At 67.6% G+C, this 114703-nt stretch carries 104 protein-coding genes and 1 riboswitch (2 of these 105 only partly in view); of the genes, 41 read left to right on the forward strand and 63 right to left on the reverse strand.

Features of this window, described 5'->3' with window-relative positions:
* A protein-coding gene (gene proP, locus WS45_RS24300) for a glycine betaine/L-proline transporter ProP (protein ID WP_059702033.1) crosses the window boundary here: on the forward strand, positions 1–751 show its 3' portion. 737 nt of this gene lie to the left of the window's left edge; the window shows 751 of its 1488 coding nt (coding positions 738–1488); its start codon lies off the left edge, out of view; it ends in the stop codon at positions 749–751.
* A gap of 108 nt (positions 752–859) precedes the next feature.
* Here proP and WS45_RS24305 read toward each other — a convergent pair whose 3' ends face one another.
* Together WS45_RS24305 and WS45_RS24310 are read right to left on the reverse strand one after the other, a co-directional pair.
* A complete protein-coding gene (locus WS45_RS24305) occupies positions 860–1066 on the reverse strand; it encodes a hypothetical protein (protein ID WP_059702035.1) in 207 nt (68 codons plus the stop codon).
* A gap of 332 nt (positions 1067–1398) precedes the next feature.
* Positions 1399–2028: a glutathione S-transferase family protein gene (locus tag WS45_RS24310; RefSeq protein ID WP_059702037.1), complete on the reverse strand. Its 630-nt coding sequence runs from the start codon at positions 2026–2028 to the stop codon at positions 1399–1401.
* Between the two features lie 145 nt (positions 2029–2173).
* On the opposite strand from WS45_RS24310, the gene phaZ reads away from it, so the two are divergent.
* The gene (phaZ, locus tag WS45_RS24315; RefSeq protein ID WP_059702039.1) at positions 2174–3397 is read left to right on the forward strand and encodes a polyhydroxyalkanoate depolymerase; all 1224 of its coding nucleotides are present in this window, start codon (positions 2174–2176) and stop codon (positions 3395–3397) included.
* On the opposite strand, the gene WS45_RS24320 is transcribed toward phaZ, so the two are convergent.
* From WS45_RS24320 to madL, 11 genes are all read right to left on the reverse strand, one after another.
* Positions 3384–4052 carry a phosphoribosyltransferase gene (locus WS45_RS24320; RefSeq protein ID WP_059702190.1) on the reverse strand — a complete coding sequence of 223 codons (669 nt, stop codon included), beginning with the start codon at positions 4050–4052 and terminating at the stop codon, positions 3384–3386. The two genes, phaZ and WS45_RS24320, sit on opposite strands and share 14 nt — an antisense overlap.
* 172 nt (positions 4053–4224) lie before the next feature.
* Positions 4225–4746, reverse strand: coding sequence for a phospholipase D-like domain-containing protein (locus tag WS45_RS24325; protein ID WP_059691163.1), 522 nt, complete (start codon positions 4744–4746; stop codon positions 4225–4227).
* 150 nt (positions 4747–4896) lie between these two features.
* Positions 4897–5829: a malonate decarboxylase subunit epsilon gene (mdcH, locus tag WS45_RS24330; RefSeq protein ID WP_059702041.1), complete on the reverse strand. Its 933-nt coding sequence runs from the start codon at positions 5827–5829 to the stop codon at positions 4897–4899.
* The gene (gene mdcB / locus WS45_RS24335; protein ID WP_059702043.1) at positions 5826–6692 is read right to left on the reverse strand and encodes a triphosphoribosyl-dephospho-CoA synthase MdcB; all 867 of its coding nucleotides are present in this window, start codon (positions 6690–6692) and stop codon (positions 5826–5828) included. Before mdcB ends, mdcH begins: the two co-directional genes overlap by 4 nt.
* Positions 6689–7357 (reverse strand): malonate decarboxylase holo-[acyl-carrier-protein] synthase, encoded by a 669-nt coding sequence (gene mdcG, locus WS45_RS24340; RefSeq protein ID WP_059702192.1) that lies wholly within the window; start codon positions 7355–7357, stop codon positions 6689–6691. Before mdcG ends, mdcB begins: the two co-directional genes overlap by 4 nt.
* Positions 7344–8051, reverse strand: coding sequence for a biotin-independent malonate decarboxylase subunit gamma (gene mdcE / locus WS45_RS24345; RefSeq protein ID WP_059702045.1), 708 nt, complete (start codon positions 8049–8051; stop codon positions 7344–7346). The genes mdcG and mdcE overlap by 14 nt, the downstream gene beginning before the upstream one ends.
* Positions 8038–8973, reverse strand: coding sequence for a biotin-independent malonate decarboxylase subunit beta (locus WS45_RS24350; RefSeq protein WP_059702048.1), 936 nt, complete (start codon positions 8971–8973; stop codon positions 8038–8040). Before WS45_RS24350 ends, mdcE begins: the two co-directional genes overlap by 14 nt.
* Entirely contained in the window at positions 8970–9284 is a 315-nt protein-coding gene (gene mdcC, locus WS45_RS24355) for a malonate decarboxylase acyl carrier protein (protein ID WP_059523506.1), read from the reverse strand. Before mdcC ends, WS45_RS24350 begins: the two co-directional genes overlap by 4 nt.
* Positions 9285–9294: 10 nt before the next feature.
* Positions 9295–10941: a malonate decarboxylase subunit alpha gene (mdcA, locus tag WS45_RS24360; protein WP_059702051.1), complete on the reverse strand. Its 1647-nt coding sequence runs from the start codon at positions 10939–10941 to the stop codon at positions 9295–9297.
* 154 nt (positions 10942–11095) lie between these two features.
* Positions 11096–11863: a malonate transporter subunit MadM gene (gene madM / locus WS45_RS24365; protein WP_059523510.1), complete on the reverse strand. Its 768-nt coding sequence runs from the start codon at positions 11861–11863 to the stop codon at positions 11096–11098.
* A gap of 11 nt (positions 11864–11874) precedes the next feature.
* Positions 11875–12270 carry a malonate transporter subunit MadL gene (gene madL, locus WS45_RS24370; protein WP_059449382.1) on the reverse strand — a complete coding sequence of 132 codons (396 nt, stop codon included), beginning with the start codon at positions 12268–12270 and terminating at the stop codon, positions 11875–11877.
* Between the two features lie 333 nt (positions 12271–12603).
* On the opposite strand from madL, the gene WS45_RS24375 reads away from it, so the two are divergent.
* On the forward strand, positions 12604–13452 hold the full coding sequence (locus WS45_RS24375) for a LysR substrate-binding domain-containing protein (protein WP_039322076.1): 849 nt from the start codon (positions 12604–12606) through the stop codon (positions 13450–13452).
* 176 nt (positions 13453–13628) lie between these two features.
* Positions 13629–13907, forward strand: a complete 279-nt coding sequence (locus tag WS45_RS24380; RefSeq protein ID WP_059702054.1) for a DUF4148 domain-containing protein — start codon at positions 13629–13631, stop codon at positions 13905–13907.
* Positions 13908–13946: 39 nt separating this feature from the next.
* Here WS45_RS24380 and WS45_RS24385 read toward each other — a convergent pair whose 3' ends face one another.
* Positions 13947–14864, reverse strand: a complete 918-nt coding sequence (locus WS45_RS24385; RefSeq protein WP_059702057.1) for a 3-hydroxyacyl-CoA dehydrogenase NAD-binding domain-containing protein — start codon at positions 14862–14864, stop codon at positions 13947–13949.
* A 245-nt stretch (positions 14865–15109) separates the two neighbouring features.
* Here WS45_RS24385 and WS45_RS24390 point away from each other — a divergent pair, with 245 nt between their 5' ends.
* Both WS45_RS24390 and WS45_RS24395 read left to right on the forward strand, forming a co-directional pair.
* Positions 15110–15550, forward strand: a complete 441-nt coding sequence (locus WS45_RS24390) for an Hsp20/alpha crystallin family protein (RefSeq protein WP_059702059.1) — start codon at positions 15110–15112, stop codon at positions 15548–15550.
* 16 nt (positions 15551–15566) lie between these two features.
* Positions 15567–15977 carry an Hsp20/alpha crystallin family protein gene (locus WS45_RS24395; RefSeq protein WP_059523518.1) on the forward strand — a complete coding sequence of 137 codons (411 nt, stop codon included), beginning with the start codon at positions 15567–15569 and terminating at the stop codon, positions 15975–15977.
* Between the two features lie 108 nt (positions 15978–16085).
* On the opposite strand, the gene WS45_RS24400 is transcribed toward WS45_RS24395, so the two are convergent.
* Entirely contained in the window at positions 16086–16388 is a 303-nt protein-coding gene (locus WS45_RS24400; RefSeq protein WP_059702061.1) for a TFIIB-type zinc ribbon-containing protein, read from the reverse strand.
* A 60-nt stretch (positions 16389–16448) separates the two neighbouring features.
* Complete coding sequence (locus tag WS45_RS24405; RefSeq protein WP_059523522.1) at positions 16449–17204, reverse strand: TerC family protein; 756 nt, start codon at positions 17202–17204, stop codon at positions 16449–16451.
* Between the two features lie 109 nt (positions 17205–17313).
* Here WS45_RS24405 and WS45_RS24410 point away from each other — a divergent pair, with 109 nt between their 5' ends.
* Together WS45_RS24410 and WS45_RS24415 are read left to right on the forward strand one after the other, a co-directional pair.
* On the forward strand, positions 17314–18207 hold the full coding sequence (locus WS45_RS24410) for a LysR family transcriptional regulator (protein WP_059702063.1): 894 nt from the start codon (positions 17314–17316) through the stop codon (positions 18205–18207).
* 129 nt (positions 18208–18336) lie between these two features.
* Positions 18337–19401, forward strand: a complete 1065-nt coding sequence (locus tag WS45_RS24415; RefSeq protein ID WP_059702065.1) for a DUF2242 domain-containing protein — start codon at positions 18337–18339, stop codon at positions 19399–19401.
* A 274-nt stretch (positions 19402–19675) separates the two neighbouring features.
* Here the strand turns inward: WS45_RS24415 and WS45_RS24420 are convergent, their stop codons facing one another.
* On the reverse strand, positions 19676–20596 hold the full coding sequence (locus tag WS45_RS24420; protein WP_059702067.1) for a pyridoxal-phosphate dependent enzyme: 921 nt from the start codon (positions 20594–20596) through the stop codon (positions 19676–19678).
* 172 nt (positions 20597–20768) lie between these two features.
* On the opposite strand from WS45_RS24420, the gene WS45_RS24425 reads away from it, so the two are divergent.
* Both WS45_RS24425 and WS45_RS24430 read left to right on the forward strand, forming a co-directional pair.
* Positions 20769–21680, forward strand: coding sequence for a LysR family transcriptional regulator (locus WS45_RS24425; protein WP_059691149.1), 912 nt, complete (start codon positions 20769–20771; stop codon positions 21678–21680).
* Positions 21681–22156: 476 nt separating this feature from the next.
* A complete protein-coding gene (locus WS45_RS24430; protein ID WP_059702069.1) occupies positions 22157–23362 on the forward strand; it encodes an MFS transporter in 1206 nt (401 codons plus the stop codon).
* Positions 23363–23423: 61 nt separating this feature from the next.
* On the opposite strand, the gene WS45_RS24435 is transcribed toward WS45_RS24430, so the two are convergent.
* From WS45_RS24435 to WS45_RS24475, 9 genes are all read right to left on the reverse strand, one after another.
* Entirely contained in the window at positions 23424–24854 is a 1431-nt protein-coding gene (locus tag WS45_RS24435) for a purine-cytosine permease family protein (RefSeq protein ID WP_059702071.1), read from the reverse strand.
* Between the two features lie 315 nt (positions 24855–25169).
* Positions 25170–25847, reverse strand: a complete 678-nt coding sequence (locus WS45_RS24440; RefSeq protein WP_059702073.1) for an SOS response-associated peptidase family protein — start codon at positions 25845–25847, stop codon at positions 25170–25172.
* A 132-nt stretch (positions 25848–25979) separates the two neighbouring features.
* The gene (locus WS45_RS24445) at positions 25980–26609 is read right to left on the reverse strand and encodes an NAD(P)H-binding protein (RefSeq protein WP_059702074.1); all 630 of its coding nucleotides are present in this window, start codon (positions 26607–26609) and stop codon (positions 25980–25982) included.
* 162 nt (positions 26610–26771) lie between these two features.
* Positions 26772–28163 carry a dihydrolipoyl dehydrogenase gene (gene lpdA / locus WS45_RS24450; protein WP_059702076.1) on the reverse strand — a complete coding sequence of 464 codons (1392 nt, stop codon included), beginning with the start codon at positions 28161–28163 and terminating at the stop codon, positions 26772–26774.
* A 5-nt stretch (positions 28164–28168) separates the two neighbouring features.
* Positions 28169–29506, reverse strand: coding sequence for a dihydrolipoamide acetyltransferase family protein (locus WS45_RS24455; protein ID WP_059702078.1), 1338 nt, complete (start codon positions 29504–29506; stop codon positions 28169–28171).
* Position 29507: 1 nt separating this feature from the next.
* Positions 29508–30551 (reverse strand): alpha-ketoacid dehydrogenase subunit beta, encoded by a 1044-nt coding sequence (locus WS45_RS24460; protein WP_059702080.1) that lies wholly within the window; start codon positions 30549–30551, stop codon positions 29508–29510.
* Between the two features lie 2 nt (positions 30552–30553).
* Positions 30554–31786, reverse strand: a complete 1233-nt coding sequence (locus tag WS45_RS24465) for a 3-methyl-2-oxobutanoate dehydrogenase (2-methylpropanoyl-transferring) subunit alpha (RefSeq protein ID WP_059702082.1) — start codon at positions 31784–31786, stop codon at positions 30554–30556.
* A 406-nt stretch (positions 31787–32192) separates the two neighbouring features.
* Positions 32193–32819, reverse strand: coding sequence for a flavin reductase family protein (locus WS45_RS24470; protein WP_059702084.1), 627 nt, complete (start codon positions 32817–32819; stop codon positions 32193–32195).
* A gap of 357 nt (positions 32820–33176) precedes the next feature.
* Positions 33177–34214 carry a lipase family protein gene (locus WS45_RS24475; protein WP_059702086.1) on the reverse strand — a complete coding sequence of 346 codons (1038 nt, stop codon included), beginning with the start codon at positions 34212–34214 and terminating at the stop codon, positions 33177–33179.
* A 436-nt stretch (positions 34215–34650) separates the two neighbouring features.
* Here WS45_RS24475 and WS45_RS24480 point away from each other — a divergent pair, with 436 nt between their 5' ends.
* Positions 34651–35208 (forward strand): hypothetical protein, encoded by a 558-nt coding sequence (locus WS45_RS24480; RefSeq protein WP_059523553.1) that lies wholly within the window; start codon positions 34651–34653, stop codon positions 35206–35208.
* 1193 nt (positions 35209–36401) lie between these two features.
* Here the strand turns inward: WS45_RS24480 and WS45_RS24485 are convergent.
* The 18 genes from WS45_RS24485 to WS45_RS24560 form a co-directional block, all read right to left on the reverse strand.
* Positions 36402–36755 (reverse strand): hypothetical protein, encoded by a 354-nt coding sequence (locus WS45_RS24485; protein WP_059702087.1) that lies wholly within the window; start codon positions 36753–36755, stop codon positions 36402–36404.
* 181 nt (positions 36756–36936) lie between these two features.
* Positions 36937–37182: a hypothetical protein gene (locus WS45_RS35220; protein ID WP_156437263.1), complete on the reverse strand. Its 246-nt coding sequence runs from the start codon at positions 37180–37182 to the stop codon at positions 36937–36939.
* Positions 37183–37223: 41 nt separating this feature from the next.
* The gene (locus WS45_RS24490; protein ID WP_156437264.1) at positions 37224–40913 is read right to left on the reverse strand and encodes a hypothetical protein; all 3690 of its coding nucleotides are present in this window, start codon (positions 40911–40913) and stop codon (positions 37224–37226) included.
* The gene (locus tag WS45_RS24495; RefSeq protein ID WP_059702091.1) at positions 40913–43168 is read right to left on the reverse strand and encodes a transglycosylase SLT domain-containing protein; all 2256 of its coding nucleotides are present in this window, start codon (positions 43166–43168) and stop codon (positions 40913–40915) included. The genes WS45_RS24490 and WS45_RS24495 overlap by 1 nt, the downstream gene beginning before the upstream one ends.
* A gap of 15 nt (positions 43169–43183) precedes the next feature.
* Positions 43184–43438: a hypothetical protein gene (locus tag WS45_RS24500; RefSeq protein ID WP_059702092.1), complete on the reverse strand. Its 255-nt coding sequence runs from the start codon at positions 43436–43438 to the stop codon at positions 43184–43186.
* 11 nt (positions 43439–43449) lie between these two features.
* Entirely contained in the window at positions 43450–44139 is a 690-nt protein-coding gene (locus WS45_RS24505) for a hypothetical protein (protein ID WP_156437265.1), read from the reverse strand.
* A complete protein-coding gene (locus WS45_RS24510) occupies positions 44139–44849 on the reverse strand; it encodes a hypothetical protein (protein ID WP_059702096.1) in 711 nt (236 codons plus the stop codon). Before WS45_RS24510 ends, WS45_RS24505 begins: the two co-directional genes overlap by 1 nt.
* Before the next feature lie 33 nt (positions 44850–44882).
* Complete coding sequence (locus tag WS45_RS24515) at positions 44883–45431, reverse strand: hypothetical protein (RefSeq protein WP_059702098.1); 549 nt, start codon at positions 45429–45431, stop codon at positions 44883–44885.
* 253 nt (positions 45432–45684) lie between these two features.
* Positions 45685–45897: a DNA-binding protein gene (locus WS45_RS35225; RefSeq protein WP_156437266.1), complete on the reverse strand. Its 213-nt coding sequence runs from the start codon at positions 45895–45897 to the stop codon at positions 45685–45687.
* 330 nt (positions 45898–46227) lie between these two features.
* Entirely contained in the window at positions 46228–46416 is a 189-nt protein-coding gene (locus WS45_RS24520; protein WP_059702100.1) for a hypothetical protein, read from the reverse strand.
* Positions 46417–46600: 184 nt separating this feature from the next.
* A complete protein-coding gene (locus tag WS45_RS24525; protein ID WP_257140611.1) occupies positions 46601–47740 on the reverse strand; it encodes an AAA family ATPase in 1140 nt (379 codons plus the stop codon).
* Positions 47737–47916, reverse strand: coding sequence for a hypothetical protein (locus WS45_RS35760; RefSeq protein ID WP_059702103.1), 180 nt, complete (start codon positions 47914–47916; stop codon positions 47737–47739). The genes WS45_RS24525 and WS45_RS35760 overlap by 4 nt, the downstream gene beginning before the upstream one ends.
* Complete coding sequence (locus tag WS45_RS24535; protein WP_059702105.1) at positions 47913–48098, reverse strand: hypothetical protein; 186 nt, start codon at positions 48096–48098, stop codon at positions 47913–47915. Before WS45_RS24535 ends, WS45_RS35760 begins: the two co-directional genes overlap by 4 nt.
* An 11-nt stretch (positions 48099–48109) precedes the next feature.
* Positions 48110–48316 carry a helix-turn-helix transcriptional regulator gene (locus WS45_RS24540; RefSeq protein WP_059702107.1) on the reverse strand — a complete coding sequence of 69 codons (207 nt, stop codon included), beginning with the start codon at positions 48314–48316 and terminating at the stop codon, positions 48110–48112.
* 128 nt (positions 48317–48444) lie between these two features.
* Positions 48445–48960 carry a hypothetical protein gene (locus tag WS45_RS24545; RefSeq protein ID WP_059702109.1) on the reverse strand — a complete coding sequence of 172 codons (516 nt, stop codon included), beginning with the start codon at positions 48958–48960 and terminating at the stop codon, positions 48445–48447.
* Positions 48944–49411, reverse strand: coding sequence for a hypothetical protein (locus WS45_RS24550; protein WP_059702111.1), 468 nt, complete (start codon positions 49409–49411; stop codon positions 48944–48946). Before WS45_RS24550 ends, WS45_RS24545 begins: the two co-directional genes overlap by 17 nt.
* An 86-nt stretch (positions 49412–49497) precedes the next feature.
* Complete coding sequence (locus WS45_RS24555) at positions 49498–49740, reverse strand: hypothetical protein (RefSeq protein WP_059702113.1); 243 nt, start codon at positions 49738–49740, stop codon at positions 49498–49500.
* 107 nt (positions 49741–49847) lie between these two features.
* A complete protein-coding gene (locus tag WS45_RS24560; protein WP_059702114.1) occupies positions 49848–51065 on the reverse strand; it encodes a tyrosine-type recombinase/integrase in 1218 nt (405 codons plus the stop codon).
* A gap of 825 nt (positions 51066–51890) precedes the next feature.
* Between WS45_RS24560 and WS45_RS24565 the strand changes: the two genes are divergently transcribed.
* The 7 genes from WS45_RS24565 (at position 51891) to WS45_RS24595 (ending at position 59077) form a co-directional block, all read left to right on the forward strand.
* Positions 51891–52916, forward strand: coding sequence for a LacI family DNA-binding transcriptional regulator (locus WS45_RS24565; RefSeq protein WP_059691141.1), 1026 nt, complete (start codon positions 51891–51893; stop codon positions 52914–52916).
* A gap of 64 nt (positions 52917–52980) precedes the next feature.
* Positions 52981–54009, forward strand: coding sequence for an ABC transporter substrate-binding protein (locus tag WS45_RS24570; RefSeq protein WP_059523556.1), 1029 nt, complete (start codon positions 52981–52983; stop codon positions 54007–54009).
* Positions 54010–54025: 16 nt separating this feature from the next.
* Positions 54026–54850, forward strand: a complete 825-nt coding sequence (locus WS45_RS24575) for an ABC transporter permease (RefSeq protein WP_059702116.1) — start codon at positions 54026–54028, stop codon at positions 54848–54850.
* Positions 54851–54860: 10 nt separating this feature from the next.
* Positions 54861–55757 (forward strand): ABC transporter permease, encoded by an 897-nt coding sequence (locus tag WS45_RS24580; RefSeq protein WP_059691139.1) that lies wholly within the window; start codon positions 54861–54863, stop codon positions 55755–55757.
* 24 nt (positions 55758–55781) lie between these two features.
* The gene (locus WS45_RS24585; RefSeq protein ID WP_059523562.1) at positions 55782–56813 is read left to right on the forward strand and encodes an ABC transporter ATP-binding protein; all 1032 of its coding nucleotides are present in this window, start codon (positions 55782–55784) and stop codon (positions 56811–56813) included.
* 38 nt (positions 56814–56851) lie between these two features.
* On the forward strand, positions 56852–57676 hold the full coding sequence (locus WS45_RS24590) for a phosphodiesterase (RefSeq protein ID WP_059702119.1): 825 nt from the start codon (positions 56852–56854) through the stop codon (positions 57674–57676).
* Between the two features lie 201 nt (positions 57677–57877).
* Positions 57878–59077: an MFS transporter gene (locus WS45_RS24595; protein WP_059702195.1), complete on the forward strand. Its 1200-nt coding sequence runs from the start codon at positions 57878–57880 to the stop codon at positions 59075–59077.
* A gap of 21 nt (positions 59078–59098) precedes the next feature.
* On the opposite strand, the gene WS45_RS24600 is transcribed toward WS45_RS24595, so the two are convergent.
* A complete protein-coding gene (locus WS45_RS24600; RefSeq protein ID WP_059702121.1) occupies positions 59099–60280 on the reverse strand; it encodes an EamA family transporter in 1182 nt (393 codons plus the stop codon).
* A gap of 494 nt (positions 60281–60774) precedes the next feature.
* Here WS45_RS24600 and WS45_RS24605 point away from each other — a divergent pair, with 494 nt between their 5' ends.
* On the forward strand, positions 60775–61128 hold the full coding sequence (locus WS45_RS24605) for a type II toxin-antitoxin system RelE/ParE family toxin (protein WP_059691135.1): 354 nt from the start codon (positions 60775–60777) through the stop codon (positions 61126–61128).
* On the forward strand, positions 61125–61397 hold the full coding sequence (locus WS45_RS24610; RefSeq protein WP_059702124.1) for a helix-turn-helix domain-containing protein: 273 nt from the start codon (positions 61125–61127) through the stop codon (positions 61395–61397). Before WS45_RS24605 ends, WS45_RS24610 begins: the two co-directional genes overlap by 4 nt.
* A 50-nt stretch (positions 61398–61447) precedes the next feature.
* Here WS45_RS24610 and WS45_RS24615 read toward each other — a convergent pair whose 3' ends face one another.
* The 3 genes from WS45_RS24615 to WS45_RS24625 form a co-directional block, all read right to left on the reverse strand.
* Positions 61448–62236 carry a molybdopterin-dependent oxidoreductase gene (locus WS45_RS24615; protein WP_059523572.1) on the reverse strand — a complete coding sequence of 263 codons (789 nt, stop codon included), beginning with the start codon at positions 62234–62236 and terminating at the stop codon, positions 61448–61450.
* A 29-nt stretch (positions 62237–62265) separates the two neighbouring features.
* Positions 62266–62898 carry a cytochrome b/b6 domain-containing protein gene (locus WS45_RS24620; RefSeq protein WP_059523575.1) on the reverse strand — a complete coding sequence of 211 codons (633 nt, stop codon included), beginning with the start codon at positions 62896–62898 and terminating at the stop codon, positions 62266–62268.
* A gap of 88 nt (positions 62899–62986) precedes the next feature.
* Positions 62987–63238 (reverse strand): pentapeptide MXKDX repeat protein, encoded by a 252-nt coding sequence (locus WS45_RS24625; protein ID WP_059702126.1) that lies wholly within the window; start codon positions 63236–63238, stop codon positions 62987–62989.
* 269 nt (positions 63239–63507) lie between these two features.
* Positions 63508–63624, forward strand: a riboswitch (TPP riboswitch).
* A 124-nt stretch (positions 63625–63748) separates the two neighbouring features.
* Between WS45_RS24625 and thiC the strand changes: the two genes are divergently transcribed.
* The 5 genes from thiC (at position 63749) to WS45_RS24650 (ending at position 69380) form a co-directional block, all read left to right on the forward strand.
* Positions 63749–65680 carry a phosphomethylpyrimidine synthase ThiC gene (gene thiC, locus WS45_RS24630; RefSeq protein ID WP_059702128.1) on the forward strand — a complete coding sequence of 644 codons (1932 nt, stop codon included), beginning with the start codon at positions 63749–63751 and terminating at the stop codon, positions 65678–65680.
* Positions 65681–65939: 259 nt separating this feature from the next.
* The gene (locus WS45_RS24635; protein ID WP_059449419.1) at positions 65940–66155 is read left to right on the forward strand and encodes a glycine zipper 2TM domain-containing protein; all 216 of its coding nucleotides are present in this window, start codon (positions 65940–65942) and stop codon (positions 66153–66155) included.
* A gap of 209 nt (positions 66156–66364) precedes the next feature.
* The gene (locus WS45_RS24640) at positions 66365–66613 is read left to right on the forward strand and encodes a hypothetical protein (RefSeq protein WP_059523584.1); all 249 of its coding nucleotides are present in this window, start codon (positions 66365–66367) and stop codon (positions 66611–66613) included.
* Positions 66614–66747: 134 nt separating this feature from the next.
* Positions 66748–67674, forward strand: a complete 927-nt coding sequence (locus tag WS45_RS24645; RefSeq protein ID WP_059702130.1) for a DMT family transporter — start codon at positions 66748–66750, stop codon at positions 67672–67674.
* Positions 67675–68099: 425 nt separating this feature from the next.
* On the forward strand, positions 68100–69380 hold the full coding sequence (locus tag WS45_RS24650; protein WP_059523588.1) for an EAL domain-containing protein: 1281 nt from the start codon (positions 68100–68102) through the stop codon (positions 69378–69380).
* Positions 69381–69435: 55 nt separating this feature from the next.
* Here WS45_RS24650 and arfB read toward each other — a convergent pair whose 3' ends face one another.
* From arfB to recC, 4 genes are read right to left on the reverse strand one after another with little or no spacing between them, the layout of a single operon-like run.
* Positions 69436–69840, reverse strand: coding sequence for an alternative ribosome rescue aminoacyl-tRNA hydrolase ArfB (gene arfB / locus WS45_RS24655; RefSeq protein WP_044848015.1), 405 nt, complete (start codon positions 69838–69840; stop codon positions 69436–69438).
* On the reverse strand, positions 69837–72125 hold the full coding sequence (locus WS45_RS24660; protein WP_059702132.1) for an AAA family ATPase: 2289 nt from the start codon (positions 72123–72125) through the stop codon (positions 69837–69839). The genes arfB and WS45_RS24660 overlap by 4 nt, the downstream gene beginning before the upstream one ends.
* Complete coding sequence (gene recB / locus WS45_RS24665; RefSeq protein WP_059702134.1) at positions 72122–75826, reverse strand: exodeoxyribonuclease V subunit beta; 3705 nt, start codon at positions 75824–75826, stop codon at positions 72122–72124. Before recB ends, WS45_RS24660 begins: the two co-directional genes overlap by 4 nt.
* A complete protein-coding gene (gene recC / locus WS45_RS24670; RefSeq protein WP_059702135.1) occupies positions 75823–79161 on the reverse strand; it encodes an exodeoxyribonuclease V subunit gamma in 3339 nt (1112 codons plus the stop codon). The genes recB and recC overlap by 4 nt, the downstream gene beginning before the upstream one ends.
* A gap of 181 nt (positions 79162–79342) precedes the next feature.
* On the opposite strand from recC, the gene WS45_RS24675 reads away from it, so the two are divergent.
* Both WS45_RS24675 and WS45_RS24680 read left to right on the forward strand, forming a co-directional pair.
* Entirely contained in the window at positions 79343–81634 is a 2292-nt protein-coding gene (locus WS45_RS24675; protein ID WP_059702138.1) for an FUSC family protein, read from the forward strand.
* Between the two features lie 297 nt (positions 81635–81931).
* Positions 81932–83299: an amino acid permease gene (locus WS45_RS24680; protein ID WP_059523597.1), complete on the forward strand. Its 1368-nt coding sequence runs from the start codon at positions 81932–81934 to the stop codon at positions 83297–83299.
* 159 nt (positions 83300–83458) lie between these two features.
* Here WS45_RS24680 and WS45_RS35230 read toward each other — a convergent pair whose 3' ends face one another.
* Positions 83459–83620, reverse strand: coding sequence for a hypothetical protein (locus tag WS45_RS35230; RefSeq protein WP_006476417.1), 162 nt, complete (start codon positions 83618–83620; stop codon positions 83459–83461).
* Between the two features lie 242 nt (positions 83621–83862).
* On the opposite strand from WS45_RS35230, the gene WS45_RS24685 reads away from it, so the two are divergent.
* Genes WS45_RS24685 through WS45_RS24695 form a run of 3 tightly spaced genes read left to right on the forward strand, consistent with a single transcriptional unit; the run spans position 83863 to position 87350 of the window.
* Positions 83863–84906, forward strand: a complete 1044-nt coding sequence (locus tag WS45_RS24685; protein WP_059683054.1) for a Fe(3+) ABC transporter substrate-binding protein — start codon at positions 83863–83865, stop codon at positions 84904–84906.
* Entirely contained in the window at positions 84896–86572 is a 1677-nt protein-coding gene (locus WS45_RS24690; RefSeq protein ID WP_059702140.1) for an ABC transporter permease, read from the forward strand. The genes WS45_RS24685 and WS45_RS24690 overlap by 11 nt, the downstream gene beginning before the upstream one ends.
* A 4-nt stretch (positions 86573–86576) precedes the next feature.
* Positions 86577–87350 (forward strand): ABC transporter ATP-binding protein, encoded by a 774-nt coding sequence (locus WS45_RS24695; RefSeq protein WP_059702142.1) that lies wholly within the window; start codon positions 86577–86579, stop codon positions 87348–87350.
* Positions 87351–87430: 80 nt separating this feature from the next.
* On the opposite strand, the gene WS45_RS24700 is transcribed toward WS45_RS24695, so the two are convergent.
* The 4 genes from WS45_RS24700 to WS45_RS24715 form a co-directional block, all read right to left on the reverse strand.
* A complete protein-coding gene (locus tag WS45_RS24700) occupies positions 87431–87901 on the reverse strand; it encodes an Lrp/AsnC family transcriptional regulator (protein ID WP_006754321.1) in 471 nt (156 codons plus the stop codon).
* 285 nt (positions 87902–88186) lie between these two features.
* Complete coding sequence (locus WS45_RS24705; RefSeq protein ID WP_059702145.1) at positions 88187–88828, reverse strand: NAD(P)-dependent oxidoreductase; 642 nt, start codon at positions 88826–88828, stop codon at positions 88187–88189.
* Between the two features lie 137 nt (positions 88829–88965).
* On the reverse strand, positions 88966–89421 hold the full coding sequence (locus WS45_RS24710) for an Rrf2 family transcriptional regulator (protein WP_059523607.1): 456 nt from the start codon (positions 89419–89421) through the stop codon (positions 88966–88968).
* Between the two features lie 91 nt (positions 89422–89512).
* On the reverse strand, positions 89513–89941 hold the full coding sequence (locus tag WS45_RS24715; RefSeq protein WP_059523609.1) for a hypothetical protein: 429 nt from the start codon (positions 89939–89941) through the stop codon (positions 89513–89515).
* Positions 89942–90134: 193 nt separating this feature from the next.
* On the opposite strand from WS45_RS24715, the gene WS45_RS24720 reads away from it, so the two are divergent.
* The 8 genes from WS45_RS24720 (at position 90135) to WS45_RS24755 (ending at position 104012) form a co-directional block, all read left to right on the forward strand.
* Entirely contained in the window at positions 90135–90470 is a 336-nt protein-coding gene (locus WS45_RS24720) for a hypothetical protein (protein WP_059523611.1), read from the forward strand.
* A gap of 243 nt (positions 90471–90713) precedes the next feature.
* Complete coding sequence (locus tag WS45_RS24725) at positions 90714–91907, forward strand: ammonium transporter (RefSeq protein ID WP_059702147.1); 1194 nt, start codon at positions 90714–90716, stop codon at positions 91905–91907.
* Between the two features lie 193 nt (positions 91908–92100).
* Positions 92101–94059, forward strand: a complete 1959-nt coding sequence (locus tag WS45_RS24730; RefSeq protein WP_059702149.1) for a PhoX family protein — start codon at positions 92101–92103, stop codon at positions 94057–94059.
* 561 nt (positions 94060–94620) lie between these two features.
* Positions 94621–95445 carry an IclR family transcriptional regulator gene (locus WS45_RS24735; RefSeq protein ID WP_059691123.1) on the forward strand — a complete coding sequence of 275 codons (825 nt, stop codon included), beginning with the start codon at positions 94621–94623 and terminating at the stop codon, positions 95443–95445.
* Positions 95446–95695: 250 nt separating this feature from the next.
* Positions 95696–97066, forward strand: coding sequence for an MdtA/MuxA family multidrug efflux RND transporter periplasmic adaptor subunit (locus WS45_RS24740; protein ID WP_059702152.1), 1371 nt, complete (start codon positions 95696–95698; stop codon positions 97064–97066).
* A gap of 15 nt (positions 97067–97081) precedes the next feature.
* Positions 97082–100201, forward strand: coding sequence for an MdtB/MuxB family multidrug efflux RND transporter permease subunit (locus tag WS45_RS24745; protein ID WP_059702154.1), 3120 nt, complete (start codon positions 97082–97084; stop codon positions 100199–100201).
* Positions 100202–100204: 3 nt separating this feature from the next.
* Positions 100205–103513 (forward strand): efflux RND transporter permease subunit, encoded by a 3309-nt coding sequence (locus tag WS45_RS24750; protein ID WP_059702156.1) that lies wholly within the window; start codon positions 100205–100207, stop codon positions 103511–103513.
* A gap of 46 nt (positions 103514–103559) precedes the next feature.
* Positions 103560–104012, forward strand: coding sequence for a VOC family protein (locus WS45_RS24755; protein WP_373559438.1), 453 nt, complete (start codon positions 103560–103562; stop codon positions 104010–104012).
* Between the two features lie 84 nt (positions 104013–104096).
* Here the strand turns inward: WS45_RS24755 and WS45_RS24760 are convergent, their stop codons facing one another.
* The gene (locus tag WS45_RS24760; protein WP_059702158.1) at positions 104097–105566 is read right to left on the reverse strand and encodes an NYN domain-containing protein; all 1470 of its coding nucleotides are present in this window, start codon (positions 105564–105566) and stop codon (positions 104097–104099) included.
* Between the two features lie 254 nt (positions 105567–105820).
* Between WS45_RS24760 and WS45_RS24765 the strand changes: the two genes are divergently transcribed.
* The gene (locus WS45_RS24765; RefSeq protein WP_059702160.1) at positions 105821–106450 is read left to right on the forward strand and encodes an SDR family oxidoreductase; all 630 of its coding nucleotides are present in this window, start codon (positions 105821–105823) and stop codon (positions 106448–106450) included.
* Between the two features lie 90 nt (positions 106451–106540).
* Here the strand turns inward: WS45_RS24765 and WS45_RS24770 are convergent, their stop codons facing one another.
* Entirely contained in the window at positions 106541–107092 is a 552-nt protein-coding gene (locus WS45_RS24770; protein WP_059523629.1) for a peroxiredoxin, read from the reverse strand.
* 279 nt (positions 107093–107371) lie between these two features.
* Here WS45_RS24770 and cdpA point away from each other — a divergent pair, with 279 nt between their 5' ends.
* Complete coding sequence (gene cdpA / locus WS45_RS24775; protein ID WP_218921644.1) at positions 107372–109111, forward strand: cyclic di-GMP phosphodiesterase CdpA; 1740 nt, start codon at positions 107372–107374, stop codon at positions 109109–109111.
* A gap of 27 nt (positions 109112–109138) precedes the next feature.
* Positions 109139–110644: an HDOD domain-containing protein gene (locus tag WS45_RS24780; RefSeq protein WP_059702164.1), complete on the forward strand. Its 1506-nt coding sequence runs from the start codon at positions 109139–109141 to the stop codon at positions 110642–110644.
* Between the two features lie 69 nt (positions 110645–110713).
* Here WS45_RS24780 and WS45_RS24785 read toward each other — a convergent pair whose 3' ends face one another.
* From WS45_RS24785 to astD, 4 genes are all read right to left on the reverse strand, one after another.
* A complete protein-coding gene (locus WS45_RS24785; RefSeq protein ID WP_059467138.1) occupies positions 110714–111508 on the reverse strand; it encodes an ABC transporter substrate-binding protein in 795 nt (264 codons plus the stop codon).
* A 355-nt stretch (positions 111509–111863) separates the two neighbouring features.
* A complete protein-coding gene (gene astE, locus WS45_RS24790; protein WP_179950391.1) occupies positions 111864–112913 on the reverse strand; it encodes a succinylglutamate desuccinylase in 1050 nt (349 codons plus the stop codon).
* Between the two features lie 7 nt (positions 112914–112920).
* On the reverse strand, positions 112921–114261 hold the full coding sequence (gene astB, locus WS45_RS24795; protein WP_059702168.1) for an N-succinylarginine dihydrolase: 1341 nt from the start codon (positions 114259–114261) through the stop codon (positions 112921–112923).
* A 14-nt stretch (positions 114262–114275) separates the two neighbouring features.
* A protein-coding gene (astD, locus tag WS45_RS24800; RefSeq protein ID WP_059702170.1) for a succinylglutamate-semialdehyde dehydrogenase crosses the window boundary here: on the reverse strand, positions 114276–114703 show its final stretch. Its footprint extends 1036 nt past the window's final position; 428 of the gene's 1464 nt are visible here — the last part of the coding sequence; the start codon falls outside the window, past its right edge — the gene reads right to left on this strand; its stop codon occupies positions 114276–114278.

Here is a 114703-nt window from a genome sequence, read left to right on the forward strand (position 1 = left end):
AGAGCGCGAAGCGCAGGACAAGGCCGTGCCGAAGGCGCGCTTCCGCGAAACGCTGATGCGCAACTGGCGCGCGCTGCTGCTCTGCGTCGGCCTCGTGCTGATCTTCAACGTGACCGACTACATGGTGCTGTCGTACCTGCCGAGCTTCATGTCGTCGACGCTGCACTTCGACGAGTCGCACAGCCTCGTGCTGGTGCTGATCGTGATGGTGCTGATGATGCCGCTGACGCTCGCCGCCGGCCGCCTGTCGGACAAGATCGGCCGCAAGCCCGTGATGCTGGCCGGCTGCGTCGGCCTGCTGGTGCTGTCGATCCCGTCGATGATGCTGATCCACGCGGGCACCACCGCGTCGGTGTTCGGCGGCCTGCTGATTCTCGGCTTGCTGCTGTCGTGCTTTACCGGCGTGATGCCGTCGGCACTGCCGGCGCTGTTCCCGACCGAGATCCGCTACGGCGCGCTCGCGATCGGCTTCAACGTGTCGGTGTCGCTGTTCGGCGGCACGACGCCGCTCGTCACGGCATGGCTCGTCGACGTGACCCATAACCTGATGATGCCCGCGTACTACATGATGGGCGCCGCCGTGATCGGCATCGTGTCGGTCGTCGCGCTTGCCGAAACCGCACGCCAGCCGCTCAAGGGCTCGCCGCCGGCCGTCGCGACGCGCCGCGAGGCGCACCAGTTGGTGCGCGAGATGCGCGAGAACGACGACGACGCGGAGATCTACGGCGTCGTGTCGACTGCCCGCGCCTGAGCATCGCCCAAGAAAAAGCCCCGGCACAAGCCGGGGCTCGATCGAACCGATCCGCCCGACCGGCTTGCGCCGGCCGGGCTTTTTTTCATCTGTTGGCTGGACGCGCGATCACGCGTGCGCTTCGCAGTGGCGGCAGAAGATCAGCGCCCGCGAACGCGACACCGCAGCCTGCGCACCGCGCGCCGCGACGATCAGCCCGACCTGGCCGAGATTGAAATCGCGCTCGACCATCAGCTGCGTCAACGCGGCAAGCGGCAACACGACGGACGGGTGGTACAGACTCGATTCGATCAGCGCTCTCATCTTCGGCTCCATCAGGCAATGCATATTCGATGGAGTGGATTCTAGGGATCGGCCGCAACCGGATAAACAGCGCGAATGCGAAGTCACTTGTCAGCGATGGAGAACAATCGGCCGGGCGTTTGGCGGACGGGCCGAGCGGCCGGCGGCGGACGGCCCGGGGACGCAAGGCGAAGCGTGCGCAACGGGGTTTTGAGAACGCCGCACCAGGCGAAAACGGGCGACCACGCGGCCGATGGCGGCCGAGTCGATCCGTGCCGGATGCCGGCCCGAGTCGCGACGACATCGCACGTCGGTTGCATCGCCCGCCGCCCTCGCTCCCGTGCCGACTCGACAGCCGCCGGGCTTCAGTCGAGCGGCGTCTCGACAAACGCCGGCAGCGCTTCCGCCCGCGCCGAATGTGCGGCGAGCGCCGGATAACGGGCCGGATCGATCCGCGCGAGCGCCGGGTACTCGGCGCTCGTGAATTGCGTGAAGCGCCACGCGACGGCGACGGTCACGTCGGACTGCAGCAGGCGCGCGCCGCCGAGCCAGCCATTCGCGGCCGCGACGAGCGGCTCGAGCTTGTCATATGCGGCCTCGATCTGGCCCAGCACCCGCTCGAGCCATGGCGCGTGCAGCTTCTCGGCCGGCCGCAACGCGTGCTCGTACACCACCTGCACGGTCTTCTCCGCCGCCGCCAGCGCGAATCCGACCGGCACGAGCGTGCGCAGCCGCGCGTCGGCGGCGTCGGGCAGCAGACGCCGCTCAGGCGCGACGCGATGGTCGAGATAGTCGACGATCAGCGACGAATCGATCAGCGTCGCACCGTCGTCGGTCACGAGCGTCGGCGCCTTCACGACCGGGTTGAATGTCTGGAACTGGTCGAACTGACGGAACACCGAGATCGACTCGTGTTCGAACGGCAGGTCGAGCAGCTTCGCCGAAATGGCGGCACGGCGCACGAACGGGGAATCCAGCATGCCGATCAGCTTCATCGCGAACGCTCCACTTGAGGGAATGGAATCGACGACTGTAGCAGCGCCATATGTCGCCGCCTAGGGCCGGTCACGTTTCCGACACCCGCTGCGCGGCCAGAGTGACCATAATGCAGATTCACGCCCCCTCCGCCCAAGGTTCGCCATGTGGTATGCCGTCGTCGAGCAGCAGCGGGAATGGATGCGCGCCTGGCGCGCGGCGACGTGCCACGCGTTCGACGTGTGGCCAGCCGCGACGCTGGCGCACGCCGCGTCATCGTGCTACGACGACCTGTTCGAGCCGCTCCTCGGGCCCGCCGCCGGGCCGCCGCGCTTCGAGATTCGGCGCGCGGCGGTCGACGAGCGGATCGTCGCGCGCACGCCGTTCTGCCAGTTGCGACGCTTCGCGCGCGACGACACGCGACGCACGGTGCTGCTGTGCGCGCCGCTCGCCGGACATGCGGCCGTGATGATGCGGGAAACCGTCGAGGCGCTGCTCGCGGACGGCGACGTCTGCGTGACCGACTGGGTCAATGCGCGCGACGTGCCGCTCGCCGCGGGTCGCTTCGGACTCGACGAATACGTGGCGACGCTCGACGGCTTCGTCGACGCGCTCGCCCGCGACGCGCGGCCGCTGCACGTCGTCGCCGTGTGCCAGGCCACCGTTCCCGCGCTCGGCGCACTCGCGCTGCGCGCCGCGCGCGGCCTCGCACCGCCTGCGAGCGTCACGCTGATCGGCGGGCCGCTCGACGCGCGCGTCAACCCGACCACGCTCGGCACCACCGCCGCGTCCCGATCGCTCGCGTGGTGTCGCCGCCACCTGATCGACATCGTGCCGCCGCGCTTCGCCGGCCGTGGCCGGCACGTGTTCCCGACCTATCTTCAGCAAGGCGAGATCGCGCTGCTGTATCCGCAACGCTTTCTGACGCTGATCGAGGACTACGCGCGCGCGGCGTCGCATTTCGACCTGACGGCGCTGGCGGACGCGCGGCGTGCGCTGCGCGAATATACGGCGCTGCTCGACATGCCGGCCGAGTATTTCCTGGATACCGTCGATATCGTGTTTCAGCGAATGTGCCTCGCGAACGGCACGTGGGACGTCGGCGGACAGCGCGTCGAGCCGGCCGCGCTGCGCGGCGTCGCGCTGCTGACGGTCGAAGGCGGTTGCGACGCCGTCACGGGCACCGGCCAGACGCATGCGGCGCTCGCCATGTGCCGCGGCCTCAAGGCCGGCGAGCGCCAGCGCCTCGATGTCGACGACTGCGATCATTACGGGTTGTTCACGGGCGCGCGCTGGCGCAGCGAAGTCCATCCGGCGCTGCAGCGCGTATTCGCGCAGGCCGAAGCCGGACGCCCGGGATCGCGCCGACGCCGTATCAGACGGACGTGACGCCGTCGTCCGGCGCACGGGCCGCGTCGAGGAGCGCACGCACCTCGTCGTCCCCGGTCTGGTCGAAACGCGCGTAGAACTGGCTGATCCCGAAGAACGACAGCGGCTGCAGCACCGTCACGAACGCGTCGGCCAAATCGTCGAACGCACGCCCGGCACCATCCGGTGCGACGGGTACGGCGGCCACGATGCGCGCGGGATGGCGCTCGCGCAGTGCCTGCAGCGCGACGCGCATCGACGCGCCGGTCGCGACGCCGTCGTCGACGATGATCGCGATACGGCCGTCGACCGGCAGCGGCGGCCGGGCGCCGCGATACAGCGCTTCGCGGCGCTGCAGTTCGGCCGTCTCGCGCGCGATCACGTCGGCCAGTTGCGCATCGGTCACGCCCATCGCGCGGATCGCCGAATGCTGCAGGTGGATCGCTCCGCCGGTCGCGATCGCACCGATCGCGAATTCCGGATCGGACGGCATGCCGAGCTTGCGCACCACCAGCACGTCGAGCGGCGCGCGCAGCGCCTGCGCGACCGGGAATGCGACCGGCACGCCTCCACGCGGCAGCGCGAGCACGACGACGTCGCGACGCCCCGCAAAATCCTGCAGCGCGTGCGCAAGCCGGCGACCCGCGTCGGCGCGATCGACAAAACATTCGGTCACGATCGGCTCCCTGCCGTTGCGCCGGATGCGCGACACCCGCACCGGCCCCTGTTCAACGAGCATGGTTCATCGGACGCGCCGATGCAAGCGGGGTCATACCGGCGCACGCGGCATGCGGATCGTGGCGGAAAAGGATGGTGGCGCTCGCCCGGGCGGACCGCCCGTCAGGCGCTCAGAGCCCGCCGGCCTGCCGGTACAGCCGCCAGAACGACTGCGCGTACGACTGCGCGAGTTCCGGTGCGCGCTGGAACACGTTCACCGTTTCCGCGTGCGCGGGCGCGCCGTCGGACAGCGTCGTCAGCGCGACGCTGTCGTCGACGATCACGAAGCGCGGCGCGGGATCGCCATGCCGCGAATCGATCGCGACGTCGATGCCGGCCGATTTCAGATAACCCGCGCCGCTGTATTTGCCCGCACGCGACGAACGCACCAGCACGACGCGCACTTCGATGCCGCGCGAACGCGCGTCACGCAGCGCCGCCGCGACCGCGGGCGGCACGTACGCGTAGCCGGCCAGCAGCACGCGGCGCTGCGCCTGACCGATCAGGTCGACGGTCGCGTCGGCCGCCGCATTGTCATACGAAAAGTACGTGCCGACCGATGCGGCATCGGACGGAATCGGGCTGGCGTGGGCGGTCGCCGCGCAGCAAAGCACGGCGAGGAGGAAGGCGGCGGATCTCATGGCGGGCGCCATTGTAGCGACGCCAATTCGCGTGGCAAGCGCCTGCTGCGACGCTGCTGCGCCGGCGCAACACCCGGTGCGCAACGCGCGCCTGGCGGGCCGGTTCCGGAATCGATGTTGCCGGGATTTCCGAGCGTTTCCGGGCCGCTCGCGGGCCGCCCGTCAGGCAGCCGCGACGCGTGCGAGCCAGCTCGCGATCCCGTCGACGGAACGAAAATCCGCGACGCTGCGTGCCGGCAGCGCCGGATACGCGCCGCCCACCATCTCGGTCAGGGCGCGGCCCGGGCCGAGCTCGAGAAACGCGGTCGCGCCGGCCTCGACGCATGCGGCCAGGCAGGCCGCCCACTCGACCGGCTCCGCGATCTGCCGTGCGAGCTTGTCGAGCGCCGTGCCGACATCGAGCACCGACGCGCCGTCGATCCCCGAAAACAGCCGCGTACCGGGCAACGGCCGGCGCACGTTCACGGCAGCCAGCGACGCGCGGAACGCGGGCACCGCCGTCGCGAGCCGGCGCGTGTGCGACGCGATCCGCACGCACACGGGCGCGACGCGCAGCGCACCGTCGCGTGCCGCGTCGTCGGCCACTGCGGCGACGTCGGCCTGCCGTCCGGCCACCACGAATGCTTCGCCCGGATTGGCGATCGCGATCGCCGCATCGCGGCCGTCGCACAGTTGCGCGAGCTGCGCGCGCGTCAGCCCGCGCACGAACGCCATCCGTTCGTCGCCGCCGCTCGCGGCGTCCATTGCGCGCGCGCGCGCGTCGGCCAGATCCAGCGCGTCGTGCGGATCGATCATCCCCGCGACGCTCCACGACGCGACTTCGCCGACGCTATACCCGGCGACGCAGCGCCGGCGCGGCCACACCGCTTCGAGCAGCGCGGCCGCCGCGAGCGCCTGCACCGTGCAAAGGATCTGCGCGGCGCGGTTCTCGCGCAGCGCGTCCGGTTCGGCGTGCCGCACCCAGTCGCGCGGATCGTCGCCAAGGAGCCGGCCGGCATGCTCGAACAGCGCATCAGCCTGTGGCGCGGCACCGGTCAACTCGAACATGTCCGCCCGCTGCGCGCCTTGCCCCGAACACAGGATCGCCAGCGTCATCGCCCCACCCCGGCCGCTTCGAGTGCGTCGACGAACACGCTCATCGCCAGCAGATCGGCCGCGCCGCCCGGGCTCAGCCGGCGAGCGACGAACGCATGGTGTGCGGCGGTCGCGCGCAATCGCCAGTCGCGAGCGCGTATGCCGCCGCGGGCGACGAATGCGCGCGCCGTGGCCCGCGCGAAATCGAGGCCGGCCTGCCCGCCCCGGTGCAGCAGATTCGTATCGTCGAGCGCGGCGATCAGCGCGAAGCATGCGTCGACGCGCGCGGCCTCCGGATCGTCCGGCACGCGGCGCTGCGCGCGGCGCAGTGCCGGCAAACCGACGCCGTACACGGTCGCGAACCCGTCGGCCGCCTCGCGACGCGCGCCGCCGACGCCGTAGCGGCGGCTCGCGCGCTCGCCGTGGCTGTCGGGCAGCCGCGGGCCGCCGAGGATCTCGGCGCCCCACCGCCGCGCGACGAACGCGCCGAGCGTCATCGTGCGTGCCGCCGAGCCGGGCACCGCGCGGCGGCCGGCGGCCGCGCACAGCAGCCCGAGCCCGAAGATCGCGCCGCGATGCGTGTTGACGCCGCCGGTCGCGGCGAGCATCGCGTGTTCCGCGCGCAGCCCGATCTTGCGCAGCACGGCCATGCCCGCGTCGCGTGCGCCGGCGTCGGCGAGCTCCGCGAAGTACGGCCGCAGCACGGCCGCGCTGCGCGCGAACGTCGCGGCGTCCATGTCCGCATGGCTGCCGGTGTCGATGTGACTGACGAGGCCCGGTTTCGGATATGTCTCGATTTCGAGCACGAGGCTGCGCTCGGCGAGTTCGGCGATGCGCTCGGCGTCGGACGGCGCCGCCGCGCGGCAGGCGGCCCATGCACTCATCGCGTGCCTCCCGTGAATGCGTCGGCAGACATCAATTCGACCGCCACCGCCGTCTTGACCGCGACTTCAGGCAGCCGCGCATGCAATTCGCGCCAGTTCACGCCCGCGCCGTCATCGCGCAGCAGTTCGCCGTCGATGCGCATCGGCGCGCGCGCGTCGAGTGCCGCCAGGCCGTCGAGCAGCGCGGCAAGCGATGCGGCGTCCGGCAGCGGGAACACGATGTCGAGATCGGAGGACGCGCTCAGATAGCACTCGCCCGTCAGCGCCTGCCACGCGAGACTGCCGAACACGCGACCCTGCGCGCCGCAGCGCGTGCCGAGCGCGTCCAGCTCGCGCAGCGTCGCGTGCCAGGCGTCGGGCGCGGCGACCAGCACGTCGGCCAGCGTGGGCAGCGGGCCGACCGACTCGACCGCGTCGGCGGCGACGTTCAGGGCGATGCGCCGCTTGCCCGCGGAAGGCGGCAGCGGCACGCCGAGCGGCACGCGCCGCGCATCGGCCTCGTCGGGCGACGCGCGGCGCACGATCAACGGCCAGCCGCGCGCGGCCCACGCCTGCACGAGCGGATCGGCCTCCAGCGCGGGATCGCGCGCGCATGCGCCGCCCCACCCGGCCGCCGTCAGCGTGACGAGCGTGTGGCGGCGCAGCGGCGTGTCAGCGTGCGGCACGCGCGAGTGCCTCGACCCGCCGCGCGACGTCGGCCGCGACCGGCCGGCCGCGCGCAGCACGACCATCGGTGCGGTCGGTCGGCTTGCCGAGCCATTCGCCGACCTGCGCGTCGAGCGCACGGGCCGGATCGAGCACGGCGTCGACGGCGCCCATCTTCACGAGATTGTCGAGTCCCGGCGCGAACACCGGCGTCGAGCGCGCCATCTCCTTCAGCACGTCGATCGGCAGCTTCGTCACGCGCGACATCGACGGCAGGTCCATCACCTCGGGCTCGGCGCCCGGCACCGCGAGCAGCGTGCGCGTCGCGAGCGCGGTCGCGATGAACGCGCCCGCGGCCGTATGGCCGTATAGCAGCCCGATCGTCCGGTGCCCGGCGAGCTCCGCATGCATCAGGCATTTCGCGAGATGCGACAGCCCTTCGTTCAGGCCGAGCAGTTCGTCGCGCTTGCTCATCCGCTGGCTGTCGCTGTCGACGAGCACGAGAAGCGGCGTGCCGCCGCCGCGCTCGATCGTGTCGAGCACGTGCGACGCGAGCGTGAGGGCTTCGTCGATGCCGAACGGCAGGCGGTCGGCGACGCCGATCACGTCGACGCGCGTGCCGGTCAGTTCAGCGTGGCCCGTCAGCAGGCCGCCGTTTCGCCCGATCGAATGGCCCTTGGGAAACAGCGAGTTCAGAACTTCATCGAGCGTCATGCTGCGGCTCCTGTAACTGGTCGGCGAGCTTCGCGAATGCGTCGTCGGACATGCCGGGAATCGCTTCCGGCTCGCTCGCGCCGAGCGCGCGCCACACGTCGAGCGCATCCTTGCACGTGCCGAACCGCGCGACGCGCGCTTCGAGCCGCGCCTGCTCCGCGCGCAGCATCGCCGCGTCGAATGCCGGCGCACGGCCGATCAGGTCGAGCGCGGCCGCGCGAAACGCATCGGGCGTATCGGCCACGTAGCGATCCGCGCCGCCGATCAGCCGACGGTGCTTGCCGCCCATCGTGCGCCAGATCAGCGCGCGCTCCTTCGCGTCGAACTCCTCGACGCCGCGGTTGGTCTCGATCACCTCGGGCCCCGACACGCTGATGCGCCCCTGCTCGGACACCGCGAGCGCCGAGCAGCACGCGGCGAGCAGCCCGCCGCCGCCATAGCAGCCCGCGCGCCCGCCGATCAGCCCGATCACCGGCACGCCGGCCGCGCGCGCCTCGACGAGCGCACGCATGATCTCGGCGATCGCGAGCTCGCCCGCGTTCGCTTCCTGCAGCCGCACGCCGCCGGTGTCGAACAGGATCAGCACCGGCGTGCCGCGTTCGCGCGCCGCACGCAGCAGCCCCGTGAGCTTCGCGCCGTGCACCTCGCCGAACGCGCCGCCCATGAAGCGGCCTTCCTGCGCGGCGACGAACACCGCCTTGCCGTCGAGCCGGCCGTGGCCGACCACCATCCCGTCGTCGAACTGCTGCGGCAGGTCGAACAGCGGCAGGTGCGGGCTCGTCACGCGCTCGCCCGGCCCGAGAAACTCCGTGAAGCTGCCCGCGTCGAGCAGCCCGTCGACGCGCTGGCGCGCCGACGCCTCGTACCAGCTCGCGGCGTTCGCGACGAACGCCGGGGCGTCGTGGATCGCGTCCGTCATCATGCCTCCCCCTCGATCGCGCGCACGGCCTGCGCGAGCCGCAGCGACACCATGTCGGGCCGCGCGCCGCCGTCGTTGATCGACAGCTTCAGGCCGCCCGGCGCGCGCCGTTCGACGAAGTCCGACACGACCGCCTGCCACACCGCGCCGAAACCGACCGCCGCGGTGCGGATGTCGATCTCGCATTCGTTGCCCGGCAGCACGCGCTCGACGAGCACTTCGAGATTGCCGGACGCGACCACGCCGACAAGCGCCGTGGCCCGTTCGCCCCGCGCACGCCCGCGCGCGGTGAAGCGATAGTTCAACTGTTCCATGCCCTCTTCCTCACCAGTTGCGGAACCGGGCCGGCGGCGCATACAGGCCGCCCGACCAGTGCACGAGATCCTTGATCGAGCGCGCGGCGAGCCAGCGGCGGTCGGCGTCGAGCGGATCGATGCCGAGATCCTCCGGGCGGCGGATCACGCCGCGCTCGCGCAGCCGCTCGACCATCCTGCGGTCGCGGCCCCGGCCGACTTCCGTATAGCCGGCCACGCCGCGGATCGCGTGCTCGCGTTCGTCCTTGTCGCGGCACATCAGCAGGTTCGCGATCCCTTCCTCGGTGACGATGTGCGTGACGTCGTCGCCGTAGACCATGATCGGCGCGAGGTCGAGCTGCAGCTTGTCGGCGAGCTTCAGCGCATCGAGCTTCTCGACGAACATCGGCACGTTCTTGTCACCGAAGGTCTCGCCGATCTGCACGACCAGCTTGCGGCCGCGCCTGAGCGCCGCCGGCGTGTCCGGGTCGGCTTCCGCGCCGGCCTTCAGCCACGGCTCGCTCGGGTGACGCCGGCCGCGCGCGTCGCTGCCCATGTTCGGCGCGCCGCCGAAACCGGCGATGCGCTCGGCGGTGACCGTCGACGAATGGCCGGACAGGTCGATCTGCAGCGTCGAGCCGATGAACATGTCGCACGCGTAAAGGCCGGCGGTCTGACAGAACGCGCGGTTCGAGCGCAGCGACCCGTCGGGGCCCGTGAACCACACGTCGGAGCGCGCGCGGATGTAGTCGTCCATTCCGACTTCGGAGCCGAAGCAGTGGATCTGCTCGACCCAGCCCGATTCGATCGCGGGAATCAGCGTCGGGTGCGGATTGAGCGCCCAGTGCGTGCAGACCTTGCCCTTCAGCCCGAGCTTCGCGCCGTAGGTCGGCAGCAGCAGCTCGATCGCGGCCGTGTTGAAGCCGATCCCGTGATTCAGGCGCTTGATTCCGTACGGTTCGTAGATGCCCTTGATCGCGAGCATCGCGGTCAGGATCTGGGTCTCGGTGATCGCGGCCGGGTCGCGCGTGAACAACGGCTCCACGTAGAACGGCCGGCCGGCCTCGACGACGAAATGCACGCGGTCGCCCGGGATGTCGACGCGCGGCACCTTGTCGACGATGCGGTCGACCTGCGCGATCACGATGCCGTCCTTGAACGCGGTGGCCTCGACGACGGTCGGCGTGTCTTCCGTGTTCGGGCCGGTATACAGATTGCCGTCGGCATCCGCGCTGACCGCCGCGATCAGCGCGACCTGCGGCGTGAGATCGATGAAGTAGCGCGCGAACAGCTCGAGATACGTGTGCACCGCGCCGAGCGCGATCTTGCCGCCGAACAGCAGCTTCGCGATCCGCTGCGACTGCGGGCCCGAATACGCGAAGTCGAGGCGCTTCGCGATCCCGCGCTCGAACACGTCGAGATGCTCCGGCAGCACGACACCCGACTGCACCATGTGCAGGTCATGGATATTCGCGCTGTCGACGTCGGCGAGCGCCGTCGCGAGCAGGTCGGCCTGCTTCTGGTTGTCGCCTTCGAGGCACACGCGATCGCCGGGCCGCAGCACCGCTTCGAGCAACGCGACGGTGTCGCGCGCATCGACCCGCTTGCCGCGCGCGAAGGCCGCGCCGGCCACGAGGCGTGCATCGCGCGCCTGCCGCGCGTGATTCCATCCCGTCATGAACTGTTCTCCCGCTTCGATGGTTCAGCGGCATTCTAAGCCTGGCGCCGCCGCCGATTGATGATGTTGACGAATCCGACTCAGAGGGCACCGCGATGGATGCGGGCCGCCGCGGAACTGCGCGCGCCGGCCGCATGCGACGCGCCATGCGCGGTCACGCGCCGACCAGCGCGCGCGTCGTGAAGAACAGCACCGACGGCCCGAGCAGGCAGCCGACGCCGGTATGGAACGTCGCGACCAGCGCGCCGTACGGCACGAGCCGGCGATCGGTCGCGGCGAGGCCCGCGCTCACGCCGCTCACGGTGCCGGCGAGGCCGCCGAAGATCATCGCGGAGCGCGGCGTCTTCAGGCCCATGAAGCCGGCCGCGACCGGCGTGCCGATCATCACGATGATCGCCTTCACGAGGCCCGTCGCGATGCTGAGCGCGATCACGTCTGAGCTCGCGCCGATCGCGGCGCCGGTGACGGGCCCGACGATGTAGGTGACGGCGCCCGCGCCGATGGTCGTCATGCTGACCGCATCGGTGTAGCCGAACGCGCGCGCGATGCACGCGCCGACGATGAACGGCAGCACCGTGCCGAGCAGCAGCGACACGACGCCGACGAGACCGGCCTTGCGCGCCTCGGTCGGCTGCACTTCGAATGCGGTCGCGACGATCGCGAAATCGCGCAGCATCGCGCCGCCCATCAGGCCGATGCCCGCGAACAGCGGCACGTCGGCGATTCCCTTCTCGCCCCCGGTGAACGCACCGCCGACATACGCGAGCGCAAGGCCGATCACGATCGCGATCGCGGAACCGTGCACGCGGCCGAAGGTGAGCTTGCGCGACGCGATCGACGACAGCCACATGATCAGGCCAACCAGCGCGAACGACGCGACGAGCCCGTTGTGGGCGACGGTTTTTTCGAGCATCTGCAGCATGGCGGCCTCCGTCACTGTTGTTCGAATTGCGGCACGCCCGCGAAGGCCGTGTCGTCGCGCCCCGTGCGCACGAGTACCGCGATGCAGCATGCGCAGATCGCGACCGCGCCGATGGCGGCGAGCAGCGCGACCGGCCCGCCCTTCAGCGCGGCGACCACGTTCTGGTTCGCGGCCATCGCGACGACGACGGGGATGTACATCGCGCCCCAGAAGCCGACGCCTGCCTCGGTTTCCTTCGGCAGCCAGCCGCGCCGGTGCAGCCACAGGCGCAGGCAGATCAGCAGCAGCATCGCGATACCGACGCCGCCGACGTTGGTCTTCACGCCGATCGCGGCGCCCAGCAGGTCGCCGAGGAACAGTCCGGCCAGATGGCAGAACGCCAGCAGCGCGGTTCCGTAGATGATCATGAGTCGTCTCCAGTCTCTTCGTGACGGGCGCCTGACGCGTGCGGAAGCCAGGCCCGCACGCCGATCCCGGGCGCGGACGGTCTGTCTCCCGCGGCGGTGCGCCGCGGCCCGGCGGCTCGTCGTGCGAGCGCGTTCTCGGGCGGTCGATGGGATGATGCGGTTTCGGGCCGGACGCCGGATGGCTTAGACTGACCGATGCAGCCGACGGCACGACACGGGCAACGCGTCCGGTGCGCCCCGTTTGCATGGGCCGCACCGGGGCGTGATCCGATACTAGCGCCGCATGATCCGGGCATTTATGAAGTTGTCGAAACCGATTCAGTGGATTTAGCAATGCGTCCATTACCGCCCGAGCTGCTGCGCAGCTTCGTCGCCGTCGCCCAGTCCGGCAGTTTCACCGCCGCGTCCGAGCGCGTGAGCCTGTCGCAGTCGACCGTCAGCCAGCACATCCGCCGCCTCGAGGAACTGCTCGACCGGCCGCTGTTCGAGCGCGACACGCGCAACGTGCACCTGTCGCAGCACGGCGACGCGCTGTTCCGCTACGCGGTGCGCATCCTCGAACTGATGGACGAGGCCGTCACGTCGGTGTGCGGCCCGCCGCTGTCGGGCAAGGTGCGGCTCGCGATGTCGGAGGATTTCGCGTCCGCGCACCTGACGGCCGCGCTCGCGAGCTTCGTGCAGCGCAATCCGGAAGTCGAACTCGCGATCTCGACGGGGTTGTCGGGCGACCTGTTCGACGCGCTCGATGAAGGCCGCCACGATCTGGTGTTCGCGAAGCGCGTCGCGGGCAGCCGGCGCGGCCGCGTGATCCGTAGCGAACCGCTGTACTGGTGCACCGGCCCCGATTCGCGGATCACCGGCCACGAGGCCGTGCTGCCGCTCGCGATGCATCCGGAGCCGAGCGTATCGCGCCGCCGCGTGCTCGAGTCGCTCGAGGCGGTCGGCCGCCCGTACCGGATCGCCGTCGTGAGCAGCAGCATCGCGGTGCTGCGCGCGGCCGCGAGCGCGGGGCTCGGCGTCAGCGCGTTCGCGGGCTACGTGATTCCGGCCGGGCTCGCGCGGCTCGACGCGGGGCTCCCCGAACTCGGCGAACTCGAATACGTGATCGACCGGCCGGCGGCCGCCTCGCGCTCGACGCTCGCGCTCGAGGCGACGCTGATCGCGGCGGCGGCCGAGCTGTAGCGATCGCCTTCGCCGTGACGCCGACGCCGCCGCGCCGCGGCGTGAGCGCGCAACTGACAATCTTGCCCGGAACGAGTCAGCGTCCGCGCAGCACCCGCTCGCGACAATGGGACCCATCGGAACGCACGGCAATGTGCCGCGCAGCCGCCATCCCGTCCCCTTGATCGGAGCACACCATGAACGTCTTGCGATTCGCCGTCGCGACCGCCGCAGCCGCGCTGCTGTCCCCCGCCTTTGCGCAATCCGATGCCGCTGCCCCCGCGCAGGGCCTGACGCGCGCGGAAGTCGTCGCGCAGCTGAAGCAGGCGTACCTCGACGGCGAACTGCCGACCAACGACGGCAACTATCCGCCGAATGCCGCGACGCGCGCGCGCAATCGCGAACTGGTGCAGGCCGCGCAGCCCGCGTGGCTCGCGCAGACGCCGCGGGCACCGCAAACGGCCGTCCAGCAATAGCCGTTCACGGCGCGACCGGAACGCCGCGCGGCGCCGCGCTCAGGGCAGGAAGCTGCGGCGCCGCGCGTCGATCAGCTCGACGAGCAGCCGGTCGCGCTCGGCCGCCAGTTCCTGCATCGAACGCTCGCCCTGGATCGCGCGCAGTTCGTCGTTCAGCTTGCGATCGACGGCCGGATCGAACGACGGCGTGCCGAGGTCGTCCCACCACGTCGTGATCGGCCCGGACAGATGTTCGAGGAAGTGCGCGATCCCGCCCGCGCCGCCGCCGAGGTGATAGGTCAGGCACTGCCCCATCAGCCCCCACCGCAAGCCCGGCCCCCATGCGACCGCCTTGTCCGCATCGGCGACGCTCACCACGCCTTCGCCGACGAGGTGATACACCTCGCGAAACAGCGCGGCCGCGAGCCGGTTCGCGACGTGGCCGGTCATTTCCTTGTTGAGCACGATCGTCTGCTTGCCGAGCGCGTCGTAGAAATCCTTCACGCGCGCGATCACGTTCCGGTCGGTCGCGTCGCCGCCGACCAGCTCGACGAGCGGAATCAGGTGCGGCGGGTTGAACGGATGCGCGATCAGGCAGCGTTCCGGGTGCTTGTCGCACGCGGTCTGGATCTCGGACATCTTCAGGCCCGACGAACTCGACGCGATCGGCACGCGCGCGGGCACCACGTCGTCCATCTGCCGGTACAGCGCGCGCTTCAGGTCGAGCCGCTCGGGGCCGTTTTCCTGCACGAAATCGACGCCGTCGAGCGCGCGCACGAGATCCGCATCGAACGACAGCCGCGCGGAAAGTTCGGCGGCCCGGTCACCGAGGAATGCGGCGAGCGCGTCGCGCAGACGCGCGTCGGCCTGCGGTGCGGGATCGGTCGCAACGACGTCGAAGCCCTTCGACAGATAGAAAGCCGCCCAGCTCGCGCCGATCACGCCGGCCCCGACGATCGCGATGCGTTGAATGTCCATGTCCGTCCCGTCTCCGTGGTCTGTGGAAAGCGCGACGATTGTCGCATCGATTCACGTCACGACGCGTCGATGCCGGTTGCACCTCCCCTCTTGAAAACCGCCGCGGCGGCCTCTAATTACCGGTTGCCAGGCGGTGCCCGTCACACGCACCGCCCCCGTTTCGACTCGGCGGAAAACCGCGCATCGCACTCGCCATCGGCGTCGCGTCGGCGCGTCTTTCGCGTTTCCTGTTCCGGAGGACCTTCATGAGCGGTATCCATCACGGCCACGACCTGTTCGATGAATTCGCCCGCGTGCAGCGGCAGATGGCGAGCCTGTTCGGTGAGCTTCCGACCGGCATCCGCGCGGTGCGGCCGAGCGCGTTTCCCGCGCTGAACGTCGGCGCGACCGACGACGCGATCGAGATCGTCGCGTTCGCCCCCGGCATGGCCGCGGCCGATTTCGACGTCTCGATCGACAAGGACCTGCTGACGATCAGCGGCGAGCGCAAGCCCGTGCCGCAAGACGCCGGCGACGACGTGTGCACCTATGCGCAGGAGCGCTTTCACGGCGCGTTCCGCCGGGTGGTCGAGCTGCCGCAGAACGCGGACGCGGACAACGTCAGCGCCCGCTACGAAAACGGCTGCCTGCTGATTCGCGTCGGCCGGCGCGAGGCATCGAAGCCACGTGCGATCAACGTTCAGTAACCTTCAGGAGAACGACATGAATATGAGCCAGACCCTGACCGAACGCCAGGCCGGCGCCGTCCACGCGCCCGCCGCCGAGGCCGCACGCCGGCCCGCGATCGCGCCGGCCGTCGACATCGTCGAAGACCAACGGCGCGTCACGCTGCGCGCCGACCTGCCGGGCGTGCCGCGCGAGAATCTCGACGTGAAGGTGCACGACAACACGCTGACGATCGAAGCCGACACGCGCATCGACACGCCGGCCGACCTGCGCGTGCGGCATGCCGAAGTCCGCGCGCCGCGCTACGCGCGCACGTTCGTGCTGAGCCCCGATCTCGACACGTCGCGTATCGATGCGAGCCTGCGCGACGGCGTGCTCACGTTGACGATTCCGCGTCGCGAGGAAACACGCCCGCGCCGCATCGACGTGACGGCCGGCAACGCGTAAGCGCTGCCGCGTGACGATCGCGCGACGCGCATGACAAAGCCCCGCCGGGCATGACACCCGGCGGGGCTTTGTTTCATCGTGCGGCGCGGTGCACGCCCGCCGTCACGCTCAATCGAAATCGAACAGGTCGAACACCGATTTCTTGCGGCGCTGGCCGTCGTGGCGATAGCGGTCGTCGTGCGAGCGGCTGTCGCGCCCCCAGCCGTCGTCACGCCCGCGCGGCGCCTGCGCATCGTGCCGCACGGGCGGCTCGTCGCGGCGCGGCGGCGCATCGCCGGTTTCGCGTGCGATCAGCTTGTCGAGCTCGCCGCGATCGAGCCACACGCCGCGGCACGTCGGACAGTAATCGATCTCGATCGACTGGCGCTCGGCCATCAGCAGGTCGGGCGTCTTGCAGACCGGACATTTCATCGCGCTTCTCCTTTCGTTGAGCATTCCGAACCAATGGCGGGCCCTCGCCCGCCCGCTTTCTCAGTGACCTTCGACCCGCGCCGCGCGCTTCGCCTTCGCACGCCGCGCCAGCATGTTCATGCCTTCGACGAACGCCGAGAACGCCATCGCCGCGTAGATATAGCCCTTCGGCACGTGCGAACCGAAGCCTTCCGCGATCAGCGTCATGCCGATCACGACGAGGAACGACAGCGCGAGCATCACGATCGTCGGGTTGCGGTCGATGAAGCGTGCGAGCGGCTGTGCGGCGAACAGCATCACGCTCACCGCGACGATCACCGCGACGAACATGATCGGGACGTGCTCGGTCATGCCGATCGCGGTCACGATGCTGTCGATCGAGAACACGATGTCGAGCATCACGATCTGGCCGATCGCGGCCCATACCGTCAGGCCGGCCGCGCCGCCGGACGCACCCGCGCCGTCGCCGTCGTGCGACACGTGGTGATGGATCTCGGTGGTCGCCTTCCATACGAGGAACAGGCCGCCCGACAGCAGGATCATGTCGCGCCACGAGAACGCGTGATCGAACAGCGTGAATACGGGCTCGGTGAGACTCGCGATCCACGCGACGCTGCCGAGCAACGCGAGGCGCATCACGAGCGCGAGCGCGATGCCCAGGCGCTGCGTGCGGGCGCGCTGCGCTTCGGGCAGCTTGTTGCTGAGGATCGAGATGAAGATCAGGTTGTCGATGCCGAGCACGACTTCCATCACGACGAGCGTCAGGAGCGCGGCCCAGACGGCGGGGTCGGCGGCAAGCGTCAGCAGGTAATCCATGAAAAGGGCCGATTCGAATGTGGAAAGCCCGATGATAGGCCACCCCACGACTTCGAAAAAATCAGAGAGAATCTGATCTTTGGTTCGGTTTTTCCGAAATATCGATCCGATGCTGAATTTTCGCCATCTGTACTATTTCTGGGTCGTCGTGAAGGAAGGTGGTTTCGCGCGCGCCGCGGAGCGGCTCGACATGGCCGTGCAGACGATCAGCGCGCAGGTCCGCGAACTGGAAAAGGCGCTCGGCCACCAGCTGCTGCGCCCGGTCGGGCGCGGCGTCGCGATGACCGATGCGGGCCAGGCCGCGTATGCGCGCGCCGAGGTCATCTTCGAGATGGGCCGGTTGATTCCCGACGAGGTGCGCGCGGCGGCCAGCCAGCCGACCGTGCGGCTCGCGATCGGCCTGGCCGACGGGATCTCGAAGCTCGCCGCGCATGCGATCCTCGCGCCGGTGCTCGACACGCCCACGCTGCGGCTGCTGTGCCACGAGGGCGAGCACGACGCGCTGCTCGCGGAACTGGCGCTGCATCACCTCGACCTCGTGCTGGCCGGCCAGGGCGCGCCGTCGGGGTCGAATCTGCGCGTGACGAGCGAGCGGCTCGTCGCGTCGCCGGTCGACTGGTACGGGCCCGCGGCGCTCGTCACGACGGCCGCGCGGCAGCGCTTTCCGGAGTGCCTCGCCGAGTTGCCGGTGCTGCTGCCGACCGCCCACTCGGCGCTGCGCGCACGCCTCGACCTGTGGCTGGAACGGGAACGGATCGTGCCGCGCGTGGCCGGGGAATTCGAGGACAGCGCGCTGATGGCCGTGTTCGCGGCGCGGGGCCTCGGCGTGTTTCCGCTCAGCGAACTCGGCGCGAACGACGCATCGCTGCTGCGTGGGCTGCGCCGGCTCGGCCGGGCGGGCGACGTGACCGAGGAAATCCACGCGATCCGCTCGCGGCGCGGCGAACACCACCCGCTGGCATCGCGACTGCTCGCCGCCGCGCGGCCTGCGCCGGCCGCCTGAAGCGAGCGCGACATCAAACGAAACTATAATGACGCCCCGGCCATACGAGATTGCCACGCGCATCGCACCGGCCCCGCCGCTGCGCCCGCAGCCTCGCGCGGCATCTCGCCGAGCCTTTTGAAAGACGCCATGCACAACCGATTTCGCCTGTTTTCCGTTTCGTGCGCGCTCGCGGCCGCGACCGTGCTGGCGGCGTGCTCGTCGCCGCCCAAGCCGATTTACCAGCAGGAGCAGTTCGACGCGACGAGCAGCCCGTATGCGCACACGTTCCGCTCGAAATCCGACGCGGCCTGCGAGGCCGCGCGGCGCGCGCTGCTGAGCCAGGGCTACGTGGTGTCGTCGTCGCGCAACGATGCGGTCGACGGCAGCAAGAATTTCCAGCCGAGCAACGACATGCACGTCGTGATCGAGTTTCACGTCGTGTGCGCGGACGCGAATGCCGACGGCTCGTCGAGCATCGCGTACGTGAACGCGGTGCAGGACCGCTACACGCTGAAGAAGTCGAATACGTCGGCGAGCGTCGGGCTCAGTGTGTTCGGCTCGCTGTCGCTGCCGATCGGGTCGAGCGACGACGCGCTCGTGAAGACCGCGAGCGAGACGATTCCCGCCGGCGTGTTCTACGAGCGCTTCTTCAATCTCGTCGAGCATTTCCTGAAGATCGATCCGGCCCGCCGCGATCGCGCGACCGTGAAGGCGGCCGAGAAGGAACCCGTCACGCCGCTGCCCGAACCCGCGCCGACGCCGCAGGGCGAGCCGATGAAGATGACGACGCCGGTCGTGCCGACACCGCCCGCCGCACCGGTGCCGCTGTCGGGGCCGGGCGTCGCGCCGGCTTCGGGCGCGTCGGCCGTGCCTGCTGCGCCTGCCGCGGCATCGGCCGTGGTCGCGCCGGGGGCGATGCGGGGTGGCGTGCCGGCATCGGCTGCGGCACCTGCGGCGGCTTCGGCCGCAGTCCCGCCTTCCTCCTCGGCATCTGCTTCGGCGCCTGCGTCGGCGGCCGTGCCTGCTTCGACACCTGCCGCCGTCATGCGGGCCGCACCCACATCGGCATCGGCCGTGCCCGCGCCGGCAGCCTCCGCACCTGCCTCCGCGAACGCTGCTCCGGCATCGGCGGACAAGACGCCCGCGCCCGCTGCCGCCGATCCCGTCGCGTCGTCCGCACCGACCGGTGCCAGCGCGCCGTCCGCGAACTGATCGCGAGACCATCTCTCCGCGTCGTGCGCCCGTCGCGCGCGGCGCGCCATGTGCCCCCTTCCCCGACGCCTCACTTGATCGCCGCACGCCCGAAGGCCGGTTGCGCATGCGCGCCGTGACGCGACCGGCGATCGAGCGCAGCCCGTCGCGACGAACCACTCGAATCCCGACTCCCGCCGACGCCCGCGATCATTCCCGCCGCGCGATCACGCCGTCGTTACGTCTTCACCCCCGCAGCGCCGCCCGGCCGCGCCGCGACACGCGCGCTGGCGCGTTACCGCAACGTCGCGTTCAGCGCCTGCAACTGCTCGACCGTCGCCGTCACGCCGCCGCATACGATCACCGCGATTTCCGACGCCGAAGCAAGCGCCGGCACCGACTGTTCGAGCGCGGCCAGCGCGGCGCCGCACGCCGGCTCGACGACGATCCGGTGCTCGTCCACGAACCGCAGTGCCGCAGCCACCGCCTGCGCATCCGACACGACGACCGGATGGATCGCATGCCGCTTCGCCCACTCGACCGCCGCGTCGCACGGCCGCTTCGCGCCGAGCGACGTCGCGATGCTCGTGATCGCCGGCAATTCGACCGCACGCCCCTGGGCGACCGAGCGCGCGTAGCTGTCCGCGCCTTCCGTCCCGACCGCGACGACCGGCACGTCGTGCCAGCCGTTGCGTGCGAGCCCCTCGAGGACGCCGCACAGCATCCCGCCGCCGCCGACCGCGAGCACGACCGCGTCGGGTTTCGGGCCGGCCGCCGCCATCTCGTCGATCATCGTCGCGTGCCCCTGCCACAGCACGGGGTCGTCGAACGGATGCACGAATGCGTCCTGCGCGCCGACGGCCGACAGCGCGTACGCGTTCGCCTCGGCCCAGCTCGCGCCGTGCACGACCACCTCCGCGCCCTCCGCGCGGATCAGCGCCCGCGCGCGGGCCGATGCGGTTTCCGGCACGGCGACGAGCACCGGCACGCCGAGCTCGCGACCGCAATACGCGACCGCGATGCCCGCATTGCCGCCCGACGACGACACGAACCGGCGCGCGCCGGCCGCATGCCGCGCTTCGCACACCGCGCCGATGCCGCGCAATTTGAATGAACCGGACGGCTGCAGCGCGTCGAGCTTCAATCGGATGTTCTTGCCGAGACGGCGCGACGCGATTTGCGAGCGGACATAGGGGGTCGGGATATGTAGCGGCATGGTGCGGGACACGGTCGGGACAAAGGGAACGCACGCGGCCCGCGAACAGGCCCGGCAACGTCGATCATCGTACGGCACACCCGCCATGCTTTTCCAATACCATCGGATGGTGCTTGCCATGCTTGGCAGGCATATCCGCCGAATCAACGCCGACAACGGGAGTCGAAATCGCATGCGCCAGATCGAACTGCGTCACCTGCGTTACTTCGTGGCCGTCGCGCAAGCCGGCAGCGTGATGGCCGGCGCCCGCGCGGCCGGCATCGTCCAGCCCGCGCTGTCGCGGCAGATCCGCGAGCTCGAGGATGCGATCGGCACGCCGCTGCTGATCCGCCGCACGACGGGCGTCACGCTGACGGCGGCCGGCGCGAGTTTCCTGCAGGATGCGACGGGCCTGCTCGCGACGTTGCAGGACAGCCGCGAGCGCGCGTTGCGCAGCGCATCCGGCCAGCTCGGCGAGCTGCGCCTCGGCGCGCTGCCGAACTGCCTGCCGCTGCCGGTCGTCGCGAACGTGCTGAAGGCGTTTCGCGACGCGTGTCCGGACGTGAAGTTGTCGATCGCGCCGATGCTGTCCGCCGAGCAGGCGACAGCGCTGATGCGCGGCCAGCTCGACGGCGGCATCATGGCGTGGCGCCGAGACGAAGCGCCGCATCTGTCGGGCGTGCGGCTGCTGAGCGACCGCTTCGTGCTCGCGATGCCCGCGCCGCCCGGCGGCCGCTTCCGCGCGCCGCGCACGCTCGCCGACGTCGCGCACGAGCCGTTCGTCTGGTTCGACGCGCAGCGCTCCGCCGCGCATCACCGCTTCCTGATGGCGCAGTGCGAACGGGCCGGCTTCACGCCGCGCATCGCGCAGGTGGGCAGCGACATCCCGACGCTGATCGGTCTCGTGGCGGCCGGCATGGGCTGCGCGTTCGTGCCGGAAAGCGCGTCGCCGACGTGCCCGCGCACGGTCCGGCTCGTCGCGCTCGACGAACTCGCGAGCCGCTTCGATATCGAGTTCGTATTCGACGGTGCGGCGGTGCCGGCGTCTCCCGTCGTTGCGCGGTTTCTCGAAGCGGTGCGCGACGCGGCCGGCCAAGCGGAATGATCGATCGCGGGCACGCGCGATCCGCGCGCCGGCGGTGGATTCAGTCGGCTTCGCCGTCATCGCGCACTAAACATTGGCTCGGACAAACGAAAAATCTTTCAGATCGATAACGGACGACGCGGTCACGTCGGAATTTTTAAATTGGCACCAAAAGAGGCCGTTTAACGTCATTTCGAAATGTTATGCCCCGAAATATACTGCGCCCGCATCCAACCCTCGTGCCAAAGAGAGGATGCTTTTCGCCCCGGTCACGGCCCCCTGTGACCGGGGCTTTTTTCGTCGGCGAGCCGCGCCGGCGAATCGCCGAAACAGCGCCACTCGGGCCGCACACGCATGCCGGCTCGACTCCGAATTATTGACATCGAATCAAGATAATTTCGCTCGAGCGCGGCTTTTTCCGCAAAAGTAACGCAGGCACACTTCACCTGTCCGCAATGGCCCGGTGCCGTTGCCCCATGCTTGCAGGAGCTCATCGCGTGAACAGCACGACCTCTTCCCCTTCCCGCCCGGGCGGCAGCGCCGCGCTGCCGCTGCTGGCGCTTGCCGCCGGGGCGTTCGGCATCGGCACGACCGAGTTCTCGCCGATGGGCCTCTTGCCCGTGATTGCCGACGGCGTACACGTGTCGATTCCGCAGGCCGGCATGCTGATCAGCGCGTATGCGATCGGCGTGATGGTCGGCGCGCCGCTGATGACGCTGGTGCTCGCGCGCTGGTCGCGTCGCTCGGCGCTGATCGCGCTGATGTCGATCTTCACGATCGGCAACCTGTTGTCGGCCGTCGCGCCCGACTACACGACGCTGCTGCTCGCACGGCTCGTCACGAGCCTCAACCACGGCGCGTTCTTCGGGCTCGGCTCGGTGGTCGCGGCGAGCCTCGTGCCGCGTGAAAAGCAGGCCAGCGCGGTCGCGACGATGTTCATGGGCCTCACGATCGCGAACGTCGGCGGCGTGCCGGCCGCGACCTGGCTCGGCCAGATGATCGGCTGGCGCATGTCGTTCGCGGCGACCGCCGCGCTCGGCCTGATCGCGATCGCCGGCCTGTTCGCCGCGCTGCCGAAGGGCGAAGCCGGCAAGATGCCGAACCTGCGCGCCGAACTGTCGGTGCTCACGCGCCCCGTCGTGCTCGGCGCGCTCGGGACCACGGTGCTCGGCGCCGGCGCGATGTTCACGCTGTACACGTATGTCGCCCCGACGCTCGAACACCTGACCGGCGCGACACCCGGCTTCGTCACCGCGATGCTCGTGCTGATCGGCGTCGGCTTCTCGATCGGCAACATCGCCGGCGGCCGCCTCGCCGACCGCTCGCTCGACGGCACGCTCATCGGCTTCCTCGTGCTGCTGATCGTGACGATGGCCGCGTTCCCGCTGCTCGCCCGCACGCATGTCGGCGCGGCGGTCACGCTGCTGGTCTGGGGTGTCGCGACGTTCGCGGTGGTCCCGCCGCTGCAGATGCGCGTGATGCGTGCCGCACACGACGCGCCGGGCCTCGCCTCGGCCGTCAACATCGGCGCGTTCAATCTCGGCAACGCGGTCGGCGCGGCAGCCGGCGGCGCGGCGATCTCGGCCGGCTTCGGCTACGCGGCGGTGCCGCTCGTCGGCGGGCTGATCGCCGCGGCCGGGCTGGCACTGGTTGCGCTGCAGATGATCCAGCGCCGCCGCGCGCCGGTCGCCGCGAGTTCGTAAGCACGCGGCGATCCGTACGGGTGCCGGCCGGCACGACGGGCGACGCGACGCGTCAGTCAGTTCAGTGGTGAACCTCGCCGCGTTCGAGCGGCAGGATCAGGCGCTCGGGGATGCTGCGTCGCGACGCACGCGCGCCGACGTAGTACAGCCCGGCCGGCACGACGAGGCCGAGGATCCACGAGATGTCGGTGCCGCCGAGCGCGTCGACGAGCGCGCCCGTGTAGATGTGGGTCGACATGAACGGCAGCTGCACCAGGATGCCGACCACGTAGATCGTGATCGCCATCACGTTCCAGCGGCCGTAGCGGCCGTCCGGATCGGACAGCGCCGGCACGTCGTAGCGCGAGCGCGTGAAGCAGTAGTAGTCGACCAGGTTGATCGCGCTCCAGGGCGTGAAGAACGCGAGCAGGAACAGGATGAACGCCGTGAATTCCTTCAGGAACGAATGGCGGCCGGCGAGCGCGATCAGCGTCGACACGCAGATCATCCCGAAGATGTACACGAGACGGCTGCGTGACGACACCGCGCCCTTGCCGCGGAAACCGCTGACGATCGTCGCCATCGACATGAAGCTGCCGTACGCGTTGAGTGCCGTCACCGTCACCTTGCCGAACGCGATGGTGAAATACAGCAACGCAGCCACGGCGCCCGTCGAGCCGAGCCCGACGATATACGACACCTCATGGTGCGCGAACTGGCTGCCGGCCAGCGCGGCCGCGAACACGCCGAACACCATCGCCGCCTGCGCGCCGATCACCGAGCCGAGGCCCACCGCGAAGAACGTGGCGACCGACGACGTCGAGCGCGGCAGGTAGCGCGAATAATCGGCGACGTACGGGCCGAACGCGATCTGCCACGACGCGGACAGCGACATCGACAGCAGGAAGCTCGCGAGCGAGAAGTGCCGGTTCGCGAGCAGCGCGCCGACGTCGTGGTTCGCGAACAGCTGCGCGAACATGTAGACGAATGCGACGATGCCGACCACGCTCGCGATCCGGCCGACGAAGTGGATCGCGCGATAGCCGAACACCGTCAGCACGACGATCACGGCCGCGAACAGCAGGATGCCGGCCGCGTCGTCGACGTGCAGCAGTTGCGCGACGGCCTGCCCGGCGAGCACCGAGCCGCTGGCGGAAAAACCGATATACATCAGGCATACGAGCACGATCGGAATCATCGCGCCGTAGACGCCGAACTGCACGCGACTCGAGATCATCTGCGGCAAGCCGAGTTGCGGCCCCTGCGCGCCGTGCAACGCCATCACCGCGCCGCCGACGAGTTGGCCGAGCAACAGCGCGACCAGCGACCAGAACACGTCGCCGCCGAGCACGACCGCCAGCGCCCCCGTGACGATGGCCGTGATCTGCATGTTCGCCGACAGCCACAGCGTGAACTGGCTCAACAGGCCGCCGTGGCGTTCGGCGTCGGGAATGAAATCGATCGAGCGTACCTCGATCAGACCACCGGCTTTTCCACTGGGATTCGTTGACACGGGAAAATCTCCAAGATACTGAGGATCGCAAACGGTTTGGACGAGACGGGGAACGTGCCGAGCCGCCCTTTCGACTCGTCGGATGCGGCGCGCCGTGAATCGCCGGGACACGCGCCACGCACGGTCCGCACGCTGGCGCGCAGCCGGCACGCCCCGTGGCCGACAGTGCCAGCGGATGATCTTGTATATACAACCAGGCAGATATCGGTGATTACCCGGTGTCCGGCAGCCTTCCGGATCGGCCGGGAAAACGGAGCGCATCCGGCGATCGGAGGTGTCGGTCGACCGTATGAAAAATGCAGGGAAAACGAAAACTCAGGCGCCGGCGGGCAACGCCTGCTCGGGTGCGGCGACCATGTCGCCGGCGGGAAGGAGCGTCAGCATGCGCCGCGCGGCCTCGATGTCGCGCGCGTGCAGCCATTCGTCGTAGTCGTCGCGGCGCAGGATCACGACGCCCCGCTTCTCGTCGCCGGGCCGATGCATGCGCGCGAACAGCGGATGATCGTCGGCATTGACCGTAAGCATCGTCATGCCGATACGCTCGCGGCCGTCGACCGTTTCGTAACGCCGCCAGAGGCCGGCGACGCAGCATGGTTGCCAGCCGTCGACACCGATCCGGTGCCACACGTTGCGGCCCGTTTCGTAGCACGGCTCGAAGATCCAGCGCACCGGAATCAGGCAGCGCTGACCGTTGCGCCAGGCGTTGCCGTAGAGTCGCGACGAACCGACCGTTTCCGCGCGCGCGTTCACCGTATCGAGCTTCTTTCGCTTGCGGCCGTTCTCGTCGAGACGCTCGGGCTGCATGAACTTCGGCCAGTAGCCGAACACCGCGCTGACGACCGCGAGGCCGTCGCCGTCGGCGCGCGCGATGGGTGCCGCGTAATCCGGATATACGTCGGGTTCCCACGGCTCGCGGCGAAACAGGTCGCCGATGCCGATCCTCAGCTCGCTGATACCCGGGTCTTCATCGGGGGCGCGGTAGTGCGTGCACACGGTTGGGCAGATGATGGACGCGATGTCTTCATCGTAGGTCAGCGTGCACGTCGTATGTCCGCTTTTGCCTGGTGTGACGAAACAGTCTTACAACCGTTCGGCCCGCTCGATGGCGTCGTCGCCGGTTGCGGTTCAGGCCAACCGTTCCGATCCGATCACATGTACGCCCGGACGCGCCTCGAGCGCGGCGTCGAGCAGCGCGCGGGCAATGCGCGGCGCCGGATTCACGCGCCACTTCCGCGGCAGCAGCGGCCCGGCGACGCTCAACGCAAGCACCAGCATCCGTTCGCCGAACCGGAATTCGTCGCGGCTGCCGCCGATCAGGCCCGGCCGCACGCAGGTGAGCGACGCGAACCCGATGCCCGCGAGCGCGCGCTCGACCTCGCCCTTCACGCGGTTGTAGAAGATGCGCGAGCCCGGATCGGCGCCGAGAGCGGAATTCAGCACGTAGGTCGGCGTGCCGGACCGGTGCGCCAGACGCGCGACCGCGAGCGGATAGTCGTGATCGACGCGGCGGAATGCGGCCTGCGAGCCCGCGACGCGCATCGTGGTGCCGAGCGTGCAGATCACCGCGTCGGCCTGCCACCAGTCGGCCGCCTCGGGCAGGTGATCGAAGTCGACCTCCAGCGCGCGCATCTTCGGATGCGGCGTCAACGGCCGGCGCGCGAGCACGACGACCTGGTCCACCCGCGCATCGGCCAGCGCGGCTTCAAGGACGTGACGCCCGACGAGTCCGGTCGCGCCGACGAGCAACAGTTTCATGGCAAGTCATTCCGTGTGAGGCCGGTGAATCGGCGTGGAATCGACACGATGAACGGTCCGCGCGGGAGGGTCAACCGCAACCCGCATCCCGCCCGTCACCCGCGCACGCAAAAAAGCCCCGCCGTGGCGGGGCTTCGAGCGGCCGCGCATGCCGACGCATGCTCACACATGCAACGCATGCCCCAGCGCGCGCAACGCCGCCTCCTGCATCGCTTCGCCGAGCGTCGGATGCGCGTGGATCGTGCCGCCGATGTCTTCGAGCCGCGCGCCCATCTCGAGCGACTGCGAAAACGCCGCGGCCAGCTCCGACACGCCGCGCCCGACCGCCTGCCAGCCGACGATCAGATGCGTGTCGCGCCGCGCGACGACGCGCACGAAGCCGTCGGTCGCCTGCAGCGTCATCGCGCGGCCGTTCGCCGCGAACGGGAACGACGCGCCGATGCAGTCGACGCCGGCCGCCTTCGCATCGTCGGGCGACCAGCCGGACGTGACGACCTCGGGATCGGTGAAGCACACGGCCGGGATCGATGCCGGCGTGAACTTGCGGCGGCGTCCGGCGATCAGCTCGGCCACCATCTCGCCCTGCGCCATCGCGCGATGCGCGAGCATCGGCTCGCCGGCGACGTCGCCGATCGCCCATACGTTGCGCATCGACGTCCTGCATTCGTCATCGATGCGCAGCGCGCGGCCATTGCGATCGAGCGGCAGCGATTCGAGCCCGAAGCCGTCGACGCGCGGCCGGCGGCCGACCGCGACCAGCACGCGATCGGCCGGCAGCGTCTTCTCCGCGCCGTCGGGTGCCTGCACGCGCACCGCGCCGTCGCTCGCGAGGCCCAGCACCTTGTGGCCCAGCCAGAGCCCGACGCCGAGCCGCGCGAGCGAATCGGCGACCGGCTTCGCGAGTTCCGCGTCGTATGCGGGCAGCACGCGCTCGGCCACCTCGACGATGGCGACGTCGACGCCGAGCTTGCGATACACGAATCCGAGTTCGAGCCCGATGTACCCGGCGCCGACGACGACCAGCCGCTTCGGCAACGACGCGGGCGACAGCGCCTCGGTCGACGAGACGACGTGGCCGCCGAACGGCATCGACGGCAGCGCGACCGGTTCCGAGCCCGTCGCGAGCAACAGATGCTCGCACGCGATCCGCGTCGTGTGGTCGCCGGCCACGACGTCGACCGTCTTGCCGTCGACCACGCGCGCGTCGCCGTGCAGCACGCGCACGCCGTGCTTCTTCAGCAGCGCGCCGACGCCGCGCGTGAGCCGCTCGACGATGCCGTCCTTCCACGCGACGCTTTTCGCGATGTCGATCTCCGGCGTGCGCACGCGAATCCCGAGCATCCCGTCGCCGGCCTGCCCGCACGCCTGCTCGAACGCGTCGGCGACGTGGATCAGCGCCTTCGACGGAATGCAGCCGATGTTCAGGCACGTGCCGCCGAGCCGTTCGCGCTCGACGAGCACCGTCGGAATGCCGAGCTGCCCCGCGCGAATCGCGGCGACGTAACCGCCCGGCCCGCCACCGATCACGAGCAACGTGGTGTGTTCGTTCTTCATCGTTCTCACTCCACGAACAGCAGCGCCGGACGCTCGAGCACGCCGCGCACGGCCTGGATGAATTCGGCCGCGTCCGCGCCGTCGACGACGCGATGGTCGAACGACGACGACAGGTTCATCATCTTGCGCGCGACGATCGCGCCGTCGCGGATCATCGGTCGCTCGACGATCCGGTTCACGCCGACGATACCGACCTCGGGATGGTTGATCACCGGCGTCGACACGATGCCGCCGAGCGCGCCGAGGCTCGAGATCGTGATCGTCGAGCCGGTCAGCTCGTCGCGCTGCGCGCGGTTCGCGCGCACCGCGTCGGCGAGCCGCGCGATTTCCGCCGAGATCGACCACACGTCGCGCGCTTCCGCATGACGCAGCACCGGCACCGTGAGGCCGCCGTCCGTCTGCGTCGCGACGCCCATGTGCACCGCGCCGTAGCGCGTGACGACACCCGCTTCGTCGTCGTAGCGCGCGTTGATCTGCGGGAAGTCGCGCAGCGCGATCACCATCGCGCGGATCAGCAGCGGCAGCGGCGTGAGCCGGCCGCGCGTGTCGCCGTGGCGCCGGTTCAGCTCGGCGCGCAGCGATTCGAGCTCGGTGACGTCGATCTCCTCGACGTAGCTGAAGTGCGGAATGCGGCGCTTCGCCTCCTGCATCTTGCGCGCGATCGCGCGCCGCAGGCCGATCACCGGCACGTCGGTTTCGTCGTTGCGCTCGTCGTAGCCGCGCGCTTGGGATCCGCGCGCCGCACCGCCGCCCGTGCGTGCATACGCATCGAGGTCCGCATGCAGGATCCGCCCGGCTTCGCCGGTGCCGCGCACGTAGCGCAGCTCGATGCCCATGTCCCATGCGCGCTGGCGCACCGCCGGCGACGCGAGCGGCCGTTCGCCCGGCGCGAGTGCCGCGCGCGGCGGCACCGCATGTTCCGCGCGGCGCGGCTCGGCCGGCGCGCGGGACGCGGCGTGCGGCGTCGCCTTCGGCGACGCATGTGTTTCGGATCCCTCATCGACGGAAGACGACTCCGCACGCACGTCGACCGCCGCCGGAGGCTGCGTCGCCTCCGCGCCGGCCTCGCGCGGCTTCGCGCCCGGCTTCAGGTTGCCGTCGCCTTCGACTTCGAGACGGATCAACTCGCTGCCGACCGCCATCATCTCGCCGATCCGCCCGCCGAGCTCCAGCACCTTGCCGGCCACCGGCGACGGAATTTCCACCGCCGCCTTGTCGGTCATCACATCCGCGAGCGGCTGGTCTTCGGCGATCGTCTGCCCCGGTTGCACGTGCCAGGCCACCAGCTCGACCTCGGCAATCCCTTCGCCGATATCCGGCATCTTGATGACATGAATCCCCATCTCAGGCCTCCATCACGCGTCGCAACGCTTCGCCGACCCGGGCCGGGCCGGGGAAATACGCCCATTCCTGCGCGTGCGGATACGGCGTGTCCCAGCCCGTCGTCCGCTCGATCGGTGCTTCCAGATGATAGAAGCAGTGCTCCTGGACGAGCGACACCAGCTCGGCGCCGTAGCCGCAGGTGCGCGTCGCCTCGTGCACCACCACGCAGCGGCGGGTCTTGCGCACCGACGCGACGATCGTGTCGAGATCGACCGGCCACAGCGTGCGCAGGTCGATCACTTCCGCATCGATGCCGGTCTCCTCGGCGGCGGCCAGCGACACGTGCACGGTCGTGCCGTACGTCAGCACCGTCAAGTCGTTGCCGGGCCGCACGACGGCGGCCGTATCGAGCGGCACCGTGTAATAGCCTTCCGGCACCGCGCTGCCCGGATGCTTGAGCCACGACGTGACGGGACGTTCGTGATGGCCGTCGAACGGCCCGTTGTACAGGCGCTTCGGCTCGAGGAAGATCACCGGATCGTCGTTCTCGATCGAGGCGATCAGGAGTCCTTTCGCGTCGTACGGATTCGACGGCATCACCGTGCGCAATCCGCAGACCTGCGTGAACATCGCCTCCGGGCTCTGGCTGTGCGTCTGGCCGCCGTAGATGCCGCCGCCGCACGGCATCCGGATCGTCATCGGCGCGGTGAACTGGCCCGCGGAGCGATAGCGCAGCCGCGCGCCTTCCGACACGATCTGGTCGGACGCCGGGTAGAAGTAGTCCGCGAACTGGATCTCGCAGACCGGCCGCAATCCATACGCGCCCATCCCGACCGCGGCGCCGACGATCCCGCCTTCCGAGATCGGCGCATCGAACACGCGCGACTTGCCGTATTTGGCCTGCAGGCCCTCGGTGCAGCGGAACACGCCGCCGAAGTAGCCGACGTCCTGCCCGAACACGACCACGTCGTCGTCGCGGCCGAGCATCACGTCCATCGCGGAGCGCAGCGCCTGGATCATCGTCATCGGCTGCGCCGATGCCGTCGTCGTTTCATGTTGCGCCATGATCACGCTCCCAGTTCCTGGCGCTGACGGCGCAGATGCGCAGGCAGCTCCTTGTACACGTCGTCGAACATCGAGGCCGGCGACGGAATCCGGTCGTCGGCCAGCGTCCCGAACTTTTCCGCTTCCTTCTGCGCGGCGATCACCTCGGCTTCCAGCTCGGCCGTGAGCGCGTCGTGCGCGCTGTCCGACCAGATGCCCTTCGCGATCAGGTGCTGCTTGAAGCGCGCGATCGGATCGCCGAGCGGAAAATGGGCCCAGTCGTCGGCCGGCCGGTATTTCGTCGGATCGTCCGACGTCGAGTGCGCGCCGGCGCGATAGGTCACCCACTCGATCAGCGTCGGGCCGAGATTGCGGCGCGCGCGTTCGGCCGCCCAGGTCGACGCCGCGTAGATCGCGAGGAAGTCGTTGCCGTCGACGCGCAGCGAAGCGATGCCGCAGCCGACGCCGCGCCCGGCGAACGTCGTCCCCTCGCCGCCCGCGATCGCCTGGAACGTCGAGATCGCCCACTGGTTGTTGACGACGTTCAGCACGACCGGCGCGCGATACACGTGCGCGAACGTCAGCGCGGTGTGGAAGTCGGATTCCGCGGTCGCGCCGTCGCCGATCCATGCGGACGAGATCTTCGTGTCGCCCTTGATCGCCGACGCCATCGCCCAGCCGACCGCCTGGATGAACTGCGTCGCGAGGTTGCCCGAGATCGAGAAGAAGCCGGCTTCGCGGTCCGAATACATGACCGGAAGCTGGCGCCCCTTCAGCGGGTCGCCTTCGTTCGACATCAACTGGCAGATCATCCGTTCGAGCGACACGTTGCGCGCGATCAGGATGCTTTGCTGGCGGTAAGTCGGGAAGCACATGTCGCCGTGACGCAGCGCCATCGCATGCGCGGCGCCGATCGCCTCTTCGCCGAGGCTCACCATGTAGAAGGAGATCTTCTTCTGACGCTGCGCGATCATCATGCGCGCGTCGAAGATGCGGGTCTTGAGCATCGCTCGCATCCCGGCGATCAGGCGCGCATCGTCGAGGTCCGGCGCCCACGGGCCGAGGGCTTCGCCGTGGTCGTCGAGCACGCGCACCAGGCTGCGGGCGAGATGGGCGGTGTCCGCCGGCGCAACGTCGATCGGCGGGCGGCGAACCGCGCCGGCCGGCGATAGATGCAGATAGGAAAAATCCGTCTTGCAGCCCGGACGCCCGGTGGGCTCCGGCACATGCAGACGCAATGGCTCTGACAGGCTCATCGTGTCGTCTCCACGCTCGATTGTGTCTCACGCTGATGGAAGCGCGCGGCCGGTTGCCGGCTCACGCGCGAGCTGGCGCGCGGATAAGCACGCCAACCTTGGAAATCTATGCCTTATGGCGCAAAACGTCGATGACCAACCCGCTCGCTCCGGATGAGCAGATTTGCCATGGCGGATGTCGACGGACGATCGATGGCGGCGGCGGCGCGAACGCAGGTCGCCCGTGCTGCGCTGCGTCAGCGGCCGGTGAAGCGTGCGTAACGAGCCGGACCGATCGGTACACGCCGGTCATGTCGGACGATACGAAGCAAAAGACCTCGCGAAATCCTGGATCCCGGCGAGGTCTCGGTGCGTCGGGGCGCTTCCGCGCCCGCGGGGCCGGCCGGCTGGCCCGGCGGGCGATGAATCACGCGTCGGGACGCGCGATGTCGAAGCGGCTGTCGGGCGTCACGTGCGCGTAGGCCGACGGGCCGCCGGCGCGCAGGATGATGCCGGCGCCGAACGTGTCGAAGACGCCGTCCTTCAGCAGGTCATGACGAATATGCACGGCGATGACCTCGCCGAGCACCAGCGTCGCCGGCGTCTCGACGCCGCGATGATCGCGCAGCCGGATCACGTCGGTCACCTTGCATTCGAAGTTCACGCCGCTTTGCGCGACGCGCGGCACGTCGACGAGGCGCGACGGAATCGCGGTCAGCCCGCCGAGTTCGAATTCGTTGACGCCATACGGCACCGCGGCACAGGTCTGGTTCATCCGTTCGGCAAGGTCGCGCGTCGCGAGGTTCCAGACGAATGCGCCGGTTTCCTGCACGTTGCGCAGGCTGTCCTTCGCGGCGGTGCTCGAAAAGCCGATGATCGGCGGACGATAGTTGAACGCGTTGAAGAAGCTGTACGGCGCGAGGTTGACCGTGCCGTCGGCGCCACGGGATGAAATCCAGCCGATCGGGCGCGGGCCGATGATCGCGTTCAGCGGGTCGTGCGGGAGGCCGTGGCCTTGTACGGGTTCGTAATAGTGGTAGGTGGAATCGAGCATGGCGAGTGGCGTTGCGGCGGGGATATCCATTCGGGTCAATCGTATCCCGATGGTAAGCGAAGCGCTTGTCGCACTCGCACGGCGATGGCGCCGCGTCCTGTCCGGCATGCTCGTGACGGCATCCTCCATCGAGTCGACTCCGCGCCCGGCGCGTGACGGAAATATCCGTTTGCGATCCGTCCTCGTGCAAACCCGCCGCGCCCCGCAGGAACCGGAAACAACAAAGCCCGCCGAAGCGGGCTTTGACATCGCGATTCATTTCACCCAGCCGTTTGCCTCGCGCAAATTTCCGCTTGCGCGCGACACCTGGTGCGGACCTCGTTCGCGCTCATGCGCTGCCCAGGACTCGTGCAACCCTCAGCGGTTTATTGGCGACGCCACTTGGCCGGGGCCCGGCCCGGGAATGTCGATGTCGGAGAGTGCCATATCCAGGCAGGTCATGTACTCGTAGATATGCTGATAGCCAACCTGCGTCGAGAAATCCCGGATGTGTCCATTCACCGTACCGTCAAGCCGGTACTGCATCGCGGTCGTCACCGATGCCGAGAGATCGGACGTTCCCCATTGCGCGTAATCCAGGGGCCGGGTCGCCAGGGAAACCGCATCGACGGCAATCTTCGTATCGAGCGGGGTATCCAGCCCCGCATCGCTGTAGACATCCTTCACATGCAGAATGGTGTCCGCATTCCATGCCATCGGAACGATATCCCGCGCATTGAACACGCGCACCGCACGATCCCGCATTTGCCGGTTGAAATAGTCGGCAAATGCCGCATTGCCCGCTGTCGGGGCCGCAAATGTCTGGCAGTTGTACGTATGGGCCTGCAAGCCACTCTGATGCTTCAGGTACAACACGATCGCGGATGCCAGGGCGCCTCCGAGGCTGTGCCCGATGACGTTGACCACCGACGATGGCGGCACGCTCCGCAGGAAGTCTGCGAGCTTCACGCGACTTGAATCCGGCGTGTCCAGTATGAAAAACAGCGCTCCGTTGGTACCCGCCGATATGCGTGCGTCGGGCGGGCAGTCCGGCACATACGCGCTGAACGGCTCAAGGGTGCTAAACGAAAAGTCGCCCAGAAGATCGAGCGCAGATTTGAAATTGGTGCCGCTCGTCACCACCGAATATTCGCCGGTGGCGGTCGATTGCAAGACGGCCGTGATATTGGCGGCGTAGCCATCAGTCTTGTCGGATACGATCGCAGGCCCCCAAACGATCTGGAACTGATCGTTCCGGGTCATCCGCGATCCGTTCAGGCGATCGACGATGATCTTTTTCACCTGCGGGGCTGTCGGCTGCGGGATGCCGTGTCCGAATTTGTCCGTCGCCGCGTTGTTCAGCACATAGGCCAACGTGAGGTTGACCTGCATTTGCCCGAGTTTGCTGGATGTCATGGTTCGTCGCCTCGTCGTCGCACTGCGGAAGGGAATCATTGCGAGTAACGCCGGTTCCTGGCCGCTTGCGCCGGCGCGAATGCAATTGGATGCGCAACGGCGGTTCTTTAAATACGGGCGGCACAGGTTCGCAATAATTACGCAAATAATGGCGCACGCAGTACAGCGAAACAACCTGTCGATATTGGCAGGTGCCATTCAGTCACTTCGGCATTTTTAGATTCACTTCAAAACCGGACCCTATTTTCGCTTCATTAATTCAGCGCCGCCAAATCGGCGATCGCCGTTTCATATAATTGCATCGCCATCGGGATATTTTCGATAACTGAATAAATTGGCGCGGACACGTAACATCGCTTATGTCTGAAGAATTTTCGACTAGAATTCGATCCGACGCGGCCACGTCGAACATCGTGTGACAACTCGGAGAACAACGATGGCAGACTACCTGAAGTACGGCGATGTGATTCGACTCACCAACGGCTACAGTGGCAATTGGAAAGGCGGCTACCTGTGCGTGGGCGGCCCTTCCCATATTGATGGCGGCCAGGATTATGTGGGGACGGTTTCGTCGCTCAGCGGAAATGAAACTGCAACGCAGTGGATTATCGTGTCGCCGCTCAACCAGAAACCCAAGGGGCAAAATGTCCTGAGTTGCGACCAGATTCTGCTTCAGAGCGCCAAGGACAATAGCTTTCTGGCGCTATTCAATAACAACGCAAATAACGGCCAAAATCTCGACGTCGCTACATCAGGCGGCCTGGGCGGCACCGGATCCGTCGCCTGGCATATTTTCATTCGTTCGAACCCCCAGAACGATCCGCAACTGATTACTGAAGACCAGCTCTTTTTGCTGAATTCATTCAATAACGGCACCGGATTCCTGGATACACGGGGCGAAGGTCGATCCGGCTTCCTGTACAACGTTTCGGCTTCGTTGCTGGTCGATCGAGAAGGGAGCGGTAGCGGTGCATGGATGATCACGCGCGGTTAGGCGTCCAGCCTCGGTCCCATTTGCAACGACGTTGGGCCGAGGCGCCATCCCGGCGACACGCCAATCCGGCGTCAACGGCGATGCTTGCCGGCGACCGCCACAGCGGGATGATGGAGTTGGCGGGGTGATCGAACCGGAGGAGAAACGGCTGGCGCGCACGCAATGGCTCGGCCCATGCCGCCTGACCGGGGGAGTGTCAGCAAAGACATATGGTGCGGGGACCGGACTCGAATATCGTCCCCCAACCCTTGACAGTAAAGGGATTGAATACAGAAAGCAGTTCACATACCAACGAAAATACCAACAAGCTTGGAACCCTCCCTTTCTACCCTCGCTGTTGCCCGCAGATGAACGGATAGCTGTGGCAATGACGCAACGCTCGATCGGGTGTGCATACCTGTTGCGATCTTGTGACCTCCCATGGTGACATATGGCATCTGGATCCCGGCACGGTACGCAATATGACAGACGACAACCTCGCGAGCGGGATCCGTCCAACGGTTACAGAATGGATATGGCGCGTCGCCAACGGGATAGCTATTGCAGCAGCATTCTGCACATGCGTCGCGACCTTTACGCAGGCGAATGCGATGGTCGCTGGCCTACTCAGCTTGATCACGGCTCTTGCAATGTGCGCAACCTTTGCCATCGGCCGGATTCGCGAACGAGCGTCACAGACTGAATTGGAGAGCGCTCGGCACGAAACAGCAAGGCTGCGGGAGCGTGTTGCACCACGCACTCTCACCGCAGATCAGCGCGCAGCGCTCATTAGGGCTGCCAAAGCCGAGGGACCGCAGAAAATTTGGGTGCCACACGTCGGGAGCGACAACGAAGCCTCCGAGTATGCCAAACAGTTCCGAGATGCCTTCGCCGAAGCGGGCTGGCATACTGGGTCCGCATCGTTTCACGTCGGAACTCCAATATACGGACTTGTGGTCGGCATGGGGCCGCCCTTCAACGACTCGTCGCAGCCCAGTGAAATTGAACGAGTGCGTCGAGTCCTTGCGGCTGCGGGCATTGCATTGACCGTGACTGATGCATTTCCGCCTCAGTCGCCCGCTTTTGGTTGGAGCCCACGTCCGCATCCGGGACCGAATGCAGCGGTTTTGCTGGCCGCAGCCAAACCTGTGCCGCGCGAGCTTACGGAATAGTCAGCATGCATTTTGGCGACCAGACGGCCGCGCACGCTTCCCCTAGTGCGTTGCGGCCGCAGAATCGGTTTGTACACCGCAGTTCTTCGATGCACGCAAGTTGTCGAGAGCAGCGCGACGATCGCTCGCGCTTTTAAGTGCCGCGTCTTTTTCCATCATATTGCCGATCCCGAAGTCTCCAAGAAACGACAAGATCGACCGACCGTCGAATCGGCTTTCCTCGTCGACGTGTTGCACAAAACCATCGACCTTGGCGGTCTCAAGGTCGATTTCTCGGCAAGTCATGGTGGATTTCTCGAAGCCAGTCAGTTGCCCCTCGCGACCGTAGTTTTTTGTCGCGCAGCCCGTCAGTAGCATTGCAGCCGCGAGCGTCACATAGATCCCCGTCTTATTCATGTCATGTTCCTTTTTGATTAGCTTGCCCGCACCAACGCCATTGCAATGGAACCGGCAAGCTTCACCAGCTTAGGGTGTTGGCACGTTGCCGGCTATGCGTGCAATCTCTATCAGGCGATGGGACGCGGCCAAGGCTCGGAGCTTCGTTGTTGCTGTCCGTTACCGGTTGCCCGCTACGCGATCATCTGCTCGATGGATAGAGTTTCTTCGCTGGCGATACGCCCTTCATCGGCGCTTCGGTACGTGTCGTGACCGCCGGCGATTCAGACCTGCCGGCGAGTTTGCCATTCGGTCCGATGTTCGCGGACCTCTTGCCTGGCACTGCTGACGCTTTCGCGTTCGCATGCGGCCCCTGCTTCGTCGACGTATTGCCGACAATGGGCGCGGCGGGCTGCTTCATGTTGCGCGGGTCCGTAAGTTTTCCCATGCTGCTCTCCACTAGGTTACTAGGCATCGTGCCCATGAAGCTCACTCGTCAGACGATTCAGACGAGGCCTGTTCCTGCTGCAACTGTTCCATCCGTTCAAGCATGTCAACCGGCGCGATCTGCTCGAACTTTTTCAGTCTGTTGCGGTTCAGTCGCGCCTGCGGATTGATCGCGTATTTCAGCGTCATGCGCTGCTCCTGCGGCGTCATGTGCGCTTCTTCCATCTTCTGAATTGCGGTCTGCACGTCGCCATCCTTGATCAGTTCGCGGATGCCCGGCATCGCCGAAGCGACTTCGTTCTGGTGCCGCTTCTCGGCCTCGAACATCACGCCAACCTGCGGGCCACCCGGTGCCCCTTTGGAAAACGTCAAGCCGAGCAGCGGGCCAATTGTCTTCAGTGCATCGACGTCGTCACCGTGACCGGACATGAGACGGTAGCCTGATTGGATCGAGTCGAGCGGGATTTGCTCTTGCAGGATGTTCCAGACGACGTTGCCGACCGCATGGAGCATTCCCTTGATGCCCGGCTCCTGGTCATCGTAGACCTTGCGTCCGAACCCCTTGTCGTTCTGAAACGCCTGCATCAGCGGGCGCAGGATCGTGCCCTCCTTGCGCTTGAGCATATCTAGAGGACTGGTCAGGTAGCCCTGAAATTCTTCGCCAATCTTGCCGGTCGGCAAGCGCATGTAGATCGCCGTGCCGTCCTTCGCCGTGTTGAACAAGATCCGTCCTTCCTTGCCAGGCTCGTTGCGAGAGTTCGGGAAGATCGAGCCGATATTCAGGATCGCGGATGGATCGGTGTCGGCGCGGCTCAGGTAATCCTTGAAGCGCACGGCGTAGCCTTGCAAGACCTGCGGCACGGTCTTGTCACGCATGATCACGTCCATCGCGTTCTGCATAATGGCGTTGCCGACGTACATCAATGCCACGTCCATGACGAACGCGTGCAGCGCCTTTTGCCGCGCCGCCTTGGCAGCACCTGCACGTGCAATTTCACCGGCATCGCGCAGAATCTGCGCCTGCACGTCACCCGGCAGGCCTCTCGCGATATCCTTCATCGCGCCAATGTTGCCAAGTGTGAAGGTGCGAGAGAACAACGCGACGTTGGCGAGCTTACGCGCGCCGGCCGACATGGCCTCGTTCGGCAGTGCGCCGGCGTAGCGATTGGCAAAGTGCGCGGCCATGCGGGAGGCGGTCAGAGGATCAAGTCCCTTTCCGATCATGTCGCGCTCGAGGTTCGTGAACAGGCCCATTTGCAGATCCGCCACGCGATCCCAGAGCAGCGTGTTGTGCCAGACATCGCCCGCCTTGTCGATTGCCGCCTTCACCGCCGTGCCAGCCTCATCGCTGAGGAGTCCGACCGCACCGCCGATCGCCTTCGCTGTGAGACTACGCCCGGGTTTGATGGTTGGCTCTTCGAACAGGTCCGTCACGTCTTGGTTGAAGAATCGGTGACCAATCGGCACCAGCCCAGCGTCGAGTGCGCGGCGCATCGTGACCGGGTCGTGCTTGGCGGCATTGCCTTCGAAGTACACGCGGCCGGTCAGCACCTTGCCCGGCATCATCGGCAGCGCTCGGCCCCACTCAACCGCGTTGTGAATCAGCGGCGAGTACATGATCAGGCCCATAGTCTTGCCCTTCAGGCCCATGAACGCCTTGTAGAGTGCGCCGGACTTCTCGGTCATGATGGCCTTCAACGGCCCCTCGAATTCCTTGCTGACGTAGAGCGGAACCCGGTCGAACATCATGTTGCCGTCCTGATCGAGCGCAGGAACCATCTTGCCGTCCTGCTCGATCAAACGAGGGCGATAGGTCTTGAAGGCCGGATGGTCGATCGTGAAGTAGCCAGGCTTCTCGTTGGAACTGACTGTTTCCTGCCCGATCCGAAGCCCTACGTCCTTGACCCGGTTCACTAGTTCGCGCCCGGCGATCGCCCGCTCGATGCGCGACATCGCCATCGGCATCGTCCGGATATCGCGGACCACGGTTGCGCCTTCGCCGAACTTGGTTTTGGCTGCCTCCTCAGTTTCCTCAGCGGTCGCGTACTTGCGGCGCGTAAGAGCTGAGGCGGACGTGGTGATGTTGCCGCCGCGACCCTCCGGGCTGGATACGCGCTCGTGGCTCGGCATGCTCACTTCGCCATCCTCGCCGATCATCGCCACCATGCGCGGCGTCCAGTAGGCAACGCCTTCGCCTTGGAACATACCGATCTTGCGGGCCCGGTCGAGCAGCGCATTGCCGTATTGCGCGAGCGTGTCGACCGTCTGACGCTCGTCTTCGGAAAGCGATGCAAGCCCACGGGCCGGGTCCGTGACGCCTTGCGTGCGCAGCGTATTTTCTTCTTCCGCCGCAGTCCACATGCGTTCGCGTTGCTCGGGGGTGTAGCCCTTGCGTAGCAGGTCATCGAATGCCGTCCACTGCCATGCTGCCTTGCGCATCGCGTTTGCCGCATCCTTGGCGATCGCCATCGCGCGGTCGGAGCCGGCCGCCATCGGCGTCGTCTTCAGCTGCAAATCGCGCACTGCGTCTGACATGACCGCCGATGCCGCTTGGCCCGTGTCGGTCTGCAAGATGCGCGAGCCCAGATCCTTCAGCCCTTGAATCGCTTCGATCGGGCTTAAGCCGGCGTGCAACAGGGTGATATCCCCGTCGCCCGTTTCGTATGCCTGCGTGCGCGCCGCCTCGGGCGACGCAACCTCCGGAGTCAGCACCGGAGATTCGGCGACAACATCCGGAGCGGACTCTAGAGGTTCGACCGGTTCCGGAATCGGCGTCTCCGGTTCCAGCGGTCGGACAGCCTTCATCTGGTCCGATACCGGCACGCCAACCTGCTCCCTGCGCATGTACGGCTGGAACGCGGTCGGCACCGACACGTCCGGGCTTTTCAGTTCGTCCGCGATCGCCGGATCGATGCGCGCCTGTTCGAGCACGGTGTATGGCCCGATGCCGGTCTGCTGATAGGTCGCGCGTAGGCTGTTCTCGACGGACTGCACCGTTTCCGGCGCGGCGTCCGGGCCGGCCGTCACCTTCGCGACGTTCTGCATGTCTTCGGTGGTGATGCGCTGACCGTTCAGCTTGCGCCCGAGTTCACCAAGCAACGCAGCCGGAAGCATCTGAATCGCGGCCGCGGTGAAGGCCCCCGCCCACGAAGCGGCTGTGTTCGACAAGCCGGCGCGCTCACCGACGTTAGCCACCTTGTAGCCCGCTTCCATACCGGCGTTGTTCAGCACTTCAAGCGGATACTGCGCGGCGCCGGCCAGTCGTGCGCCTGCCTCCGTGTGCGGCTGGTACGTGACAGCGCGTGACAGCTTTTCCGCCATCGCTTCCGGATCCATGCTCTTGTCGCCGAGCACGTACTTGTCGAACAACCCGACCGCACCAGCGCCGATGTAGGTCGGGAAGCCGAACGCCATGCCGGTCGATACGTTGAGCGCCGCTTCGAGCGGCCCGTAGACCGTGCCGATGTCCTTCATCGTCTGCATCGCGTCTCTGCCAGTGCCGACGTTGATCAGATTGTGGCTGTCCACGAACGAATTGCCGACCGCCTGCGCGAAACTCCTGTTTGCCTCGCTGGCGTCGGGATGTGGCTGCGCCGGCTGTCCGCCGAGATACGAGTCGATGTCCTGCGGCGAGAAACCGGCCGCTTTCAGCGTCTGGCGCTGCGATGACGCATAGTCGTTCATCTCCTGCGGGGAGAAGCCAGCAGCGCGGAGTTGGTCGAGCGCACCCATCAGTGCATCCCCACGCGGGCCAGGTATGCGGCGGGCGTTTCACCAGGTAGCCGCTGCGGGATCGGTGCTTGCGGCGCGCTGGTACCGGCCGAATTTGACGTGGTGCCGGAAGCCGGCGCCGCACCGGCCTGTCGACGCACCATGTCTGCTTCGCTCGGCAGGAATGATGCGACGCGCGACGGCAACAACACGTAGTTAGGGTTCGTCGGGTCGAACAACACGCGCGGATCCTTGCCGTCCTTCTTCATCTGCGCGATCTGCTGATCGAGCGCGTAGCCGAATCGATAGGCGGCCTCTTGTGCGGCCTCCGGGTGCTGGATCGTGACGGTGCTCATGGTCGACATGAGCATCTTCTGCGCGGTCTGCTTGACCGTATTCACCTGTTTCAGGAACGGGTTCGCCTCGGGCGAGTTCAATTCCTTCATCTCGGTGATGAGCTTCTGGCTATCGCTATAGGACAGTCCATGCGCGATCAGCGGCGTGATCTGCGACGGATCAGTGATTCGGTTCGGGTCGCCGGCCGGCAGGTTGATACGGGTCTGCGTGTCGTTGAATACCTTCGGATCGGACGGCGTGTATTCGCCGCTCGCCTGTCGCTGGTTCTCGCGAAACACCTGCTGCACGCTAAGAATGTCACGCGGCGTGAGTTTGGCGTAGACCTGCCGCAGCTCGGGCGTCAGTTCGCCGGCCGACTGAATTCCGCCCTTGACCGCGGCGTCGAGCACCTGCGTCATGTTGCTGTAGTCGGCCGCGCGCACCGCCTGTAGTTGGCGCGTGTAGTTCTTCTGCGCCTCGGCGACGACTCGATCAGCATAGACCGGGTCGTCCGGCCGGCGCGCTTGCGCTAGGGCGCGCGCCTGATCCTGCACGTCGCCCTCCCTGGCCTGCAACTGGTCGGCGGTGAGCGCAACGCTGCTCGGCGTGCCATGGAGCGCCATGCGAACAGCTCCCAGGTTGGCCGCGTACTGACTCGTGTTCGGCCCGGTCGCGGTCGTCGAGCCACCATAGTAGGCGCGATCGACCGCTGATTGATCACCGCTCATGCCGGAGCCCGCACGCACCATCAGCCGCGCCATGCCATCGATCGCCTGCTCGGGGTTGTGCGGATCCACGCCCAACGCCTTAGCGGTGTCCGGCATCAGCTGCGCGATCCCGGTCGCACCCTGCGAACTGACCGCGCCGGGATTCAGGCCCGATTCCGCGACCGCGCGCAGCTTGAGTTCAGTCGGGTCGAGATTGTACTTAGCCGCTACCGCCTTGAACGTGTCGTCATAGGGCGATGGCTTCTTGACTTGGGCGGCGATGTTGTCGATCTGCTGCTGGGTGTATGGCTTGACGCCTGGCGCGTTGAAATCTTGTGGCAAAGGGCCAGCCGTGCGGCCGGTTGCATTGGCGAATGCGATACTCCCGTCGAGCGCGGCATTGTGAGAATTCGTCGTGATGTTCAGCGTGCGCTCGACCTCGTACCGATGCGCCGCATCTAGTTGGCTCTGAATGTCGATGTGACGCGAATTACCGTTTTGATCGGTGTACGTCTCGCCGTTCCGAAAAATGTCAGCGGCACGCATCGGATCACTGGCGGCCATCAAGTCGAGCCGGCGCGCGTACAGCCCGCTCGTGAAGTCCTGCACCTTCTTGTCCGCCCACTCGATCGGCTCGCCGCGGAACAGCGAATGCGTGCGGATCTCGGCAATGCCGGACTGTAGTCCATCGTTGAATGCGTTGGGGTCGTTCCATCGCTGCAACGCGAGCGACCCTGCGGCATCGACCATACCAGCGGACGTTTGATCCTGATAAACCTGATTCTGCTGTGTCGCGTGACGCTGCATCCCGTCGATCTGGAACATGTTCACGCGATGGGATAGCTCGTCGAAGATGCGCTGCGCTCTTGGGTCTTGAAGCTTGTCGCGCTCTTGCTGGCGCAACTGTTCCATCTGGGCTAGGTAGATGGGCAGCTGGTCTACGGCATCCTTGCCGGTGAGTCGCAGGTATTTCTGCGTCAGATCGCTACTGGCCGGAAAATAACTCTTATAAAAGCCGTTGTTGGCGTTCGTCTCGTTCTGGACCGCAATCTGTCGATCCGCTAGCTGAGTGACCTGATCACCGCCCAGCTGCATGCCCTGCGCCAGTTTCCCGGCGGCTTCGGCGGTAATTCCCCCAAACGCGTCCGGCGTCGCGCCCGCAATCTGTTGAGGTTGCAGCGAGACGTTGCTGAAAACGCTTTGCGAGGTTTCGATGCGTGGCAGGACGGGCATCTTTATTTCCCTGGGTCAGTGCAGCGTGGCGTGAAGGCGACCGCGCTCGTCAATTGTTTCGGCAGCACACGCCGCTTCTTGGCGATACACCTCTGCAATCTTGTTCGCGTAACGAGCCCGTTCTTCATCCGACATCGCGCGCGCCTGCTTCACGAGCAACACGCGCCTTGCGATGCTTTCGGGATGCATCACATCGGCCGAGCGCAAAGCCTCGACCATCTCGTCATAGGTCCGATCGTCATCCCATAGAACGCAGTAGAGATCCGACATGGCCACTCTCCCTATCGATTGCCGCGGCGCGCGGCGAAGTCGACAACCTGCCGAATGAAGGCCGGATCATTTCCCAGGCCAGTGCTCGCAAGCCATTGACGCACGCCGGGATAGGTCTTTTCGACTTGCGCAATCACATCCTTGGCCGCGGCGAGGTTGGCATCAAAGTTCTCTCCATACTCCGCGCGCAATGTCTGCTCGGCGCCGGCCATGTTGGTCTGAACCGGGCTGCGTACGGCATCGACTGACGCCTTCCAGACGGCCTGTGCTTGCGTCACCCCGAGACCGAGTTTCACCATTGCCTGCAATCCCTCGGGAATGGGCTCGACGCCATCCAACGGGCGCGCAAAGCTGGCAAAGTCCGTCACGCTCGTCGCGCTCGGCTCCGTGTCTCGAGCGTCGCGCAGCGCCGCCTCGATCTTCGGACGTGCCTCAAGAAACGGCACTTCGGCAGGTTCTGCCGGTACATCATGCGTCGCGTCGTCACGATTGCCGCCAGCATCGGCCGCATCTTGTTCCGGATCCGACAACTCGGTGAATTGCCGTTCGGCAGCTTGTGCGGAAGCCGCTGGTGCCGCCGCGGGCTCGACAACCGGTGCAGCATGTTCCGGCGCCGGGGCTGCCGCAGGCGTGCTCAGAGGGCTCAGCGTGGCGCCAGAGCCTCCGGTCGCAGACGGGTACAGAGCGGCGAGGGCATCCATTACGCGGCCTCCGGTGCGGGTGTTTCGGCGGCCTGTTGCGCGGATTCCTCGAGCGCGGCCAGATGGTCGACGAGGCGCATCTCAAAGCCCTCGCGGACGGAACGAAGGAATACGTTCTGCTGTTCGACCGCGTCCGCGACTTTCTCAATCTGATGCAGGGAGACGCCGAAGCTCAGACTCTCCATCGCGCGGAATGCGTCGGCCACCTCGACACCGGCCGCGGAAAGCAGAACGGATAGCGTGGCGCGAATCGGAGCCAAATCGTCGGTGTCCAAACCAACCGCCTCATCGATCGGCATGGAGCGCCGCACCGTGTTACCGGCAGCTTGGTGCAAGCGCATCAGATCACGTAACAAAGCGCCAAGCAGGACAAGCATCAGGTCCAGATTGGCGGCCATCTCAGTGCGTCGCTTGAGCAACGTATCGACGCTCGCGGTGATCGACCGGGCTTCGTCAACGCGGCGTTTCGCGCGGTCGACAACGAGCATCGGCTCGGCCTCGGCGATCGCGGCCCGCGTGTCGATCAAGTCCTGTTGTGCGACATTCAGCTCGTTCAGAATCTCGGTGCGTCGCGTGGCGGCCGTTGCGTCGCCTTTCGCCGCTTTGAGCTTCAACTTCCCTGACTCAGTTCGCAGACTGGCAATGCGCGCGGACAGTTGCGATTCCTCGCGACGCAAGTCGGACAGCGTTTCACTCAGGCTTTTGGTCATGGCTTGGATCCTTGCGATGGTTCGTGACAGCGGTTATTGGTCCGTGACGGCAGGAGTAGCGGCAACCCAGACCCAGGCCCGAGCGCCATCGATGCGGCGCTGAGTCTTCGCATAGCCGAGCCTGCCCATGGCGTCGGCGAGTTCCATTTCGTCGGCGCGATTGATGTGTCCTTCGACAAGGTGCAGCGCATCGGTGAGCAGCGTCGGCGTCGTCAACACGGCATCCGGGTTCGCAGCGATCCATTCGCGCAAATCGCAATCGATACCGGGCTCCGGGTCGTCAACCGCCACCGGATCGACCTCCGGCTCGTCGGGCACATCAGCGGCTTCGAGAGTCGGGGCAGGCTCAACAATCGGCGGCAGACCGGCGGCACTCGAGCGAATGCCGAGGTACGGATCGACCTCGCCGAATATCGCCCGCGCAGGCGCATATCCGGCCTGGCCGCTCAGATCGTCCGCTTGGAGACGGCGCGACGGATCGTCGGCCGATCGGGCTGATTCATCGCCCTGTAGCCGATCCTGGTGCGCAGGGCCGTAGTGCTTCCCGTAGAGGGCGCGGATTGCTTCGTCGTCGCTCGTCATCGCCACGCTTCCTCATTAATCTGTCCGCGGTCCCAGTCGCTGCCCCAGTACCAGTATTCACGCCGCATCGCCTTGTCATGCTCACATCCGGCTCGCAGTTGCATCACGAGTTCGTCGTGAAGGACACGCTGCCGAGCAGCCTGCCGCACACGTTCGGCCTCGATTACGTTCCGTGACACCTCTCGCTGCCGCTCTCGCTCGGAATGCCTGCGCGCGACGTGCGTATCAAACTCGCTTTGCATGTTGTGGCTCCTTACGCTGCTGCGACGGCTTCGCGCGGTTGAGGAGTGAGTAGAGCGCGCACGTGTTGCGCCGGCCAAAGCAAACGCTGATTCGGTAGCTTGACTGGACGGACGCCCAGATATTCGCCGTCACGCTCCACAACACGCCTGATGTGCGCCGGCTTCGTTCGAACGATCGCGGAAAACTCGCGCGTCGTAAGAAACTCTGAATCGGTCACTTTCATCTCCATTGCTCCACCTTCATCTATAGGAGTGCGAAACACCTAATTTCCGCTAGTTTCCTCGTGCACTCGCGCGCGGAACGTTCAAACCATCGCTAAAGACTACTACCGACCACGTAACACATACAACCCTTTGCGCAGTGTTTCAGGACAATCCAGCGACGTTTGCAGCCATTCGCTCGCTTTCCTCGCGCGCACGCGTGCGTATCTGTGTCAAAACTCTCGACGACAAATTCGGACAGTTAGTTTGCCGATCCACAAAAGCGCTGTATTCCTCGCGCGCGCGTGCGCGATGCGTGTGGAAATCCCAGTGAGGCACCCGTCCGTGACACATCACTTGCGCTCTCCGATTTTGATCATTCGCCAAAGCTCCCGCCGTTGCATCTCCGCTGCCGCATCGCCGAACTTGGATCGAACCGTCTCGACGATGTCACGTGCCAGCGCATAGTTGCCTCGACGCCCCTCGTTCACGGCTCGCATGAATTCGCCCCATGCCTTGAGTCGCTGCTCCTTCGTGCTCATCGAACACCTCCCTCTCGAGCGTGCGTGCGGAACGCGCAGCTTTTATTCACCCCCCTCCGAAACGCGTTGCTCAGGCAGTTGCTCATCTCTTTCCACGTGAAAAACATGAGCAAGTTGAGCAAGTTAGAGCAGGTGTTGTTCATGTTGCTCATGTTAATCAGCTTGTTCATGTTGCTCATGTTGTTCACTTGTTGGTAGATGGACGGCAGTCGACCGGAAGACTCCAGTACCATTTGCCACCGTCACCGCAGCGCTTTATCACACATAGCTTTTCTGAGGCACGGCGCAGCGTTGCCCATGAGATACCAGCAGCCTTGGCCTCGGCTTCAACCGTCTTGCTAGGTACTACGTCGTCACCTAGAAACGTGCGCAGGAACTCGGTGGCCTCGGAAACCGCGTATGCCTTGTCAGTCGCAGGCTCGTTCAGCAGATCACGCGCATTCCCATCGAGCGCTTCGCCCCACGTGATGCGCGAAGCGTGAATGCCCTGTAGCGCCTCAACCTGGTCGAGGTGGTAGACGAAACCGCCTTCGTCGGGGCCGATGTTCGACTTAGCGCGAGCGAAGATACGGCGGTCCTCACCATCTTCGCCTTTGACCTTTGCGGCCACCATTACCACCCGCGCAACAGCCGTGAAAGCGATAGACCCGATCACACGTTGCACCGGATCAGTGCCTTGCCCACCCTTCGAGAAGTGCGTGATGCCGACAAGCGCGGCGCCCATGCTCGCGGCGAGGTCTACCAGCGGCTGTAGATCAAGGCGTGTCTCCGCATTCTTATGGCTGTCGCGTTTCACGGCCGAAATAATCGGATCGACGATAATCAGCCGGACATTGCCGATACGCTCGCATTGCTCGGTGAGAGCCAGCATGTCGCGGGCCGGGTCGAACGGCTGTACCTCGCCGTTCCAACGAGTGCCCTTTACGAAGAAGACGCGGCTCGGATCACCGCCCGCCGCCACCAAGCGTGGCAGCAACGTATCAGCGGCGTCATCCTCGCCGGACCACATAAGCACGTTTCCCACTTCGCACGGCTCGCCGTCCGGCCAGCGCCCGCCGCTCGTAACAGTCGCCCCCAAACCGCCCAGGGCGATTGTCGTTTTCCCCAACCCAGGAGCGCCTGCGAGAAGATGCAATTTCCCAAGCGCTAGCCAGTGCGGCCAGAGCCACCGTACGGGCATTGGCCGGAGTTCTGCCCCACTCACGAGAATCACACCATCGGCCGGTGATTTATCGAAAAAAGCTTGACGCGTCGCCTTGATAGCGCGCCGCTGTTCGCTTTGCTCGGTGAGGGCCTCGAAGTCAACGTCCTGGAAGATTTTCACAGGCGCCCCTCCGCAGCCTGCTGCGCAAGCCATTGCTTGGCGGACGCGACGACGTTCTCTGTCACCCACTCCTGATGCGTCGCCCAAGATTCCGGGCCCAGTTCAGAGCGACAGCGAGCGAGCTCGAGCTCGACCAGGCGGGTAACGTGCGCGCGCACTTCGTGGGGTTTGCTCATGCAGCCGTCCGTGTCCGCTCAACGTGCTTCTGGATACGGCGCAGGAAGCCTATGCGCGCCGAATCAGTTTCAAGCCGTGCGAAGGTCACGTATAGCTCGTTAGGCACGGCAATGTCCGCGGCAATGTTGCCAAGGGCCTCAGTTGCTGCGCGCTCGCCAGCAAGGTATTCGGTAGGATCCATTGCCCCTCCGATCACGCGGCGGATTTACGCGATTGCGCGATGCACTTCTCGATGTATGCATCGAGTTCGTGCTCGAGAAACACCGTGGTCGCTGGACCAAGTTTGATTGGCTGCGGGAATCCCGGGTCGCTCTTCACCCGTGCCCATAGAGTCGAAAGGCCCATACCGAGCTTTTCGGCGGCTTTGAGTGGACGAAGGCTTTGATAGCTGACGGACATGTGACGCTCCTTGGAGATTGTCTTACCGCGTCCATGAATGTATGTAGCGGTATGTCCGTAGCCTACGAGTGCCGGCGATTTGTCGCGAGGGCGTAATTTCCGGAGATTTTGCTAAAGCACGCTCACGGTCAGAGAATCGAGCCGTTATTGCGCTTCAGGTGTTCACGGAGCCATTGCTCCTTGTCCCGTTCGTTACGGTCACGCACCCTAAGCCTGCGCTGATGCCGCTCCTCGCGGGGAATCAGGCCGTTCGCGCGGTTTGCCAGTTGGACCCGGTCCAGTCGCTTTGCGCCTACTGACCTATTGGCCGCTTCTGCGCACGCTACTGCGACCTGCCACCACCGCGCCACGCGAAAAGCGACCTGCCCCCACCCACTGAACCCACCGAACCATTCGGCGAGATCCCGCGGAACGCGTGCCTCGAACACGTCGCGATCCCGCCTGCGCTTTCCCTTTTTCTGAAACAACTTGCCGAGCGCCTGCGCGTTGGAGGTCAGCTTAGCGCGTTCTTCCGGCGTGTCCGTGAGGAGCGTGACGAAGTTCGCGGGATCGAACTCATGGAGAAGCCAGTGAGCGGCTGCGGCAAATTCGCTGCGATGCGCACTCACATATGCGAGCTTTGCGCGGCTAGTAGTTCGGATCATTCGCCGCCTCTCGCGCCTCGAACCGGCGCATCTGCCATCCCCGGATCTGCACGAGCGCACGGGCCCATTGCCCTGGCGTGAGAACGCGCCATCCAGGCTCAGGGCGCGGCCACATACGCCGCACGCGAAAGCTCTCAATGTCGTCCCAGTTCGGGTTACTTGGATTCGCTGCGGGCGCCGCCGTGTAGAGAGCAACGTATGCCGGCACATTCGCGAGCCGCGCGAGGTGCTGCATTACGCCGGCCGGCTTCTCCTGTCCGATGTCACGGGCAACCTCGACTAGCGCCAATGGAACCTTGGCGCCGTTGTCATACTCTGCAAACAGCACCGAGTCCAGGTCGACCATCGTCAGTGCTTCAGCTTGGTCGGCTCGCAAGTAACGGCCGATCGAAGGGGCGCGATGCCAGATGCCATAGGCACGATCGCGAATTTCGTACTGTTCGAGCCTCATAGTCAGCTCCAAAATGCACGCACAGCGGTGATTGCGGCAGGCGTGCCTACAGATTGTTTTCAGAGATCCCGCGACAGGAGATGCTCCTATGCGTGGCGCGCGTGGTGCACGAGGTCTTGCAGGCTGACGGCGAGTTGTTCCATGTCACGCCTCATGTCGTCCAGCGCGTTTTGCACGGGCAGCCCAGTCGGTTCATCCTCGGGCAATGCCTGAGCCATGAAAGCGAGGGTGTTGTGCATCTTCCAAGCAAGAGCCGATTTCTCGGAGATGAGCTTTTCGAGCCGTTGCAGGACGGCATCGCCCGTCGCGATAGAATTGACAGTAGCCATGATACGAACCTCCACTAAAGGTCGTGTTGTGGTTAGGCAGTCTTGGTGCGCCAACACCTTGACTGCCGCTTTGCCTGATGCCGTCAGGCAACGGTGTTGCAAATCATCTAACGGGCATTCGCCCCGATCGGGATCACGTCCGCGCCGGCCTTCAACCGGTCGAGGTAGTCCGCCCACTGTTGCATCATCACTCGTCGTTGCTTGATGAACTTCGTTCGGTTGTAGGCCGAGCCAAGGTTATCGGGAACCGTGTGCGCGAGTTGGTGCTCAATCACTTCAGGCTTCTGCTCAAGCTCCTCGTGCAAGATCGTTCGCGCCATCGCGCGGAACCCGTGCCCGGTGATCTCCGTACGGGTGTCGTAGCCAAGGCGCCGCAGCGCCGCGTTGATTGCCGCCTCGCTCATCGGCCGCTTGCGATCCCGCGCACCGGGGAACACGTAGTGCCCAGCGCCAGTGAGCGCGTGTAGCTCGCGGAGGATTGCGATCGCTTGGAGCGAGAGCGGCACCAGGTGCTCGGTCTTCGTCTTCGTCACGAGGTAGCGCCATTCGCCCTTATCAAGGTCGAATTGCACCCATTGCGCGTGTCGCAGTTCGCCGGGACGCACGAATAGCAGCGGAGCGAGCTTCAGCGCACAGAGGACGGGAAAGGTGCCGGAGAAGCCATCGAAAGCACGCAGCATCTCTGCGACCTTTGCTGGATCGGTAATTGCAGCAAAATGCGTAGTCTGAGCCGGCGGAATCGCATCAACCAGATCTCGAGCCGGATCGGTCTTGCAGCGGCCCTCTTTGATGCCATACCGAAACACGCGGCTGATTTCGCTCCGCACACGATGCGCCGTGTATCTGGCGCCGCGGCCGTCAATCCGCTTCAGCACCGCGAGAATCTCGGGGGCGTCGACTTCAGTTATCGGCCGGCTGCCGAGCCATGGGAACACATCGCTCTCAAAGCGAGCCAGGGTCTTTTCGTACTGCCCGATCTCGACGACAGTTTTGCGCTCGTTCATCCACCCGTGGGCCACCGCCTCAAAGGTGTTGCTGGCGGCCACGCGAGCCGTCCGCTTCTCGAGACGCTTCGCAACACTTGGATCGACGCCGTCGGCGAGTTTCTTCCGCGCCTCGTCACGCCGCTCGCGCGCCGTCGCCAAACCCACGGCAGGATATACGCCGATCGCCAGCAGCTTCTGCTTCCCGTGCAAGCGATATGCCATGCGCCAGTACTTGGCCCCGTTGGGCTGAACCAACAAATACATGCCGGCACCGTCCGTCAGCTTGTACGGCTTCTCTGCGGGCTTGGCGTTCCGGACGGCTGGATCGGTCAGTGGCATGGCTCTAGTACCAACAACTGCGATGGTCGATACCAACCAATATACCAACAAAACGATGAGATGCAAGGAGATTAAGTTAGACACCACCAAACAAAAAACCCCGCAAAAACAGGGATTTTTGCGGGGCTCTCGTGTTGCCTGAGACGGCACAAGACAATTATTTGGTGCCGGGGACCGGACTCGAACCGGCAAGCCAATCAAGGCGGCGGATTTTCGTCACACTGCTTCTTTCAAAGCCGGCGTCGTCGAAACGAAGCCGTTCGTGCGCTGGACTATGCCTTCGCCGTCGCGCGCGGGCGTGATCGCCGCCCGTGCGCCTTAGGCGCCCCCCGTCTAGTCTCTACACCTTCCTCGCTCGAGCTGTACCGCGAGGCTTGGCTCGGCGTTGCCTCGATGCGCGTCGCGCGTCAGGGGTTTCGCCGAATTTGAAGGGTTCTGCACCGACCGTTTCCGGCCGGGCACTCAATCGTTTAAGTCCGCTATGTTTACCAATTTCATCACCCCGGCAAAAGGGCGGACGCGATTCTACCATTGCTTGCACATTCGCTAGCTGATTCACGCGCATTGCATCGCGATGCAGCATGTCGGCCCGCACCGTCCGCGCCCCGATTCATCCGCCGTCGTCGACATCGACACGACACCTTCATCGATTTCGTCCCGCGCCGCAGCATCCGCCGATACAATCGAATCCGCACCGCTCGCCGGGCGTCAAACGTCTGAGGTTTGTATCGTGTTTCTTGCGAAACAAACGGCTCGGACGTCATCGCGAAGTCACAAACGTTTTCGATAATTTTCCCGCCGAAAACGTTTACATCGCGTAACTTCATGACCCCGACCATCAAGGACGTCGCCGCGCTCGCCGGCTTCTCGATCGCCACCGTCTCGCGCGCGATCAACGCGCCGCACACCGTCAGCCCCGCCACGCTGGCGACGATCCGCACCGCCATCGACACGCTGCAGTTCCGCCCGAGCCCGCTCGGCCGGCAGTTGCGCGGCGAGCGCACGCGGCTCGTCGGCGTCGTCGTGCCGACGCTGTCGAACCCGGTATTCGCCGACTGCCTGCAAGGCATCGACGAACTCGCGACCGCGGCCGGTTTCAAGCTGATCCTGATGACGACCGAATACGACGCGGCACGCGAGCGCCATGCGATCGAGACGCTGCGCGAGCAGCGCGTCGAAGGGCTGATCCTGACCGTCGCCGATGCGGACACGCATCCGCTGCTCGACATGCTCGACCGCGACGGCCCGCATTACGTGCTGATGCACAACGACACGCAACGCCGCCCGTCGGTGTCGGTCGACAACCGCCGCGCCGCCTATGACGGCGTCCGTCTGCTGACCGCGCGCGGCCATCGCCGCGTGCTGATGCTGGCCGGCTCGCTCGCCGCGTCGGATCGCGCACGCCAGCGCCATCTCGGCTACGCGCAGGCACTCGAGGAAGCCGGCGTCGCGACGTTGCCGCCGGTCGAAGTCGACTTCAACGCGGCCGAGTTGCCCGACGCGGTGCTCGCGCACCTCACCGCGCAGGCCACGCGCCCGACCGCCCTCTTCTGCAGCAACGACCTGCTCGCGATGGTCGTCATGCGCGGCCTGCGTCGCGCGGGCTTCTCGATTCCCGACGACCTGTCGGTGCTCGGCTTCGACGGCATCGCGATCGGCGAGCTGCTCGCGCCGCCGCTCGCGAGCGTCGCGACGCCGAACCAGGACATCGGCCGTCATGCATGGCAACGCCTCGTCGAATGCATCGGCGGCGCGACGATCGAGCGCACGTCGCTGATCCTGCCGCACACGGTGCGCGACGGCGCGACGGTCGCACCGCCGGCAGTCGACCTTCAGTTTCACCAAGCCTGAACGCGCGCGCCGCGCCAGCGTGCGCGGTGCGGCGACATACCCTTACCCCGCCCGGAGACCCACCGTGTCCTTTCGCCTGACCTCGCTGCTGCGCGTGCTCGCGGCACCCATCGCCTGCGCCGCGCTCGTCGCGTTCGCACCCGCTGCCCACGCCGACGAAACCGCGATCTGCTACAACTGCCCGCCCGAATGGGCCGACTGGGCCGCGCAGATCGCGGCGATCAAGCAGAAGACCGGCATCCGCGTGCCGTTCGACAACAAGAACTCGGGCCAGGCGATCGCCCAGCTGATCGCCGAGCAGAAGAGCCCGGTCGCCGACGTCGTCTATCTCGGCGTGTCGTCGGCATTCCAGGCGAAGGACAAGGACGTGATCGCGCCGTACAAGCCCGCGCACTGGAACGACATCCCCGCGAACCTGAAGGACCCGCAGGGCTACTGGTTCGCGATCCACTCGGGCACGCTCGGCTTCTTCGTGAACAAGGACGCGCTCGACGGCAAGCCGGTCCCGCGCTCGTGGGCCGACTTGCTGAAGCCCGAATACAAGGGCATGGTCGGCTACCTCGATCCGTCGAGCGCGTTCGTCGGCTATGCGGGCGCGGTCGCCGTCAACCAGGCGCTCGGCGGCAGCCTCGACAACTTCAAGCCGGCGCTGGACTGGTTCCGCAAGCTGAAGGCCAACGCACCGATCGTGCCGAAGCAGACCGCGTATGCGCGCGTGCTGTCCGGCGAGATTCCGATCCTGCTCGACTACGACTTCGACGCGTATCGCGCGAAGTACAAGGATCACGCGAACGTCGAGTTCGTGATTCCGAAGGAAGGCACGATCGCGGTGCCGTACGTGATGAGCCTCGTCAAGGGCGCGCCGCACGATGCGAACGGCAGGAAGGTGCTCGACTTCGTGCTGTCCGACGAAGGCCAGAAGCTGTGGGCCAACGCATACCTGCGTCCGGTGCGCGCGCAGACGCTCGGCGCCGACGTCGCCGCGAAGTTCCTGCCGGCGAGCGAATACGCCCGGGCGAAATCGGTCGACTTCGGCAAGATGGCGGCCGGTCAGCAAGCGTTCGGCCAGCAATACCTGCAAGTGATGCAGTAAGCGCCGGACTCAAGCCATGCTCGACCTGACTTTCCCGCTGCGCTGGCGCGTCGCGCTCGTCGCGCCGGCGCTCGCGGTGTTCGCCGCGTTCTGGCTGCTGCCGATGGCGGCGCTCGTGCGGGTGTCCGCCGACGGCGCCTTCCTCACGCAGTACGGGGCGCTGCTCGGCAACGCGCGCTACATGAAGAGCCTCGGCGAAACGGTCGCGTTGTCGGGCGGCGTCACGCTCGCGACGCTCGCGCTGTCGACGATCTCGGGCCTGCTGCTCGCGCGCCGCGAATTCGCCGGCAAGCGCGTGCTGCTCGCGCTGCTCACCTTTCCGCTTGCATTCCCGGGCGTCGTGGTCGGCTTCATGGTGATCATGCTCGCCGGCCGGCAAGGGCTGATCGGGATGCTGTCCGCGAAGCTGACCGGCGACAAGTGGGTGTTCGCGTATTCGGTCGCCGGGCTGTTCGTCGGCTACCTGTACTTCTCGATTCCGCGCGTGATCGTCACGGTGATCGCGGCCGCGTCGAAGCTCGACGCGTCGCTCGAGGAAGCGGCGCGCTCGCTCGGCGCGTCGCCGTGGCGCATCTTCGTCGACATCGTGCTGCCGGCGCTCGCGCCGGGCCTGATCGCGGCCGGCGCGATCTGCTTCGCGACCGCGATGGGCGCGTTCGGCACCGCCTTCACGCTCGCCACCGACCTGAACGTGCTGCCGATGACGATCTACACCGAGTTCACGCTGAACGCGAACATCGCGACGGCGGCCGGCCTGTCGATCGTGCTCGGCATCGTCACCTGGGCCGTGCTCGCGCTCGCGCGCCGGTTCACCGGCCACACCGCCGCGGCCGCGGCCTGAGGATTTCTTCATGCAATCGCTTTCCGGTTCATCCGCGCCGTCGCCGGCGCCCGCCCCGTCGCATGCGAACGGCGCCGCACGCCGCGCGCCGCGCGTGTCGGGCGCGCGTGCGATCGCCGCGCTGCAATGGGGCGTCACGCTGCTGCTGTGCGCGTTCCTGATCGTGCCCGTCGTGATGTCGGTGCTCGCGGGCCTCACCGTCAACTATTTCCGCGGGCTGTCGAGCGGCCTCACGCTGCGCTGGCTCGAACAGGTGTGGCAGCAATACCAGGGCTCGGTCGCGCTGTCGCTCGGCGTCGCGTTCGCGACGCTCGCGATCGTGCTCGTCGTCGGCGTGCCGGCCGGCTATGCGCTCGCGCGCAGCAAGAACCGCGTCGCCCGCGTGATCGAGGAGGCGCTCGTGCTGCCGGTCGCGCTGCCGGGCCTCGCGTCGGCGCTCGCGCTGCTGGTCGTGTACGGCGGCTTCACCGCGTTCCGGATGAGCCTGTGGTTCATCGTCGTCGGCCACGTCGTGTTCACGCTGCCGTTCATGGTGCGCGCGGTCGCGGCCGTCGCCGCCGGCGCCGACCTGCGCACGATCGAGGAAGGCGCGGCGAGCCTCGGCGCGTCGTTCGTCACGCGCTTCGTCACGATCGTGCTGCCGAACCTGCGCCCCGGCATCGTCGCGGGCGCGCTCGCGGTGCTCACGCTGTCGATCGGCGAATTCAACCTGACGTGGATGCTGCATACGCCCGATACGAAGACCCTGCCCGTCGGTCTCGCCGACACCTATGCATCGCTGCGCCTCGAAGTCGGCAGCGCGTACACGATCGTGTTCCTGCTGATGACGCTGCCGCTTCTCGTCGCGATGCAGTGGCTCGGCGTCGATCCGTCCGGCACGCGCGCGCCGAAGCGTCGCCCGCGCTGACCCTGCGTTGACTTTCCCGCTCCCATGAAACTCGATTCCACTCCCATCACCCTGACCCGCTGCGCGAAGACGTTCCGCGGCACGCGCGTGCTCGAACCGCTCGACCTGTCGATCGGCGCGGGCGAGACGCTCGTGCTGCTCGGCCCGTCGGGCTGCGGCAAGACGACGACGCTGCGCCTGATCGCCGGCCTCGACACGCCGGACGCCGGCGGCACGATCCGGTTCGGCGGCGACGACGTGACCGCGCTGCCGATCGAGCGTCGCCAGGTCGGCATGGTGTTCCAGAACTACGCGCTGTTCCCGAACCTGACGGTGCGCGGCAACGTCGGCTACGGGCTGAAGATCCGCAAGACCGAGCCGCGCGCGCTGCGCGAACGCGTCGACGAATTGCTCGCGATGATGCGGCTCGACGCGCATGCGGACAAACCGGTCGATCAGCTGTCGGGCGGCCAGCGCCAGCGTGTCGCGCTGGCGCGCGCGCTCGCGGTGCGCCCGCGCGTGCTGCTGCTCGACGAGCCGCTGACCGCGCTCGACGCGAAACTGCGCGACGTGCTGCGCCGCGAGATGAACGCGCTGCTGCGCGAACTCGGCGTGACGACCGTGTACGTGACGCACGACCAGGCCGAGGCGATGGAGCTCGGCGACCGGATCGTCGTGATGGGCGCGGGCCGCATTGAGCAGATCGGCACGCCGCGCGACATCTATTACCGGCCGGCGAACCGCACGGTCGCGCAGTTCATCGGCACGCTGAACCGGCTTGCGGGACAATGGCGCGACGGCGCGCTCGTGACGACCGGTGGCTCGATCGTCACGCCGCACGCCGCCGACGAGTGGTTCTTCCGCCCGGAGGATGCGCAGCTCGCCGATCCCGCGCGTGCGCCGCTGCGCGGTGCGATCGGCGCGTGCGCGTTCCTCGGCGAGCGCACGCGGCTGACGATCGAGCAGGCGGCGCCCGACGCACTCGTGATCGACGTGCCGGGCCGCATCGAGCTCGCGCGCGGCACGGCGGTCGGCCTCACGATCGCGGCGGAAGGCCTGATCGCACTCGCCGCGTAACACCGCCCCACGATAACCAGAGATTCCGAGGAACGACGATGCTGCTTGCTCAAATCAGCGATCTCCACATCAAGCGTCCGGGCCAGCTCGCGTACCGGCGCGTCGACACCGCCGCCGCGCTCGCGCGCTGCATCGCGAAGCTGAACGCGCTGGTGCCGCGTCCCGACGCGGTGCTCGTCACGGGCGACCTGACCGACTTCGGTCACGACGACGAATACCGCCATCTTCGCGACCTGCTCGCGCCGCTCGAGATTCCGTATTATCTGATGGTCGGCAATCACGACGATCGCACGGGGTTGCGCCGCGCGTTCGCGGATCGTCCCGAATTGCAGGACGGCGAATTCGTGCAGTACGCGCTCGACGTCGGCGCCGTGCGCGTGCTCGCGCTCGATTCGCAGGTGCCCGGCGCGAGCCCCGGCGACCTGTGCGATGCGCGGCTCGCGTGGCTCGCCGCGCAGCTCGACGCCGCACGCGACCGGCCGGTGATCGTCGCGCTGCACCATCCGCCGTTCGCCTCCGGGATCGGGCACATGGACGCGCTGCGCCTCGCCCCCGCCGCCGCCGCGAAACTCGATGCGCTGCTGCGCGGCCATCCGAACGTGGAACGCGTGCTGTGCGGCCACGTGCACCGGACGATGTTTACGCGCTTCGGCGGCACGCTCGCGTCGGCCGTGCCGGCGCCCGCGCATCAGGTCGCGTTCGACCTGCGCGCGGACGCGCCGTCCGCGTTCCGGCTCGAGCCGCCCGCATTCGCGGTGCACGCTTATACGCCGGAAGCGGGAATGATGTCCCATCACGTGTACGTGGACGAAGGCGACGGGCCTTACCCGTTCTATGAGCCGAGCGGCGAACTGGTCGGCTGAAGGCGCGCGTCGCGCGCGATGACGGGCGGCTGCGAGCGGTCGCGGCCGATAGCGGCCGGTCACGCCCCGGCCGCCTGGCGGCACGGCCGGCAGGATTCACCGTGCTCCGGTATGATCGGCACCCTCGATCGGCGCCCGGCCGCCTGCGCAGCCGACGCCGTGCCGCGCGCCCACGCCGCCCAACTCCGTTCCGTTGCCGCCATGTCCGCCGCCTCCACCGACCGTCCGACCGATGCCGCCTCGCCCCACTACTCGCGCAGCCTGCTGTTGCTGCTCGCGACGATCGCGGGCGTGTCGGTCGCGAACATCTATTACAACCAGCCGCTGCTCGACAGCTTCCGCTCGGCCTTTCCCGACGGCGCGTCGTGGATCGGCGCGGTGCCGACCGCGACGCAACTCGGCTATGCGGCCGGCATGTTCCTGCTCGCGCCGCTCGGCGACCGTTTCGATCGTCGCGGGCTGATCCTGATGCAGATCGCGGGCCTGTCGATCGCGCTGATCGTGGCCGCGACCGCGCCGTCGCTGGCGGTGCTCGCCGCCGCGAGCCTCGCGATCGGCGTGCTCGCGACGATCGCGCAGCAGGCCGTGCCGTTCGCGGCCGAAATCGCGCCGCCGGCCGAGCGCGGGCATGCGGTCGGCACCGTGATGAGCGGCCTGCTGCTCGGCATCCTGCTGGCGCGCACGGCGGCCGGCTTCGTCGCCGAATATTTCGGTTGGCGGGCGGTGTTCGGTGCATCGGTCGCGGCGCTCGTCGCGCTGGCCGCGGTGATCGTGCTGCGGCTGCCGCGCAGTTCGCCGACGTCGACGCTGTCGTACGGCAAGCTGCTCGGCTCGATGTGGCACCTCGCGGTCGAACTGCGCGGGCTGCGCGAGGCATCGCTGACCGGCGCCGCGCTGTTCGCCGCGTTCAGCGCGTTCTGGCCGGTGCTCACGCTGCTGCTCGCCGGCGCGCCGTTCCACCTCGGCCCGCAAGCCGCAGGTCTCTTCGGGATCGTCGGCGCGGCGGGTGCGCTGGCCGCGCCATACGCCGGCCGTTTCGCGGACCAGCGCGGCCCGCGCGCGATCATCTCGCTCGCGATCGCACTGCTCGCGGCGTCGTTCGTGATTTTCGCGCTGTCGGGGACGAGCCTCGTCGGGCTCGTGATCGGCGTGATCGTGCTGGATGTCGGCGTGCAGGCCGCGCAGATCTCGAACCAGTCGCGCATCTATGCGCTGAAGCCCGAGGCGCGCAGTCGCGTCAACACCGTGTACATGGTGTGCTATTTCATCGGCGGCGCGCTCGGCTCGTCGGCCGGCGTCGCCGCGTGGCACGCGTTCGGCTGGACCGGCATGTGCGCGACCGGCCTGCTGTTTGCCGCGCTCGCCGGCTGGTCCCACCATCGCGGCGCACGGCGCGGCTGAACGCCGCCGCGCGCGCCGGCGTCACGCGTCGGCGCGGGACGCGGCCGGTTCGCCGGCCGGCGGAAGCGTGAATGCCGGCGCGGGATCCATGACCGCGGCCGGGTCCACGACGGCGCCCGGTGCCGGCACCGCAAGCGGTACCGCGGAAGGCGCGAGGATCGGCGCCGGGTCCGGCATCGCGGCCTGATCCGGCACGGACGCCGCCCCCGCCGCCGGTTCGGCGGCCACGGTCACCGGGGCCGATGAAGCGTCGGCCGCCGCGCGCGCCGCGGGCCGGCGCGCGGGATCGAACACGAACGACAGCCCGACGCTGCCGAGGATCGCGACCGTCGCGATCACGGTCGCCGTCGTCACGGGCTCGCCGAGCATCAGCGCGCCGAGCGCGACCGCGACGATCGGGTTCACGTACATGCAGCTGCTCGCGATGATCGGGCTCGTATGGCGGATCAGGTAGCCGTACGCGACGTACGCGGCCATCGTGCAGAACACCATCAGGTACACGAACGCGAACACCGGGCCGACCGCGACCTGCTCGATGCGCTCGCCCATCAGCCATGCGGCGATCGTGGACATCAACCCACCCAGGCCGATCTGCAGCGACGTCGACAGGAACAGGTCCGACGGCAGCTTGAGCCGCGTCGCGAGATGCGCGCCGCCCGCCCAGAAGAGTGCGCCGGCGAGCACGCAGATCGTGCCGAGCGCCGAGTTCGCGGCGCCCGCGCCGCCCGAATTCAGCACGACGATGCCGACCATCCCGAGCGCGACGGCCGCCCACTCGCCCTTCGACACCGGACGCCCGGCCACCGCCGCGATCACGGTCGCGAACAGCGGCACCGTCGCGACCATCACCGCGGCCGAGCCGCTGCTGACGGTGCGCATCCCGAGCGCGATCGTGCCGGACGACAGCGCGACCAGCATCGTGCCGACGATCGCCGAGTTGCGGATTTCCAGCAGCGTCGGCCATTCGGGCTTGCGACGCAGCGCGAAGATGAACAGGCCGATCCCGCCGAGCAGGTTGCGCAGCCCCGACAGCAGCAACGGCGGGAACGACTGCAACGCGAAATGCAGGCCGCTGTAGGTCGAACCCCAGACGAAATAGATGAATACCAGGGCCAGTGCGACGCGGCCGCCGCGGCTTTGCGGCAGGCGGATCCGGATCGGCAGGCGGGCGAGGAAATCGAGGAGGCGGTCGAGCGGTGTCATCGATCAGCCCGCCCGCACGACGTGTCGCGTGCTCCGCTGAAAGACGCCGGCGATGCCGGCAAACGGCCCTGACGGGACCAGGAAGGCGGAGACGAACGTGCGGAACGACATGGCAGTGCGAACGGCGACGAATAAGAACCGGCAAGCGGCGGCAGAGGGTCAACAAAACGTGCGCAGACCGCTTCGGTTGCGCACGCTCGGCATTATGGCATCACGGATTCGAAAGCATCATCGGACCTGTCTGAAAGGATATCGACTGACGTTTCGGCGCGACATTTTTCGGCATCCGGACGAACCGAATCCGGAGCCGGAAACGGGCTGCACGGGCGTCGCGGACATCGCCCGACGCCCTTCCCCGCCCATCGCGATCGATACATCTGCCTGACGGCCAGTCATGCGTCGCGGGTGTTGCTTCGCGCTTATCGTGACGGTCGGCCTGCCGATCCGGTCGCCGACATTTTGTCCGTTCAACCCGCACACATCCATACAAAATTTTGTATAATTCCACCATCCTTCCGCCGAAGCCGGTCGTCTTCGTCGGCAGCGCGCTGGATGCGCTTCGCGGCTTTCCGCTGGCGGCGCGCCGCGAGGCCGGCCACCAGATCGACCAGGTGCAGCGCGGCCTGACGCCCGACGACTGGAAGCCGATGCGCACCATCGGTGTCGGCGTGCGGGAAATTCGCCTGCGCGATGCGAGCGGCGCATTCCGGATCATCTATGTCGCGACCTTCGCGGACGCGATCTACGTGCTGCACTGCTTCCGCAAGCAATCGGCGCGCACCTGCAAGGCCGACGTCGAACTGGCCGCCCGGCGCTATCGCGCATTGACGATCGAGAGGAAACGATGAGCAACGAACGCTATACGAATGTCTGGGACGCCATCGAGAGCCAGCCGGCCGAGGCCGAGAACATGAAGCTGCGCTCCGAGCTGATGATCGCGCTCAAGCAGCGCATCGCGCAGCTCGAACTCAGCCAGGCCCAGGCCGCGAAACAGCTTGGCGTCACGCAGCCGCGCGTGTCCGATCTGCTGCGCGGCAAGATCAACCTGTTCGGGCTCGACGCGCTCGTGAACATGGCGGCGGCGGTCGGCCTGCGCGTCGATCTGCAAGTGCGCTAATCGGCGTGACGCACCCGTGAAGCACGGCGGGCGCGGCCGTGCCCCGCCGCTCACGATCCGCCGAACCAGTTGTAGCCCTGATCGACCCAGTAGCCGCCCGGGTAGGTATCGGTCACGAAGATTTCCATGATGTGCTTCGGATTCTTGTAGCCGAGCTTGGTCGGCATCCGCAGCTTCATCGGAAAGCCGAATTCGGGCGGCAGGCGGCGGCCGTCGTAATCGAATGCGAGCAGCGTTTGCGGATGCAGCGCGGTCGGCATGTCGATGCTTTCGTAGTAATCGTCCGCGCATTTGAAGCCGACGTATTTCGCGTGCGTATCGGCGCCGACGCGTGCCAGAAACGCGCCGAACGGCGTGCCGCCCCAGCGGCCGATCGCGCTCCACCCTTCCACGCAGATGTGCCGCGTGATCTGCTCCGCGTGCGGCAGCGCATACAGCTCGTCGAGCGTCCACACGCGCTTGCCCGTCACCCGGCCCGACAGCACGAGCCGGTACGTCGATGCGTCGACGTGCGGCACGTCGTCGATGCCGTAATACGCGTTGAACGGAAACGGCCGCGTGATGTCGGCCTCGGTATAGGTCGGTGCGAGCCGCTCGCCGCTGAACAGCCAGGCCTGCACGCGATCGTTCATGCGCGACACCTTCTCGAGGAACGCGTTGACCGATGCGTCGTCCTGCAGCGTGCAGCCGGTCAGCATCGTCAGGCCGCCGAGCGTCAGCACGCGCCGGTTGAAGAGGCGCCGCGACGGCATCTCGAGTTCGCGGCGCACGTCGAGCTCGAGCGACTTGCGGTCGAGCGTCCAGCTCGGCCGACCGCGGTTGTTTCCGGATTCCGACATGATGAGTTCCTTCGCCCGCGGCGTGCGGGTCAGCGGCCGCGCAGCATCGCGAGCAGCGAGCGCGGCACCAGCAGCGCCATCGCGACGTGTACGACGAAAAACGCGACGAGCAGCGACATCGCCCAGAAGTGCACGACGCGCGCGTTGTCGTAACCGCCGAACAGCTCGCGCAGCAGCGGAAACTGCACGGACTTCCAGATCGTGAGCCCCGACAGCACCAGCACGATCAGATCGACGATCGCGGTCAGGTACGCGGCACGCTGCACCGCGTTGTAGACGCTCAGGTCGTCGTGCGACAACCGGCCGCCCAGCGCCGCGCGCACGTCGCGCCATATCGACGCCGGCGTGACCGGCAGCATCTTGCGCGCGAGGCGGCCCGTCGCGATCGACATCGCGAGGTAGAACAGCCCGTTGCCGACCAGCAGCCACATCGCCGCGAAATGCCATTGGAGTGCGCCGCCCAGCCAGCCGCCGAGCGTGATGCCGTGTGCGAACGTGAACGGCGGATAGATCGGCGACGCATCGTAGATGCGCCAGCCGGACAGTGCCATCAGGATCGCCGCGAGCGCATTGAGCCAGTGGCTCACACGCACCCACAGCGGATGAATGTTGCGCGCGGGCGGCGTGGCAGCCGTGCGCCCGGCAGCGGGAACGGTTTGCATGGTGAAGACTCCCGGAACGTAGCGGCGGTGCGCGATGCGCGGGCGGCCTCGTGTACCGCACGCGCGGGCCGCGCCCCGCCCGCGTCGGTCAGTTCGACGGCGCCATCTTGTCGCCCGACATCGACTTGCCCATCGCGTCGTGCGACATCGCGTCCTTCTTCATCGCGTGCTTCTTCATCGCGTCTTTCTTCATCGCGCCGTCCTTCGCCATCGCGTCGTGGCCCATCGCATCCTTCGACATCGACGCGCCTTCCTTCGACATCGCGTCGTTCTGCGCATACGCACCCGTTGCGACCATGGCGAAACCGGCGACACAGGCTGCGATCAGTACTTTTTTCATGACATCTCTCCGAAACATGGGTTTGAGGAGCCGAATAGACGGAGGACGTCGCGGGATATGACAGTCGTTTCGAGAATTTTTTTCAGGGACTGCCGAAACCGCTGCAATGCTGCACCGCGCCGTCATCGTCAGCCGTGCCGCAGGGCCGTGCGGCGGTGTCATGCATCGCGGCTTGCGCGGCGGGCGCACCGCCCGCATTGCTGCAACTGCACCGCGGCCACCGGTCTGCCACCGGTTGAAACCGCCGCGAAGCCAGTGTATCGTGTGCGCTGCTAACGCGGGGGTCCTGCAATGCGTTCGGTCAAACAACCGGCATTGCGGGTGAGAAATACCCTTTGAACCTGATCTGGATAATGCCAGCGCAGGGAAGCGTACGGATTTCGCCGCCATCCTTCTGACGAAATCCGCCGCCTCACCAAGCCTCGTCTCCTGCTTAGCTCGAGCCCCACATTCGTCAAGGGCTCCGGGCAAGCGCCGTGGCGCCTGTCCGGCGCTCACACAGGAGATTGCATGAACGCCAATCCGAAGTTTCTGTCCGCGGACGCCCACGTCGACGCCGCCGCCGTCGCCCCGCTGCCCAATTCGCGAAAGGTTTATGTAACCGGCTCGCAGCCCGACATCCGCGTGCCGATGCGTGAAATCACGCAGGCCGACACCCCGACCGGCTTCGGCGGCGAAAAGAACCCGCCGATCTACGTGTACGACACGTCGGGCCCCTACACCGATCCGGACGCGAAGATCGACATCCGCGCCGGCCTGCCGGCACTGCGCCAGCGCTGGATCGAGGCGCGCGGCGACACCGAGGTGCTCGACGGCCTGTCGAGCCGATACGGCCTCGAGCGCGCGGCCGACCCGGCCACCGCCGACCTGCGTTTCCCGGGCCTGCACCGCAACCCGCGCCGCGCGCAAGCCGGCAAGAACGTCACGCAGATGCACTACGCGCGTCAGGGCATCATCACGCCGGAAATGGAATACATCGCGATCCGCGAGAACCAGCGCCGCGCCGAGTACATCGAGAGCCTCAAGTCGAGCGGCCCGAACGGCGCGAAGCTCGCCGCGATGATGGGCCGCCAGCACCCGGGCCAGGCGTTCGGCGCCGCGGCCTTCGGCGCGAACGCACTCGCCGAGATCACCCCCGAGTTCGTGCGCGAGGAAGTCGCGCGCGGCCGCGCGATCATCCCCGCGAACATCAACCACCCGGAATCCGAGCCGATGATCATCGGCCGCAACTTCCTCGTGAAGATCAACGCGAACATCGGCAACTCGGCCGTCACGTCGTCGATCGGCGAGGAAGTCGACAAGATGACGTGGGCGATCCGCTGGGGCGGCGACACGGTGATGGACCTGTCGACCGGCAAGCACATCCATGAAACGCGCGAGTGGATCATCCGCAACAGCCCGGTGCCGATCGGCACGGTGCCGATCTACCAGGCGCTCGAGAAGGTCAACGGCAAGGCCGAGGACCTGACCTGGGAAATCTTCCGCGACACGCTGATCGAACAGGCCGAGCAAGGCGTCGACTACTTCACGATCCACGCGGGCGTGCGCCTGCAGTACGTGCCGCTCACGGCGAACCGGATGACGGGCATCGTGTCGCGCGGCGGCTCGATCATGGCGAAGTGGTGCCTCGCGCATCACAAGGAAAGCTTCCTGTACGAACACTTCGAAGAGATCTGCGAGATCATGAAGGCGTACGACGTGAGCTTCTCGCTCGGCGACGGCCTGCGTCCCGGCTCGATCTACGACGCGAACGACGAAGCGCAGCTCGGCGAACTGAAGACGCTCGGCGAGCTCACGCAAATCGCGTGGAAGCACGACGTGCAGGTGATGATCGAAGGCCCCGGCCACGTGCCGATGCAGCTGATCAAGGAGAACATGGATCTCCAGCTCGACTGGTGCAAGGAAGCGCCGTTCTACACGCTCGGGCCGCTGACCACCGACATCGCACCGGGCTACGACCACATCACGTCGGGCATCGGCGCCGCGATGATCGGCTGGTTCGGCACCGCGATGCTGTGCTACGTGACGCCGAAGGAGCACCTCGGGCTGCCGAACAAGGACGACGTGAAGGAAGGGATCATCACGTACAAGCTCGCCGCGCACGCGGCCGACCTGGCCAAGGGTCACCCCGGCGCGCAGGTGCGCGACAACGCGCTGTCCAAGGCGCGTTTCGAGTTCCGCTGGGAAGACCAGTTCAACATCGGCCTCGATCCGGACAAGGCGCGCGAATTCCACGACGAGACGCTGCCGAAGGATTCGGCGAAGGTCGCGCACTTCTGCTCGATGTGCGGCCCGCACTTCTGCTCGATGAAGATCACGCAGGACGTGCGCGAGTTCGCGGCACAGCAAGGCGTGTCGGAAACCGAGGCGCTGAAGAAGGGGATGGAGGTCAAGGCGGTCGAGTTCGTGAAGACCGGCGCCGAGATTTATCACCGCCAGTAAGTCGGCAGGCGAACGCGGCGGTCCGCGCGGACCGCTTCGCTTCGTGACGCACGGCAGGAAGCCCGCTTTCGAGCGGGCTTTTTTTTGCCTTCGCGCGCATGCCGTGTGCCTGCCGGCGCACGCGAAACAATTGATTACGAAACCGCTCGAGCCTTAACAAGTCCTTACAGCAGCGCCACCGGGCGACGCGTAGATTGAATTCATGCGCGGCCGTCAGGCGGCCGCGCGACCTCCGTTCACTACCACAAGGACAGCGATCATGAACCATTCGATTCGGCGTTTTGGGGTATGCGCGCTGCTCGTCGCGACGGTGGCCAGCCTTTCGGCCTGCGATTCGATGACGCGGCGCCAGCGCGATACCGCGATCGGTGCGGGTGTCGGCGGCGTCGCCGGCGCGGCGATCGGCGGCAACGCGCTGTCGACGCTGGGCGGCGCGGCAGCAGGCGGCATCATCGGCAACCAGGTCGGCAAATAAGCCGACCGGCTTACCCGGCTGCCGCGCGACGCGCGGCAAGTTCCGGCCTGACGGCGTTTCCGCACTGCGGAAGCGCCGTTTTTCACATGCGGCGCCGCAACACGCCGCAGCGGCCCGGAAATGATCCGTTACCGTTTAGCGCACCTTGTCATCGCCGCGCGGCCTAAGCTTAAGCATCTGCCGATTGCCGGCTCCGCCGGAGAGACATCATGAACAGGACCCTCGTCGCCGCGGCGCTCGCGTGCACGACGCTCGCCGGCTGTTACTACCCTTACGGCTACTATCCGTCCGGCTATTACACGGCGGCGCCCGTGCAGCCCGCGCCCGTCTATGTCGATCCGGGCCCGGCGTACTACTATCCGGCGCCCGCCTATGCCCCGGCCTGGGGCGGTTACTGGGGGCCCGCGGTGTCGCTCAACTTCGGCTTCGGCGGACGCGGCGGCTGGCACCATCACTGAACGATCGCGCCGGCCGGTTCGCGACCGAGGCGAGCGGATTTCCCGGTTCTTGCCATTTCATCCGATCGTGAAACGACGGCACGGGAACGCGGTGTAAGATTCCTCGCATCCCGTCCCCTCGCCCGCCACGCTCAATGTCGCCCAAGAACGCCTTTCTGCTGACCGTCCTCGCTGCCCTGTGGGGCGCGTCGTTCCTGTTCATCCGGATCGGCGTCGCCGACTTCGGTGTCGCGCCGCTGATGGCGCTGCGCGTGGGCATCGGCGCGCTGTTTCTCGCAGGATTCGCGCTGACGCGCTTCAGGCCCGCCGAGCTCGGCGCGCAGTTGCGCCGTCGCGCGTGGCCGTTGTTCGTCGTTGGCGCGCTGAACTCGGGCATCCCGTTCTGCCTGTTCGCGTTCGCCGAACTGACGCTGTCGGCCGGCGTGACGTCGGTGATCAACGCAACGACGCCGCTGTGGGGCGCGCTCGTCGCCTATCTGTGGCTGAAGGACAAGCTGTCGCTGCCGCGCGCGCTCGGCCTCGTGATCGGCTTTGCCGGCGTCCTCACGCTCGTGTGGGATCAGATCGCGAACGCGCACGGCAGCACCGGCGCCAACGCGACCGCGCTCGCCGCCGCCGCCGCGCTCGGCGCGACGCTGCTGTACGGCATCGCGGCCAACTACACGAAGCGCACGCTCAGCGGCGTCGATCCGCTCGTCAACGCGACCGGCAGCATGATCGGCTCGACCGTGCTGCTGGCGCCGTTCGCGATCGCGACCTGGCCCGCCGCAGCCGTCAGCGCGCATGCGTGGGGCGCCGTGCTCGCGCTCGGCATCGCCTGCACGGGCATCGCGTATTTCATCTTCTTCCACCTGATCGCGCACATCGGCCCGGCCCGCGCGATTACCGTGACGTTCGTGATCCCGGTGTTCGGCCTGCTGTGGGGCGCGCTGTTCCTCAGCGAACACGTATCGCTCGTGATGATCGAAGGCTGCGCGATCGTGCTCGTCGGCACCGCGCTCGCCACCGGCGTGATCAAGCGGATTCCCGGGCTGCGCCCGCGCGGCGGCGAAGCGGCCTGAGCGGCCGGCGTGGCCGGCACCCCGCCGGTGCGGGTTGCCCGCCACGCGCCGGCCGCCAATCCGCGAGCGCCGCCGGTCGACCGATTCGAGTTTCGCCTGATGGCGATGCAACCGCCCGGATTTGTCGCTTTGCCGCATTCTTCGCGCGCGATGCACGCGGCATATTTGGAGCCGTCGCCGCACACACGGCCCGGTGGCCCTTGCGTGTCACGCGCCGGGCGGATGACCCCTTCCAGCCGTCGGTGTAGCGTTTGCGTCTGGAGTTACCCTGATACGCGCGCCGCACCATTCCCGTTACACTCGGATCACTCATCCGCAGAAGGCGGTTACGATGCACCACGTTCTTTCGCGTCCACCTGCGCGTGCGACGGCTTCTGCGTGGCGCGCACGATACCGCCCCCCGATCGCCCCAGGGCACCGTTGACATGAAGCCCTCCCGCGACCTCTCGCTCGACTCCCTGCTCGAACGCCTCACGCCGACGCCCAGCGGCTGGATCGCCACGTATCGCGAAACGACGCTGCGCAGCGTGTTTCAACCGGTGCTGTCAATCACGCACAAGCGCGTGGTCGGCTACGAAGCGCTGCTGCGCGTCGTGGACGAGAACGGCGCGCTGGTTTCGCCGGTCGCGCTATTCGACAAGACGCGTGCCGCTGCCGACGCGTTGCTGCTCGACCGGCTCGCCCGCTGCCTGCATACGGCCAATTTCGTCGCGCAAGGCATCGGCGACGGCTGGCTGTTCCTGAACGTGACGCCGCGCGTGCTCGATTCCGGCCTCGTGCAGCGCGAATTCGTCGAGGCGCTGTGCCGTCATTTCGCGCTGCCGCCGAACCGCATCGTGCTGGAAGTCGTCGAGCAGCCGGCGCGCGATGAAGCCGCGCTCGCCCGCACGATCGACATGATCCAGCACCGGGATTTCCTGATCGCGATCGACGATTTCGGCACGGGGTTCTCCAATTTCGACCGCGTGTGGCGCGCACGGCCCGATATCGTCAAGCTCGATCGATCGCTCGTCGAACGCGCGAACGCGTCGGCCGACGATCGCCGCATCATGCATCACCTGGTATCGATGCTCCATCAGGCCGGCGCGATGGTGCTCGCCGAGGGCGTCGAAAGCGACGACGCGCTGCAGATGCTGATGGAGGCCGATATCGATTTCGTCCAGGGCTTCCAGTTCGGCCAGCCCGATGCATCGATCGCGCACGCGAGCGCCGCGGCGCCCGCGATGCTCGACGCCGCGTGGCAACGCTACATCGCCCACCGGCATACGCCGGCGATCGCCGAGCAGCCGGGCTTCGACGCGATCGAGCGGCTCGTGCTCGCCGGCGCGGCCGCGTTTTCCGCGAGCGGCAGCCTGCAGGACGCCGCGCAGCGCGTATTCGTGGTGCCCGCCGCACGCCGGGTGTTCGTCACGGACGAGATCGGCGAACAATTCCTGCCGTCGATCGGCGCGCGTCCCGAGGACGGCCAGACGAGCGGCACGCGACTCTCGCCGCTGTTCCCGGAGACGCACAGCAACTGGTCGCGGCGCCCGTACTTCCAGCGCGCGATCGCGGCGCCGGGGCGCGTCGCGCTCATGGGCCCGCACTTCTCGCTGACCGAAGGCCGCGATTGCTACACGGCAGCCGTCGCGATTCGCGCGCAAAACCGTCTCGTCGTGTTCTGCGTCGACTTCGTGCTCGACAGCGCGGGCACCGTGATGCGGTAGCGCATACGGCGGCACGACGCCGCCCGCCATGCAGGCTGGCCGGCGATTCGTTTCGTCAGTCGATCACCTTCCCTCTTCCGGACTTCACCACGCTGCGGCGCGACTTGTGTTCGAGCCGCCGCTCCTTCGATGCGCGTGTCGGCCGTGTCGCGACCCGCGCACGCGGCGTGAACGCGACGCTGCCGATCAACGCATCGAGCCGCGCGAGTGCTGCCTCGCGGTTTTTCTCCTGGGTGCGGTATTCCTGCGACTTGATCACGACGATGCCGTCGCGCGTGATGCGCTGGTCGGACAGCGCGAGAAGCCGTTCCTTGATGACGGGCGGCAGCGACGACGCGCGGATGTCGAAACGCAGGTGAATCGCGCTCGACACCTTGTTGACGTTCTGGCCGCCGGCGCCCTGCGCGCGCACGGCGGTCCATTCGACTTCGGCCGGATCGAGCGTATAGCGGATCATCATCGCGACGTCTCCTTGCGGCGCCGCGCGAGCGCCTCGTCGACGCGGGCCGCCAGGCCCGAATCGCGTTGCGTCCGTGTCGCGACCGCCTGCGCCAGCACGCGCCGCGGGCCGATCACCTGCACGCGCGTGCGCGCACGCGTGACCGCGGTATAGACGAGTTCGCGCGTGAGCACACGGCCGAACGATGCCGGCAGCACGAGCGCGGCCTCGTCGAATTCGGAGCCCTGCGACTTGTGGACGGTCAGCGCGAACGCCGTTTCATGCGGCGGCAGCGCCGCGGGCGACACGGCGCGCGCGGTGCCGTCCGCGCGGCGGAACCATACGCGCAGCACGCCCTGCGCGTCCGGCAACGCGATGCCGATGTCGCCGTTGAACAGCCCGAGCGCATAGTCGTTGCGCGTCACCATGATCGGCCGCCCGGTGAACCAGTGTGCGCCGACCGCGAGCGGCACGCGCGCGGCATGCCGCACGTGCGTGGCCACCAGCGCATTGACGTGCTCGGCGCCACGCGATCCCGTGCGCGTCGCGCAGAGGATCCGGAAGCGGTTGAGCGCATCGAACAACGGCAGCGGGTCGGGCTCCGGCCCGGACAACGCGGTGCGCAACGCATCGAGGTACGCGCCGAACCGGCGCGCGAGCCGCTCGACCGTCGACGCCGCAAGCGTCTCGCCCGCATCGTCGTGAAACGACGCGGCAGCGGCATCGTCGGCCGGCAACGCGTCGAGCGTGCCCTGCACGTCGCCGCGGCGGATCGCGAGCGACAGGCGGCCGATCGGCGAATCGAGACCGAAACGGTAATTGCGTTCGAGCCACACGACGCAGTCTGCGAGCGGTGCGGGTGACGCGGCCGCGATGTCGTCGGCTTGCGTTGCAACAGTCGACACGCGTGTTGCCGAACCTCCCGCGTGAGCCGGATCGAACGGCGCGAGCTCGACGGCGTCGAGCCACGCGAGTTCGTCGGCCTCGATCCATGCAGGATCGGTGGCCGCGGAGGCGCTATCGAGGTCTGTCAGTGCAGGTGACGACGGATCGATACGTGGCACCGCGTCAGCCGGGGAAACCGCTTCGTCCTGCGGGTCGTCATCGAACAGCGACCCCTGGCGCGTATCCACGTTGCGCCGTGCCGGCGGCTTGCGCGCCGCGCTCGCCGACAATGGCGCGGAAGCCCGGGCCGGGGCTTGAGCTGCAACAGCAACCGCCCCCGCCACTTCGCCGTCCGGTACCGGCAACGCCGCGACGAATGCCGCTTCGTCGATCCCGAGCGCATCCGCGATGCGCGTGCGCGCAGCGGCGGTGAACGTCGGCCGTGCGCTGAGTTCGGCGAACACGGCGCCGGCTTCGACCGCGGCAAGCTGATCCTTGTCGCCGAGCAGCACGAGCCGTGCACCCGGCGCGAGCGCATCGAGCAGATGCGCGGCAAGCGCGACGTCGATCATCGACGCCTCGTCGACCACGATCAGGTCGTACGGCAACGGATTGTCGCGATGATGGCGGAAGCCCGCCGCCCCGCCGCCGCCGAGCAGGCGATGCAGTGTGTACGACGTGTCGGGCAGGCGCGCGGCAAGTTCCGGCGGCAGGTCGCCCGCCCGTGCGTGCAGCGCTTCCTGCATCCGCTGCGCGGCCTTGCCGGTCGGCGCCGCCAGCGCGATGCGCAACCCCGGATGCGCGTCGAGCAGACAAGCCAGCACGCCGACGACGGTCGTCGTCTTGCCGGTGCCGGGGCCGCCGCTGACGATCGTCACGCGTCCTGTCAGCGCAACGATCGCCGCGACGCGCTGCCAGTCCACTTCGCCCGTCGCGGGCCCGAAGTAACGCGCGAGACTGTCGCGCAACCGGTCGGGCGACAGCACCTCGCCCGGTGCGGCGACGCCGGCCTGCGCGACAAGCGCATCGGCGAGCCGCCGTTCGTAGTCGAAATAGCGCGACAGATACAGATGGTCGTGCCGGTCGACGATCAGCGGCCGCTCGTCGCCGCGCGCGAGCGTGCCGAACGCCACCACGCCGCTCGCGGCAAGCGCCGCGCGCACGTCGTCGACCGGTTCCTCGTAGCGCTGCGCGAGCGCGCCGAGCGACACGCATACGTGGCCGCCCGCGGTCGCCCGGCTCGTCGCGAACGCGGCACGCGCCGCCCAGCGCGCGGCCGCGGCCGGCGCACCCGCGCGGCGCGACAGGTCGCCGATGCGTCGCGCGAACCCTTCCGCGAGCGCAATGCCGAAATCAGCCGGCTCGGGCAGGCGCGCGACGAGGCCGCCGGTGAATTCGAGCGTATCGTCGGACACGTTCATGCGCGGCCCCCTTCCATCATCCGGTCGAGCGCGTCGACGAGTTCGCGCGCGGGCCGCCGCGCATGCACGCCGGCCGGTTCGCCGGCACTGCGCCAGTCCGGCCGCACGCCACGCACGAACAGGTAAAGATAGCCCGCGATATGCGTGTCGTAGTCATAGTCGGGCAGCCGCCCGCGCAAATAGCGATGCAGCGCAACCGTATAGAGCAGCGCCTGCAGGTGATAGGCATGATCGGCCATCGCGACGTCGAGCGCGCGCGGGCCGTAAGCGTCCGGCGTATTGCCGAGATGGTTCGACTTCCAGTCGACGATCCAGAAGCGGCCGTCGTGTTCGACGATCATGTCGATGAAACCCTTGATGAAACCGGCGAGCACGCCCGCGTCCAGCGCAACGTCCGGATAGCCGTGGGCGACCAGCAGCCGGCGCAGCGCGCCCAGCTCGAGCGACGGCGCCGGGAACAGGAAACCCATTTCGTCGAGCCGCTTGGCGGGATCGAGATCCGCGAGCCGCATGCCCGGCACGAGCTCCGTGCGCACGACATCGTCGACGAGCCGCGCCATCATCGCGGGCAGGCGCGTCGCGAGTTCGGGCTCGGCCTCGACTGGCCGGTCATGCAGCGCGCCAAGCGCCGCCTGGTGCCATGAATCCGGCTCGGTGAACCGACTGAGTTCGAACAGCCGATGCAGACACTCGCCCGCTGCCGCGCCGCGCGGAAACACGAGGATGTCGTCGTCCGGCGGCTCGACCGCGACGGTGTCGTCCACGGCAAGCGCGCCGTCCGGCGCGACGGCGGCAAGCGCATCGTGATCGGGCCGCAGCTCGTCGTCCGGCACGACCGCGACGCCCGCCTCCTCGCGCGCTATCGACGCGGTCAGCGAACTGAAGCTCGCCATCCGCCACGCGTCGCGCAGCGCGCGCGTCGCATGGCGGGCGGCGAGCGTCTGCGATGCATCGTGGCCGGCGGCCAGCCGCTCACGGCGCGCCGGCACCGGCAACGGTGCAACGCTCACGGGCCCGCCCGCGAGCGCTTGCCACGCAGCGTCGAGCACCGCTTCGTCGGGCGGCTCGTCGAGCCACGCGTCGAACGACTGGCCGGCTCCGGCCACGAGCCAGTTCAGCACGCTGCGCCGCGCCTCGCGGGTCGAGCGCGACGACAGATAAGGCCCCGCGACGAGATAGCACCGATAGACCGCGCGCGTGAGCGCCACGTAGACGAGCCGCGCGCGTTCCGCCGCCTGCTCGCGCAACGCCTGGCGCGCGGCATGCTCGGCGGCTTCGTCGTCGCACCCGTAATGCAGCACGGCGTCGCCCGCATCGTCGTGATACTCGCGCGCGTCGGGCAACGCCGACGCCGGCGGCTCGCGCAGCCCGCCGTCGTTCAGGAACGGACAGAACACGACCGCATATTCGAGGCCCTTCGACTTGTGCACCGTCACGATCTGCACGAGGTTGCGATCGGACTCGAGACGCAGCTGCGCTTCCTCGCCGCCGCCGTCGAGCCGTTGCGCGGCGAGCCAGCGCAGCGTCGGCGCGATGCCCGGCTGCGCGGACGCGCGCGCCTGCGTCAGTTCGGCCAGATGGTTGATGTCGGTCACGCGGCGTTCGCCGTCCGCGCCGGCCATCAGCCGCTCGGCGATCCGCAGCTCGCGCGTGAACGTGCGCCACATCACCGCGAAGCCGCGTTCTCGCCACAACAGCCGATAGCGCGAGAAGCGCTCGACCCAGCTCATCGCGTCCGCGCTGTCGGCCGCTGCGCGCGACACATCGCCGTCGCCCTGCTCCATCCGCCACAACGCCCCGGCGTCGAGGCCGAACCAGTCGGCGGCCAGCGCCGCGCGCAAGCGCCGCAGGTCGCCGGGCGCATCGATCGCCGCGAGCACGCGCTCGAGCTGCTCCGCATCGCCGGTCGAAAACACGGACGCCTGCGCGAGCTCGACGCTGCCGATGCCCCACGTGGCGAGCACGCGCTTCACGAGGCTCCCCTGCCGGTGCGTCTGCACCAGCACCGCGACGTCGCCCGGCGACAGCGGCATATCACCGAGCCGCACATGTCCTTCGCGCGCGCCGCGCATCAGCCGGGCAATCTCGGCCGCGCACGCCTGGGCGGCCTGTGCCTGCGCGTCGCGCTTGAGCAGCGTGCCGTCGCCGCCCGGCAGCGCCCAGATCCGGAAATCGCCGGCCGGGCCCGGATCGGTCCCGTCGACGAACGGTGCACGCGCGCGCGTGCCGGCGCGCACCGCGTAATAGTCGAGCCCGTCGAGCACGAACGCGCGCGGGTTCGACATGAAGAAGCGGTTGCACGCATCGACGATCGCCGGCGTCGAACGCTGGTTGACCGCGAGCGTGTAGCACGCGCTCGCGCTTGCCCGCGCGGCGAGATACGTATGCAGATCCGCCGCGCGGAAGCTGTAAATCGCCTGCTTCGGATCGCCGACGAGAAAGAGCGGCCCGCCCGGTGCGAAGATCCGGTCGAAGATCGCGAACTGCAGCGGGTCCGTATCCTGGAATTCGTCGATCAGCGCGGCCGGATAGCGCGCGCGCAGCGTCTCGGCGAGCCACGGATGCGCATGCAGCGCGTGATAGAGGTTCGCGAGCAGATCGTCGAACGACACGACGCGGCGCGTACGCTTGCGCTCGGCCAGCTCGCCCGGCGCGGTGTCGAGCCAGTCGGCGACCAGCGCGAGCCAGCGCGCGCGCTGCGCGGCCTCGGCGGCGGCCACCGCCGCTTCGAGCGCGTCGGCGACGTCGAAGAATGGGTGTTCGGGGGTCGCGCCGCCCTTTTTCGTCGCCTTCGCGAGCGCCGTGCGGGTGAGCTTGAGCGCCGCCTTCGGCAGCGCGGCGGCGGCGTTGCCTTGCGCGAAATGCGCGGACCACGCGCCGAGCGCATCGGCGACGGCGTCGGGCTTGTGCGAACGCTGATTGAGCACGGGCTGCGCGGTGCGCAGCAGCGCGTCGATCGCCTCCCGCTCGTCGGCCCACATCCGCGCGGCCTCCGCGAAGCATTCGACGGCAGCGGCCTCCGCCGAGGCGTCCGGTTCGACGACGCCGTCCCAGCGTAGCGCGGCGAGCGGCTTCTTCAGCCGCCGCGCGAGCTGGGCGTCGAGCGCGGCCGGGCCCGCGCCCGAATCGACGAGCCACGTCGCGAAGCCGGGCCAGCGCGCGGCCATCGGCTCGACGCGCGTGCGCCAGAAGTCCGCCGCGAGCTCGAAGCGCAGCGCCGCATCGTCGGCCTGCATCTCGAACGCGAACGGCATCGCGGCCGCGAACGGCGCTTCCTGCAGCGCACGCTGGCAGAACGCGTGGATCGTGTGGATCGCCGCCTGGTCGAATGCGCGCAGCGCACGCCGGATCCGCTTCGCGGCGGTCTCGGGGTCGAGCGCGCCGGCTTCGCCGAGCGTCGTCTCGAGCAGGCGCGCGACGAACGGATCGCCACCGTCGTCGCCGGTATCGAGCGCATGCGCGAGCTGCGCCAGCCGCCCGCGGATCCGCTCGTGCAGCTCGGCCGTCGCCGCCTTCGTAAAGGTCACGACGAGGATTTCATCCGCGCCGAGATCCTTCTCCAGCAGCAGGCGCACGTAAAGCGCGCAAATATTCCACGTCTTGCCGGTACCGGCCGACGCCTCGATCTGGTTGACGCCGTCGAGCGGACACGCGAACACATCGAGTTCGAGCGCCGCCTGCGGCTGGGATGCGGCGCTCATGCGACCTCCTTCAGATGTTCCAGCATCGGCTCGAACACGAGCCGCGCGAGTGTGCCGAACGGCTCCTCGAGCGAAGGATGCGCACCGCGCCATGTGATCGCGATCGCCGGATCGTCGGCTTCGCTCACCACGCGCTCGTTGATCCAGACGCTCGCCGCCTTCGCCTCGCCGTCGGAAATGCGCGCCCACGCGCTGCGCGGGAAGAACCGCAGCGGCATGCGCCGCCCCGCGCGAAACAGCGCGGCGAGCGGCGCGAGGCGCTCGAGCGGTGCCGCGACCGGCGTGAGTTCGAACGCGCCGCCGCTGCCGAACCACAGCGTGCGGCGCGGACCGTCGGGCTCCACCGCGCAGTAGACGAGGTGCGCGAGCCACGCGGACAAGTAGTCGCGCGCGCTCGGCCGTGCATAGCGATAGATGATCTGGCCTGCCGGCGTCAGCCGGTTCAGCGTGCCGTGCAGCTCGAGCGGCGCACTCACCGCATCACCGGACAGCATCGCGTCATCGGCACCGAACAGCGCCTGTTCGGTGTCGGGCCAGGCAGGCGCGATCGCGAGCGTGAACGGCCGCCGTTCCATGCCGTCCGCCAGCGCACGCCGCACGTTCGACGCAAGCTGCGTCATCGAGCCGAGCGCCTGGTCGCGCCAGACCGCGCCCGTCGCGCCGCCCGGCAGTTCCGGGCTGGCGTCCGCGATGCGCAGCGCATGATCGTGCACGCCCCCTTCGTCCGATTCGATCAGAAGCGGCAGCACGCGCTCGGCGAGCGCGTCGCTGCCCGCGAAGTCGAGTGCGAACGGCTCCGTGTCGAGCAGTTCGGCCTGCGCGTCGGACAGCACGATGCCGAGCCGCGCACGCAGCAGCGCGCGGGCCGGATGCCGCCAGAACCGTTCGAATTCGCTGAACGCGACAGGTTCGACCGGCTCGGCCGGCAGCGGCTGCGCGAAGAACGGTTGCTCGCGCGTCGCGTCGCGCGCGGCTTCGGCTGCCAGCAGCGACGCCAGCGTCGCGCGCTCGGCGTCGTACGACGCCAGTTCGCTGCCGGGCCGGAAATACTCGGCCGCGAACGGTTGCAGCGGATGTTCGACGATGAACGCGCGCCGCGCGGCATCGACCGCGTCCGGTGGGGCATCCTCGCCGGCCGTGACGAGCGCGAGATGGTCGAGCAGTTCGTCGACGAGCGCCGCGGGCGGCAACGGCGCGTTATCGCGAATGCTGCGCCCCGTATAGGCAATCAGCAGCCGGTCGCGCGCGGCGAGCAGCAGGTCGAGGAACAGGTTGCGTTCGTCGTCGCGACGCTGCCGGTCGCCGAGCTTCGGCAACACGGCCATCAGGTCGAACTCGTCCGCGCGGGCGAGGCTCGGCAGCACGCCGTCGTCCATGCCGAGCAGGCACACGACGCGGTATGGCAGCCCGCGCAGGCTCGTCAGCGACGAGAACGTGACGCCGCCCCACGGCACCCCGCCGCGCGCCGGATCGTCGAGCGCGGCTGCCAGCCCCGCGCGTACGACGGCCGCGGGCAAGGCTGCGTCGGGCGCGCCTTCCGTCATCGCGGCCAGCATCGCGTCGAGCGCGTCGCGCACGCCCGAGAGCGCATCGGCATACGCGGCGCCGGAGTCGAAGAACCGCGCGAGCGTGTCGGCGAACAGTTCGCTCCATGCGCGCGGCGTGTGCGCGTCGGCGAGCCGTCGCGAGAAGCCGTCGAGATCGTCCGTGAAGCGCGCGAGCCGGCCGAGCAGTTCAGCCTCGCTGCCGGTGGCCGCCTCGATCGGCAACCATGCGCCGACCGGTGCCGCGCCCTCGGGCATCGCATAGCCGAGGAAGAGGCGCGCGAGCGCATCGGAAAACGTATGGCGCGGCGCAGGCACCGCTGCATCGTCGCTCACCGTCGGCGACAGCCCGCGCCGCGCGCCGGCGGCCGCGAGCCAGGTCTGAACCGTCTCGAGCGCGGTTGCGTCGATACCGTAACGGGCCGCCACTGCATCGACGCGCAGCCATTCGACCAACTCGGGCGCGCCGACCTGCCGTTCCGGTAACGCGAGCCATTCGAGCAGCACGCGCGCGACTGGGTTCGCCTGCGACGGCGGCAGGCCGGTGATCCGGTAAGGCACGCGCGCGCCGCCGGCGCCCGCGGTGCCGAACACGGCATCGATCAGTGGCCCGGCCGCTGCGAGATCGGCGACCGCCACGAGCACATCGGACGGCTGCAGCGTCGCGTCCGCATCGAACCACGCGAGCAGGCGGTCATGCAGCACCTCGAGCTGGCGCGCGAGGCTGTGGCATACGTGCACCTCGATCCCGCGCTCGGCCGGCGCTTCGCCGAGCTCCGCCTCCGGTTGCAGGTCGAGGATCGCGTTCTGCACGCGCGCGAGCCAGGTCGGCGCGGGATTCCCGACGAAACGCGACGCGTCGCCCGACGCGGCGCTTTCAGTCAGTTCGTGCAGCATGTGCAACTGCGCCTGCGTCTGCCGGCCCCACTCCGCGAGCAGCGGATGGCCGACTTCCTGATAGTCCAGCCGGCCGGCCGCGTCGAGCGCCTCGGCATGCGCGGCGGTGACGATGTCGAACCAGAATTCGCGGCACGGATTGAGCGCATAGACGCGCACGTCGATCCAGCGCGACAGCTCGCGCAACAGCGCGACGTGCAGCGGCGGCATCGTCGGCAGCGCGAACACGCTGACCGATTCAGGCCAGTCGGCACGCGCGACGGTTTCGGGATCGAGGTTGCGCGCCTCCACGAGGAAGCGATGCGCGGGCGGCGTGCCGCTGTCGCTCAGCTCCGCAAGCAGCGCGCGCCACAGCGCCGCCTGCCAGTGCTCGTCGTCGCGTGCGGCATCGCTGGTTCCGCGCGGCGCGACGTCGCCCGCGAGCACCGACTCGCCGGCCTGCCATGCGGCCAGCCATTCGGGCCGATAGGTCAGGTAATGATCGAGCACGGCCGCGACGCGCTGTGCGAGCTCGTAGCGCATCGCGTCGTCGGACGCGGACAGATACGCAGCCAGCCGCGGCGACGCGAGCCACGGCGCGCCGCTCGCACCCTGTGCGAACAGCCGGTAGCAGCGCCACACGAGGCGGTCCGGCGCGAACGGCGAGCGCGCGGGCACCGTCAGCACGCGGCCGATCTGCGCCCACAGCCATTGCGCGAGATACGTAAACTCGACGTTCGCGCACACGCCGTGGCGCACGGCGATGTCGAGTTCCAGACGGCGGCGCAGCGCCGCGCTCGGCACGATGACCTGTTGCGGCGCCCACGGGCCGTTGCGGGCCGGAAACGCGGCCAGGTCGTCGAGCAGCGCGTCGGCCAGCGTTTCGTGACGGTTCGAATAGAAGAGATGGAGCATGAAGCGGGTGTCGGAGCCTTGCGCCGGCCAGGCCGTGCGAACGGGAGCACCAAGGATAGCAAAAGGACCGTCGCGGCGAACCTCGTCCGAAAGGCCAGGTTTTGCGGACCACGAAATACGATAGACTCGTCGCCAGTCAATACGCCGCCCCGGGCGTCTTCGTCTGTCATTCAGCCCATCGATGCGCTATTCGGTCGAAATCAGAAAGTTTTTCTACAGCCAGTACTTTTTCGGCGGCCTGCGGATCGCGGTCGGCGTATCGCTGCCGGCCGTGCTGTGCCTGATCGTGTTTCACAACCGGGAGCTCGGCTTCACGATCTCGACCGGCGCGCTCGGCGCGTGCGTCGTCGACATGCCGGGCCCGCTGAAGTACAAGCACAACGAAATGCTCGCGTGCAGCGTGATCGGCTTCCTGGCCGCGCTCGCGACCGGCCTCGCCACGCCGAACATCTTCGCGTTGTGGCTGACGATCGTGCCGCTCACGTTCGTGCTGTCGCTGATCGTCGTCTACGGCAACCGCTGGCCGCAGATCAGCTTCGCGACGCTGTTCATGATGGTGATGACGCTCGAGGAGAAGTTCACGCCGCTGCAGGCGTTCGTCAATGCCGGCTGGATTCTCGCGGGCGGCCTCTGGTACACGTACTGGGCGACGCTCGTGTCGCAATGGCAGGCGCGCCGGATCGAACAGCAGGCGCTCGCCGAAAGCCTGTTCGCGTGCGCCGACTACCTGCTCGCGCGTGCGCAGTTCTACGATCTCGATGCCGATCTCGACGAGTGCTATCGCAATCTCGTCGCGAAGCAGATCACCGCGGTCGAAACGCAGGAAACCGCGCGCGACATCGTGCTGCGCAACCTGCCGAAGCTGCGCCGCGGCAAGCTCGACCCCGGCCGCACGACGATGTACAACCTGTTCATCAACAGCGTCGACCTGCACGAGCTGTTCGTCGGCGCGCACACCGACTACCCGCTCGTGCGCAACACGTTCGGCGGCTCCGACCTGATCATTTTCTATCGCGATCTGATCCGCAAGGCGGCCCGCGACCTCGAGGAAATCGGCCTCGCCGTGCTCGAGAATCGCGCGCCGCATTCGCGGATCAGCGTCAAGGCCGAACTGCGCGCGATCGAGTACGAGATCGAGCTGATGCGCAAGAAGAACTTCCCCGCCACCAACGCGGAAGCCTACGCAGCCGTGCTCGCGACGTTCCGGCGCATCTGGAGCGCGACGCGCCTGATCGACCGGATGCGCCGCAACCTGTCGGGCCATGCCGACCCGCAGCAGACCGAACTGAAGATCGACAAGGCGCTTACGCGCTTCCTGCAGCGGCGCCGAATGTCGCCGCTGCTGATCTTCTCCAACCTGAACATGCGCTCGCCGAGCTTTCGCCACGCACTGCGCGTGACGATCGCGGTCGCGGTCGGCTTCTGGCTCGGCCGGCTGCTGCCGCTCACGAACGCCTACTGGATCGTGATGACGACCATCATCATCCTGAAGCCCGGCTACTCGCTCACCAAGCAGCGCAACGCGCAGCGTATCGTCGGCACGTTGATCGGCTGCGCGGCGAGCATTGCGCTGATCTACACGGTCAAGGAGCCGCACCTGCTGATCGCGATCATGTTCGGCTCGATGGTGATGAGCTACAGCCTGCTGCTGTTCAACTACGCGGCGAGCGTCGTGTTCACGTCGTCTTACGTGCTGCTGATGTTCCACCTGCTCGCGCCGGGCAGCATGCGCATCATCGGCGAGCGCGCGATCGACACCGTCGTCGGCTGCATGATCGCGATCGCAGCGAGCCGCCTGTTCCCGTACTGGGAATACCGGCTGATGGGCAAGCTCGTCACCGACATGCTGACCTCGACCCGCAAGTATTTCGAGGCCGTGTGGCGCGCCGGGCGCGGCGTGTCGCCGCTGCCCGTGCCGACCGCCGACGGCGCGGCGGTCGTGCCGGTCGTCGCCGCGGCGATCGAGACGCCGGCCACCGCCCTCGACGACGACTACCGCTACCGCCTTGCGCGCAAGGACGTGCACATCGCGTTCGCGAACCTCGGCCAGGCGTTCCAGCGAATGATGATCGAGCCGAAGGCGCACCAGCGCTTCGTGCCGGAGCTGAACGACCTGCTCGTGCAGACGCACGTCCTCGGTGCCCAGATCACCGCCGCCGCGCCGCTGATCCGCAGCGCGTGCGCGGCCGACGAGAACATCGTCCACGACGATGCGTTGCGCCGCGGCCTGTCCGCCGTGCTCGAGAACCTCGAGAAGGCGGAAGCCGGCGAGCCGCCGCCGGCCGACCAGCTCGACGCGACGAAGCAGATCACCCGCGACCTCGATGCGATGGTCGTGTCCGCGGAAAAATCCGACGCGGTGGGCGCCGAGCTCACGCACGACCTGAAGGTGCTCGCGCACCAGTGCAAGCAGATGCTCGCGTCGTCGCTGCTGATCCGCAAGGACGCGAGCATCATCCGCCTGCCCGCATGAGGCCCTGAAGTCGTTCCGCCGCCGGCCGCCCGCGCATGCAAGCGGGCCGGCCGGCAGCGCTCCCCGCTCCCGCAACTCCCTCCCGAAGCATGACCCGCACGCCCCATACGGCCCACGCGTCCGCCGCGCGACGGCCCCACCTCCGATTGCCCCGGTTGCGCCAGTCAGGGAATACCCGATTCCGGTCGCAGGCTCCGGCTTGTTATCATTCCGACATCTTCAAGTTGTATATACAACTTGAATCAACCGGGCCGGCCCCGTTCGCCCGGTCCGTCGCATAACGATATCGGAGACTCGATGAAGAACTTGCAGCGCCATCTGAGCGCGCGGCACATCCGCTTTCTCGCGCTGGGCTCGGCGATCGGCACCGGCCTGTTCTACGGCTCGGCGTCCGCGATCCAGCTCGCGGGCCCGGCGGTAATCCTGGCCTATATCCTGGGCGGCGCGGCTGTCTACATGGTGATGCGCGCGCTCGGCGAGATGGCCGTGCGCGAGCCCGTCGCCGGCTCGTTCGGCCACTACGCAACCGAAAACCTCGGCCCGTTCGCGGGCTTCGTCACCGGCTGGACCTACACGCTCGAAATGGTGATCGTCGCGATCGCCGACATCACGGCATTCGGCATCTACATGGGCTTCTGGTTTCCGGATGTCCCTCAATGGATCTGGGTGCTCGGCGTCGTCGCGGTCATCTGCGGGCTGAACCTGTGCCATGTGAAGGTGTTCGGCGAGCTCGAGTTCTGGCTGTCGATCATCAAGGTCGGCGCGATCGTCGCGATGATCGGCGGCGGCGTCGCGATCCTGCTGACCGGCATGCATTTCGGCCATTCGGCCGACGTGCCGACGTTCGCGAACCTGTGGAACCATGGCGGCTTCTTCCCGAACGGGATCGGCGGGTTGATCGCGTCGCTGTCGGTCGTGATCTTCGCGTACGGCGGCATCGAGGTGATCGGGATGAGCGCCGGCGAGGCGAAGGACCCTGAGCGCGTGATTCCGCGCGCGATCAACGCGGTGCCCGCGCGCATCCTGTTGTTCTACGTGCTGACGATGGTCGTGCTGATGTCGATCAGCCCGTGGACGGGCGTCGGCAGCGACGGCAGCCCGTTCGTGCAGATCTTCTCTGCGCTCGGCGTGAAGTCGGCCGCGACCATTCTCAACCTCGTGGTGATCAGCGCGGCGATCTCGGCGATCAACAGCGACATCTTCGGCGCGGGCCGGATGATGTTCGGGATGGCGCGGCAGGGCCAGGCGCCGCGCGTGCTGATGGCGACGTCGCGGCACGGCGTGCCATGGGTCACGGTGCTCGTGATGGCCGGCGCGCTGCTGATCGGCGTGCTGCTCAACTACCTGATGCCGAAGGACGTGTTCCTGGTGGTCGCGGCGATCGCGACGTTCGCGACCGTGTGGGTGTGGCTGATGATCCTGCTGTCGCAGGTCGCGATGCGCCGCCGCCTGTCGAGCGCGGAGGTCGCGGCGCTGAAGTTCAAGGTGCCGCTGTGGCCCGTCGCACCCGCGCTGACGATCGCGTTCATGGCTTTCGTGATCGTGATGCTCGGCTGGTTCGAAGATACGCGCGTCGCGCTCTACGTCGGCGCGGCATGGCTCGCGCTGCTCGCGCTCCTGTTCTACGCACGAGTCCGCCCGAAATTTGCGCCTGCGTCACGTTGACGCACGGCTGACCTTCCACGCGGCGCGCCGGCTTCGGCGCTCGCATCTATCGCGGCGCGACGCCTCGCGCCGCCCACCGCTTCCACGCTTCCTGCCGTTCCTGCGCATCGCTGGCGGCCCGACCGGGCCGCGCGGCGATCATGCGCATCCGCGCCGGCGTCAGTGCGACGCGGCGCTCGCGGCCTCGGCCGGATGAGCCTCGTCGTACGCGTGCTTCTGCGAGATCGCGTTATACAGGATCGTCCCGATCACGAGCAGCACGGCCACGACGATCAGGATGCTCACGTTGCGGACAGGGTTCTTCTTGCGCTGATCGTTCATGGTCGGTACGGCTCCGTCGATTTCGTTGAAGCGGGCATTCTACGCGCTTGCGCCTGCGCTGCGACGCCCTGGTAGCGCACCTCCCTCCCATCTTCCTCCCCGCTTTCCGACACCTTTCATTTGATAATCATTCCCATTTCGATCTAGAATCCGAAATCTTTCGCTTTGTAATGTTTCGGGTTGCTCGGGCGGCAGGCACGCCCCGGAACGCTTCTTCGTCCGCCTGCCTCATCGGAGTCTCCATGTCGAACCCGCGCACCCGCCTGCTGCCGCTCGCCGGCGCCCTCGCCCTTGCCGCCGCCGCATTCGCGCCACTGGCCCACGCGGCCGAGGAAGTGAGCCTGTACACCACCCGCGAACCGAAGCTGATCCAGCCGCTGATCGACGCGTTCACGAAACAGAGCGGCGTCAAGGTCAATACGGTGTTCGTGAAGGACGGCCTGCTTGAACGCGTGAAGGCGGAAGGCGCGCAGTCGCCCGCCGACGTGCTGATGACGGTCGACATCGGCAACCTCCTCGACCTCGTCGACGGCGGGCTCGCGCAGCCGGTGCGCTCGAAGGTGCTCGACGATGCGATTCCCGCGAACCTGCGCGGCGCGCAAGGCGACTGGTACGCGCTCTCGCTGCGCGATCGCGTGCTGTACGTGGAGAAAGACCTGAAGGTCGACGCGTTCCGCTACGAGGATCTCGCCGATCCGAAATGGAAGGGCAAGGTCTGCATCCGCTCGGGGCAGCATCCGTACAACACGGCACTCGTCGCGGCGATGATCGCGCACGACGGCGAAGCCGCGACCGAAAAGTGGCTGCGGGGCGTGAAGGCGAACCTCGCCCGCAAGGCGACGGGCGGCGACCGCGACGTCGCGCGCGACATTCTCGGCGGCATCTGCGACGTCGGTCTTGCCAACGCGTACTACGTCGGTCACATGAAGAACGCGGAGCCGGGCACCGATGCGCGCAAGTGGGGCGACGCGATCAAGGTCGTGCGGCCGACGTTCGCGAACGCGAAGAGCGGCGGCACGCACGTGAACATCAGCGGCGCGACGGTCGCGAAGCACGCGCCGCACAAGGCCAACGCGGTGAAGCTGCTCGAGTACCTCGTGTCGCCGGAAGCGCAGGCGCTGTATGCGCAGGCGAACTACGAATATCCGGTGCGCGCGAACGTGAAGCTCGATCCGGTGATCGCGAGCTTCGGCACGCTGAAGGTCGACCCGCTGCCGCTGACCGACATCGCGAAGCACCGCAAGGCGGCCAGCCAGCTCGTCGACAAGGTCGGCTTTGACAACTGACGCAACGTTCGTCCGCGCGCGCCGCCGGCCGCTCCGTTCGCGCGCGGGCGGCCTCTGGCTGGGCGCGGCCGTCGCGATCGCCGCGGCGGTCGCGGCGCCGCTCGCGGTGCTGATCGCCGCCGCGTTCGGCGCCGATCTCGCGCACTGGAAGCATCTCGCCGAATTCGTGCTGCCGCAGGCGCTCGTCAACACGTTGCTGTTGCTCGCGGGCGTCGGCGCGATCGTCACGGTGGTCGGCACCGGCTGCGCGTGGCTCGTCACCGCGTACGACTTTCCCGGCCGCCGGATGCTGACCTGGGCGCTGCTGCTGCCGCTCGCGGTGCCCACCTACATCGTCGCGTTCGCCTATCTCGACCTGCTCCATCCGATCGGCCCCGTGCAAGGCGCGATCCGCTGGCTGCTCGGCTTCGACAGCCCGCGCCAGTTCCGTCTGCCCGACCTGCGCTCGCTGCCCGGCGCGATCTTCGTGCTCGGTTTCGTGCTGTATCCATACGTGTACCTGAGCACGCGCGCGATGTTCGTCACGCAGTCCGCGAGTCTGCTCGAAGCCGCGCGCACGCTCGGCGCGGGACGCATCGCGACGTTCTGGCGCGTCGTCGTGCCGCTCGCGCGGCCCGCGATCGCGGTCGGCGTGAGCCTTGCGCTGCTCGAAACGCTGAACGACATCGGCGCATCGGAATTCCTCGGCGTGCAGACGCTGACCGTGTCGGTCTACACGACGTGGATCACGCGCTCCGATCTCGCCGGCGCCGCGCAGATCGCGCTCGCGATGCTCGCGATCGTCGTCGGCATGATCGCGCTCGAACGCTACGGGCGCCGCCGCCAGCGCTACGCGCACGGCCGGCGCATGCGTCCGGTCGCACCGCGCAAGCTGACGGGCGCGGCCGCGTGGAGCGCCGCCGCGCTCGGCTGGCTGCCGGTGCTGCTCGGCTTCGGCGCACCAGCCGCGTACCTCGCGGTCGAGACCGGCAAGCGGCTGCATCTCGTCGGCGGCGTATCCGCGCAATTGATGACCGGGCTCGCGAACACGCTAACGATCGCCGCCGCCGCAACCGTCGCGACGCTCGCATGCGGGCTCGTCGTCGCATGGGCGGCGCGCGCGCAGCGCGACAGCGCGCGCGCGGGCCCGGCCCGCGTGTGCGCGCGAATCGCGAGCCTCGGCTACGCGGTGCCGGGCACCGTGCTCGCGATCGGCCTGCTGATCCCGTTCGCGGCGGCCGATCGGCTGCTCGGCGCGGCGCTCGGCCGTGACGGACTGCTGCTGATGGGATCGGCGGCCGCGCTCGTGATCGCCTACACCGTACGCTTTCTCGCGATCTCGGCCGGCAGCATCGAAGCCGGCCTCGCGCGCATCCCGCCGTCGCTCGAACACGCCGCGCGCTCGCTCGGCGAGACGGCCGGCGGCACGCTGCGCCGCGTGCACCTGCCGCTGCTGCGACCCGCGCTCACGACGAGCGCACTGCTCGTCTTCGTCGACGCGATGAAGGAGCTGCCGGCGACGCTGCTGCTGCGCCCGCTGAATTTCGACACGCTCGCGACCTGGCTGTATGCGGAGGCCGCGCGCGGCACCTATGAGGAAGGCGCGGTCGCCGCGCTCGCGATCGTGCTGGCCGGGCTCGTGCCCGTGATCCTGCTCGCGCGCACCCGTCACAAGATCGGAGCCTGACACCGTGAACCTGCTCGAACTCGACGACCTCTGCGTCGCCTACGACACGCCGCACGGCCGCCGCATGGTGGTCGACGGGCTGAGCCTCGCGCTGCCGCGCGGCGACATCGGCTGCCTGCTCGGCGCATCGGGCTGCGGCAAGACCACCGTGCTGCGCGCGATCGCGGGCTTCGAGCCCGTACGCATGGGACGCATCGTGCTGGACGGCACGCCCGTCGCGGCGCCGTCGCTCGACGTGCCGCCCGAGCGGCGACGCATCGGGATGATGTTCCAGGACTACGCGCTGTTCCCGCACCTGAGTGCGGCCGACAACGTCGCGTTCGGCCTGCGGCGCATGCCGAAGGCCGAGCGGCGCGCGCGCGTCGCGGACATGCTCGAGCTCGTCGGCCTCGCCGCTTCCGGCAGCGCGTATCCGCACGAACTGTCGGGCGGCCAGCAGCAGCGGGTCGCCCTCGCCCGCGCGCTCGCGCCGTCGCCCGAGCTGCTGCTGCTCGACGAGCCGTTCTCGAATCTCGACGTCGATACGCGCGAGCGGCTCGCGTTCGAGCTGCGCGACATCCTGAAGCGCACGGGGCACACCGCGATCCTCGTCACGCACAATCAGGCGGAAGCGTTCGCGATCGCCGACCGGATCGGCGTGATGAAGGACGGCCGGCTCGCGCAATGGGACACGCCGTACGCGCTGCACCACCATCCGGCCAGCCCGTTCGTCGCGGAGTTCGTGCGCCGCGACGCGCTCGCGGACGAACGCGCACGCGCGCTGTCGCGCGGCCGCTGACCGGGCGATAACGGCGCGTATCGGCGGCGCGCACACGTAACGCCCATGCGCACCGGCGCGGTCCGTTGCCGCCCCGCGCGCTATGCCGGCTCGGACAGATCGCGCACCGGCAGCGCGGTCGAATACTTGATCTGCTCCATCGCGAACGACGAGCTCACGTCGAACAGCGGCACCGCGCGGATCAGTTGCTTGTACACGCGATCGTAATCGTCGATCCCGGCCACCACGACCCGCAGCAGATAGTCGGTCTCGCCGCTCATCCGGTAGACCTCGACGACTTCCGGCATGTCGCGCACGGCCTGCGTGAAGCGCTGTGCCCACTCCTCGGTATGCTGGTTCGTGCGGATCGCGACGAACACCGTCGTGCCGACACCGAGCTTGCGCGGATCGCACAGCGCGACCTGCGCGCGAATCGCGCCGGTTTCCTTGAGCCGCTGCACGCGCTTCCAGCAGGGCGTCTGCGACAAATTCACGCGCTGCGCGAGTTCCGCGATCGGCAATGTGGCATCTGCCTGCAACAGCTCAAGCAGTTTGCGATCGATGGCATCCATTTACCCGGTCCCTCGTAGATAGAAATTTTTTCTATGCATCCTGCATGACGGGGAACAATATGGAAACCGCCGCGCGGCGTCGACCGGGATAAATACCAATCAGGCCGGGAAGCATTCGCGTCACGCGCGATCCCGCGCGCAGCGGCCCATCGATCATCGGCACACCAGACGAAACAGGCGATTCCACCCGTCGAGATGGAATCGCCTGAAGTCATTGCGGCTGCGCAGCCTGCTGGCCGCTCGCAGCGAATGCTGCACCTGCGCGCCGCCTTGCCGTGGGATCGCTCAATACGCGACCGTTGCGATCTCGCGCACGAAGCTGTGTTGCTCGAGCGCATCGACGAACGCGACCGCGTAGTCTTCCGCCGAGATCCTGCTGTTGCCCTCTGCGTCCACGATCAGCTTGCCCGTGCCCGTGCGGAACGTGCCCGTGCGCTCGCCCGGCGCGATCAGGGCTGCCGGCGCGAAGAACGTCCAGTCGAGATCGCCGACCGTTTTCAGATAATCGAGCGCATCGCGATGCGCGAGCGCGACTGCCTTGTACGCGTCCGGGAAACCTTCGGTGTCGACCAGTTGCTTGCCCGGCGCGACTTCGAGCGAACCGGCGCCTCCCACCACCACGAGCCGCTTCAGGCCGGCCTGGCGCGTGCTTTCCACCAGCGCCTTCGCCGCGGCGGCGATCTTCGCGGGTTCGTCCTGCTTCTGGCTGTACGCGCTCGCGACGACGTCGTGGCCCGGCAGCGCGGCCGCGATGCTGGCCGCATCGAACAGGTCGGCCGCCTTCGCGGTGATGCCGTCGCCGGCCGCGCCCGGATGGCGTGACAGCGCGGTCACGCGATGGCCGCGGCGCACGGCTTCCGCGGCGATGCGCGAGCCGATCATCCCGGTGGCGCCGAACAGTGCGATGTTCAAGGTACGTTGCGTCATGTCGATTCTCCAGAAGTAAAAAGTAACTACGTTAATTACATATAAGATCGAAAAAAAACGGAGCAACACTCCGTCGTACCGGTCGCCGCGCGTGCGCGTCACCCGGCCTCCTGCCCTGCATCAGCCGTTGCTCGCCATCACCCGCCGGTGCTTCCCGCCGGCCGGCGGCGCTGCTCCGATTCGAGCACGTCGGCCGTGACGTCCGCAAGCGTGCGCGTGGCAAGCGATGCTTCCATCGCGCGCTGCGCGTCGCCGATATAGCCGATCAGCACGCCCTGAATGTGCCGCCCGACGAGACATGCGGGATTCGGCGCCTCGCGATGCAGTGCGAACAGCTGCGCATCGTCGACCGCGCGATACACGTCGAGCAGCGTGATCTCGCCGGGCTCGCGCGCCAGCAGCGCGCCGCCGCCCGCGCCGAGCTGCGACGTGGTCAGCCCCGCAGCCGCCAGCATCGACAACAGACGGCGAATCAGCGCCGGATTCGTGTTCACGCTACCCGCGATGATGTCGGACGACAGCGGCGCACCTTCCTGCATCGACAGCAAGGCAAGCACATGAACGGCAAACGCGAACCGGCTGCTGGTATTCATTCCTCACTCACTCGGTGACGCCGGCCCGAACGGCAGCCGGCGGCAATGTGTACGCACTATAGTTACATTTCACGCATTCCGCAAGGGGCGCTTACTCGCCGCTGGCCGGCTTCGCACCCGATGCGTTCTGCTGACTCCACTGCTGGAGCTTCTTGCCGGCCTCCGCCATCTTCGCGCCCGCTTCCGATGCCGCGTGTGCGACGACGGCGGAAGCGGCCGCATCGATCTGCGCCTGCGCGGCGGACGCGAGGCCGCTCGCGGACAGCGGCGGCACGGCCGAGGCCGCGCTCGCGATGCCGGCCTTCGCGGCATTGATCTGCTGGTTGACGGTGCTCGCCACCTGGTCGAGCGCCTTGGCCGCGTTGTTCGCCGCATCGGCGGCCGCGCTGGCGGCCGTATCGGGTTGCGTGGCCGGCGTGCCGGACTTCTCGCAGCCTGCGAGCAACAGCGCCGCACCGACGGCCGCGGCCGCCAGCACGGACCCGGGCACGCGACGCGCCAGCCAAGTCTTCATCTTCATCAGCGATCTCCGGCCGTGCGCCGCACGGCCTGAATGGTTGGACCAGCGTCGATGATACCGCCTGTGGAACAGGGCCAATGACGACTGGTGATTAAAAATGCCTTTCAATTTCGGATTTGTCTGATTCAATCGCAGGCGTGCCGAGACTAAAGTGGGCAGGCTTCAATCCGCTCCGTCTGCTGCCCGTTTCTTCATGGCTTTCCTCATCGACTGGTTCATCGCGCTGGCCGCCGCGCTCGCCGCCACCCTGTTCCTGTGCCTTCGCTCACCGTCCGCGTCGCGCCTGCGCGCGGCCGGGCGCCCGCGCCGCGTGGCGTGTGCTCGCCTGCTCGCCCAGGCGGTGATCGGCTTCTGGACGGCCGCGCTGATCGTCGCGCAAGGCATCCTTGGCCCCGACGGCGACGGCCAGTCGCACGCGGGCTTCGCGGCGCTCGCGTTTGCCGCACTCGGGCTCACCACCGTCGCCGCCTATTGGTGTGCCTGCGCACTGCGGCTGCGGCGCTCGCGCGTGCTGTTCGCCCGCCGCTGACGCGCCAGGCCGGTGCATCGCGGCGCACCACGTCGCGCATCGTACGCACCAGTTGCGCTCGCATCGCACCACACGCGTGCATACGCTGCCCCTCCGGCCCCACACGCGGCCTGCCCCGCTCCCGTGCACGCATCGCCCGCGTGCCGCATCGCACGGCCGCCCGCACCACTTACACGCACACGTTCACCAAGTTGGCTCGATATTTGCATTCCTCGCCCGTTTTTTGCGCAAGGAAGCCACGGCATGGATGGTCTGAAATCCGGCGTCGACACACTGTTTCTGTTGATCGGCGCCGTCATGGTGCTCGCGATGCACGCGGGCTTCGCATTTCTCGAGCTCGGCACGGTCCGCAAGAAGAACCAGGTCAACGCGCTCGTGAAGATCCTGGTCGACTTCTCGGTGTCGACGCTCGCGTACTTCTTCATCGGCTACACGATCGCGTATGGCGTCGAGTTCTTCGACGACATCGGCACGCTGTCGCAGCACAGCGGCTACGCGCTCGTGCGCTTCTTCTTCCTGCTGACGTTCGCGGCGGCCATTCCCGCGATCGTGTCCGGCGGCATCGCCGAACGCGCGAAATTCAATCCTCAGCTCGTCGCGACGCTGATCATCGTCGGCTTCATCTATCCGTTCTTCGAAGGAATCGCATGGAATGAACGCTTCGGCGTGCAGGGCTGGCTCACGCATGCGTTCGGCGCGCCGTTCCACGATTTCGCGGGCTCGGTCGTCGTGCATGCGTTCGGCGGCTGGGTCGCGTTGCCGGCCGTGCTGCTGCTCGGCGCACGCCACGGCCGCTATGCCAAGGATGGCCGCATCGCCGCGCACCCGCCGTCGAACATTCCGTTCCTCGCACTCGGCGCATGGGTGCTCGCGGTCGGCTGGTTCGGCTTCAACGTGATGAGCGCGCAGACGCTCGACAAGATCAGCGGCCTGGTCGCCGTGAACTCGCTGATGGCGATGGTCGGCGGCACGCTCGCCGCGTGGATGGCCGGGCGCAACGATCCGGGCTTCACGTACAACGGCCCGCTCGCGGGCCTCGTCGCGGTCTGCGCGGGCTCCGACGTGATGCACCCGATCGGTGCGCTCGTCACCGGCGCGGCAGCCGGCGCGTTGTTCGTCGCGATGTTCACCTGCGTGCAGAACAAGTGGCGCATCGACGACGTGCTCGGCGTGTGGCCGCTGCACGGGATGTGCGGCACGCTCGGCGGCATCGCGGCCGGCGTGTTCGGGCAACCCGCGTTCGGCGGCCTCGGCGGCGTGTCGTTCGTGTCGCAACTCATCGGCACACTCGGCGGCATCGCGATCGCCACCGCCGGCGGCACGCTCGTGTACGGCGCGCTGAAAGCGACCGTCGGGCTGCGCCTCGAGCGCGAAGCCGAATTCGACGGCGCCGACCTGTCGATCCACCGCATCTCGGCGACGCCCGAGCGCGACTGAGCGCGAATACGCGCCCAACCGGCGTCCGGCAGCGCGCCTGACGGACGCCCGACGCATCATTACGTTTTCAATTCAAAAAACTTTCATCGAGCATCCCTACACTTCGGTCCAGTTTTCAACTCGCCTTCGCATTGCTTGCTGATCGCCTGCTTCGCGAAAGGCCATTCTTCCAACATTCGAAACTGGACTCCACATGCCCGCGTTGCCCAATGCTTCCCGTCGTCAGGCCCTGAAGATCCTCGCCGGCGCGCCCATGCTGCCCCTCTCCGGCCTCGCGCTGCCGGCCCTGCTGACGGGCTGCGGCGGCGACGACAATCCGGCGGCGACGCCGGCCGCCGCCGAGTACACGTCGGCGGCGTTCTCGGCGATGGCCGCGCCCACGCTCGACAACGCGGCCGCGATGGCCACGACGACGGTCGGCTCGACACTGTCGGTGTCGTTCTCGGACGGCTCGTCGCGCAACTTCAAGCTCGCGTACCGGCCGTTCTTCGTGACGGGCGACATGGTGCCGGACGGCAAGGGCGGCACGACGCTCGCGGGCGGCTACTACGACATCAACAACCAGCCGATCATCGACCGCTCGGTGGCGGGCAAAGAGCGCCAGTTCTATTCGGACTGCCCGGACGGCAGCTCGCTGCTGACACTGAAGAATGCGAACGTGGCCGGCGTGAAGGGCAACACGGTGTTCGCGGTCGTGCAGTTCGAATACACGACGCGCGACCAGGCGAGCGCATCGCAGTACGGCCAGCTGCCGTCGCCGATCGCGGTGATCACGCTCGACCAGGATCCGTCCAGCGGCGCGCTGAAGGTCGTCAAGTATCACAACGTCGACACGTCGAAGGCGCACGGCCTGTGGATCACGTGCGGCGCGAGCCTGTCGCCGTGGGGCACGCACCTGTCGAGCGAGGAATACGAGCCGGACGCGACGAAGGCCGCGACCGACGCGCAGTTCAAGGCATTCAGCCGGAACACGTTCGGCGACGAGACGAAGGCGAACCCCTATCACTACGGCCACCTGCCCGAGATCACGGTGAACCCGGACGGCACCGGCTCGGTGAAGAAGCACTACTGCCTCGGCCGCATCTCGCACGAGCTGATCCAGGTGATGCCGGACCAGCGCACGGTGATGATGGGCGACGACGCCACCAACGGCGGCCTGTTCATGTTCGTCGCCGACAAGGCGGCCGACCTGTCGGCCGGCACGCTGTACGTCGCGAAGTGGACGCAGACGTCGTCCGCCGGCGCCGGCAGCGCGACGCTCACGTGGATCAGGATCGGTCACGCGACCAGCGGCGAGATCGAGACGCTCGCGAACACGCTGAAGGCGTCGGACATCATGGACCTGACGACGACCGACCCGAACGACGCGAGCTACACGAAGATCCACTTCGGCGGCAAGTTCAACTGGATGCGCGTGAAGCCCGGGATGGAAAAGGCGGCCGCGTTCCTCGAGACGCACCGCTACGCGGCGCTGATCGGCGGCAGCATGGCATTCACGAAGCTCGAAGGCACGACGGTCAACGCGAAGGACAAGATCGTCTACACGGCGATGTCGCGGATCGAGACGTCGATGGTCCAGGGCAATGCGGTGTCGCGCGACGTCGCGGTGGACAAGAAGATCGCGGCAGGCGCCGTCTACGCGCTGAACCTGAAGGCCGGCCAGCGCGACACGTCGGGCGGCGCGATCGACAGCGAGTGGGTGCCGGTCGACATGGGCGCGCCGGCCGCGCTCGTCGGCGAGGACCTCGCCGCGGCCGATGCGCTCGGCAACCTCGCGAACCCGGACAAGATCGCGAACCCCGACAACCTGAAGTTCTCCGAGAAGCTGCGCACGCTCTTCATCGGCGAAGACTCGGGCATGCACGTGAACAACTTCCTGTGGGCGTACAACGTCGACACGAAGTCGCTCGCACGCGTGCTGTCGTGCCCGGCCGGCGCCGAATCGACGGGCCTGCACGCGGTCGACGAGATCAACGGCTGGACCTACATCATGAGCAACTTCCAGCACGCGGGCGACTGGGAGTCGCCGCTGCACGACAAGGTCAAGCCGACGCTCGATCCGCTCGTTCGCGCGAACTTCAAGGACCGCTTCGGCGCCAGCGTCGGCTACCTGACGGCCGAGCCGACCAGCATCAAGCTCGCGAAGGGCTGACCCTCGGCACCGTGGGGCCGCGTGCCCCTGTCACGCTTTCTTCTTCACGTTTCATTCGTCGGCGCTCCACGCCGGTTTACGCGCGATGCCCATTGCGGGCATCGCGCTTTTTTTTGCGCGCGCCGCACGCACGCAGGCGCGCACGAGCACGGTCGAACGGGCGATTTCAGCGATCGGGGGATAATACGGACCTGATGCGTCCGGCGGACGGGCAAAAAAAAGCGCCACGGAGACCGTGGCGCTAAAAAAGTTCTAGCCATTCCGAGGGCCGTGCTAGAACCTGAGAGACTGCGCGAAACACCGTTGCCGGTTAAACTCGTGAAACGATGTTTCGAAAACGTGAGACATTCTTTCCGTTTCCGCCCGACAAGTCAAGCGGTATTTGCACCGGTTTGTTCACTTCCCGGTAATGCTCATTTGAGCGCTTTCCTAATAAACCAAGGGTGAACCCGTAAAATCTCATGCGATGAACGATTCACCCATGGAACATGCATCTTTTGACAATCATCCTACAATACCAACAAAATTGAAATCGAGTTTCGGAAATAGAGAGAATCCCTCGTGTCGACACCTGTAACGCCTCCCGCGCCCCGAGACCGCGAATCGTCGCCGGACGAGATCACCGCGCTCGCGCGCGGCCTCGCCGTGCTGCGGCGCATCGCGGCCGCCGACGCCCCGGTCAGCAACCGCGAACTCACCGAATTGACGGGCATCCCGAAGCCGACCGTGTCGCGCATCACCGCGACGCTCGTCAGCGCCGGCTTCCTGTTCCAGTTGCCCGACAGCGAGCGCTTCGTGCTGACCGCGTCGGTGCTGGAGCTGAGCCACGGCTTCCTGCGCAACTTCGACATCCGCGCGCGCTCGCGGCCGTTCATGATCGAACTCGCCGAGCGCACGTCGCTGTCGGTGCACCTCGCGGTGCGCGACCGGCTCGACATGGTCGCGATCGACGTGATCCGGCCGCGCTCGGCCGTGCTCGTCACGCGTCTCGAGATCGGCTCGCGGATGGACATCGCGCGCACCGCGGTCGGCCGCGCGTATCTCGCGGCACTGGAGGACGACGAGCGCCGCGTGCTGCTCGACGCGCTGCGCGCGACGGCCGGCGACGACTGGCCGCACGTATCGGCGCGCCTGAACCCCGGCGTCGAGGACGCGATGCGCACGGGCCATGCGATCGCGATCGGCGAATGGCGCGAAGGGCTGAACGCGGTCGCGGCCGGTTTCGTCGGCCCGTCGGGCCAGCGCTATTCGGTGAACTGCGGCGGCGCATCCAGTCAGTGCCCGCCCGAATGGCTGCAGGAACACGTGGTGCCCGCGCTGCACGAATGCATCGCGAAAATCACCCGCGAGATCGGCGGCGCACCCGCCCGGCGCAGCGCCGTGTAATCGATCCGTCATCGTCCCGTCGCCTTCTGTAACGACCGTAACCCGTTGAAAGATAGACGACTGGACTGTAACGGGGACGGGACGTAGCATCATGCCCATCGTCGCGCCGCATTCTCGGCGCGCACCGCTCTTTTCTTTTCCCGCGCGGGCCGGAAGGGCCCGGACCGAGCCGGCCCTCCGGCACCGCAAGCCCACGCGCCGCCCCAAGCCCGTTTCCCGGCCCGCCGCGCCGTCTTCCTGACAGAACACGATGGACAACCAACAAAAGCCCACGCCCCCTTCGAAGGATCCCGCCTCCCCCGCCGCGCGCCGCCCGCGCCGCACGCTGGTGATCGGGACGCTCGCGGTCGTCGTCATCGGCGGCTTGCTGTGGTGGCACCCGTGGAACCGTACGCAGGCGGACGCGCCGGCAGCCGGCAGCGCGGCCTCCGGCGCGAGTGCCGGCGGTGGCGGCCATCGCGGCCGCGGCGGCCCCGCCGCCATGGCGAACGTTCCGCAACCCGTATCGGTCGCGACGGCGACGCAGGGCGAGATGCCGATCGTGCTGTCCGCGCTCGGCACCGTGACGCCGCTCGCGAACGTGACGGTCAAGACGCAGTTGTCGGGTTATCTGCAGTCCGTCGCGTTCCAGGAAGGCCAGATCGTCAAGAAAGGCGACCTGCTCGCGCAGGTCGACCCGCGCCCGTATCAGGTCGCGCTCGAGAATGCCGAAGGCACGCACGCGCGCGACTCGGCGCTGCTCGCGACGGCCCGCATCGACCTGAAGCGCTACCAGACGCTGCTGTCGCAGGACTCGATCGCGTCGCAGACGGTCGACACCCAGGCGTCGCTCGTCAAGCAATACGAAGGAACGGTGAAGACCGACCAGGCGGCGATCGACTCCGCGAAGCTCAACCTCACGTACGCGCGCATCACGGCGCCGGTGTCGGGCCGCGTCGGCCTGCGCCAGGTCGACCCCGGCAACTACGTGACGCCGGGCGACACGAACGGGATCGTCGTGATCACGCAGCTGCAGCCGATGAGCGTGATCTTCACGACCTCGGAGGACAACCTGCCGCAGATCGTCAAGCAGGTGAACGCGGGCCGGAAACTGTCGGTCACCGCGTACAACCGCAACAACACGGTGCCGCTCGAAACGGGTTCGCTCCAGACGCTCGACAACCAGATCGACACGAGCACCGGCACGGTCAAGCTGCGCGCGACCTTCGACAACAAGGAAGGCCTGCTGTTTCCGAATCAGTTCGTGAACACGCGGCTGCTGGTCGACGTGATGCGCGATGCGACGATCGTGCCGACGGCCGCCGTGCTGACGGGCTCGATCGGACAGTTCGTGTACATCGTGAAACCCGACAACACGGTGACGGTGCGCAAGGTCAAGGTCGGCCCGGTCGACGGCGAGCGCACCAGCATCGTCAGCGGCGTCGCAATCGGCGAGCGCGTGGTCACCGACGGCTCCGACCGGCTGCGCGAAGGCGCGAAGATCACGATCCCGGCCGACAAGCCGAAAGGCGCGTCGGGCGCGCACGGCGCCGGCGCGGCGTCGGGTGCATCGGGCGCGGCCGCCCACCGCGGCGGACAGAAGCACGGCGCGTCGCAGGCAGCGGCCCCCGCGGCCCAGTAACGCGCGGGCCGCTCGATGAATCCATCCCGCCTCTTCATTCTCCGGCCGGTCGGCACCGCCCTCCTGATGGCGGCGATCATGCTGGCCGGTCTCGTCGCGCTGCGCTTCCTGCCGCTCGCCGCGCTGCCCGAAGTCGACTACCCGACGATCCAGGTCCAGACCTTCTATCCGGGCGCGAGCCCGGAGGTGATGACGTCGTCGGTCACCGCGCCGCTGGAGCGGCAGTTCGGGCAGATGCCGTCGCTCAACCAGATGTCGTCGCAAAGCTCGGCCGGCGCGTCGGTGATCACGCTGCAGTTCTCGCTCGACCTGCCGCTCGACATCGCCGAACAGGAAGTGCAGGCCGCGATCAACGCGGCCGGCAACCTGCTGCCGTCCGATCTGCCCGCCCCGCCGATCTACGCGAAGGTCAATCCGGCCGACGCGCCGGTGCTGACGCTGGCCATCACGTCGAAGACCTTGCCGCTCACGCAGGTACAGGACCTGACCGACACGCGCCTCGCGATGAAGATCTCGCAGATCGCGGGTGTCGGCCTCGTCAGCCTCTCGGGCGGCAACCGGCCGGCCGTGCGGATCCAGGCGAACCCGACCGCGCTCGCGAAGTACGGGATGAACCTCGACGATCTGCGCACGACGATCTCGAACCTGAACGTGAACACGCCGAAAGGCAACTTCGACGGCCCGACGCGCGCGTACACGATCAACGCGAACGACCAGCTCACCAGCGCCGATCAATACAACGACGCGGTCGTCGCCTACAAGAGCGGCCGCCCGGTGATGCTGACCGACGTCGCGAAGGTCGTCGCCGGCTCGGAGAACACCAAGCTCGGCGCGTGGGTGAACGCCGAGCCCGCGATCATCCTGAACGTGCAGCGCCAGCCGGGCGCGAACGTGATCGCGACCGTCGACGCGATCAAGGCGCAGCTGCCGAAGCTGCAGGAGACGCTGCCCGCCGCGCTCGACGTGCAGATCGTCACCGACCGCACGACGATGATCCGCGCCGCCGTGCGCGACGTGCAGTTCGAGCTGCTGCTCGCGGTCGCGCTGGTCGTGCTCGTGATGTACCTGTTCCTCGCGAACATCTACGCGACCATCATCCCGAGCCTGTCGGTGCCACTGTCGCTGATCGGCACGCTCGCGGTGATGTACATGGCCGGCTTCTCGCTGAACAACCTGTCGTTGATGGCGCTCACGATCGCGACCGGCTTCGTCGTCGACGACGCGATCGTGATGATCGAGAACATCGCGCGCTACGTCGAGGAAGGCGATTCGGGGCTCGAGGCCGCGCTGAAGGGCTCGCGGCAGATCGGCTTCACGATCATCTCGCTGACGGTGTCGCTGATCGCGGTGCTGATTCCGCTGCTGTTCATGGGCGACGTCGTCGGCCGGCTGTTCCACGAGTTCGCGATCACACTTGCAGTGACGATCGTGATCTCGGCGATCGTGTCGCTCACGCTCGTGCCGATGATGTGCGCGAAGCTGCTGCGCCACTCGCCGCCGCCCGAAAGCCACCGCTTCGAGGCGCGCGTGCACCGCGCGATCGACTGGGTGATCGCGCGCTACGCGGTCGCGCTCGAATGGGTGCTGAACCGCCAGCGCTCGACGCTCGTCGTCGCGCTGCTGACGCTCGGGCTCACCGCCCTGCTCTACGTGTACGTGCCGAAAGGCTTCTTCCCCGCGCAGGATACCGGCGTGATCCAGGCAATCACGCAGGCGCCGCAATCGATCTCGTACGGCGCGATGGCCGAACGCCAGCAGGCGCTCGCGGCCGAGATCCTGAAGGACCCGAACGTCGACAGCCTCACGTCGTTCATCGGCGTCGACGGCAGCAACATCACGCTGAACAGCGGCCGGATGCTGATCAACCTGAAGGCGCGCGACGAGCGCGCCGAGTCGGCCGCGCAGATCATCCGCGACCTGCAGCAGCGCGTCGCGAACGTGACCGGCATCACGCTGTTCATGCAGTCGGTGCAGGACCTGACGATCGACTCGACCGTGAGCCCGACGCAGTACCAGTTCATGCTGACGAGCCCGAACCCGGACGAATTCGCGACCTGGGTGCCGAAGCTCGTCACGCGGCTGCAGAAGGAGCCGTCGCTCGCCGACGTCGCGACCGACCTGCAGAGCAACGGCCAGTCGGTCTACATCGAGATCGACCGCGCGAGCGCCGCGCGCTTCGGCATCACGCCGGCGACCGTCGACAACGCGCTGTACGACGCGTTTGGCCAGCGCATCGTGTCGACCATCTTCACGCAGTCGAACCAGTACCGCGTGATTCTCGAGTCGGAGCCGAAGGACCAGCACTACGCCGAATCGCTGAACGACATCTACCTGCCGTCCGCGGGCGGCGGCCAGGTTCCGCTGTCGTCGATCGCATCGTTCCACGAACGGCCGTCGCCGCTGCTCGTCGCGCACCTGTCGCAGTTCCCGTCGACGACGGTCTCGTTCAACCTCGCACCGGGCGCATCGCTCGGCGAGGCCGTGAAGGCGATCGACGCCGCCGAGAAGGACATCGGCCTGCCCGGCTCGTTCCAGACGCGCTTCCAGGGCGCGGCGCTCGCGTTCCAGGCGTCGCTGTCGAACCAGCTGTTCCTGATCCTCGCGGCGGTCGTCACGATGTACATCGTGCTCGGCGTGCTGTACGAAAGCTACATCCACCCGATCACGATCCTGTCGACGCTGCCGTCGGCCGGCGTCGGCGCGCTGCTCGCGCTGATGATCACCGGGCACGATCTCGACATCATCGGGATCATCGGGATCGTGCTGCTGATCGGCATCGTGAAGAAGAACGCGATCATGATGATCGACTTCGCGCTCGAAGCCGAACGCGTCGAAGGCAAGCCGCCGCGCGAGGCGATCTACCAGGCGTGTCTGCTGCGCTTCCGGCCGATCCTGATGACGACGCTCGCCGCGCTGCTCGGCGCGGTGCCGCTGATCTTCGGCGCCGGCGCGGGCTCCGAGCTGCGCCAGCCGCTCGGGATCGCGATCGCGGGCGGCCTGATCGTGTCGCAGGTGCTGACGCTGTTCACGACGCCGGTGATCTACCTCGGCTTCGACAGCCTCGCGCGCCGCGTGCGCGGCTGGTTCGAACGGCACGGCCCCGGCCGCGACGCCGGCAAGCAGACGGGCGCGTAAGCGATGAACCTGTCGCGCCCCTTCATCACCCGCCCCGTCGCGACGACGCTGCTCGCGCTCGGCGTCGCGCTCGCGGGCCTGTTCGCGTTCATCAAGCTGCCGGTGTCGCCGCTGCCGCAGGTCGACTTCCCGACCATCTCGGTGCAGGCGTCGCTGCCCGGCGCGAGCCCCGAGACGGTCGCGACCAGCGTGACGAGCCCGCTCGAGCGGCACCTCGGCTCGATCGCCGACGTCAGCGAAATGACATCGACCAGCACCGTCGGCAACGCGCGGATCATCCTGCAGTTCGGGCTGAACCGCGACATCGACGGCGCCGCGCGCGACGTGCAGGCCGCGATCAACGCGGCGCGCGCCGACCTGCCCGCGTCGCTGAAGAGCAACCCGACGTACCGCAAGGTCAACCCGGCCGATTCGCCGATCATGGTCGTGTCGCTCACATCGGAAACGTCGTCGCCCGCGAAGCTGTACGACGCCGCGTCGACGGTGCTGCAGCAGTCGCTGTCGCAGATCGACGGGGTCGGCCAGGTGTCGGTGAGCGGTTCCGCGAACCCGGCCGTGCGCGTCGAGCTCGAGCCTCACGCGCTGTTCCACTACGGAATCGGCCTCGAGGACGTGCGGGCCGCGCTCGCGTCCGCGAACGCGAACAGCCCGAAGGGCGCGATCGAATTCGGCCCGAAGCACTTCCAGCTCTACACGAACGACCAGGCCTCGCAGGCGTCGCAGTACAGCGACCTGGTCGTCGCCTACCGCAACGGCGCGGCCGTGCGGCTGTCCGACCTGTCCGAGGTCGTCGACGGCGTCGAGGACCTCCGCAACCTGGGCCTGTCGAACGGCAAGCGCGCGGTGCTCGTGATTCTCTACCGCTCGCCCGGCGCGAACATCATCGAGACGATCGACCGCGTGCGCGCGGCGCTGCCGCAACTCACGGCGTCGCTGCCTGCCGACATCACGGTGACGCCGGTGCTCGACCGTTCGACGACGATCCGCGCGTCGCTGAAGGACACCGAGCACACGCTGCTGATCGCGGTGAGCCTGGTCGTGATGGTCGTGTTCCTGTTTCTGCGCAACTGGCGCGCGACGCTGATTCCGAGCGTCGCGGTGCCGATCTCGATCATCGGCACGTTCGGCGCGATGTACCTGCTGGGCTTCTCGATCGACAACCTGTCGTTGATGGCGCTGATCGTCGCGACCGGCTTCGTCGTCGACGATGCGATCGTCGTGCTCGAGAACATCACGCGCCACATCGAGAACGGCAAGCCGCGGCTGCAGGCTGCGTTCGACGGCGCGCGCGAGGTCGGCTTCACCGTGCTGTCGATGAGCATATCGCTCGTCGCGGTGTTCCTGCCGATCCTGCTGATGGGCGGCATCGTCGGGCGCCTGTTCCGCGAATTCGCGTTGACGCTGTCGCTCGCGATCGGCGTGTCGCTCGCCGTCTCGCTGACCGTCACGCCGATGATGTGCGCGCGGCTGCTGCGCGAGTCGCACGAGGTGCAGGAGGAAGGCCGCCTCGGCCGGTTCCTCGAGCGCTTCTTCACGCGGATGCAGCGCGGCTACGAGCGCACGCTGTCGTGGGCGCTGCGCCGTCCGCTGCTGGTCCTGCTGATCCTGTTCGCGACGATCGGCCTGAACGTCTATCTGTACATCATCGTGCCAAAGGGCTTCTTCCCGCAGCAGGATACCGGGTTGATGATCGGCGGCATCCAGGCCGACCAGTCGACGTCGTTCCAGGCGATGAAGCTGAAGTTCTCCGAAATGATGCGGATCGTGCAGGCCAACCCGAACGTGAAGAGCGTCGCGGGCTTCACCGGCGGCACGCAGACCAACTCCGGCTTCATGTTCGTCACGCTGAAGGACCGCACCGAGCGCAAGCTGTCGGCCGACCAGGTGATCCAGCAGTTGCGCAAGCCGCTCGCGGACGTCGCGGGTGCGCGCACGTTCCTGCAGGCCGCGCAGGACATCCGCGTCGGCGGCCGGCAGAGCAATGCGCAGTACCAGTTCACGCTGCTCGGCGATTCGAGCGCCGAGCTGTACAAGTGGGGGCCGCTGCTGACCGAGGCGCTGCAAAAGCGCGCCGAGCTGACCGACGTGAACTCCGACCAGCAGCAAGGCGGCCTCGAGGCGATGGTGACGATCGACCGCGCGACCGCCGCGCGGCTCGGCATCAAGCCCTCACAGATCGACAACACGCTGTACGACGCGTTCGGCCAGCGCCAGGTCTCGACGATCTACAACCCGCTGAACCAGTACCACGTCGTGATGGAAGTCGCGCCGAAATACTGGCAGAGCCCGGAGATGCTGAACCAGGTGTGGATCAGTACGTCGGGCGGCAGCGCGAACGGCTCGCAGACGACCAACGCCGCGGCGGGCACCTTCGTCGCGACTTCGGCCGGTACGTCGAGCGCCGGGACGGCCGCCACCAGCGCCGCGGCGATCGCGTCCGATTCGGCGCGCAACCAGGCGCTGAACTCGATCGCATCGAGCGGCAAGTCGAGCGCGTCGTCGGGCGCGGCGGTGTCGACGTCGAAGTCGACGATGATCCCGCTGTCCGCGATCGCGACCTTCGGCCCGAGCACGACGCCGCTGTCGGTCAACCACCAGGGGCTGTTCGTCGCGACGACGATCTCGTTCAATCTGCCGCCTGGCGTGTCGCTGTCGGAGGCGACCCAGGTGATCTACCAGACGATGGCGCAGATCGGCGTGCCGCCGACGATCGTCGGCAGCTTCCAGGGCACCGCGCAGGCGTTCCAGCAGTCGCTGAACAACCAGCCGATCCTGATCCTCGCGGCACTCCTGGCGGTCTACATCGTGCTCGGGATCCTGTACGAGAGCTACATCCACCCGATCACCATCCTGTCGACGCTGCCGTCGGCCGGCGTCGGCGCCCTCCTCGCGCTGCTGCTGTTCAAGACCGAGTTCAGCATCATCGCGCTGATCGGCGTGATCCTGCTGATCGGTATCGTGAAGAAGAACGCGATCATGATGGTCGACTTCGCGATCGACCAGACGCGCAACGGCAACAAATCGTCGTTCGATGCAATCCACGAGGCGTGCCTGCTGCGCTTCCGGCCGATCATGATGACGACGATGGCGGCACTCCTCGGCGCGCTGCCGCTCGCGTTCGGCAGCGGCGACGGCGCCGAGCTGCGTGCGCCGCTCGGGATCGCGATCGCCGGCGGCCTGATCATGTCGCAGGTGCTGACGCTATACACGACGCCGGTCGTCTATCTGTACATGGACCGGTTCCGCGTGTGGGGCGAGAAGCGCCGCAACCGCCGCGGCAACCCGGGCGGACCGGCGGTGGCGGGCGAGTAAGCGGGTAACGGGCACGCCGGCCGCATCGGGCGGCCGCGTGACGGGCTTGCACGCCGGCCGCGATCGGCTATCGTGTGCCCATGCCCACCCTCGCGCCCCTTCCCGGGGACCCGCCATGAACGTCCAGCTGAACCATACGATCGTCTGGTGCCGCGACAAGCACGCATCGAGCCGCTTCCTCACCGAGCTTCTGGAACTGCCGGCGCCGACGCCGTTCGGCGCGATGCTGGTCGTCCAGCTCGACAACGGCGTGTCGCTCGACTTCTACGAAAAAGAGGGAGAGATCACGGCCCAGCACTACGCTTTCCTGACCGACGAGGCCGGCTTCGATCGCGTGTTCGCGCGCATTCGCGAGCGCGGGCTACCGCACTGGGCCGATCCCGCGAAACGGCAGCCCGGCGACATCTACCGCCACAACGGCGGGCGCGGTGTGTACTTCGACGATCCGGACGGTCACTTCCTCGAAGTGATGACGCAGCCATACGTGCTGAACGGATAGCGGAACGCGTCGGCCGGCATTGCACCGGCCGACGTGGCGGCGCGGGCGGCGCCCTCGATCGGACGCCGCCCCGCCGTGACGCCGTTACTCGGCGGCGGCCGTCTTGCGCGGGCGACGCGCGCGGGTCGCCGTCTTGCGGGCCGGCTTCTTCGGCTTGGCGCCGGATGCCGCTTCGACAGCCGCTTCACCGGTCGATTCGGCAGCCGGTGCTGCTTCGTGCGGCGGCTGCGCGGCCGCCGTCGAGGCACCGTGCTCGCCGGCCGTCGGCGCCGCATGCTGCGCCGCGACGTGGCGGTCCTCACCGTGGTCCGCGTCGCGATGAGGCGCTTCGGCATGTTTCTCGCCGCCGTGCTTGGCGCCGCCGTGCGCAGCCTCGTCCGGCTTCGCCGCCGCGTGACGGCCGGCGCCCTTCGCTTCGCCACCCTTCTTCGCGCCGGTCTTCTTCGCCGCGCTCTTGCGCGCGCGCTTGCGGCCGTCCTTCGCGTCGCCGTGCGGCTCGGCTGCTTCGTTCGCTTCGGCCATCGCGGCCGGCACGAGCGCCGCGTCGCTCACGACGTCGACGAGGTCCGCCTCTTCGGCATCGACCTGCGCGCTTTCGTGAACGGCCGCTTCCGCACGCTGCCCGCGATGCCGCGGCTCGCGCTCGGCCGTTGCAGCCTCGCCGTGGCGCCCGCCGTGGCCGTGCTGCGCGCCACCCGTTTCACGCGCCGCCACAGGCTCGGCCGCCGCGGCGGACTGGCGCGGCCGCGACACGAACGCGCCCGACTTGTCGTCGCGCCCCACCTCGAGCAGGCCGCGCGCCTGCGCTTCGTCGAGCAGGTTGCCGAACGCACGGAAGCCGTAATACGACTCGTTGAAATCCGGCTTGCGGCGCTTGATCGCGCTCTTGAGCACCGACGCCCAGATCTTGCCGACGTCGTCGCGCTCCGATGCCAGCGCGTCGAACGTCTCGACCGCGAGCGCGATCGCCTCGCTCCGGCGCACTTCCAGCTCCGGCTTGCGCGACGGCTCGTCGGCGCGCTTCGCGCCGCCGTTGCCCGTGCGCTGCTGTTCGCGCTTCGCCAGCGCGCGCTGCTGCTCGCGCACCAGGTCGTCGTAGAAAATGAATTCGTCGCAGTTCGCGACCAGCAGGTCCGAGGTCGACTTCTTCACGCCGACGCCGATCACCTTCTTCGCGTTCTCGCGCAGCTTCGACACGAGCGGCGAGAAATCCGAGTCGCCGCTGATGATCACGAACGTATCGACGTGCGACTTCGTGTAGCAGAGGTCGAGCGCGTCCACGACGAGCCGGATGTCGGCCGAATTCTTGCCCGACTGGCGCACGTGCGGAATCTCGATCAGCTCGAAGCTCGCCTCGTGCATCGACGCCTTGAAGCCCTTGTAGCGCTCCCAGTCGCAATACGCCTTCTTCACGACGATGCTGCCTTTCAGCAGCAGCCGCTCCAGCACGGGCTTGATGTCGAATTTCTCGTACTTCGCGTCGCGCACGCCGAGCGCGACGTTCTCGAAGTCGCAGAACACGGCCATGCTGACGTTGTCCAGGGGTAATGCCATGTGTACTCCAACCGGTTGGTCGCCGCGTTGTATTGCGTAGCGGCGAAAAATGCATCGCGCACATGATAGCCGGTCGGCGGGTCGATTCCGCCATCCATGCGCGCGAGCGCGCGGATAACGGGGTGCCGCGCCGGCCGTTACTGAGCGGTACAGCCCCAATTACCCGCGCGCCGCCTCCCCAAATCGACATACACTTGAGTATCGGTCGTCCGTCCCTATCTGGGAGGATGACGCATCGCGCAAGGAGCGGTTTCATGACGACGAAGGTATTGCTGATTGGCGCGACCGGCCGCACGGGTCGAGCCTGCGCTGATCTGCTGCTCGAGCAGCCGGAATTCGAGGTGACTGCGCTGGTGCGCCGGCACGGCTATGCGCTGCCGGGCGCGAAGGTCGTCGAGGCCGATCTGACGGGCGATTTCTCGCACGCGTTCCAGGGCATCACGCACGTGATCTACGCGGCCGGCTCGGCGGAATCGGAAGGCGCCGCCGAAGAGGAGCAGATCGACCGCGACGCGGTCGCGCGCACGGCCGAGCATGCGCTCGCCTACAACGTGCAGAAGCTGGTCGTGATCAGTTCGCTGAGCGCGTACTGGCCGGAGCGCAGCGGCGACGCGCTGCGCCACTATTCGCGGATGAAGCGCGAAGGCGACGAGCGCGTGATCGCATCGGGCATCGACTACGTGATCCTGCGCCCCGGCCCGCTCGCGGACGGCCCGGGCGTCGGCAAGATCGCGCTGACCGAGGAGCCACTCGACCCGGCGCCGCCGGTGTCACGCCAGGATGTCGCATGGGCCGCGATGGAGGCGATCAAGCTCGGCATTTCGCGCAAGGTCATCGGCTTCGTCGGCGGCAGCGTGCCGATCGAACAGGCGTTGCGCGCGTAACACACGCCCGGGCCGCCACGGGGCGGCGCATTTCGTCGTGCCGGCGGCCCGCGATGCGGGCCGCTTTACTGCACGCTTGCCGCGTCCGGCTTACTGCTTCGGATGCGCATCGGCCCACGCCTTCACCGCGCCGAGCGTGTTCTCGACGTGCTTGTCGGGCGACAGGCTCGTGTATTCGTACAGCACCTTCCCCTCCGGCGAAATCACGTAGGACACGCGGTTCGCACGATCGAGCGCGGGCAGCTTCGCGTCGTATTCGCGGATGATCTTCGCGTCCGGATCGGCCGCGACCGGGAACTTGCTGCGGCACTCGCTCACCGAGAACTTCGTCAGCGTGTCGATGTTGTCCGCGGATACGCCGATCACCGTCGCGCCGTAAGCCTTGTAACGATCGACGGCATCCGCGAACGCATGCGCCTCGATGGTGCAACCCTTCGTGAACGCGGCCGGGTAGAAGTACAGCACGACCGGCCCGTGCTTCAACGCATCGGCCAGCGAGTACGTGTAAGTCTTGCCGCCCAGCGACGCCTGCGTCGTGAAGTCGGGCGCCGCGTCGCCCGGCTTCAGTTGCGCCTGCGCGACCAGCGCATGGCCGGCCACCAGCAGCGCCGCCGCGCCGCCCACCAACAGTTTTCGCTTCATCTGCGTCCTCATTTCTTATAAAGTCAGCCTCGATGTAGGCCATACCGGCGTTCGCCTGTCGAACGCCGGTGTGCACGACCCGGCCCGGCGGCAGCGCCAGCCGCGGCCGGCCGGTTAAAGATTCCGCGCAGTCTGCCGTTATTCCTTCCGGACAGCCGGTTCCAGCCCTTCACGTCAGCGAGATACATGGAAGCCAACAGGAAACAGACGCCACGCAAGGGCTCCTGGCGCAATGCCTTGCATACGCTGCGCCGCTTCGCCTGGTCGGGCGGCGCGCTGATGCCTGCGCGCGCCGGCGCGCCGCGCCGCGACGACACCGTGCGCAACTGGCTGGAACAGACGGTCGGCACGGTGGATTTCCTCGCCCATGTCGATCGCGAGCTGCGCTTTCTGTATGTGTCCGACGCGAGCCTGCGCTTCATCGGTTATCACCGCGACTACCTGCACACGCTGACGCTGCGCGACCTGATCGCGGAACAGGATACCGCGGTGCTCGAAGGCCTGCTTGCGCGCGCCGCGCGTTCCGGCCAGGTCGAGAAGGCGACGATGTGCATCGTCAAGTCGCTCACCTATCCGCTCGACGTCGAGATCCGCGCGTTCAAGAGCCGCCACCACGGCGTCGACGGCTTCGCGATCGCGGCGTTCGACGTGTCGGCCTGGCGCGCGCTCGAGGCGCGCCTGACGTACGAGATGCACCACGATCCGATGACGGGGCTCGACAATCTGTCCGCGCTCGTGCCCGCGCTGATGCGCGCGCAGCAGGCCGCCGACGAAAGCGGCACCTGCGCGGCGCTGCTGCTGCTCGATCTCGACGACTACCAGCGCATCAACCGCGCGCTCGGCTACGACGCCGGCGACACGCTGCTGCGCGACACCGCGCAGCGGCTGCAGGCGCTCGTCGCACCCGGCGAACAGCTCGCGCGCGTCGCGAGCGACAAGTTCGCGATCGTGTTCACCGCGCCGGACCGCACGCGCGCGAGCAATGCCGCCGACGCGCTCGCGCGCCGGTTGCAGGCCGCGGTGCGCGAACCTTACGCGTATCAGGGGCAGACCGTCCACTTGTCCGCGAGCATCGGCATCGCGCTGTACCCGGACGAGCGCGCCGCGCCCCATCGCGCGCAGCATCACAGCCCGCTGCTGCGCCGCGCCGACCATGCGCTCGCGCAGGCGAAGGCGTCCGGCGGCAATGCGCTCGCGTTCCATGAACCGGTCGACGATCCGGCCGACGCGGAACGGCTGAAGCTCGAGGCCGACCTGTACGACGGCGTGCGCAACGGCGAGTTTTCGCTGCACTTCCAGCCGATCACGCGCAGCCAGTCGGGGGCGGTGGACGGCGTGGAGGCGCTGATCCGCTGGCGCCATCCAGTGCACGGCCTCGTGCCGCCGGCGACCTTCATTCCGCTCGCCGAATCGATCGGCCTCATCAACTATCTCGGCAACTGGGTGCTCAAGGCCGCGTGCATGCAGCTCGTCGCCTGGGATCGCCAGGGGCTCGCGCTGCAGTACGTGGCGGTCAACGTGTCGCCGCAGCAGTTCCGCGACCCGCGCTTCACGCAAAGCGTGCGCGAGGCGATCGCGCTGACGGGCATCGACCCGCGCCGCATCGTGCTGGAAATCACCGAAAGCCTGCTGATGCACGATCCCGTGCAGGCGAAGGGGCTGCTCGAGGAGCTGACCGCGCTCGGCATCCGCTTCGCGATCGACGATTTCGGTACCGGCTATTCGAGCCTCGCGTACCTGCAGCGCTTCCCGCTCGCGAAGCTGAAGATCGACCGCAGCTTCGTCGAGAACCTGCTGACGTCGCGCAACGATCGCGCGATCGTGTCGGCGGTGGTCGGCCTCGCGCAAACGCTCGATCTCGAGCTCGTCGCGGAAGGCGTCGAGACCGAGGCGCAGCGCGAGCTGCTGACCGAGATGGGCTGCAACCACATCCAGGGCTGGCTCGTCTGTCAGGCGCTGCCGTCCGAGGAGCTCGCGCGGCGCTTCGAGGCGCAGCAGCTGCGCCTGCACGCCGCCTGACGCGCGCGGCGAACCGGATAGATCCGTATGTCAATCACCGCACACCTGCCCCGCACGGCGCTGCTCGACAAGCTGTGGGCCCGGATGAACGAACGGGGCGACTTCCCGCTGCTGTCGGAGTCGCTGCGCGCGACGATGGCCGCGATGAAGAACGACGATCTCGACTTCACCGCGCTCGTGCGCGTCGTGCTGTCGGATTTCGCGCTCACGCAGAAAGTCCTGCGGCTCGCCAATTCCGCGATGTACATGGCGTTCGGCGGCAACATCACGACCGTCACGCGGGCGCTGATGGTGCTCGGCATGGACACCGTCGGCCATCTCGTCGTCGGGCTCAAGCTCGTCGACCATTTCCACCACAGCACCCCGCGCCGCATCGACGCGAAGCTCGAGCTGAACCGCGCGCTGCTGTCCGGCTGCGTCGCCCGCAAGCTGACCGAGCATGCCGAGTTGCGCGGCGGCGAGGAGGCCGTCGTCTGCACGCTGATGCGTCAGGTCGGCAAGCTGCTGGTGGTCTGCTATCTCGACAGCGAATGGGACCGGATCCGCCGCCGCGCCGCCGAGCTGGACGGCGACGAAGCGGCCGCGTGCGTCGACGTGCTGGGCGTCGGCTTCGACGAGATCGGTCTCGAGGCCGCCGCGAGCTGGCGGCTGCCCGACGTGATCCGCGCCGGCATGGCCGACGGCGACGGCGCACACGCGGCCAGCGCCGACGAGGACGACATCGACGAAGACCGCCAGCGGCCCCGCGACGCCTGCGCCGACGACAGCCCCGAGCGCGTGCGCTGGCTGCGCGCGGTGAGCCGCTGCTCGACCGACGTCGCCAGTGCGCTCGCGATGCCCGCGGGCCCGCAGCGCGATGCGCATATCGCGGTGCTCGCGCAGCACTACGAGCAGGAACTGGACATCGACGCCGGCGCGCTGGTGGAAATCGCCGACCGGCTCGCACGCGAGGAAGCGAGCGACACCGTGATGCGCGAGATCGTCGAGCTGCGCGCGAACGCCGACGCGATCGCGCGGGCGCAGCCCGATCCCGAGGCATGCCTCGAAGCCGGCCTCGCGGACCTGCGCGCGCTGCCGTCCGAACATGTGCTGACGCCGGTGCTCGCGCTCGCGTCGGAAAGCCTGCTGGCGGGCCTCGCGTTCACGCGCACCGTGATGTTCGTGCGCCGTGACGACGGCGCGTTCGCCGCGCGGCTCGGCTTCGGCCCGGACGTCGACGCGGCGCTCGACCGCCTGTGCTTCGACGAGCGCTTCGAGCCGGACGTGTTCCATCTCGCGATCACGAACTCGGTCGGCATCTTCATCGAGCAGGCGCAGGACCCGAAGATGGTGAAGCGCCTGCCCGCGTGGTATCTCGATGCGCTTCCCGACACGCGCGCGTTCGTGCTGCTGCCGGTGCGCGTCGGCACGAAGACCGTCGGCCTGCTGTACGGCGACTGGGCCGGTGCGCAGCCGGCGCGCAAGATCACGCAGCAGGAGATGAGCGTGCTCAACGAGCTCGCGCGCGAACTGGGGCGGTTCTTCCCCGCGTAACGAAGCGGCACCCCAAAAGCAAACCGGCCGCGAAAGCGGCCGGCTGCATGGTGCGACGAATCGAAACGCTTACTTGAGCGTGACCGGCACGCTGAAGTACTTCTTCGCGAGGTTGTCGATCGTGCCGTCGGCCTTCAGTTCCTTCAGCGCCTGATCGAGCGCCGTCTTCAGCGCCGCGTCGTTCTTGCGCAGACCGAAACCGACGCCCGAGCCGAGGATCTCCGCATCGCTGACCGTGCCGCCGGCGAAGCCGAAGCCCTGGCCTTGCGGCTTCGACAGGAAGCCCTTCGAGCCCGCTTCCGAATCCTGGAACGTCGCGTCGAGACGGCCCGACTTCAGGTCGGCGTAGGCCAGGTCCTGCGTCTGGTACGGCACGACGTCGACGCCGGCCGGCGCCCACTTCTTCTTCGCGTACGCTTCCTGGATCGTGCCCTGCAGCACGCCGACGCGCTTGCCCTTCAGCGCTTGCGGGGTCGGCAGCAGGCCGCTGCCCTGCTTCGCGATCAGCTGGTTCGGAATCGTGTAGATCGGATCGGTGAACGCGATCGCGTGCTTGCGCTGATCGGTGATCGTCATGTCCGAGTTGATCGCATCGAACTTGCGCGCCTGCAGCGCGGGGATCAGGCCGTCGAAGTCGTTCTCGACCCACACGCACTTCGTCTTCAGCTTCGCGCACACCGCGTTGCCGATGTCGATGTCGAAGCCGGTCAGCTTGCCGTCGGGCGTCTTGTATTCGAACGGCGCGTACGAGGCCTCGACGCCGAACCGGATCTCCTTCAGATCCGCAGCCATCGCGCTGCCTGCCGCCACGGCCGATGCCGCCACTACCGCGTGCGCGGCCACTTTACGCCAATCCAACTTCATCAGGTGTTCTCCTCGATACTCGAATGTTCCGGAACTACGGGCGCATGCATCATTGCAGGGTCGGATGACAACGACAATGCCGATGCCGCGCCTTGATGCGGCGCAACAGCCGCAAGGCCGCGATTGTACCAATCCGCGCGGCCCGACACGGCAAAGCGGCCGCCGGCGCACGATGCTGCACTGCATGCGCGATGACGGCCGGATGCGCCGTCGAACTTGCAAGACGATGTCGCAAATACGCAAGGCGCGACGCGCGGGCCGTCTGCGCGGCGTGCGGGCGTCGACGCAATTCAGGGATGCCGCGGGACGATGCGCGGGCGACGGATCGCCGCAGCCGCGCGCAGCCGTTTTTTTGTCAGACGAGTGCGGCGAGCGTCTCGCGCGTCGTGTCGACGACGAGCAGGCCCGCGCGCAAACCCGGCTTCACGGTCGGATTCGGAAACACGATGCGCTCCTCGTCGTGCTGCACCGTGTAGCGATAGTCGCCGTCCTGCGCGAGCACGGTGCCGCGCGCGAACGCGGTGAAGTTCGCGACGTCGGCCGCGACGAACAATTCGAGCGCGTCGCTCTGCTTCGTGATCTGGTCGATGACGGTGAACACGCGCGGCAACCGCGGATGGTCGACGTCGCGCGGCGTATGGCCGCCCCACCCGCCCGAGACGAGCTTGCGCACCGCGCGGTCCGCCGGCGCGAAGCGCGACAGATCGTTCTGGCCGAACGGCCGCACTTTGCCGAGTTCGAGCGTGCATGCGAGCGTGCCGCAATGCTCGGCCGTGTAATGCGAATACGTATTGCCTTTCGCGGTATGCAGCAGCACGGCCGCGATGCGCGCATCGCCGAGCCATTCGATCATCGCGCGGGTCGGCGGCGTGCCCGTGTGCGGCAGCAGCGCGAACTGCTCGAACACCGATGCGCGGATCGCCGTGTGCATGTCGATGTGCCAGCGCGCGCCGCCCGCCGGCGCGGCCGCGAAGAACGCGGCGGCCGCCGCTTCGAGCTGCACCGCGCGCGGCGCTTCGCGGCTCGCGGGCACTTGCGTGTGGCGGCCGCTGAACAGGCGGTTCAGGTCGTCGTCGAGATAGCGTTCGCCCGCGCGCATCGCCGGCAGGTTGCCGAGCACGACGAGCAATCGGCACGCGAGCGGCAGCGTGGCCGCCGCGAGATCGCGCACGAGCATCGACAGCAGCTCGATCGGCGCGGTCTCGTCGCCATGCACGCCGGCCGACACGAGCACGCTCGCCGCGTCGCCGGCCCCGTCGGCCAGCGCCGGCTCGAGCTGGAGCAACCCGTCGCCGAGCCATTGCCAGCGCACCGCACCGTCCGCGCACGTGCCGTCCGTCACGGCCGGCGCGTCGCCCGCGAGCGTGAACGCGAGGAAATCGTCGAGCAGCGCGGCGGCCGGCATGCGGGACTCAGCGCTGGAAGTCATACAGCGACCCGACACGCAGGATCTGCGTGAGCTCGTCGAGCGCCGTGCGCGATTCGTCGAGCAGCGTCGGATCGGCGAGGTCTTCCGGGGCAAGACGATCGCGGTAATGCTTTTCGATCCACGCGTCGAGCGACGCGAACAGCGTGTCGTTGATCCACACGTTCGACGTGACGGCCGCACGCTCGGCTTCGTTCAGCACGACGCGCAGGCGCAGGCACGCGGGGCCGCCGCCGTTCTTCATGCTTTCGCGCAGGTCGAACACCAGCACGTCGCGGATCGGGCCGTTGCCGGCCGCGAGCTGATCCAGATAAGCGGCGACGTTCGCGTTCTCGCGGCATTCCTGCGGCACGACGAGCACCTGCGAGCCGTCCGCGCGCGACAGCAACTGGCTGTTGAACAGATACGACGTCACCGCGTCGTTCACGCTCACGGCCGCATCGGGCACCTCGATCACGTTCAGCCGCGCGCCGCGCGCATCGAGCGTGGCCGTCAGCGTGTCATAGATCGCCTGCTTGTTGACGAACGCACGCTCGTGCGTGAACAGCGTGTCGCGGTTGCCCACCGAGATCACGTCGTTGTGGAACACGCCTGCATCGATCACGTCCGGATCCTGCTGCGCGTAGACCGTCGCCGTTTCGGCGAGACCGTGGCGATGCGCGACCGCGCGGCTCGCCTCGAAGGTCTGGCGCGCCGGGAAGCGCTTCGGCTCCGGGCCGCGGCGGTATTCCGAGCGGCCGTACACGAAGAACTCGACGCCCGGCTGGCCGTATTCCGCGCAAAAGCGCGTATGGTTCGCGGCCCCCTCGTCGCCGAGTGCCGGCGTGCCCGTCAGCGCCTCGTGCACCGCGAAGTGCGCGGGATCGGCGAACAGCGTCGACAGCGTGCGGCGCGTCGCCTCGTGCTCGATCGCGCGATGCAGCTTGCTGCACAGGTTGGCCGGCGTGAAGTGCACGCGGCCGTCGCTCGTGTCGGCCGACGGGCTGACGGTGGCCGCATTCGCGGTCCACATCGCCGACGCCGAGCTCGCCGCGGCGAGCAATTCGGGCGCCTGCTTCGCGGCCTTCGCGATCACGTCCGCGTCCTTGCCGGAGAAGCCGAGCTCGCGCAACAGGCGCAGCGACGGGCGCTCCTGCGGCGGCAGCACGCCTTGCGCGAAACCGAGATCCGCGAGCTGCTTCATCTTGCGCAGCCCCTGCTTCGCGGCGGCCTTCGGGTTCGCGGCCGACTTCTCGTTGTTGAGCGACGCCACGTTGCCGAACGACAGCCCGGCGTAGTTGTGGGTCGGGCCGACGAGTCCGTCGAAATTGGCTTCTTGTGCGTTCATCGTCGTTCCCTCGATCAGAAATGCAGGCCCGGCGACGGGCTCGCGGGCAAGGTCAATTCGGCGCTTTCCACCGACGCCATCGGATACGCGCAATAGTCGGCCGCGTAGTACGCGCTCGGCCGATGGTTGCCCGAGCGGCCCGTGCCGCCGAACGGCGCGGCCGACGATGCACCGTTGGTCGGGCGGTTCCAGTTGACGATCCCCGCACGGATCGTGCGGCGGAAGTGGTCCCATGCGTGCGCGTCGTCGGCCAGCAGGCCGGCGGACAGGCCGAACGCCGTGTCGTTCGCGCGCGCGATCGCTTCGTCGAACGTCGCGTAGCGGACGATCTGCGCGAGCGGGCCGAAGTGCTCTTCGTCGGGCAGGTTCGCCACGCCGGTCACGTCGAGGATCGACGCATTCACGAAACCCAGGCGCGGATCGCGCTGCGTCATCGCGATGA

Origin of the sequence: Burkholderia sp. RF2-non_BP3 (assembly GCF_001522185.1) — a bacterium.
GTDB lineage: Bacteria > Pseudomonadota > Gammaproteobacteria > Burkholderiales > Burkholderiaceae > Burkholderia > Burkholderia diffusa.

Bases quoted from the DNA above. Each gene is read 5' to 3' on its own strand.
- WS45_RS24305 (WP_059702035.1), bottom strand. From the start codon at position 1,066: ATGGAGCCGAAGATGAGAGCGCTGATCGAATCGAGTCTGTACCACCCG.
- WS45_RS24310 (WP_059702037.1), bottom strand. From the start codon at position 2,028: ATGAAGCTGATCGGCATGCTGGATTCCCCGTTCGTGCGCCGTGCCGCC.
- phaZ (WP_059702039.1), top strand. From the start codon at position 2,174: ATGTGGTATGCCGTCGTCGAGCAGCAGCGGGAATGGATGCGCGCCTGG.
- WS45_RS24325 (WP_059691163.1), bottom strand. From the start codon at position 4,746: ATGGCGCCCGCCATGAGATCCGCCGCCTTCCTCCTCGCCGTGCTTTGC.
- mdcH (WP_059702041.1), bottom strand. From the start codon at position 5,829: ATGACGCTGGCGATCCTGTGTTCGGGGCAAGGCGCGCAGCGGGCGGAC.
- mdcB (WP_059702043.1), bottom strand. From the start codon at position 6,692: ATGAGTGCATGGGCCGCCTGCCGCGCGGCGGCGCCGTCCGACGCCGAG.
- mdcE (WP_059702045.1), bottom strand. From the start codon at position 8,051: ATGACGCTCGATGAAGTTCTGAACTCGCTGTTTCCCAAGGGCCATTCG.
- WS45_RS24350 (WP_059702048.1), bottom strand. From the start codon at position 8,973: ATGATGACGGACGCGATCCACGACGCCCCGGCGTTCGTCGCGAACGCC.
- mdcC (WP_059523506.1), bottom strand. From the start codon at position 9,284: ATGGAACAGTTGAACTATCGCTTCACCGCGCGCGGGCGTGCGCGGGGC.
- mdcA (WP_059702051.1), bottom strand. From the start codon at position 10,941: ATGACGGGATGGAATCACGCGCGGCAGGCGCGCGATGCACGCCTCGTG.
- madM (WP_059523510.1), bottom strand. From the start codon at position 11,863: ATGCTGCAGATGCTCGAAAAAACCGTCGCCCACAACGGGCTCGTCGCG.
- madL (WP_059449382.1), bottom strand. From the start codon at position 12,270: ATGATCATCTACGGAACCGCGCTGCTGGCGTTCTGCCATCTGGCCGGA.
- WS45_RS24375 (WP_039322076.1), top strand. From the start codon at position 12,604: ATGCGTCCATTACCGCCCGAGCTGCTGCGCAGCTTCGTCGCCGTCGCC.
- WS45_RS24380 (WP_059702054.1), top strand. From the start codon at position 13,629: ATGAACGTCTTGCGATTCGCCGTCGCGACCGCCGCAGCCGCGCTGCTG.
- WS45_RS24385 (WP_059702057.1), bottom strand. From the start codon at position 14,864: ATGGACATTCAACGCATCGCGATCGTCGGGGCCGGCGTGATCGGCGCG.
- WS45_RS24390 (WP_059702059.1), top strand. From the start codon at position 15,110: ATGAGCGGTATCCATCACGGCCACGACCTGTTCGATGAATTCGCCCGC.
- WS45_RS24395 (WP_059523518.1), top strand. From the start codon at position 15,567: ATGAATATGAGCCAGACCCTGACCGAACGCCAGGCCGGCGCCGTCCAC.
- WS45_RS24400 (WP_059702061.1), bottom strand. From the start codon at position 16,388: ATGAAATGTCCGGTCTGCAAGACGCCCGACCTGCTGATGGCCGAGCGC.
- WS45_RS24405 (WP_059523522.1), bottom strand. From the start codon at position 17,204: ATGGATTACCTGCTGACGCTTGCCGCCGACCCCGCCGTCTGGGCCGCG.
- WS45_RS24410 (WP_059702063.1), top strand. From the start codon at position 17,314: ATGCTGAATTTTCGCCATCTGTACTATTTCTGGGTCGTCGTGAAGGAA.
- WS45_RS24415 (WP_059702065.1), top strand. From the start codon at position 18,337: ATGCACAACCGATTTCGCCTGTTTTCCGTTTCGTGCGCGCTCGCGGCC.
- WS45_RS24420 (WP_059702067.1), bottom strand. From the start codon at position 20,596: ATGCCGCTACATATCCCGACCCCCTATGTCCGCTCGCAAATCGCGTCG.
- WS45_RS24425 (WP_059691149.1), top strand. From the start codon at position 20,769: ATGCGCCAGATCGAACTGCGTCACCTGCGTTACTTCGTGGCCGTCGCG.
- WS45_RS24445 (WP_059702074.1), bottom strand. From the start codon at position 26,609: ATGAAACTGTTGCTCGTCGGCGCGACCGGACTCGTCGGGCGTCACGTC.
- lpdA (WP_059702076.1), bottom strand. From the start codon at position 28,163: ATGAAGAACGAACACACCACGTTGCTCGTGATCGGTGGCGGGCCGGGC.
- WS45_RS24455 (WP_059702078.1), bottom strand. From the start codon at position 29,506: ATGGGGATTCATGTCATCAAGATGCCGGATATCGGCGAAGGGATTGCC.
- WS45_RS24460 (WP_059702080.1), bottom strand. From the start codon at position 30,551: ATGGCGCAACATGAAACGACGACGGCATCGGCGCAGCCGATGACGATG.
- WS45_RS24465 (WP_059702082.1), bottom strand. From the start codon at position 31,786: ATGAGCCTGTCAGAGCCATTGCGTCTGCATGTGCCGGAGCCCACCGGG.
- WS45_RS24470 (WP_059702084.1), bottom strand. From the start codon at position 32,819: ATGCTCGATTCCACCTACCACTATTACGAACCCGTACAAGGCCACGGC.
- WS45_RS24475 (WP_059702086.1), bottom strand. From the start codon at position 34,214: ATGACATCCAGCAAACTCGGGCAAATGCAGGTCAACCTCACGTTGGCC.
- WS45_RS24480 (WP_059523553.1), top strand. From the start codon at position 34,651: ATGGCAGACTACCTGAAGTACGGCGATGTGATTCGACTCACCAACGGC.
- WS45_RS24485 (WP_059702087.1), bottom strand. From the start codon at position 36,755: ATGAATAAGACGGGGATCTATGTGACGCTCGCGGCTGCAATGCTACTG.
- WS45_RS35220 (WP_156437263.1), bottom strand. From the start codon at position 37,182: ATGGGAAAACTTACGGACCCGCGCAACATGAAGCAGCCCGCCGCGCCC.
- WS45_RS24490 (WP_156437264.1), bottom strand. From the start codon at position 40,913: ATGGGTGCGCTCGACCAACTCCGCGCTGCTGGCTTCTCCCCGCAGGAG.
- WS45_RS24495 (WP_059702091.1), bottom strand. From the start codon at position 43,168: ATGCCCGTCCTGCCACGCATCGAAACCTCGCAAAGCGTTTTCAGCAAC.
- WS45_RS24500 (WP_059702092.1), bottom strand. From the start codon at position 43,438: ATGTCGGATCTCTACTGCGTTCTATGGGATGACGATCGGACCTATGAC.
- WS45_RS24505 (WP_156437265.1), bottom strand. From the start codon at position 44,139: ATGGATGCCCTCGCCGCTCTGTACCCGTCTGCGACCGGAGGCTCTGGC.
- WS45_RS24510 (WP_059702096.1), bottom strand. From the start codon at position 44,849: ATGACCAAAAGCCTGAGTGAAACGCTGTCCGACTTGCGTCGCGAGGAA.
- WS45_RS24515 (WP_059702098.1), bottom strand. From the start codon at position 45,431: ATGACGAGCGACGACGAAGCAATCCGCGCCCTCTACGGGAAGCACTAC.
- WS45_RS35225 (WP_156437266.1), bottom strand. From the start codon at position 45,897: ATGAAAGTGACCGATTCAGAGTTTCTTACGACGCGCGAGTTTTCCGCG.
- WS45_RS24520 (WP_059702100.1), bottom strand. From the start codon at position 46,416: ATGAGCACGAAGGAGCAGCGACTCAAGGCATGGGGCGAATTCATGCGA.
- WS45_RS35760 (WP_059702103.1), bottom strand. From the start codon at position 47,916: ATGAGCAAACCCCACGAAGTGCGCGCGCACGTTACCCGCCTGGTCGAG.
- WS45_RS24535 (WP_059702105.1), bottom strand. From the start codon at position 48,098: ATGGATCCTACCGAATACCTTGCTGGCGAGCGCGCAGCAACTGAGGCC.
- WS45_RS24540 (WP_059702107.1), bottom strand. From the start codon at position 48,316: ATGTCCGTCAGCTATCAAAGCCTTCGTCCACTCAAAGCCGCCGAAAAG.
- WS45_RS24545 (WP_059702109.1), bottom strand. From the start codon at position 48,960: ATGATCCGAACTACTAGCCGCGCAAAGCTCGCATATGTGAGTGCGCAT.
- WS45_RS24550 (WP_059702111.1), bottom strand. From the start codon at position 49,411: ATGAGGCTCGAACAGTACGAAATTCGCGATCGTGCCTATGGCATCTGG.
- WS45_RS24555 (WP_059702113.1), bottom strand. From the start codon at position 49,740: ATGGCTACTGTCAATTCTATCGCGACGGGCGATGCCGTCCTGCAACGG.
- WS45_RS24560 (WP_059702114.1), bottom strand. From the start codon at position 51,065: ATGCCACTGACCGATCCAGCCGTCCGGAACGCCAAGCCCGCAGAGAAG.
- WS45_RS24565 (WP_059691141.1), top strand. From the start codon at position 51,891: ATGACCCCGACCATCAAGGACGTCGCCGCGCTCGCCGGCTTCTCGATC.
- WS45_RS24575 (WP_059702116.1), top strand. From the start codon at position 54,026: ATGCTCGACCTGACTTTCCCGCTGCGCTGGCGCGTCGCGCTCGTCGCG.
- WS45_RS24580 (WP_059691139.1), top strand. From the start codon at position 54,861: ATGCAATCGCTTTCCGGTTCATCCGCGCCGTCGCCGGCGCCCGCCCCG.
- WS45_RS24585 (WP_059523562.1), top strand. From the start codon at position 55,782: ATGAAACTCGATTCCACTCCCATCACCCTGACCCGCTGCGCGAAGACG.
- WS45_RS24590 (WP_059702119.1), top strand. From the start codon at position 56,852: ATGCTGCTTGCTCAAATCAGCGATCTCCACATCAAGCGTCCGGGCCAG.
- WS45_RS24595 (WP_059702195.1), top strand. From the start codon at position 57,878: ATGTCCGCCGCCTCCACCGACCGTCCGACCGATGCCGCCTCGCCCCAC.
- WS45_RS24600 (WP_059702121.1), bottom strand. From the start codon at position 60,280: ATGACACCGCTCGACCGCCTCCTCGATTTCCTCGCCCGCCTGCCGATC.
- WS45_RS24610 (WP_059702124.1), top strand. From the start codon at position 61,125: ATGAGCAACGAACGCTATACGAATGTCTGGGACGCCATCGAGAGCCAG.
- WS45_RS24615 (WP_059523572.1), bottom strand. From the start codon at position 62,236: ATGTCGGAATCCGGAAACAACCGCGGTCGGCCGAGCTGGACGCTCGAC.
- WS45_RS24620 (WP_059523575.1), bottom strand. From the start codon at position 62,898: ATGCAAACCGTTCCCGCTGCCGGGCGCACGGCTGCCACGCCGCCCGCG.
- WS45_RS24625 (WP_059702126.1), bottom strand. From the start codon at position 63,238: ATGAAAAAAGTACTGATCGCAGCCTGTGTCGCCGGTTTCGCCATGGTC.
- thiC (WP_059702128.1), top strand. From the start codon at position 63,749: ATGAACGCCAATCCGAAGTTTCTGTCCGCGGACGCCCACGTCGACGCC.
- WS45_RS24635 (WP_059449419.1), top strand. From the start codon at position 65,940: ATGAACCATTCGATTCGGCGTTTTGGGGTATGCGCGCTGCTCGTCGCG.
- WS45_RS24640 (WP_059523584.1), top strand. From the start codon at position 66,365: ATGAACAGGACCCTCGTCGCCGCGGCGCTCGCGTGCACGACGCTCGCC.
- WS45_RS24645 (WP_059702130.1), top strand. From the start codon at position 66,748: ATGTCGCCCAAGAACGCCTTTCTGCTGACCGTCCTCGCTGCCCTGTGG.
- WS45_RS24650 (WP_059523588.1), top strand. From the start codon at position 68,100: ATGAAGCCCTCCCGCGACCTCTCGCTCGACTCCCTGCTCGAACGCCTC.
- arfB (WP_044848015.1), bottom strand. From the start codon at position 69,840: ATGATGATCCGCTATACGCTCGATCCGGCCGAAGTCGAATGGACCGCC.
- WS45_RS24660 (WP_059702132.1), bottom strand. From the start codon at position 72,125: ATGAACGTGTCCGACGATACGCTCGAATTCACCGGCGGCCTCGTCGCG.
- recB (WP_059702134.1), bottom strand. From the start codon at position 75,826: ATGAGCGCCGCATCCCAGCCGCAGGCGGCGCTCGAACTCGATGTGTTC.
- recC (WP_059702135.1), bottom strand. From the start codon at position 79,161: ATGCTCCATCTCTTCTATTCGAACCGTCACGAAACGCTGGCCGACGCG.
- WS45_RS24675 (WP_059702138.1), top strand. From the start codon at position 79,343: ATGCGCTATTCGGTCGAAATCAGAAAGTTTTTCTACAGCCAGTACTTT.
- WS45_RS24680 (WP_059523597.1), top strand. From the start codon at position 81,932: ATGAAGAACTTGCAGCGCCATCTGAGCGCGCGGCACATCCGCTTTCTC.
- WS45_RS35230 (WP_006476417.1), bottom strand. From the start codon at position 83,620: ATGAACGATCAGCGCAAGAAGAACCCTGTCCGCAACGTGAGCATCCTG.
- WS45_RS24685 (WP_059683054.1), top strand. From the start codon at position 83,863: ATGTCGAACCCGCGCACCCGCCTGCTGCCGCTCGCCGGCGCCCTCGCC.
- WS45_RS24700 (WP_006754321.1), bottom strand. From the start codon at position 87,901: ATGGATGCCATCGATCGCAAACTGCTTGAGCTGTTGCAGGCAGATGCC.
- WS45_RS24705 (WP_059702145.1), bottom strand. From the start codon at position 88,828: ATGACGCAACGTACCTTGAACATCGCACTGTTCGGCGCCACCGGGATG.
- WS45_RS24710 (WP_059523607.1), bottom strand. From the start codon at position 89,421: ATGAATACCAGCAGCCGGTTCGCGTTTGCCGTTCATGTGCTTGCCTTG.
- WS45_RS24715 (WP_059523609.1), bottom strand. From the start codon at position 89,941: ATGAAGATGAAGACTTGGCTGGCGCGTCGCGTGCCCGGGTCCGTGCTG.
- WS45_RS24720 (WP_059523611.1), top strand. From the start codon at position 90,135: ATGGCTTTCCTCATCGACTGGTTCATCGCGCTGGCCGCCGCGCTCGCC.
- WS45_RS24725 (WP_059702147.1), top strand. From the start codon at position 90,714: ATGGATGGTCTGAAATCCGGCGTCGACACACTGTTTCTGTTGATCGGC.
- WS45_RS24730 (WP_059702149.1), top strand. From the start codon at position 92,101: ATGCCCGCGTTGCCCAATGCTTCCCGTCGTCAGGCCCTGAAGATCCTC.
- WS45_RS24740 (WP_059702152.1), top strand. From the start codon at position 95,696: ATGGACAACCAACAAAAGCCCACGCCCCCTTCGAAGGATCCCGCCTCC.
- WS45_RS24745 (WP_059702154.1), top strand. From the start codon at position 97,082: ATGAATCCATCCCGCCTCTTCATTCTCCGGCCGGTCGGCACCGCCCTC.
- WS45_RS24750 (WP_059702156.1), top strand. From the start codon at position 100,205: ATGAACCTGTCGCGCCCCTTCATCACCCGCCCCGTCGCGACGACGCTG.
- WS45_RS24760 (WP_059702158.1), bottom strand. From the start codon at position 105,566: ATGGCATTACCCCTGGACAACGTCAGCATGGCCGTGTTCTGCGACTTC.
- WS45_RS24765 (WP_059702160.1), top strand. From the start codon at position 105,821: ATGACGACGAAGGTATTGCTGATTGGCGCGACCGGCCGCACGGGTCGA.
- WS45_RS24770 (WP_059523629.1), bottom strand. From the start codon at position 107,092: ATGAAGCGAAAACTGTTGGTGGGCGGCGCGGCGGCGCTGCTGGTGGCC.
- cdpA (WP_218921644.1), top strand. From the start codon at position 107,372: ATGCCTGCGCGCGCCGGCGCGCCGCGCCGCGACGACACCGTGCGCAAC.
- WS45_RS24780 (WP_059702164.1), top strand. From the start codon at position 109,139: ATGTCAATCACCGCACACCTGCCCCGCACGGCGCTGCTCGACAAGCTG.
- WS45_RS24785 (WP_059467138.1), bottom strand. From the start codon at position 111,508: ATGAAGTTGGATTGGCGTAAAGTGGCCGCGCACGCGGTAGTGGCGGCA.
- astE (WP_179950391.1), bottom strand. From the start codon at position 112,913: ATGCCGGCCGCCGCGCTGCTCGACGATTTCCTCGCGTTCACGCTCGCG.
- astB (WP_059702168.1), bottom strand. From the start codon at position 114,261: ATGAACGCACAAGAAGCCAATTTCGACGGACTCGTCGGCCCGACCCAC.